This window comes from Pseudomonas sp. 21LCFQ010 (assembly GCF_024129905.1).
GTDB lineage: Bacteria > Pseudomonadota > Gammaproteobacteria > Pseudomonadales > Pseudomonadaceae > Aquipseudomonas.
Genome location: NZ_JAMYDZ010000001.1, coordinates 344,708 through 453,427, shown reverse-complemented (window position 1 = coordinate 453,427; position 108,720 = coordinate 344,708). Strand labels below are relative to the sequence as shown.

117 protein-coding genes and 3 tRNA genes (2 of these 120 only partly in view) are annotated in these 108,720 nt (G+C 60.5%); 42 read left to right on the top strand and 78 right to left on the bottom strand.

The features are described 5' to 3' along the window. Nucleotides 1-37 carry the 3' end of a hypothetical protein gene (locus tag NJC38_RS02175; protein ID WP_253110924.1) on the top strand. Its footprint begins 176 nt before the window's first position, so the window shows 37 of its 213 coding nt (coding positions 177-213); the start codon falls outside the window, past its left edge; its stop codon occupies nt 35-37. 37 nt (nt 38-74) lie between these two features. On the opposite strand, the gene NJC38_RS02170 is transcribed toward NJC38_RS02175, so the two are convergent. From NJC38_RS02170 to NJC38_RS02140, 7 genes are all read right to left on the bottom strand, one after another. Continuing rightward, the gene (locus tag NJC38_RS02170) at nt 75-611 is read right to left on the bottom strand and encodes a hypothetical protein (protein ID WP_253110922.1); all 537 of its coding nucleotides are present in this window, start codon (nt 609-611) and stop codon (nt 75-77) included. After that, nucleotides 608-1,186, bottom strand: coding sequence for a recombination protein NinG (locus NJC38_RS02165; RefSeq protein WP_253110920.1), 579 nt, complete (start codon nt 1,184-1,186; stop codon nt 608-610). The genes NJC38_RS02170 and NJC38_RS02165 overlap by 4 nt, the downstream gene beginning before the upstream one ends. Continuing rightward, a complete protein-coding gene (locus tag NJC38_RS02160; protein WP_253110918.1) occupies nt 1,183-1,650 on the bottom strand; it encodes a recombination protein NinB in 468 nt (155 codons plus the stop codon). The genes NJC38_RS02165 and NJC38_RS02160 overlap by 4 nt, the downstream gene beginning before the upstream one ends. Then, nucleotides 1,643-2,428: a hypothetical protein gene (locus tag NJC38_RS02155; protein WP_253110917.1), complete on the bottom strand. Its 786-nt coding sequence runs from the start codon at nt 2,426-2,428 to the stop codon at nt 1,643-1,645. The genes NJC38_RS02160 and NJC38_RS02155 overlap by 8 nt, the downstream gene beginning before the upstream one ends. Then, a complete protein-coding gene (locus tag NJC38_RS02150) occupies nt 2,415-3,662 on the bottom strand; it encodes an HNH endonuclease signature motif containing protein (RefSeq protein WP_253110915.1) in 1,248 nt (415 codons plus the stop codon). Before NJC38_RS02150 ends, NJC38_RS02155 begins: the two co-directional genes overlap by 14 nt. Before the next feature lie 198 nt (nt 3,663-3,860). Then, on the bottom strand, nt 3,861-4,283 hold the full coding sequence (locus NJC38_RS02145; RefSeq protein WP_253110912.1) for a phage regulatory CII family protein: 423 nt from the start codon (nt 4,281-4,283) through the stop codon (nt 3,861-3,863). Nucleotides 4,284-4,425: 142 nt separating this feature from the next. Further along, a complete protein-coding gene (locus NJC38_RS02140; protein ID WP_253110909.1) occupies nt 4,426-4,638 on the bottom strand; it encodes a Cro/CI family transcriptional regulator in 213 nt (70 codons plus the stop codon). 87 nt (nt 4,639-4,725) lie between these two features. On the opposite strand from NJC38_RS02140, the gene NJC38_RS02135 reads away from it, so the two are divergent. From NJC38_RS02135 to NJC38_RS02105, 8 genes are all read left to right on the top strand, one after another. Next, nucleotides 4,726-5,388 (top strand): S24 family peptidase, encoded by a 663-nt coding sequence (locus NJC38_RS02135; RefSeq protein ID WP_253110906.1) that lies wholly within the window; start codon nt 4,726-4,728, stop codon nt 5,386-5,388. Between the two features lie 151 nt (nt 5,389-5,539). Beyond that, on the top strand, nt 5,540-5,770 hold the full coding sequence (locus tag NJC38_RS29130) for a DUF1654 domain-containing protein (protein WP_257107173.1): 231 nt from the start codon (nt 5,540-5,542) through the stop codon (nt 5,768-5,770). A gap of 316 nt (nt 5,771-6,086) precedes the next feature. Further along, nucleotides 6,087-6,299 carry a carbon storage regulator CsrA gene (csrA, locus tag NJC38_RS02130; RefSeq protein WP_253110903.1) on the top strand — a complete coding sequence of 71 codons (213 nt, stop codon included), beginning with the start codon at nt 6,087-6,089 and terminating at the stop codon, nt 6,297-6,299. A gap of 62 nt (nt 6,300-6,361) precedes the next feature. Continuing rightward, nucleotides 6,362-6,781: a hypothetical protein gene (locus tag NJC38_RS02125; protein ID WP_253110900.1), complete on the top strand. Its 420-nt coding sequence runs from the start codon at nt 6,362-6,364 to the stop codon at nt 6,779-6,781. Next, nucleotides 6,778-6,978 (top strand): hypothetical protein, encoded by a 201-nt coding sequence (locus tag NJC38_RS02120; protein WP_253110897.1) that lies wholly within the window; start codon nt 6,778-6,780, stop codon nt 6,976-6,978. Before NJC38_RS02125 ends, NJC38_RS02120 begins: the two co-directional genes overlap by 4 nt. Next, entirely contained in the window at nt 6,962-7,132 is a 171-nt protein-coding gene (locus NJC38_RS02115) for a hypothetical protein (RefSeq protein ID WP_253110894.1), read from the top strand. The genes NJC38_RS02120 and NJC38_RS02115 overlap by 17 nt, the downstream gene beginning before the upstream one ends. Nucleotides 7,133-7,180: 48 nt before the next feature. Further along, nucleotides 7,181-7,906, top strand: coding sequence for a hypothetical protein (locus NJC38_RS02110; protein WP_253110891.1), 726 nt, complete (start codon nt 7,181-7,183; stop codon nt 7,904-7,906). Continuing rightward, complete coding sequence (locus tag NJC38_RS02105; RefSeq protein ID WP_253110889.1) at nt 7,903-8,466, top strand: siphovirus Gp157 family protein; 564 nt, start codon at nt 7,903-7,905, stop codon at nt 8,464-8,466. The genes NJC38_RS02110 and NJC38_RS02105 overlap by 4 nt, the downstream gene beginning before the upstream one ends. A 232-nt stretch (nt 8,467-8,698) precedes the next feature. On the opposite strand, the gene NJC38_RS02100 is transcribed toward NJC38_RS02105, so the two are convergent. Continuing rightward, entirely contained in the window at nt 8,699-9,502 is an 804-nt protein-coding gene (locus tag NJC38_RS02100; RefSeq protein ID WP_253110888.1) for a toll/interleukin-1 receptor domain-containing protein, read from the bottom strand. Nucleotides 9,503-9,964: 462 nt separating this feature from the next. On the opposite strand from NJC38_RS02100, the gene NJC38_RS02095 reads away from it, so the two are divergent. After that, entirely contained in the window at nt 9,965-11,158 is a 1,194-nt protein-coding gene (locus NJC38_RS02095) for a site-specific integrase (RefSeq protein WP_253110886.1), read from the top strand. Nucleotides 11,159-11,178: 20 nt separating this feature from the next. Then, nucleotides 11,179-12,768 (top strand): ABC-F family ATPase, encoded by a 1,590-nt coding sequence (locus NJC38_RS02090; protein ID WP_084710042.1) that lies wholly within the window; start codon nt 11,179-11,181, stop codon nt 12,766-12,768. 73 nt (nt 12,769-12,841) lie between these two features. On the opposite strand, the gene NJC38_RS02085 is transcribed toward NJC38_RS02090, so the two are convergent. After that, nucleotides 12,842-13,963: a lactonase family protein gene (locus tag NJC38_RS02085; RefSeq protein ID WP_253110884.1), complete on the bottom strand. Its 1,122-nt coding sequence runs from the start codon at nt 13,961-13,963 to the stop codon at nt 12,842-12,844. 158 nt (nt 13,964-14,121) lie between these two features. Between NJC38_RS02085 and NJC38_RS02080 the strand changes: the two genes are divergently transcribed. Then, nucleotides 14,122-15,294: an MFS transporter gene (locus NJC38_RS02080; protein ID WP_253110882.1), complete on the top strand. Its 1,173-nt coding sequence runs from the start codon at nt 14,122-14,124 to the stop codon at nt 15,292-15,294. A 91-nt stretch (nt 15,295-15,385) separates the two neighbouring features. Here NJC38_RS02080 and glgB read toward each other — a convergent pair whose 3' ends face one another. From glgB to NJC38_RS02065, 3 genes are read right to left on the bottom strand one after another with little or no spacing between them, the layout of a single operon-like run. Beyond that, nucleotides 15,386-17,611 carry a 1,4-alpha-glucan branching protein GlgB gene (gene glgB, locus NJC38_RS02075; RefSeq protein WP_253110880.1) on the bottom strand — a complete coding sequence of 742 codons (2,226 nt, stop codon included), beginning with the start codon at nt 17,609-17,611 and terminating at the stop codon, nt 15,386-15,388. Continuing rightward, nucleotides 17,608-21,009, bottom strand: a complete 3,402-nt coding sequence (gene treS / locus NJC38_RS02070) for a maltose alpha-D-glucosyltransferase (RefSeq protein WP_253110878.1) — start codon at nt 21,007-21,009, stop codon at nt 17,608-17,610. Before treS ends, glgB begins: the two co-directional genes overlap by 4 nt. Before the next feature lie 17 nt (nt 21,010-21,026). After that, nucleotides 21,027-23,045, bottom strand: a complete 2,019-nt coding sequence (locus NJC38_RS02065; RefSeq protein WP_253110875.1) for an alpha-1,4-glucan--maltose-1-phosphate maltosyltransferase — start codon at nt 23,043-23,045, stop codon at nt 21,027-21,029. Between the two features lie 293 nt (nt 23,046-23,338). Here NJC38_RS02065 and NJC38_RS02060 point away from each other — a divergent pair, with 293 nt between their 5' ends. Beyond that, nucleotides 23,339-24,928, top strand: coding sequence for a sensor domain-containing diguanylate cyclase (locus tag NJC38_RS02060; protein ID WP_253110872.1), 1,590 nt, complete (start codon nt 23,339-23,341; stop codon nt 24,926-24,928). A 46-nt stretch (nt 24,929-24,974) separates the two neighbouring features. Here NJC38_RS02060 and NJC38_RS02055 read toward each other — a convergent pair whose 3' ends face one another. Further along, nucleotides 24,975-25,520 carry a hypothetical protein gene (locus tag NJC38_RS02055; RefSeq protein WP_253110869.1) on the bottom strand — a complete coding sequence of 182 codons (546 nt, stop codon included), beginning with the start codon at nt 25,518-25,520 and terminating at the stop codon, nt 24,975-24,977. Nucleotides 25,521-25,685: 165 nt separating this feature from the next. Further along, complete coding sequence (locus tag NJC38_RS02050; RefSeq protein WP_084710040.1) at nt 25,686-28,538, bottom strand: EAL domain-containing protein; 2,853 nt, start codon at nt 28,536-28,538, stop codon at nt 25,686-25,688. A 207-nt stretch (nt 28,539-28,745) separates the two neighbouring features. Between NJC38_RS02050 and NJC38_RS02045 the strand changes: the two genes are divergently transcribed. From NJC38_RS02045 to NJC38_RS02035, 3 genes are all read left to right on the top strand, one after another. Further along, on the top strand, nt 28,746-29,123 hold the full coding sequence (locus NJC38_RS02045) for a hypothetical protein (protein WP_253110866.1): 378 nt from the start codon (nt 28,746-28,748) through the stop codon (nt 29,121-29,123). A 126-nt stretch (nt 29,124-29,249) separates the two neighbouring features. Then, a complete protein-coding gene (locus NJC38_RS02040; protein WP_045490481.1) occupies nt 29,250-29,612 on the top strand; it encodes an NUDIX hydrolase in 363 nt (120 codons plus the stop codon). A 107-nt stretch (nt 29,613-29,719) separates the two neighbouring features. After that, nucleotides 29,720-29,953 (top strand): zinc-ribbon domain-containing protein, encoded by a 234-nt coding sequence (locus NJC38_RS02035; RefSeq protein ID WP_045490480.1) that lies wholly within the window; start codon nt 29,720-29,722, stop codon nt 29,951-29,953. A 107-nt stretch (nt 29,954-30,060) separates the two neighbouring features. Here NJC38_RS02035 and NJC38_RS02030 read toward each other — a convergent pair. After that, nucleotides 30,061-30,137 (bottom strand) — tRNA-Val (locus tag NJC38_RS02030). Nucleotides 30,138-30,353: 216 nt separating this feature from the next. Between NJC38_RS02030 and NJC38_RS02025 the strand changes: the two genes are divergently transcribed. Further along, nucleotides 30,354-30,569 (top strand): hypothetical protein, encoded by a 216-nt coding sequence (locus NJC38_RS02025; protein WP_144403290.1) that lies wholly within the window; start codon nt 30,354-30,356, stop codon nt 30,567-30,569. Nucleotides 30,570-30,578: 9 nt separating this feature from the next. On the opposite strand, the gene NJC38_RS02020 is transcribed toward NJC38_RS02025, so the two are convergent. Continuing rightward, nucleotides 30,579-32,072, bottom strand: a complete 1,494-nt coding sequence (locus NJC38_RS02020; RefSeq protein ID WP_045494628.1) for a sensor domain-containing diguanylate cyclase — start codon at nt 32,070-32,072, stop codon at nt 30,579-30,581. 230 nt (nt 32,073-32,302) lie between these two features. Next, a tRNA-Val gene (locus tag NJC38_RS02015) sits at nt 32,303-32,379 on the bottom strand. 157 nt (nt 32,380-32,536) lie between these two features. Between NJC38_RS02015 and NJC38_RS02010 the strand changes: the two genes are divergently transcribed. Beyond that, the gene (locus NJC38_RS02010) at nt 32,537-33,820 is read left to right on the top strand and encodes an FAD-binding oxidoreductase (RefSeq protein ID WP_253110863.1); all 1,284 of its coding nucleotides are present in this window, start codon (nt 32,537-32,539) and stop codon (nt 33,818-33,820) included. A gap of 32 nt (nt 33,821-33,852) precedes the next feature. Here the strand turns inward: NJC38_RS02010 and NJC38_RS02005 are convergent, their stop codons facing one another. Continuing rightward, nucleotides 33,853-34,506, bottom strand: a complete 654-nt coding sequence (locus tag NJC38_RS02005; RefSeq protein WP_253111368.1) for a peptidase C39 family protein — start codon at nt 34,504-34,506, stop codon at nt 33,853-33,855. Between the two features lie 271 nt (nt 34,507-34,777). On the opposite strand from NJC38_RS02005, the gene NJC38_RS02000 reads away from it, so the two are divergent. Further along, nucleotides 34,778-34,969 carry a hypothetical protein gene (locus NJC38_RS02000; RefSeq protein ID WP_253110860.1) on the top strand — a complete coding sequence of 64 codons (192 nt, stop codon included), beginning with the start codon at nt 34,778-34,780 and terminating at the stop codon, nt 34,967-34,969. Between the two features lie 95 nt (nt 34,970-35,064). Here the strand turns inward: NJC38_RS02000 and NJC38_RS01995 are convergent, their stop codons facing one another. Further along, a complete protein-coding gene (locus NJC38_RS01995) occupies nt 35,065-35,814 on the bottom strand; it encodes a TerC family protein (protein WP_253110857.1) in 750 nt (249 codons plus the stop codon). A 33-nt stretch (nt 35,815-35,847) separates the two neighbouring features. Beyond that, complete coding sequence (locus NJC38_RS01990; protein WP_045490469.1) at nt 35,848-36,090, bottom strand: hypothetical protein; 243 nt, start codon at nt 36,088-36,090, stop codon at nt 35,848-35,850. A 133-nt stretch (nt 36,091-36,223) separates the two neighbouring features. Between NJC38_RS01990 and nhaR the strand changes: the two genes are divergently transcribed. Further along, nucleotides 36,224-37,120 (top strand): transcriptional activator NhaR, encoded by an 897-nt coding sequence (gene nhaR, locus NJC38_RS01985; RefSeq protein ID WP_253110854.1) that lies wholly within the window; start codon nt 36,224-36,226, stop codon nt 37,118-37,120. Here nhaR and NJC38_RS01980 read toward each other — a convergent pair. Continuing rightward, nucleotides 37,110-38,267 carry an MFS transporter gene (locus tag NJC38_RS01980; RefSeq protein WP_253111366.1) on the bottom strand — a complete coding sequence of 386 codons (1,158 nt, stop codon included), beginning with the start codon at nt 38,265-38,267 and terminating at the stop codon, nt 37,110-37,112. The two genes, nhaR and NJC38_RS01980, sit on opposite strands and share 11 nt — an antisense overlap. Nucleotides 38,268-38,711: 444 nt before the next feature. Between NJC38_RS01980 and NJC38_RS01975 the strand changes: the two genes are divergently transcribed. After that, nucleotides 38,712-39,362 carry a DUF480 domain-containing protein gene (locus NJC38_RS01975; protein WP_253110851.1) on the top strand — a complete coding sequence of 217 codons (651 nt, stop codon included), beginning with the start codon at nt 38,712-38,714 and terminating at the stop codon, nt 39,360-39,362. Here NJC38_RS01975 and NJC38_RS01970 read toward each other — a convergent pair whose 3' ends face one another. Then, the gene (locus tag NJC38_RS01970) at nt 39,363-40,175 is read right to left on the bottom strand and encodes a shikimate 5-dehydrogenase (protein ID WP_253110847.1); all 813 of its coding nucleotides are present in this window, start codon (nt 40,173-40,175) and stop codon (nt 39,363-39,365) included. 226 nt (nt 40,176-40,401) lie between these two features. Between NJC38_RS01970 and NJC38_RS01965 the strand changes: the two genes are divergently transcribed. Together NJC38_RS01965 and NJC38_RS01960 are read left to right on the top strand one after the other, a co-directional pair. Continuing rightward, on the top strand, nt 40,402-40,782 hold the full coding sequence (locus NJC38_RS01965; protein WP_045490460.1) for a hypothetical protein: 381 nt from the start codon (nt 40,402-40,404) through the stop codon (nt 40,780-40,782). A gap of 133 nt (nt 40,783-40,915) precedes the next feature. Beyond that, nucleotides 40,916-41,098, top strand: coding sequence for a hypothetical protein (locus NJC38_RS01960; protein ID WP_253110844.1), 183 nt, complete (start codon nt 40,916-40,918; stop codon nt 41,096-41,098). 9 nt (nt 41,099-41,107) lie between these two features. On the opposite strand, the gene NJC38_RS01955 is transcribed toward NJC38_RS01960, so the two are convergent. After that, on the bottom strand, nt 41,108-41,668 hold the full coding sequence (locus NJC38_RS01955) for a hypothetical protein (RefSeq protein WP_045490455.1): 561 nt from the start codon (nt 41,666-41,668) through the stop codon (nt 41,108-41,110). A 251-nt stretch (nt 41,669-41,919) separates the two neighbouring features. On the opposite strand from NJC38_RS01955, the gene pbpG reads away from it, so the two are divergent. After that, nucleotides 41,920-42,858 carry a D-alanyl-D-alanine endopeptidase gene (gene pbpG / locus NJC38_RS01950; RefSeq protein ID WP_045490452.1) on the top strand — a complete coding sequence of 313 codons (939 nt, stop codon included), beginning with the start codon at nt 41,920-41,922 and terminating at the stop codon, nt 42,856-42,858. Between the two features lie 133 nt (nt 42,859-42,991). Here pbpG and NJC38_RS01945 read toward each other — a convergent pair whose 3' ends face one another. Beyond that, a complete protein-coding gene (locus NJC38_RS01945) occupies nt 42,992-44,422 on the bottom strand; it encodes an NAD-dependent succinate-semialdehyde dehydrogenase (RefSeq protein WP_253110841.1) in 1,431 nt (476 codons plus the stop codon). 94 nt (nt 44,423-44,516) lie between these two features. Beyond that, nucleotides 44,517-45,374 (bottom strand): SDR family oxidoreductase, encoded by an 858-nt coding sequence (locus NJC38_RS01940; protein ID WP_253110838.1) that lies wholly within the window; start codon nt 45,372-45,374, stop codon nt 44,517-44,519. 338 nt (nt 45,375-45,712) lie between these two features. On the opposite strand from NJC38_RS01940, the gene NJC38_RS01935 reads away from it, so the two are divergent. Next, nucleotides 45,713-46,048: a hypothetical protein gene (locus tag NJC38_RS01935; RefSeq protein WP_253110835.1), complete on the top strand. Its 336-nt coding sequence runs from the start codon at nt 45,713-45,715 to the stop codon at nt 46,046-46,048. Between the two features lie 82 nt (nt 46,049-46,130). Here NJC38_RS01935 and NJC38_RS01930 read toward each other — a convergent pair whose 3' ends face one another. The 3 genes from NJC38_RS01930 to NJC38_RS01920 form a co-directional block, all read right to left on the bottom strand. Then, nucleotides 46,131-46,532 carry a biopolymer transporter ExbD gene (locus NJC38_RS01930; protein WP_045490441.1) on the bottom strand — a complete coding sequence of 134 codons (402 nt, stop codon included), beginning with the start codon at nt 46,530-46,532 and terminating at the stop codon, nt 46,131-46,133. A gap of 1 nt (nt 46,533) precedes the next feature. Continuing rightward, nucleotides 46,534-47,253 carry a MotA/TolQ/ExbB proton channel family protein gene (locus tag NJC38_RS01925; RefSeq protein ID WP_045490438.1) on the bottom strand — a complete coding sequence of 240 codons (720 nt, stop codon included), beginning with the start codon at nt 47,251-47,253 and terminating at the stop codon, nt 46,534-46,536. A gap of 113 nt (nt 47,254-47,366) precedes the next feature. After that, a complete protein-coding gene (locus NJC38_RS01920; protein ID WP_253110832.1) occupies nt 47,367-48,179 on the bottom strand; it encodes an energy transducer TonB in 813 nt (270 codons plus the stop codon). Nucleotides 48,180-48,488: 309 nt separating this feature from the next. Between NJC38_RS01920 and NJC38_RS01915 the strand changes: the two genes are divergently transcribed. Continuing rightward, nucleotides 48,489-48,959, top strand: a complete 471-nt coding sequence (locus NJC38_RS01915; protein WP_253110829.1) for a transketolase — start codon at nt 48,489-48,491, stop codon at nt 48,957-48,959. A gap of 178 nt (nt 48,960-49,137) precedes the next feature. On the opposite strand, the gene NJC38_RS01910 is transcribed toward NJC38_RS01915, so the two are convergent. Further along, nucleotides 49,138-49,644, bottom strand: a complete 507-nt coding sequence (locus NJC38_RS01910) for a winged helix-turn-helix transcriptional regulator (RefSeq protein WP_045490427.1) — start codon at nt 49,642-49,644, stop codon at nt 49,138-49,140. Between the two features lie 139 nt (nt 49,645-49,783). Between NJC38_RS01910 and NJC38_RS01905 the strand changes: the two genes are divergently transcribed. Beyond that, nucleotides 49,784-50,800 carry a 1-aminocyclopropane-1-carboxylate deaminase gene (locus NJC38_RS01905; protein ID WP_253110826.1) on the top strand — a complete coding sequence of 339 codons (1,017 nt, stop codon included), beginning with the start codon at nt 49,784-49,786 and terminating at the stop codon, nt 50,798-50,800. A gap of 47 nt (nt 50,801-50,847) precedes the next feature. Here NJC38_RS01905 and NJC38_RS01900 read toward each other — a convergent pair whose 3' ends face one another. From NJC38_RS01900 to NJC38_RS01885, 4 genes are all read right to left on the bottom strand, one after another. After that, entirely contained in the window at nt 50,848-51,030 is a 183-nt protein-coding gene (locus tag NJC38_RS01900) for a hypothetical protein (RefSeq protein WP_045490420.1), read from the bottom strand. A 108-nt stretch (nt 51,031-51,138) separates the two neighbouring features. Then, nucleotides 51,139-51,636 carry a copper chaperone PCu(A)C gene (locus tag NJC38_RS01895; RefSeq protein WP_253110824.1) on the bottom strand — a complete coding sequence of 166 codons (498 nt, stop codon included), beginning with the start codon at nt 51,634-51,636 and terminating at the stop codon, nt 51,139-51,141. Then, nucleotides 51,636-52,244: an SCO family protein gene (locus NJC38_RS01890; RefSeq protein ID WP_253110821.1), complete on the bottom strand. Its 609-nt coding sequence runs from the start codon at nt 52,242-52,244 to the stop codon at nt 51,636-51,638. The genes NJC38_RS01895 and NJC38_RS01890 overlap by 1 nt, the downstream gene beginning before the upstream one ends. A 104-nt stretch (nt 52,245-52,348) precedes the next feature. After that, entirely contained in the window at nt 52,349-52,732 is a 384-nt protein-coding gene (locus NJC38_RS01885) for a hypothetical protein (RefSeq protein ID WP_045490411.1), read from the bottom strand. 276 nt (nt 52,733-53,008) lie between these two features. On the opposite strand from NJC38_RS01885, the gene NJC38_RS01880 reads away from it, so the two are divergent. Then, nucleotides 53,009-53,257, top strand: a complete 249-nt coding sequence (locus tag NJC38_RS01880; RefSeq protein ID WP_253110818.1) for a hypothetical protein — start codon at nt 53,009-53,011, stop codon at nt 53,255-53,257. Here the strand turns inward: NJC38_RS01880 and NJC38_RS01875 are convergent. From NJC38_RS01875 to NJC38_RS01845, 7 genes are all read right to left on the bottom strand, one after another. Next, nucleotides 53,254-53,949, bottom strand: a complete 696-nt coding sequence (locus NJC38_RS01875) for a response regulator (protein ID WP_045490405.1) — start codon at nt 53,947-53,949, stop codon at nt 53,254-53,256. The genes NJC38_RS01880 and NJC38_RS01875 overlap by 4 nt on opposite strands. Before the next feature lie 28 nt (nt 53,950-53,977). Further along, the gene (locus tag NJC38_RS01870) at nt 53,978-56,620 is read right to left on the bottom strand and encodes a sensor histidine kinase KdpD (protein ID WP_253110815.1); all 2,643 of its coding nucleotides are present in this window, start codon (nt 56,618-56,620) and stop codon (nt 53,978-53,980) included. 59 nt (nt 56,621-56,679) lie between these two features. Continuing rightward, nucleotides 56,680-57,243, bottom strand: coding sequence for a potassium-transporting ATPase subunit KdpC (gene kdpC, locus NJC38_RS01865; protein ID WP_045490400.1), 564 nt, complete (start codon nt 57,241-57,243; stop codon nt 56,680-56,682). 82 nt (nt 57,244-57,325) lie between these two features. Beyond that, nucleotides 57,326-59,380, bottom strand: coding sequence for a potassium-transporting ATPase subunit KdpB (gene kdpB / locus NJC38_RS01860; protein WP_253111364.1), 2,055 nt, complete (start codon nt 59,378-59,380; stop codon nt 57,326-57,328). 29 nt (nt 59,381-59,409) lie between these two features. Further along, on the bottom strand, nt 59,410-61,104 hold the full coding sequence (gene kdpA, locus NJC38_RS01855) for a potassium-transporting ATPase subunit KdpA (protein WP_253110812.1): 1,695 nt from the start codon (nt 61,102-61,104) through the stop codon (nt 59,410-59,412). 9 nt (nt 61,105-61,113) lie between these two features. Continuing rightward, nucleotides 61,114-61,203, bottom strand: a complete 90-nt coding sequence (gene kdpF, locus NJC38_RS01850; RefSeq protein ID WP_253110809.1) for a K(+)-transporting ATPase subunit F — start codon at nt 61,201-61,203, stop codon at nt 61,114-61,116. Nucleotides 61,204-61,486: 283 nt separating this feature from the next. Further along, nucleotides 61,487-61,744 (bottom strand): DUF1652 domain-containing protein, encoded by a 258-nt coding sequence (locus tag NJC38_RS01845; protein WP_045490393.1) that lies wholly within the window; start codon nt 61,742-61,744, stop codon nt 61,487-61,489. Nucleotides 61,745-61,998: 254 nt separating this feature from the next. Here NJC38_RS01845 and NJC38_RS01840 point away from each other — a divergent pair, with 254 nt between their 5' ends. Then, entirely contained in the window at nt 61,999-62,259 is a 261-nt protein-coding gene (locus tag NJC38_RS01840; protein WP_253110807.1) for a hypothetical protein, read from the top strand. Between the two features lie 153 nt (nt 62,260-62,412). Here the strand turns inward: NJC38_RS01840 and NJC38_RS01835 are convergent. The 9 genes from NJC38_RS01835 to thrS all read right to left on the bottom strand — a co-directional run bounded on the left by NJC38_RS01835 (nt 62,413) and on the right by thrS (nt 69,872). Then, nucleotides 62,413-62,489: transfer RNA gene (locus NJC38_RS01835), tRNA-Pro, on the bottom strand. 93 nt (nt 62,490-62,582) lie between these two features. Further along, on the bottom strand, nt 62,583-62,939 hold the full coding sequence (locus tag NJC38_RS01830) for a MerR family transcriptional regulator (protein ID WP_045490390.1): 357 nt from the start codon (nt 62,937-62,939) through the stop codon (nt 62,583-62,585). Then, a complete protein-coding gene (ihfA, locus tag NJC38_RS01825) occupies nt 62,920-63,222 on the bottom strand; it encodes an integration host factor subunit alpha (RefSeq protein WP_045490388.1) in 303 nt (100 codons plus the stop codon). The genes NJC38_RS01830 and ihfA overlap by 20 nt, the downstream gene beginning before the upstream one ends. A gap of 3 nt (nt 63,223-63,225) precedes the next feature. After that, a complete protein-coding gene (gene pheT / locus NJC38_RS01820) occupies nt 63,226-65,604 on the bottom strand; it encodes a phenylalanine--tRNA ligase subunit beta (protein WP_253110796.1) in 2,379 nt (792 codons plus the stop codon). Nucleotides 65,605-65,638: 34 nt separating this feature from the next. Beyond that, nucleotides 65,639-66,655 (bottom strand): phenylalanine--tRNA ligase subunit alpha, encoded by a 1,017-nt coding sequence (gene pheS / locus NJC38_RS01815; RefSeq protein ID WP_253110793.1) that lies wholly within the window; start codon nt 66,653-66,655, stop codon nt 65,639-65,641. A gap of 102 nt (nt 66,656-66,757) precedes the next feature. Then, nucleotides 66,758-67,114 carry a 50S ribosomal protein L20 gene (rplT, locus tag NJC38_RS01810; RefSeq protein WP_045490382.1) on the bottom strand — a complete coding sequence of 119 codons (357 nt, stop codon included), beginning with the start codon at nt 67,112-67,114 and terminating at the stop codon, nt 66,758-66,760. A gap of 29 nt (nt 67,115-67,143) precedes the next feature. Then, the gene (gene rpmI / locus NJC38_RS01805; RefSeq protein ID WP_045490380.1) at nt 67,144-67,338 is read right to left on the bottom strand and encodes a 50S ribosomal protein L35; all 195 of its coding nucleotides are present in this window, start codon (nt 67,336-67,338) and stop codon (nt 67,144-67,146) included. 60 nt (nt 67,339-67,398) lie between these two features. Then, complete coding sequence (infC, locus tag NJC38_RS01800) at nt 67,399-67,950, bottom strand: translation initiation factor IF-3 (RefSeq protein WP_173426720.1); 552 nt, start codon at nt 67,948-67,950, stop codon at nt 67,399-67,401. Next, nucleotides 67,950-69,872: a threonine--tRNA ligase gene (gene thrS, locus NJC38_RS01795; RefSeq protein ID WP_045490378.1), complete on the bottom strand. Its 1,923-nt coding sequence runs from the start codon at nt 69,870-69,872 to the stop codon at nt 67,950-67,952. Before thrS ends, infC begins: the two co-directional genes overlap by 1 nt. A gap of 329 nt (nt 69,873-70,201) precedes the next feature. On the opposite strand from thrS, the gene NJC38_RS01790 reads away from it, so the two are divergent. Further along, entirely contained in the window at nt 70,202-70,510 is a 309-nt protein-coding gene (locus tag NJC38_RS01790; RefSeq protein ID WP_045490376.1) for a hypothetical protein, read from the top strand. Between the two features lie 175 nt (nt 70,511-70,685). Next, on the top strand, nt 70,686-70,898 hold the full coding sequence (locus tag NJC38_RS01785) for a cold-shock protein (RefSeq protein ID WP_045490374.1): 213 nt from the start codon (nt 70,686-70,688) through the stop codon (nt 70,896-70,898). 66 nt (nt 70,899-70,964) lie between these two features. Here NJC38_RS01785 and NJC38_RS01780 read toward each other — a convergent pair whose 3' ends face one another. Further along, nucleotides 70,965-71,303 (bottom strand): I78 family peptidase inhibitor, encoded by a 339-nt coding sequence (locus NJC38_RS01780; protein ID WP_045490372.1) that lies wholly within the window; start codon nt 71,301-71,303, stop codon nt 70,965-70,967. Between the two features lie 280 nt (nt 71,304-71,583). Between NJC38_RS01780 and NJC38_RS01775 the strand changes: the two genes are divergently transcribed. After that, nucleotides 71,584-71,778: a hypothetical protein gene (locus tag NJC38_RS01775; RefSeq protein WP_045490369.1), complete on the top strand. Its 195-nt coding sequence runs from the start codon at nt 71,584-71,586 to the stop codon at nt 71,776-71,778. Between the two features lie 9 nt (nt 71,779-71,787). On the opposite strand, the gene NJC38_RS01770 is transcribed toward NJC38_RS01775, so the two are convergent. The 8 genes from NJC38_RS01770 to NJC38_RS01735 all read right to left on the bottom strand — a co-directional run bounded on the left by NJC38_RS01770 (nt 71,788) and on the right by NJC38_RS01735 (nt 79,261). Beyond that, the gene (locus tag NJC38_RS01770; RefSeq protein WP_253111362.1) at nt 71,788-72,768 is read right to left on the bottom strand and encodes a nucleoside hydrolase; all 981 of its coding nucleotides are present in this window, start codon (nt 72,766-72,768) and stop codon (nt 71,788-71,790) included. A 66-nt stretch (nt 72,769-72,834) separates the two neighbouring features. Beyond that, complete coding sequence (gene rbsD / locus NJC38_RS01765; RefSeq protein ID WP_253110776.1) at nt 72,835-73,239, bottom strand: D-ribose pyranase; 405 nt, start codon at nt 73,237-73,239, stop codon at nt 72,835-72,837. Continuing rightward, on the bottom strand, nt 73,236-74,156 hold the full coding sequence (rbsK, locus tag NJC38_RS01760) for a ribokinase (RefSeq protein ID WP_253110773.1): 921 nt from the start codon (nt 74,154-74,156) through the stop codon (nt 73,236-73,238). Before rbsK ends, rbsD begins: the two co-directional genes overlap by 4 nt. Before the next feature lie 72 nt (nt 74,157-74,228). Continuing rightward, nucleotides 74,229-75,233, bottom strand: coding sequence for a LacI family DNA-binding transcriptional regulator (locus NJC38_RS01755; RefSeq protein ID WP_045490357.1), 1,005 nt, complete (start codon nt 75,231-75,233; stop codon nt 74,229-74,231). A 1-nt stretch (nt 75,234) separates the two neighbouring features. Further along, complete coding sequence (locus tag NJC38_RS01750; RefSeq protein WP_045490354.1) at nt 75,235-76,230, bottom strand: ABC transporter permease; 996 nt, start codon at nt 76,228-76,230, stop codon at nt 75,235-75,237. Continuing rightward, nucleotides 76,227-77,777, bottom strand: a complete 1,551-nt coding sequence (locus tag NJC38_RS01745; RefSeq protein WP_253110771.1) for a sugar ABC transporter ATP-binding protein — start codon at nt 77,775-77,777, stop codon at nt 76,227-76,229. The genes NJC38_RS01750 and NJC38_RS01745 overlap by 4 nt, the downstream gene beginning before the upstream one ends. Nucleotides 77,778-77,789: 12 nt before the next feature. Then, nucleotides 77,790-78,749, bottom strand: coding sequence for a sugar ABC transporter substrate-binding protein (locus NJC38_RS01740; RefSeq protein ID WP_253110769.1), 960 nt, complete (start codon nt 78,747-78,749; stop codon nt 77,790-77,792). Between the two features lie 104 nt (nt 78,750-78,853). Further along, on the bottom strand, nt 78,854-79,261 hold the full coding sequence (locus NJC38_RS01735; RefSeq protein ID WP_253110767.1) for a hypothetical protein: 408 nt from the start codon (nt 79,259-79,261) through the stop codon (nt 78,854-78,856). A 181-nt stretch (nt 79,262-79,442) separates the two neighbouring features. On the opposite strand from NJC38_RS01735, the gene NJC38_RS01730 reads away from it, so the two are divergent. Together NJC38_RS01730 and NJC38_RS01725 are read left to right on the top strand one after the other, a co-directional pair. Further along, nucleotides 79,443-79,691, top strand: coding sequence for a DUF1654 domain-containing protein (locus tag NJC38_RS01730; RefSeq protein WP_084710253.1), 249 nt, complete (start codon nt 79,443-79,445; stop codon nt 79,689-79,691). A 4-nt stretch (nt 79,692-79,695) separates the two neighbouring features. Beyond that, a complete protein-coding gene (locus NJC38_RS01725) occupies nt 79,696-80,406 on the top strand; it encodes an endonuclease (protein WP_253110765.1) in 711 nt (236 codons plus the stop codon). Nucleotides 80,407-80,432: 26 nt separating this feature from the next. Here NJC38_RS01725 and map read toward each other — a convergent pair whose 3' ends face one another. The 4 genes from map to NJC38_RS01705 all read right to left on the bottom strand — a co-directional run bounded on the left by map (nt 80,433) and on the right by NJC38_RS01705 (nt 82,139). Beyond that, on the bottom strand, nt 80,433-81,224 hold the full coding sequence (gene map, locus NJC38_RS01720; RefSeq protein WP_045490338.1) for a type I methionyl aminopeptidase: 792 nt from the start codon (nt 81,222-81,224) through the stop codon (nt 80,433-80,435). Further along, a complete protein-coding gene (locus NJC38_RS01715; protein WP_045490335.1) occupies nt 81,221-81,463 on the bottom strand; it encodes a ParD-like family protein in 243 nt (80 codons plus the stop codon). Before NJC38_RS01715 ends, map begins: the two co-directional genes overlap by 4 nt. A gap of 70 nt (nt 81,464-81,533) precedes the next feature. After that, complete coding sequence (locus NJC38_RS01710) at nt 81,534-81,866, bottom strand: helix-turn-helix domain-containing protein (protein WP_045490334.1); 333 nt, start codon at nt 81,864-81,866, stop codon at nt 81,534-81,536. Nucleotides 81,867-81,938: 72 nt separating this feature from the next. Beyond that, entirely contained in the window at nt 81,939-82,139 is a 201-nt protein-coding gene (locus NJC38_RS01705) for a hypothetical protein (protein ID WP_253110762.1), read from the bottom strand. Nucleotides 82,140-82,488: 349 nt separating this feature from the next. Here NJC38_RS01705 and NJC38_RS01700 point away from each other — a divergent pair, with 349 nt between their 5' ends. Continuing rightward, nucleotides 82,489-83,499 carry a FecR family protein gene (locus NJC38_RS01700; RefSeq protein ID WP_253110760.1) on the top strand — a complete coding sequence of 337 codons (1,011 nt, stop codon included), beginning with the start codon at nt 82,489-82,491 and terminating at the stop codon, nt 83,497-83,499. A 203-nt stretch (nt 83,500-83,702) separates the two neighbouring features. Continuing rightward, nucleotides 83,703-84,095 carry a Fe2+/Zn2+ uptake regulation protein gene (locus NJC38_RS01695; RefSeq protein WP_045490330.1) on the top strand — a complete coding sequence of 131 codons (393 nt, stop codon included), beginning with the start codon at nt 83,703-83,705 and terminating at the stop codon, nt 84,093-84,095. Nucleotides 84,096-84,113: 18 nt separating this feature from the next. Here NJC38_RS01695 and NJC38_RS01690 read toward each other — a convergent pair whose 3' ends face one another. After that, nucleotides 84,114-84,302: a hypothetical protein gene (locus NJC38_RS01690; RefSeq protein WP_045490327.1), complete on the bottom strand. Its 189-nt coding sequence runs from the start codon at nt 84,300-84,302 to the stop codon at nt 84,114-84,116. Between the two features lie 223 nt (nt 84,303-84,525). Here NJC38_RS01690 and NJC38_RS01685 point away from each other — a divergent pair, with 223 nt between their 5' ends. Beyond that, nucleotides 84,526-86,340 carry a monovalent cation:proton antiporter-2 (CPA2) family protein gene (locus NJC38_RS01685; RefSeq protein WP_253110758.1) on the top strand — a complete coding sequence of 605 codons (1,815 nt, stop codon included), beginning with the start codon at nt 84,526-84,528 and terminating at the stop codon, nt 86,338-86,340. A 21-nt stretch (nt 86,341-86,361) separates the two neighbouring features. On the opposite strand, the gene NJC38_RS01680 is transcribed toward NJC38_RS01685, so the two are convergent. From NJC38_RS01680 to moaB, 10 genes are all read right to left on the bottom strand, one after another. Continuing rightward, nucleotides 86,362-87,783 (bottom strand): efflux transporter outer membrane subunit, encoded by a 1,422-nt coding sequence (locus NJC38_RS01680; RefSeq protein ID WP_253110756.1) that lies wholly within the window; start codon nt 87,781-87,783, stop codon nt 86,362-86,364. Then, on the bottom strand, nt 87,780-88,835 hold the full coding sequence (locus tag NJC38_RS01675) for an HlyD family secretion protein (protein WP_253110754.1): 1,056 nt from the start codon (nt 88,833-88,835) through the stop codon (nt 87,780-87,782). The genes NJC38_RS01680 and NJC38_RS01675 overlap by 4 nt, the downstream gene beginning before the upstream one ends. Nucleotides 88,836-88,855: 20 nt before the next feature. Beyond that, entirely contained in the window at nt 88,856-90,388 is a 1,533-nt protein-coding gene (locus NJC38_RS01670; RefSeq protein ID WP_253110751.1) for an MFS transporter, read from the bottom strand. A gap of 221 nt (nt 90,389-90,609) precedes the next feature. Further along, nucleotides 90,610-90,906, bottom strand: a complete 297-nt coding sequence (locus NJC38_RS01665; protein ID WP_290447111.1) for an ATP-binding protein — start codon at nt 90,904-90,906, stop codon at nt 90,610-90,612. A gap of 45 nt (nt 90,907-90,951) precedes the next feature. Further along, a complete protein-coding gene (locus NJC38_RS29125) occupies nt 90,952-91,152 on the bottom strand; it encodes a hypothetical protein (RefSeq protein ID WP_366855344.1) in 201 nt (66 codons plus the stop codon). 121 nt (nt 91,153-91,273) lie between these two features. Continuing rightward, on the bottom strand, nt 91,274-93,550 hold the full coding sequence (locus NJC38_RS01655; RefSeq protein ID WP_253110745.1) for a hypothetical protein: 2,277 nt from the start codon (nt 93,548-93,550) through the stop codon (nt 91,274-91,276). Nucleotides 93,551-93,913: 363 nt separating this feature from the next. Then, the gene (locus tag NJC38_RS01650; protein WP_253110742.1) at nt 93,914-94,057 is read right to left on the bottom strand and encodes a hypothetical protein; all 144 of its coding nucleotides are present in this window, start codon (nt 94,055-94,057) and stop codon (nt 93,914-93,916) included. 665 nt (nt 94,058-94,722) lie between these two features. Further along, entirely contained in the window at nt 94,723-95,655 is a 933-nt protein-coding gene (locus NJC38_RS01645; protein ID WP_253110738.1) for a glycosyltransferase family 2 protein, read from the bottom strand. 78 nt (nt 95,656-95,733) lie between these two features. Further along, nucleotides 95,734-96,924 (bottom strand): gephyrin-like molybdotransferase Glp, encoded by a 1,191-nt coding sequence (glp, locus tag NJC38_RS01640; RefSeq protein WP_253110735.1) that lies wholly within the window; start codon nt 96,922-96,924, stop codon nt 95,734-95,736. Nucleotides 96,925-96,930: 6 nt separating this feature from the next. Further along, complete coding sequence (moaB, locus tag NJC38_RS01635) at nt 96,931-97,470, bottom strand: molybdenum cofactor biosynthesis protein B (RefSeq protein WP_045490309.1); 540 nt, start codon at nt 97,468-97,470, stop codon at nt 96,931-96,933. A 79-nt stretch (nt 97,471-97,549) separates the two neighbouring features. Here moaB and mobA point away from each other — a divergent pair, with 79 nt between their 5' ends. Both mobA and NJC38_RS01625 read left to right on the top strand, forming a co-directional pair. Next, nucleotides 97,550-98,155, top strand: a complete 606-nt coding sequence (gene mobA / locus NJC38_RS01630) for a molybdenum cofactor guanylyltransferase MobA (RefSeq protein ID WP_253110732.1) — start codon at nt 97,550-97,552, stop codon at nt 98,153-98,155. A 71-nt stretch (nt 98,156-98,226) separates the two neighbouring features. Continuing rightward, nucleotides 98,227-98,451, top strand: a complete 225-nt coding sequence (locus NJC38_RS01625; protein WP_253110729.1) for a YgdI/YgdR family lipoprotein — start codon at nt 98,227-98,229, stop codon at nt 98,449-98,451. Nucleotides 98,452-98,509: 58 nt separating this feature from the next. Here NJC38_RS01625 and NJC38_RS01620 read toward each other — a convergent pair whose 3' ends face one another. After that, a complete protein-coding gene (locus NJC38_RS01620) occupies nt 98,510-99,415 on the bottom strand; it encodes a pseudouridine synthase (protein WP_253110724.1) in 906 nt (301 codons plus the stop codon). Nucleotides 99,416-99,612: 197 nt separating this feature from the next. On the opposite strand from NJC38_RS01620, the gene NJC38_RS01615 reads away from it, so the two are divergent. Beyond that, nucleotides 99,613-100,473 (top strand): shikimate dehydrogenase, encoded by an 861-nt coding sequence (locus NJC38_RS01615; RefSeq protein WP_253110712.1) that lies wholly within the window; start codon nt 99,613-99,615, stop codon nt 100,471-100,473. A 49-nt stretch (nt 100,474-100,522) separates the two neighbouring features. On the opposite strand, the gene NJC38_RS01610 is transcribed toward NJC38_RS01615, so the two are convergent. Together NJC38_RS01610 and quiC are read right to left on the bottom strand one after the other, a co-directional pair. Beyond that, nucleotides 100,523-101,194 (bottom strand): TetR/AcrR family transcriptional regulator, encoded by a 672-nt coding sequence (locus NJC38_RS01610; RefSeq protein WP_253110709.1) that lies wholly within the window; start codon nt 101,192-101,194, stop codon nt 100,523-100,525. A gap of 422 nt (nt 101,195-101,616) precedes the next feature. Beyond that, entirely contained in the window at nt 101,617-103,524 is a 1,908-nt protein-coding gene (gene quiC / locus NJC38_RS01605) for a 3-dehydroshikimate dehydratase QuiC (RefSeq protein ID WP_253110707.1), read from the bottom strand. Nucleotides 103,525-104,116: 592 nt separating this feature from the next. On the opposite strand from quiC, the gene NJC38_RS01600 reads away from it, so the two are divergent. Then, nucleotides 104,117-105,445, top strand: a complete 1,329-nt coding sequence (locus tag NJC38_RS01600; RefSeq protein ID WP_045490286.1) for an MFS transporter — start codon at nt 104,117-104,119, stop codon at nt 105,443-105,445. 304 nt (nt 105,446-105,749) lie between these two features. Here the strand turns inward: NJC38_RS01600 and NJC38_RS01595 are convergent, their stop codons facing one another. Next, complete coding sequence (locus tag NJC38_RS01595) at nt 105,750-106,631, bottom strand: DMT family transporter (RefSeq protein WP_253110705.1); 882 nt, start codon at nt 106,629-106,631, stop codon at nt 105,750-105,752. Between the two features lie 269 nt (nt 106,632-106,900). On the opposite strand from NJC38_RS01595, the gene NJC38_RS01590 reads away from it, so the two are divergent. Beyond that, nucleotides 106,901-108,160, top strand: coding sequence for an OprD family porin (locus tag NJC38_RS01590; protein WP_253110689.1), 1,260 nt, complete (start codon nt 106,901-106,903; stop codon nt 108,158-108,160). Here the strand turns inward: NJC38_RS01590 and NJC38_RS01585 are convergent, their stop codons facing one another. Next, nucleotides 108,161-108,720, bottom strand: the 3' end of a protein-coding gene (locus NJC38_RS01585) for a PAS domain-containing protein (protein ID WP_253110686.1). 613 nt of this gene lie beyond the right edge of the window; the window shows 560 of its 1,173 coding nt (coding positions 614-1,173); the start codon falls outside the window, past its right edge; the stop codon is at nt 108,161-108,163. It lies immediately after the preceding gene.

The following is a 108,720-nucleotide window of genomic DNA, read 5'->3' as shown; positions in this document are numbered from 1 at the left end:
GCTTTTAAAGGTCAATTCTCAACATACGCAGGAATGACAGAATGGAGATATATTCGGCAATGCGGCAAAGCCTGTCAAGCGGCCATTGGTTCAAACAGCTCTTGCCGTTCAAGTAACCCAAGCGCCGCAGTGATTGCCTCATCCAGTACACCATTCAACGCCTCATGGATTCGTGATCGCCAATAGCGCCGCGTGCGCTCCGGCGTGCCTTGGTTATTGTCCCAGCGATTCATGTCGTAGATATCCGCCTGCAGGATGGCCGACGAGCGTTTGCCCTGCAGACCGGGCTTCTGTGGCTCAGCCCATGTCAGCACCGCATAAAACTTGAAGTGTGGGTGGGCATGGCTGGCTATCACCTTTCCCAGCCGTTTGATCGCCTGGCCACGCTCGGCGGCATCGAGCGTGTAACGGGCAATCAGCGCATCCCAATATCGAGGCACCAGGTGCTGGTGCAGATAGCGCCGGTACTCACAGTCCAATTCAAAGCGTTCTTGCCGGCTCATGCCGCCGTAGCCTGCACATCCTTGATCCGCATCCACCCAGCCGGCCGAGGCCGTCTTGCCTTCTGAGCCGGCCAGCAGAATCCTGACCAGTATTGATACCCTGTTCATGCTGCCCCCTTGAGGTGTTTGATGTGTGCTTGAAATTCAGCCTTCAGAACCTTCAATTCATCGATGCTGTAATGCTTGGGTTCGTGCGGTCCTTCCAGCCAGGCCAGTCGCTTGGCGCCGATGCGTAGCAGAAGGTTGAGGCGGTAATTCACAAGATCACCGGACTTGTAGCGGTTACAGGGCACGCATTGTTTGTGGCAGTTCAACGGCTCGAAGCGCAGCGCCGGGTTGCTGCCCACCGTCCGGTAATGGCCGGCGTCATATTTGCCTTCGTGATGACGGCTACAGCTGATGCACGGCAGCTCCGCATCACGCAGGCGCACCCACTGGTTGAATACCGCCTGGGTTTCTTTCAGGTAGTCCGCACGGCTTTTGAGCCTGGCCTTGCAAGCCCTGATGGTTCGACGTTCTCGCTGGGCAATCGCCAGACGCTCTTTTTCTCGCCGGGCTTGTGCCCAGATCAATGCGCAGGCAGGACCGCAGACGATCTGTAACGACCTGAGCGTCTCGAAACGCAGCCGACATGCCGGGTTCTTGCAGGTCTTGCTGAACGGTTTTTGGCGAGCGAGTGTCATGCGGCAGCATCCCATTGCATTGGCACATCGTTCCTGGCCTGCCCCCAGACCACTGCACGTTCGGCGCCGAAGGCGTAGATGCATTCGATGACGTCGCCCAGCTCGGCCACGCTCATGCGTCGGGTGCTGACGCCCAGCATCACCACGCCGCCATTGATGCCTTGGGCAATGCGCACGTCCTGACGTGCCGCAGCTGTCATCAGCGCCTTCCAGTCCTCAGCGTCCAGGTGCTGCATGACGCCATTCACCGGCCATTGCACCTGTCTGGACAAATCGCCCAGCATGCTCCAGAGCTTGGCGTTCTGCTCCAGGGTGCGACGGGATTTGACCGGCCGCACGATGACCTCAATGGCACCGCTCAACGCCAGCTCAGTGGCAAACAGGTACGCCAGCTTGAATACCTCACGTACCCGCTTGGGACCGGCGGACCAGAAATGGCGAGGCTTGAAGATAATCTCACCCATGGTTTTGCTCCTTACAACGCGCCGCAAGCGCCTGGCGGACCTTGCGCTTGCGCAGATAGAAATACACACGCTCGGCCTGGGCCTTTTTGAGGCGACCACGCTCGCGCCGTGCCTTGGCGGCCTCAACGCTTGCCCGGACCTCAGCCCATTTCTCGCGGATGTGTGGTGATGGCTCGACAACGGAGCCGGTGAGTAGCCCGGCAATGGCCTGGCCGTCCTGGGTGATGGGGACCAGTTGCAGATCCGCGAGATAGCGGGTACCGGCCTCCTGGCTGATCAACTGCGCACGCACAGCGGCCTCGACGGCCTGTACACGACGACCCGCATCAAACCCCAGCGACACGCCCCATCGGGCCGGCTGCGCGGCCGCACGGGCCAAGGTGACCAGACGCTCGTAGGCGCTGATGAACGCCATCCGTGCCCCGATCCGGTCGCCTGCGGCCATCACCGGTCGAGCCGCGACCAGTGCCTGACGAATCTCGTCAGTCAACACCACCGTCTCACCTTCGTCATATGCCGTCAGGGCGATGGCCCAGGCCTCGTCCTTGCCGGGGCGGCCATCACAGCCATGAATCCGTTGCAGGATGGCGGCTAGGGTTAGCCGGCCAGTCAGCTCCCGGCGGCAGGCACGCAATGCGCCCTGAATCGCAGCGGGCTGGTATTCGGCAAGATCGCCCGCCATCAGCCGCGCCGCGTTGGCGCTGATGGTCTGCCCCAAGGCTTCAGCCGTGGCGCAGATGGCGGCAGATAACTGAGCGATTTCGTCACAGGAAAGCATTGGGTTGGCCCTCCCCGGCCCGGATCGCCTCGGCAGCCGTCTGGGCAGCGTTGAAGTTGGCCTGAGTCTGCTCAAGCTGACGCGCCGTGGTCGCATTCATCTGCCGGTTGGTCGCCCATTGGGTGCGATACGCCTCGCACCTGGCCAGCAGCAGGCCAAGATCGTGACAACTGCGGATCAGGTAGCTGTCGTTGATCCAGACGAAATACTCCGCCACCGGCACGGCCTCCTCCCCGAGACGCTTGCGCAGCTCGACCACCTGACGGCTGATCTTGGCATTGCGCACCGGGGCAGTTGCGTAGCGTTGCTCGTAGGCGGCAGCGTACGCCGACCAGATCCTGCGGCAGGCCTCTTGCCTGATCTGCTCCGCCTCGTCCCTTGGCTTGGCGGCGCGCTTCGGCCTGGCCGGAGCGAGCTGCACCACTGTCGTAGTCTCCTGTGTAATCTCCTGTGTAGTCTCTTGTGTATTCTTTGTAATAGTTGTCTTGTCCAAGACGCACCGGCTGTCCTTGGGTAGAAGCACCGGTTGTTCTTGGGTAAGAGAACTGGTTGGTACTACCGAAAGAACACTTGTCCTGTCTACCGAACGCGGACTTGCAGGTCTTTGGTAAGCGACACTGCCGCCCTTGGCTGCTCTGCAACCCGCATGGGTCGGCTGCAGGTTCTCGAAGTGATGAGCGCCACCCGCAGCCAACGGTTGAATGTGATCGAACGACAGGTGCATGCCTGTGTTACCTGGCCCGCGCTCAATCGGCTTTGCACAGCAGCCACAGATCAATCCGTCGCGCCTGAGCACATCGGCATAGCTCACAAACTCGCAAGGCACACCGGCCCTTTTGGCGCGCATCAGCCCAGCCTTGGACAATTGCCCCAGCTTGGGGGTGTACAGCTCGAAAAGCTGATTAAGGGTAATGGCCGGAACGTCCCCTTCAAGCGCTGCGAAGAGAGCCGCCTCGTCAACGCGGTAAAACATCTTCGCCGGTATGCCTTTGCGCTGCTCTTCCAGGACACCCAGCGCCTTGAGGCTCTTGCGCGAGTCTCGCACCTCATCTGCTGCGAGCCCCACCTCGGCCAGCCACTCGTTTTCAGTCTTGTAGAACCAGCCGTCGTCAGTCCTTTCGGTCCAATACACCGCCTGCGACAGGAACTGCGCGGCGGCGGCACTCAGTCCCAAAACGCGCCTGAATGCGGGGTAGACAGCCACCGCACCACCGGCCAATTCCGTGAGTTGCATCCTCAACCGCCCTTTGCTAATCGCATGTAGCGCTGCCATAATCTGTTCCGTTCTATGTCGTTCAAGAAATAGCCGCCCTGCCAGGCGGCTTTTTTGTGCCCGCCAGGCCCTACCGAAGAGGGCGAGGCTGATGGGCACTGATTGGGGTGTACGGCAGTACTCATGACGCTGTGGGATTTCCGCGCATGCGCGGCTTTTTCAAGCGGCCTTCAGCGATTCACGCAACACCTGCAACGCCTCGATGGCCTCATCGATAGCCCGATTGCACTGCGCCTGTTCGTGCCGGGTGATCGTGTGATCCTGCAATGCATCGAACACCAGGCGCGTCACGTCACCCGACTCTGCCGCCAGATGGGCGAGAGCCTGAATCACTGGCCGAGGTACAGGCCGCTCACGCGGTACCAGCTCATAACCGAAGTCATCCGCCAGGGTCGCCAGCGGTCTTATGTCGTTGGTGTGCAGCAAAATTCCGTACAGGTGGTTGATCGTCAGCCGGTGAGCGTCGTTGTCCGGATTGGCCCGCTGCAGCAAGTTCACATGGGGCAATCCCATCCTGGCCGCCAGCCGTTTGGGTTCGCTGTCCAGCACCGCGCAGTGACAAGCGCGCAAAAAACTTTCCATTCGTAAAACCTCGTTGCTTTTTCTGTAGGGGCTGCCCTCACCGAAGCGGATAATCCGTCCGTTCCCGATGCAGAGGCGCCCTGTTGAACCGTCTGGTTCGCTTGTTTCAGCGCTGTACTCCCTCACTGCTGTGGATGACAGGTCAGCCGGTAGCCAGCACCTGGGTTGGGCGAATGCAAAGCTCCCGGGCGGTCACTGCGCCACCGGTGAGTTCTTCAGCCCGAAATGCCTTGTCGGCGCCCATAAAGTGAATGCCGGCCACCCAGTACGAAACGGCCGCCTGGGAAACGCCGAGCGCTAACGCTGTCTTGGTTTGCCCGCCGAAGAAGTCGACAAGCCTTTCGATAGGGGTCATTAACGAGCCTCCTGATAAGCCTACTTATACTCTATTTAGAAGAAGGCTTATTTGCAAGACCATAAGTGAACTTATAAATTCTTAACCATGACCACACTCGCCCAACGCATGAAGCTTGCCCGCAAGCACGCCGACCTGACTCAAAAGACCCTGGCTGAAAAAGCCGGTGTCGAGCAGCCTGTGATATCGCAGCTTGAGACGGGCAAAAACCTGCAGAGCGCCCACTTGGCGAAGTTCGCCCATGTCTGTGGCGTCAGCGCGATCTGGCTTTCCGATGGCATCGAGCCGATGATCGTCGACAGCCAGGCGAAGACGGACGCCAACGTGAAGATGGCCCTCCAGCCCCAGCAGACCTACCGCTACCCGGTGATCAGTTGGGTATCGGCCGGCGCCTGGGCAGAAGCCGTACAGCCCTACCCTGACGGTTTTTCCGACCGCTACGAAATCTCCGACTACAACGCCAAAGGTCCAGCGTTCTGGCTGGAAGTCAAAGGCGACTCGATGACCGCGCCTGCCGGTGTTTCAGTGCCCGAGGGCATGATGATCCTGGTGGACACAGAAGCTGAAGTCCTGCCAGGCAAGCTGGTCATCGCCAGGCTGCGCAACAGCGACCAGGCCACATTCAAGAAATTGGTGGTCGACGGCGGAATCCGTTACCTCAAGCCGCTGAACCCGGACTACAAAATGGTGGAGTGCGGCGAAGACTGTCGGATTATCGGTGTCGCGGTCAGGATGACTGGCAAGCTGTAAGCCCCTGCCAGCGCTCAAAATCCAGCCGATAGCTGAACAAAGCTTCCAGCGCCACCCCAGCGCAAAAATCAGACGTTTCCTACAACAGCCATAACCAACGAACCCCTAAAATACTGTTTTTATATACAGTAAAGGAGTGCATTCGTTGGGTATGGTCCCTTCCCCATCAGCCTACGACCGGATCGGTTTCCGGATACAGCGAATCATCACCCATCCCAGCGCACAAAAAGTCCAGAGCGCAACGGTGAGTCGATGTCCTGGCGAACCTGAACCAGAGTGGTCTCGCCTGGTGCATGACCTCCAGTCTGTTGAGGGCATCCACGTCCATTGCCACGACGACGGCAGCGTCACCATCGGCTGGGAAGCCTACTGCGACACCTGAACCAGAGCCCGCCACGTGCGGGCTTTTTCTCGCCTGCGTGATTTTTTATAAGCATGCTTATTGACAGCCAAAGATAAGCAACCTTATATTCTACTCATCGCGACGTCACAACCGCGATGGGCAAAGCGCCCACACAGGACTGGTGAAGCCGCCAGATAGTCAGGGGTCAGCGACAGTGGCCTCCCAGCCCCGGAACCGGGACCGACTGGCACAAAGCTCTTTCAGCACGGGATTGCGGCAGCGCAATCAGGCTTTCACTCATGCAGCCTGGCAACAGGCTGCATCGGGAAACCCATACCCCAGAGGGAACTGCTCCATGTTGGTACTCACCCGCCGCGTAGGCGAAACCATCTGCATCAACAACGACATCCAGGTCACCGTCCTTAACGTTCAAGGCCGGAGCGTGAAAATCGGTATTTCAGCGCCCAAAGAGTTTTCGGTTCACAGGGAAGAGATCTACCGCCGGATTCAGGCAGAGAAGTTGGCCAGGCATATCGAAGAAACCAGCCGGCAGGACGCCACAACGTGATGGGCTGGTTATCCCTGCACGCTCGCTGGCTCAAGAATCGGTAGAGAAAAAACGGAGGCTCCATGAACTTCACCCTTCACAACTACGACGTCTGGAAAACCGGAAGTCCTGAAAACTCAGGCTGTGCCGAGCAGCATGACCGCTGGATTCAAAACGCGGCCGAGCAACTGGTGCGCTTCGGCGCAGACGTCAGGTTCCAGCGACCAGGACGTCGGCCCCAAAGCATGACCTTTGAACAGTTCGCCATGGCCGTCGATGAGTACGCCATGGAGCGACTCGGGAAAACCGGCGCGAGCCCATCCGCCCTGGGGCGCATGGTAATCGGCAGCCTGATCAATGACCGCGGCTTGTGCCGGGATGGCGTCAGCGATGCCCTTGGTGTCGGGAATCCGGTCGGTGAGTTGTACCGCATCGCGGAAGACCTCCTGCGCCCTCTCGCACGGGATGGCTGGCTTGCTGAGCAGGAGGATAATCGCCTGTGATTCTGCAAACACCTATCTGCGAACTGCCCGAAAACCAGACGCTCCCCGATGGCCGGCTTCTGCTGCTGTTCAAGGGTCAGACGATGCGCGAGGCTCTGGAGCAAGCTGCCTGCGCCAGCATCGAGAATATCGATGCATGGTCCTGCCGCGCCTGCGTGTGTGGCGAATGGACGATTGGTTATGAGGTACGCGCATGACCACGCGCCGGCTCTCAAACCTGAGCGTGACACCGTGACGAGCCGCTATCAAAAAGCCCGACGCTGGGCATTCTGGCGCGGCTTTACCATTTCACTGCTGGTGTACACCGGCTGGATTCTGCTCAGCGCCTTCGCCGGCCACCTCACCCGCTGACTCCCACTCTTACCACCAGCGCTCAGCCTCGAGCGCGAGGATATCTGCATGCCCAACAATATGCGCATTTGGTCCTGCGTCGACAAAACAGACCCACGCTACACGAAAGGCGCCAAGGTCGACGGCCAGAACATCACCAGCCTCAACGGCACCGCCATGATCATGAAAGCCACCGAAATGTTCGGCCCGGTGGGTATTGGCTTTGGCTGGAGCGTGCTCGAAGAGCGTTTTGACAAAGGCGGTCAGATGCTCAGTGGCCAAGGAGACAAAGCTGTCGAGATCGGCCACGAACTGACCCACATCATCAAAATCAGGTTCTGGTACATCCTTGAGGGTCAGCGCGGAGAGATCGAGCAGTACGGCTGCACGCCCTACCTCTACAAATCAAAATTCGGGCAATTCACTGACGGCGAAGCCCCCAAGAAATCCCTGACCGACGCCATCAAAAAATCCCTGTCCATGCTGGGCTTCAGCGCCGACGTGTTCCTCGGGATGTTCGACGACGCCGACTACATGAAGCAGCGCAAGGCCGAACAGGCCATTGAAGATGCCGACGACAAACAAGCCGAACGCGAGCGCCAGGCAACAGAGCGTCTGCAGTTCCTGGAATCGACCATTGAGACCATGCGCAAGGCGACCACCGCCCATGAACTCAAAAAGATTCATGACCATGCGGTGCGCAAACTGATGGCCCGCAAAGACGAAAAAGGCGCCGCCCGCATCTCGCTGGAGTGGAACAAGATCACAACGCCAGATGAAGGTGAAGCCGCATGAGCCAACTCTACACACTCACCGGCCAGATGGCCGAGCTGGCGGCCATGGCCGAAACCGACGATGCGGGGCTGAAGCAAGCCATTCAGGACACCATGGATGCCGTCCAGGGCGAGTTCGCCGATAAGGCCGACAGCATCGTCATGCTGCGTCGAAACCTCGAAGGCGACATCACGGCCATCGACTCCGAGATTGATCGGCTCAGCGAATTGAAGCGAATCAAAGCCAACAGCGTGGGCCAGCTCAGCGACTACCTGCGGCGGAACATGGAAGCCGCCAATATCAAAACGATCAAGCGGCCTTTGTTCACCATCACCTTGGCGTTGGGCCGGGAGAAGGTGGTGGTGGATGACAAGGATGCCGTGCCGGATGAGTTCACGTCGGTGAGTACCAGGATTGAACCGGATAAGGCAGCCATTGCTGCGAAGCTCAAAGCAATTCGTGAGCATAATGAGGCTGTTCGGAAGCGGATGGATGCTGGGGAAGATGCTGAGGTTGATCTGATACCGGTTCCGGCTTGGGCTAGACTTGAACGAGGCGATGGAACAGTCAGGATAAGATAAAAAGTATGACTAGTGAAATATCATGTTTTGATGGGACACTTATATCAACTGGATATTCTGATGGTTCTGCGTAAGCCATTGAACGAACAACGACCATTCTCGGATATGGCGGAGAATGGTTGCTATTCAATAGCAGGTCGGTATCAGTTGATGAGCAAGCCATAAATGCAGCATGTAAACCATAAGATACCAACAAAAATTCTTGACCGCAGGCCTGCAAGTTATGCACACCTCAAATCAACTGCGAAGGATCCAATTGCGGAAAGTTTTTTGCCAATTCTTGGGCTCGGGAGAGTTCTATACCAATCTCCGTCATGTGTGAGAGCGCTTGCTCCCTAGTAGCTCCGACCCCTTTTAACATTGCCAACATCTTACGTTCGCTACTAATCAAGGGCTCGGTACGTAATGGCCCACTAAGTACCGCCATCGAAGACATACTATCTTTACGATCATTTTCAAGAGCCCTGATTCGATGAGAAAGCTCGCGTGTAGACTGAAGAATCTCTACCAAGATATCATCTTTAGTTCGCTTTGGAGCTGCTTCTGAAGGAGGATTATCGGTAAGGGCTTGCGCAAACCTACTCTCAAAGCTTGGCCAGTAAACTTCGAAAGCTTGGTTAAGAACTTTTTCAGGAAGGGACTTATCTTTCAAGCAGGAATTTAATGTTTTAACCAATTGAAACATGCCATCACGATCGGGATAAGAATGATTGAATTGAGCCAGCGGATCAGTGATATCCGTAGGCTTTAGGTCAACTAACAAAGTACACAATCTGTTACCTGACAATCCCTTTGCCATAGCGCCAGACTCAAAAAGTATCCATGGCTTGTCTTTATTATCTTGGGTTAGGCAAACAATCCCTACCGTCACATCTGCAAGTTTCCCTACGATTTCCGTGAACCACAGCGAACCGCGATCTACGTTCTGTGTGGATATCCAAGGTTCGGTAGCTTGAAGTACACCCTTGATCCATTCACATGTGATCTCTGCAACAGCTTTGCTTCTGGAACCGGACCAGCTAATAAAAATTTGCATTACGACCTTCCTTGAAATCACCACAGAACGTTATACATTATCCTACGGCAAGTTGCCACTACACAAGACTGAAATTGACGCCTGACCAAGCCCTCTCGATCTTTCGATTCGCCAGCCTTTGATCAGAAGGATAGCGCGCGGAGTAATGCGACTACCTCACTCCCTCGAACCAGCAGACCAATCCCAGTTTCTCGAATCACAATCGCCTTATGTCTCAACACCCAACTTTTGTTTGCACGTCTTGCGAAAGACAAACCTGACAGGCCGCCAACGGCTGCCCGGAGTTTTCATGATCAGTACAACCGATGGTGACGTGGACAAAGTCACCGAACAGCGCATGGCGGAGCTGATTGGCACCACCAAACGCGCACTTGAAGGACGCCGCGTCAGCGGCTCAATGCCTGAAGGCGTCTGGATGAAGCATCAAGGTCGAATCATCTACAGCAAGAAAAGGTATGACGAATGGCTCGAAAGCCTCTGGATCTGCCCTCCGGGCTCGACATCCACTACGGAGCGCTCCGGCTCCGTTTCACCTGGGAAGGTGCTCGCCGAAGTGAAACCCTTCCGTACCCCGCGACACAAAAAGGCATCAAAGCTGCATCCGAACTACGCGATCGTGTAAATGGCCTGATCAAGCTGGGTCTGTTTGACCAAGAGAAATATGCTGAGCTGTTCCCGGAGTCGACAACCGTCGTTGGCGGTAAACCGACCTTTGGCGAGTACGCTCAGTTGTGGCTGGACAGCCGGGAGATTGTTCCAGGAACACGGAAAAACTATAAGAGCATTCTCAACATGTACTGGATGCCGCATTTCGCGCTCCGGCGTATTGACCATCTCTCGACAACGATGATCCGCCAAGTGGTTGCCTCTACCAAATGGACTTCGCCTTCCGTGAAACGCAACAGCCTTTGCAGACTGACCACGATCCTGATGTCTGCGGTGCGTGATGGGCTGATAGAGAAGAACCCTGCCGCGTCCATCCAGTTACCGAAGCGCACCAAAAAAGAGGTAGATCCTTTTACGCTGGAAGAGGCGAATCTGATTATCGAGCGCCTGTACGCCACCGAGCATTGGCCCAGCCAGATCTACGCGGCCTATTTCGAGTTCGTGTTCTTCACCGGCATGCGCCTGTCTGAGGCACTGGCTTTGCGCTGGGATGCGGTAGACGAAGTGGCGAGAGTCGCCCACGTCAAACGTACCGTCGCCCTGGGCATCGTGGTCGAGAGAACCAAGACCGGAACAGATCGGACGGTGCTGCTCAACGAGAGGGCTTTGCACGCCCTCGCCTTTGCCAGGCAATACGCGCAACGGCGCCTGGCGGGTAAGAGCAGCATTACCGAGTTGCCCTATGTGTTTCCGCCGTCCAAAGGCTCTGAGTACGTCAAGCAGACGTCCGACATTCACCACCAGTGGCGGCCAACCCTGCGCAATCTGGGTATCCGCTACAGGCGGCCATACAACTGCCGTCACACGTATGCGACAATATGTTTAATGTCTGGTCTCAACCCCGCATTTATCGCCCAACAACTCGGGCATAGCGTGCAGATGCTTCTGTCGACGTATGCACGATGGATCAACTCGTCCAACGACTGGCAGGAGCTGGAAAAGCTCCAGATTGGTCCGAAATTGGTCCGAAGTTTAAATCTGCGCTCGTAACTCATTGATAGGTAAGGCACTTGATCTCTACAGCAAACATCACCATGCAATTCGGACCCAAACCTCTGTTCGAGAACGTCTCGGTCAAGTTTGGTGCCGGTAACCGTTACGGCCTGATCGGCGCCAACGGCTGCGGCAAGTCCACCTTCATGAAGATCCTCGGTGGCGATCTGGAGCCTTCGGGCGGTCAGGTGATGCTCGAACCTAACGTGCGTCTGGGCAAGCTGCGTCAGGATCAGTTCGCCTATGAAGAATTCACTGTGCTCGACACGGTGATCATGGGTCATGAAGAGCTGTGGAAGGTCAAGGCCGAGCGTGATCGTATCTATTCGCTGCCGGAGATGAGCGAAGCAGACGGCATGGCCGTGGCGGAGCTTGAGACCGAGTTCGCCGAGATGGATGGCTACACCGCCGAATCGCGCGCCGGTGAGCTGTTGCTGGGTCTGGGCATCGGTATCGAGCTGCACAACGGGCCGATGACTGAAGTCGCGCCAGGCTGGAAGCTGCGGGTGTTGCTGGCCCAGGCGTTGTTCTCGGACCCGGAAGTGTTGCTGCTCGACGAGCCGACCAACCACCTGGACATCAACACCATTCGCTGGCTGGAGAACATCCTGACCCAGCGTAACAGCCTGATGATCATCATTTCCCACGACCGTCACTTCCTCAACAGCGTGTGCACCCACATGGCTGACCTGGATTACGGTGAGCTGCGCCTGTTCCCGGGCAACTATGATGAATACATGACCGCTGCGACCCAGTCGCGTGAGCAGTTGCTGGCCGACAACGCCAAGAAGAAGGCCCAGATCGCCGAGCTGCAAACCTTCGTCAGCCGCTTCTCGGCCAACGCCTCCAAGGCCAAGCAGGCCACTTCGCGGGCCAAGCAGATCGACAAGATCCAGCTGGCCGAGGTCAAGCCGTCGAGCCGGGTCAGCCCGTTTATTCGTTTCGACCAGACCAAGAAGCTGCACCGTCAGGCCGTCACGGTCGAGCGCATGGCCAAGGGTTTCGATGGCAAGACCCTGTTCAAGGATTTCAGCTTCACCGTCGAAGCCGGCGAGCGTGTTGCGATCATCGGCCCCAACGGTATCGGCAAGACCACCTTGCTGCGCACCCTGGTCAATGAGCTGACGCCGGATGCCGGCAGCATCAAGTGGACCGACTCGGCAGAGATTGGCTACTACGCCCAGGACCACGCCCACGACTTCGAAGACGACGTCACCCTGTTCGACTGGATGGGTCAGTGGACTCAAGGCGGCGAGCAACTGGTGCGCGGCACCCTTGGCCGCATGCTGTTCTCCAACGACGAAATCCAGAAGTCGGTGAAGGTGATTTCCGGTGGTGAACAGGGCCGCATGCTGTTCGGCAAGCTGATCCTGCAAAAGCCTAACGTGCTGGTGATGGACGAACCGACCAACCACCTGGACATGGAATCGATCGAGGCGCTGAACCTGGCGCTGGAAAACTATCCGGGTACGCTGCTGTTCGTCAGCCACGACCGCGAGTTCGTCTCGTCGCTGGCCACGCGGATCATCGAATTGTCAGCCGATGGCGTGATCGACTTCAGCGGCACTTACGATGATTATCTGCGCAGCCAGGGTGTAGTCATCTAAAAGGCGCCTTGAAGCCTCTGGCGGCAGGTCCGGTTCAGCCCCTGCCGCCAGATTTCAACGCCGCGTTACAGGCTCAGGCCTGCGGGACGCGAACCATCTCGATCCACACCGCTCCTTTGCCCGATGGGGCTTCGCTGACCCGCTTCAATTCGCCGTTCTCGCCAATTGCGTAACTGCCCACCGTGTCACTTTTTTCCCCGCTGACCAGCAACCATTGTCCATTAGGCGACACGGCGATATTGCGTGGCTGCTTTTCCTGCACGGCGTAGTTTTCCAGGAAGCTGACCCGGCCAGTGGCGGTGTCGACCTTGAATACCGAAACCGAGCTGCTGGCCCGTTCGCTGATAAACAACAGGTTGCCCTGCGGCGTGATGCGGATGTCGGCCGCCCAGATGCGCGGCGTCGGGTCGTCCTTCAGGTCGTTATTACGCGCGTCGCGCACTTCACCGTGGGCCAGCTTCAGCCGCTCGGGGATGCCTGCCGCTTCGTTGACCAGGCTCAGCGCCCCGCTGGTCTGATCAATCGCATAGCTGGTAACGCTGCCACTCATTTCGCCAACCACATAAACGAACTTGCCATCTGGCGAGAATGCCAGGTGGCGCGGCCCGCTATTGACGCTGGCATCAACCTGTCCGCTGCCGATGGGCACCAGGCTGCCTTGCACGGTATCAAGACGGTACTGCAACACATGATCGACTCCCAGGTTGCCAGCGTAGGCAAACCGATTGCTCGGGTCGCTGCGCAGCGAATGGGCATGCAGGCCGGTTTTGTAAGTCTTGATCTGCGCGGCATCTGTGCTATCAACCGGCTGGATGCTCACCAGGTCAGCACCGTAAGAGGCACCCAGCAGGTAGCGGCCGGTGTGGTCCAGTGACAGGTAAGCGAGGCTGTCAGCCAACGGGGCTTCAGAGAGCGTTTTCAAGTGGCCGCTGCCCGGCTCGATCTGGTAGCCCAGCACCTTGAAAGGTTTGGCGCGCAAGGCAGCGTACAGACGGCTGCCATCGAGTGAGGCGGCCAGTGGATTGACCTGTTCACCGGCGCGAATCTGTTGCACCAGACTCAAGGCGCCATTGCTTTCATCAAGGCGATATTGAGAGATCAGGCCATCAGCCGGGCTGGAGATATAGGCGAAAGTCGCGGCATGGGCATTGAGGCTCAAGCCGGCTGCGATAGCGAACAACAGGGGTTTGATCATGGGAGGCGCCTTTGTTGTTTTGATTGTTATCAGTCATCCTATGACCAAGTATCAACCAACGGCAATCCCCTTTTGATGAAATAGTTAGGGTGCTTTCCTTTGCCACCTGCCCACGCCATCATGAACCACGCCCACCCAGCCGCCAGCGAAGCCGTCTCATGTCAGTAAGCCCCACCCGTGCCCTGCCCGTCACCTTGCAGATCGTCAGCATCGTGCTGTACACCTTCATCGCGTTCCTGTGTGTTGGGCTGCCCATCGCAATCTTGCCCGGCTATATCCATGACCAGTTGGGTTTCAGCGCCGTCGTCGCGGGGCTGGCGATTGGTGCGCAATACCTGACCACCCTGATGAGCCGCCCGCTGGCCGGGCGTATCACCGACAATCTGGGCAGCAAGCGGACCATCGTCTACGGCCTGGCGGGGTTCGTGCTCGGCGGCGCACTGACCCTGTTCGGCACGCTGAGCCAGTCGATTCCAGCACTCAGCCTGAGCCTGCTGATCGTGGCACGGATGATCATGGGGGTGGCGCAGGGCTTTATCGGCGTGGGCACCATCAGTTGGTCAATTGCCAAAGTCGGCGTCGAGCACACGGCCCGCTCGATTTCCTGGAACGGTATTGCGTCGTACGGTGCCATCGCCATTGGCGCTCCGCTGGGCGTATTGATGATTGATCAGGTCGGTATTCACAGTCTGGGGGTGGCGCTGCTGGTCCTGGCCGGTAGTGGTTTGCTGCTGATTCGCCACAAGCCCTCGGTGCCGGTCATCAAGGGCGAACGGCTGCCCTACTGGTCGGTGTTCAGCCGTATTTCGCCCTATGGGCTGGCACTGACCCTGGCGTCCATCGGTTACGGCACCCTGACGACGTTCATTACGCTGTTCTACATCAGCCGCGGCTGGGAGGGGGCGGCCTGGTGTCTGACGTTGTTTGGCGTGTGCTTCATCCTTTCGCGGCTGTTATTCATCGGCGCAATCAATCGTCTGGGCGGCTTTCTGGCGGCGATGCTGTGCATGGGCGTTGAAGTGGTCGGCCTTGGCCTGTTGTGGCTGGCACCCAATACCGGGTTTGCGCTGGTAGGCGCCGGCCTGACCGGCCTGGGGCTGTCACTGGTGTATCCGGCGCTCGGGGTTGAAGCGATCAAGCGCGTACCGGCCACCAGCCGTTCAGCGGGGCTGAGTGCCTATGCCGTGTTTTTCGATCTGGCCATGGCGGTCGCCGGCCCGGTGATGGGGGCCATAGCCCTGGGCCAGGGCTATGGCTTGATCTTCTTCTACAGCGCCCTGCTCTCGCTGCTGGCGCTGGGGCTGACCTGGTGGTTGTCGCGGCGGGTCTGACAGGCGCTGCCACACAACGTTCCGCTTCAGCCACGAACGCTTGGTGCTGCGTTCGTGGCTGAAGCCGCTCCTCCAACTGCAAAGCCCCCGATTATCCGCGAGGCTTGAGCACCACTACACCGAGCGGGGGCAGGTTGAGCAGCAGAGATGCCGCCTGGCCGTGGCTGACCTGCGCTTGAGCCTGAACTTCACCGGCGTTGCCGACATTGGAGCCGGCGTAAGTTTCCGAGTCGCTGTTGAGCAGTTCTTGCCATGCCCCCTCGAACGGTACCCCAACCCGGTAGCCCTCGCGTGGTACAGGGGTCAGGTTGCAGACCACCAGCAGCGGCTCACCGCCCTTGCTCCAGCGCAGCCAGGCGTAGACGCTGTTGGCGTGGTCGTCGCCGATCAGCCACTGAAAGCCCATCGGTTCGGCGTCGCGCTCGTGTAGCGCCTTTTCTTCGCGGTACAGCCGGTTGAGGTCGCTGACCAGCTTCTTCACCCCGATATGCTCGGCGTATTGCAGCAGATACCAGTCCAGTTGCTCGTCGTGATTCCACTCGCGCCACTGGCCGAACTCGCAGCCCATGAACAACAGCTTTTTGCCCGGATGGGTCCACATGAAGGCCAGGTAGGCGCGCAGGTTGGCGAACTTCTGCCAGCGGTCGCCAGGCATCTTGTCAATCAGCGAGCGCTTGCCGTGTACCACTTCGTCGTGGGAGATCGGCAGGATGAAACGCTCCGACCACGCATACACCAGGCCGAAACTCAGCTCGTTATGGTGGTGTGAGCGGTGCACCGGGTCTTGCTGGATGTAATGCAGCGAGTCGTGCATCCAGCCCATGTTCCACTTGTAGTTGAAACCCAGGCCACCTTGTTCGGTGTGTTGGGTAACGCCGGGCCAGGCCGTGGATTCTTCGGCGATGACCAGCGCACCGGGGGCTTCGACTGCAACCACATCGTTGAGGTGGCGTAAAAAGTCGATGGCTTCCAGGTTTTCCCGACCGCCATAACGGTTAGGCACCCACTCCCCGGCCTTGCGTGAATAGTCGCGGTACAGCATCGAGGCCACCGCATCGACCCGCAGGCCGTCGATATGGAACTGCTTGAGCCAGTGCAGCGCCGAAGCCAGCATGAAGCCGTGCACTTCGGTACGACCCAGGTTGTAGATCAGCGTGTCCCAGTCCTGGTGAAAGCCCTCTTGCGGGTTGCCGTACTCGTACAGCGCGGTGCCGTCAAATTGCGCCAGGCCGTGTTCGTCGGTAGGAAAATGCGCCGGTACCCAGTCGAGAATCACGCCGATTTCGGCCTGGTGGCAGGCGTTGACGAACGCCGCGAAGTCTTCCGGCGATCCATAACGCGCAGTGGGCGCAAACTGCGCCAGCAGTTGATAGCCCCAGGAACCGCCGAATGGATGCTCCATGATCGGCATCAGCTCGATATGGCTGAAGCCCAGCTCCTTGACGTAGGGGATCAAGCGGTCGGCCAGTTCCCGCCAGTTGTATTGCCGCCAGGCCGTGCCGTCCTCGTTCTGCTCCATCTGCCAGGAACCGGCATGCAGCTCGTAGATCGACAGTGGCGCAGCCGGCGAGTGGCGATCGGCGCGGCTGGCCAGCCAATCGTGGTCCTGCCAGTCAAATTGCAGCGGCGCGGCAACTTTCGAGGCGGTGTCTGGCGGCAAAGTGGTGGCGCGCGCCACCGGGTCGCATTTGAGCGGCAGAATGCCGTGGGCACCGAGGATCTCGTATTTGTAGACATCGCCAGGCTGCAGGCGCGGAATAAAGATCTCCCAGATGCCCGACGGATGACGCACGCGCATCGGGTGCCGGCGGCCATCCCAGTTGTTGAAGTCGCCAACCACCGACACGCGCCGGGCATTGGGTGCCCAGACCGCAAAGCGCACGCCTTGTACGCCATCAACGTTGATTACCTGAGCACCCAGGCAGGCGCCAAGATCGCGGTGGTTGCCTTCCGAGAACAGGTAGATGTCCATCTCGCCCAGTTGCGGGCCAAAGCTGTACGGGTCTTCGGTGATGTGTTCGCCGCCGGCCCATTGCACTTTCAGCAGATACGGCTGCTTTTCAGCGAACTGGCCAACGAACAGGCCAGGCACTTCGCCCATGTGCAACTCGCCCAGCTCTTGCTCAGTGCCGCGGGCCAGCACTCGGACACTCAGGGCGCCGGGCAGGTAGGCGCGAATGAACTGCCCGCCCTTGCCGTCGTCATGGGGGCCGAGAATGGCGAACGGATCGTGGTGCTCGGCACGGATCAAAGCTTCCGTGTCGACGGCAGCGGGCATTGGTTGGCGGCCCGCGCCGCTTTTGTCAGACGCATTCATTTCGACTCTCCATCGTTCAATTCCAGCAACCCACGTAGCCCTTGCCATAACCCTTGCAAAGGTACGGCCAACCAATCCGGGCGATTCTCGGCTTCGTAGATCACTTCGTATGCAGTTTTTTCCAGCGTAAACAGTTCCAGCGCTGCCGCCTCTCCCTGCGGGTCTTGCCAGGCATGCGCCAGGCCTTGGGTCGCCTTGCGATAGCCCTCAAGAAACGACTCGCGGGCCTGACGCAGATACTCACTCGCCACATGCTCACGCGCCGCAATCGCCTCTGCCGAGGTGTCCGCGCTCTGCGCGCTGCGCACGGCCATCGCCGCAGCGTAGTCGAACGAACGCAGTACGCCGCCAACATCCTTGAAAGGGCTGTATTTGCCACGGCGCTCATCCAGCGCACGCACCGGCTCGCCTTCAAAGTCGATCAGGTATGCATCTCCTTTTACCACCAGCACCTGACCCAGATGCAGGTCGCCGTGGACCCGCATGCGCAGTCCGCCCACAGAGGCCTTGGCCAGGGTCTGGACGTGTTTATCCAGCGCTTTACGACGGGTGAGCAGCTGTTCGACCAACAGCCAATCGGCAGGTTGCAAACTTTCGCGGCGCTGCTCGAGTAATTTCAGGGCATGGTCGAGTTGGGCCTGCACCCGTTTGGCTGTGGCCTGCGCTTCTTTGGTGCCCGTGTTTTCGGTGGCGAAATCGGGGTTGTCAGTCGGCGCCGCCAACACCTGATGCATCTCGCCGAGTCGCTGACCCAGGGTAAGGGAAAAATCGGCCAGTTCGGCCAGGGCGTTATAAGCCTGCTCCTGGCTGGCGGTGCGCCGCGTCAGCTCGTCGCGCACCGCACGCTCCAGGTTGTTCTGGGTCCATTCCCAGGCATCGCCCTGATTGTCCAGATAGCCTTGGGCGATCATCAGCAGGTGTGGCTGACCCTCCGTGCCGATGCGCTGCAGCGAGCCGAGCAGCGGTGAAATGTTCGGGTAGCCGGCGGCCGTCAAGTAGGCGCCCATTTCCAGTTCCGGGTGAACACCGGCGCTGACCTTGCGGATCATCTTCAGCACCAACGCTTCGCCCACCACCACCGAGCTGTTGGATTGCTCGGCCGACAAATAACGCACGCTCGACTCCTGATCAAGGCCCAGCGGCGCCAGCCGGGCGGTGGCCTTGAACTGCAAATCGCCCTCGCCGCTGTCGATCACGGTGCCGTCCTGCATCGCCTGAACCAGGTTACGGATGAAGGCCTCCAGGGTGAAGGCATCGGTGATCAGGCCGACCTGAGCACCGCGCCGCACCCGCGCCAGGGCCAGTTGCTGGGGCAAGGCGCTGCTGATGTCGTCCTCGGCCAACAGGCCGAACGGCAACTGGTAGCGCTCGGTCTGGCCGCCAGCAGTCACCTCGATTTCACTGAGCAGCACCGGCCGCAGCCCATCAGAGAAGCGCACCGCATGGGCGATATTGACCTTGTCGATGGGCTTGTCTTTGCTGGCGAACCAGCGCCGCTTGGGCAGGTAGACCGCCAGCGAGGTGTTTTCGATGGTGCCGCGCAGCGGTTGTTCGAGCAGCTCTTTCAGACGTTTCTTGAGTACCAGGGTCGGGAAGTCCGGCATGCTCTGCGCCGGTTCAACGTGCCAACTGGGCATTTGATTCTCCGCAGCGAGTAGAAACCAATGAAACCCGTAGGGGGCAAAGGTCAGCAGGTAAGTGAGCTGGCCAATGGGCGGAAACGCACTGCCGCCGAGCATTTCCACCGGCACCATGCCGGCGTAGGCCGACAAGTCCAGCTCCACCGCCTGGGCGGCGCTGGACATGTTGGCGACGCACAGGATGATCTCGGTGTGTCCGTCGGTGCCGGTGTATTCCCGGGTGTAGGCCAGAATCCGTCGGTTGTTGGGCGACAACAGGTTCAGCGCGCCACGGCCGAAGGCTTTTTGTTGCTTGCGTACTGCCAGCATGCGCCGGGTCCAGTTCAGCAATGAATGCGGGTCACGGTCCTGGGTCTCGACATTGACCGACTGAAAGCCGTACAGCGGATCCATGATGGGCGGCAATACCAGGCTGGCCGGGTCGGCGCGGGAAAAACCGCCATTGCGGTCAATCGACCACTGCATGGGGGTGCGCACCCCGTCGCGATCACCCAGGTAGATATTGTCACCCATGCCCAGCTCATCACCGTAATACAGGGTCGGCGTGCCCGGCATCGACAACAGCATGCTGTTGAGCAGTTCGATCCGCCGCCGATCGCGCTCCACCAGTGGCGCAAGACGCCGCCGAATGCCCAGGTTGATCCGTGCCCGGCGGTCAGCGGCATAGTGGTTCCACAGGTAGTCACGCTCGCGGTCGGTGACCATCTCCAGGGTCAGCTCATCGTGATTGCGCAGGAAGATTGCCCATTGGCAGTTGGCAGGAATCGCCGGCGTCTGGCTGAGGATGTCGGTGATCGGGAAACGGTCTTCCTGAGCCAGCGCCATGTACATGCGCGGCATCAGCGGGAAATGAAAGGCCATATGGCACTCATCGCCGTCGGCGCCATTGCTGTCGCCGCCCTTCACGTCACCGCCCTTGATATCACCGCCCTTCACGTCACCAAAGTACATCTGCGTGTCTTCAGGCCACTGATTGGCCTCGGCCAGCAGCATCCGGTCGGGATAATTGGCGTCGATTTCAGCGCGGATGCGCTTGAGCACCTGATGGGTCTCGGGCAGGTTTTCGTTGTTAGTACCATCGCGCTCGATCAGGTACGGGATGGCGTCCAGGCGCAAGCCGTCCACCCCCAGGTCGAGCCAGAAGCGCATCACCCCGAGCACCGCGTCCATCACCTGCGGGTTATCGAAATTCAGGTCTGGCTGATGAGAATAAAATCGGTGCCAGAAGTACTGACCGGCCACCGGGTCCCAGGTCCAGTTGGATTTCTCGGTGTCGAGAAAGATGATCCGCGTGCCCTCGTACTTTTGGTCAGTGTCGGACCACACATAGAAGTTGCGCGCTTTGGAGCCGGGCTTGGCATGCCGGGCGCGCTGGAACCACGGATGCTGGTCGGAGGTGTGGTTGATCACCAGTTCGGTGATCACCCGCAGCCCGCGCTTGTGCGCCTCACTGATAAAGCGCTTGGCATCGGCCATGCTGCCGTAGTCAGGATGCACAGCCCGATACTCGGCAATGTCGTAGCCGTCATCGCGCCGCGGCGAAGGATAGAACGGCAACACCCACAGGGTATTGACCCCCAGCCCGGCGATGTAATCGAGCTTGGCGATCAGGCCTGGAAAGTCCCCGATGCCGTCATCGTTGGAGTCGAAGAACGACTTGACGTGGACTTGGTAGATCACCGCATCCTTGTACCAGAGCGGGTCGTTGATGAAGCTGGCGGACCGCGTTTTTTGCGACTTTGACTTCGACTTCGGCATGGCGAACTCCCTTTGAACTACGTCGCGCTGATCCGCCAGATACCGAACGGTTGATAGTGAGGATCGATGCGCATCCATTGCACCTTGCCGTACCAGGTCCAGCGGTGGCCGTTCATCAAGTCTTCGCCCTGGGTTTCGGCAGTGTCATGCAGGCCCATTTCCCAGAGCGGCAACTCGAAATGCGCCTCCTGGACGTTGTACGGATCGAGGCTGACCGCAACCAGGATGAAGTTGCTGCCATCCTCGGTGCGCTTGCCGAAATACAGGATGTTGTCGTTCCAGACGGTATACAGCTTCAGGCCCAGATGGGTCTGCAAGGCCGGGTTGTGCCGACGAATCCGGTTGAGCTGGGCAATCTCGGCGATGATGTTGCCCGGCGCGCTGAAGTCACGCACGCGGATCTGATACTTCTCCGAATCCAGGTACTCCTCCTTGCCCGGCAGCGGCGCCGACTCGCACAGTTCGAACCCCGAGTACATCCCCCACAACCCCGAGCCCATGGTGGCCAGCGCGGCGCGGATCAAAAACCCGGCGCGCCCGGAGTGATGCAGGAAATGCGGGTTGATGTCCGGTGTGTTGACGAAGAAGTTCGGCCGGTAGCAATCGCGCAGCGGCGCTTGGTTGAGCTGAGTGAAATACTCCGACAGCTCGGCCTTGTTGTTGCGCCAGGTGAAATAGGTGTAGCTCTGCGAATAGCCGACCTTGCCCAGCCGCGCCATCATCGCAGGCTTGGTGAAGGCTTCGGCGAGGAACATGACGTCGGGGTGCTTGCGGCGCACATCATCGATCAGCCATTCCCAGAACGGCAGCGGCTTGGTGTGCGGGTTATCCACGCGGTAGATCTTCACACCTTCCGCGACCCAGCCAAGAATAATGTCGCGCAGTTCCAGCCACAGCGCAGGAATGGCGTCGGGTGCGTAGAAATCGACGTTGACGATGTCCTGGTATTTCTTCGGCGGGTTTTCCGCGTAGCGAATGGTGCCGTCCGGGCGCCAGCTGAACCAGCCAGGATGCTGCTCAAGCCACGGGTGATCCTGGGAACACTGAATGGCGAAATCCAGGGCGATTTCCAGCCCGTGTTCTGCCGCCGCAGCAACCAGAGCGCGAAAGTCCTCGCGGCTGCCCAGTTGCGGATGAATCGCCTCATGGCCGCCATCGGGGCTGCCGATGGCGTACGGGCTGCCCGGATCATCGGGGCCTGCGGTCAGCGAGTTGTTCGGCCCCTTTCGATGCGCGCGGCCGATCGGGTGAATGGGCGGGAAATACAGCACGTCGAAGCCCATGTCACGGATCATCGGCAGCCGCGCATGCACGTCATTGAATGTCCCGTGGCGCTGTGGGTCATCGGTGATCGAACGGGGAAACAGCTCGTACCAGCTGGCAAACTGCGCCAGCTCACGTTCCACATCCACCGGAAATTGCGGGCTGATGCTCAGGTAGCCACGGTTATCCGCCTGGGCCATCAACGCCGCTGTTTCACTGCGCAGAAACAGCTCAACCCGGTGCTGCGCATCCTGGCCCTCAAAGCGTTGCAGCAGCGCCTGAAGCTGTTCGCGCAAGGCGCCCTGGCTGCGTTCAGCAGCGTGTTGCAGATGAATACGCCCCTCTTCCAGTTCAAGCTCGACCGGTACCCCGGCTGCATGCTTTTTTTCCAGCTCGTAGCGATAGCTGGCGAACTGATCGATCCAGGCTTCGAGCCGAAATACATAGCGGTCGACCGAGCCTGGGGTAAAGCGCCCCTGCCAGCCATCGTTGCCCAGCTCACGCATGCGCACACTGTGCCACTGCTCATCGCCCTCGGCACGCCAGCTCAATTGCACCGCCAGCTTGTCATGGCCGTCGGCGTAGACCTTGCTGGTCACATGGACCGGCTGGCCGACGATAGCCTTGACGGCGAAGCGCCCCGCTTCGAGCACCGGCGTGGTGTCTTCAATCACCACCCTGGGCAGTTGCAGCGCCTGGGTCAGTGACAGCGGCCGATTGACTTGCGAAACGACAAAGGCCTGGGCATCCGGACCGTAAGACTGTTGATTCATCGAGCCTCTCTCCTTACGCCTCTGGGACGCTCCGTTGAAGTTGAATAAGCTGCGCTCTTGAACAGGACCTGCGCGACGGCGGCCGCAAAGATTCCGAACGACCTGCATATGGAAAGTTCAAAGGTTTTAACGCCGTTGCCGATAGCCTCCGGTGCGCTCTGGGCATAGGTTCTTAACCTGCCGGGCAAGCATAGGAGGCTCTGGCGGATTTGCCCGCGGCGGCCACTTGTTATGCAAGCCAAATGGCCATCACTGTCTGTATGCTGAGCAGCGTCGAACAGGAAGAGATTTCAATGCAGGGACGTCCATCACGCGATTCAAGCAGTGCCGCCGCCGGCCCGTTGCCAGAGGACCGTGAACGCGCCACGCAGCTGCTGCGCCTGACCGTCATATTCATGCTGCTGGTGATCAGCACCTTCATGGCTGTCGAAGGCTGGCGCGCCTGGCGCGATTACCGCCAGGCGTTCGCAGCGGCCGAGAACTCGGTGAACAATCTGGCCCGTGCGACGGCCCAGCACGCCGAAGACGCCATTCGCCAGGTCGACATCCTGACCTCATTGCTGGCCGAACGTATCGAAGGCGATGGCCTGGAAAATATCGACGTGGGCAGAATGCACGCGCTGATGATCGAGCAGACCCGCATCATGCCGCAGTTGCACGGGTTGTTTGTCTACGATGCCGACGGCAAATGGATTGTCACCGACAAGACCGCTACCCCTGACTCAGCCAATAATGCCGACCGCGATTACTTCATCTACCACCGCACCCATACCGACCGTGCGGTGCTGGTCAGCCGGGTGGTCAGTAGCCGCTCGACCCAGGAACTGATCATTCCCGTCTCGCGCCGCCTCAACAATCGTGACGGCTCATTTGCCGGGGTCATGCTCGGCACCGTCCGGGTCAGTTACTTCGTCGACTATTACGGTGACTTCAAGATCGACGATAAAGGCGCTCTGGTGCTGGCAATCCGTGACGGGACAATTCTGGTCCGCCGCCCCTTCGTCGCCGCGACCATCGGCAAGAGCCTGTCGCAAAGTGAAATATTCACCCGCTATCTGCCCTGGTCCAGCGCCGGGGTGGCCGAGGTCCGCGCGGTGGTCGACGGCACCTGGCGCCTGTATGGCTACCGGGCACTGAGCCGCTACCCGCTGGTGGTCGAGGCCGGCATCTCGCGCAGTTCGATCATCGCCCCCTGGCGCCAGGACCTGTTCAAGACCGGCCTCATTCTGTTGCTGCTGATTGCCGGGCTGGCCAGTTTTGGGGTTATCGTGATCCGCCAGTTGCGCGCGCGCATGAGCATGGAGACCGAGCTGCGCCGGGTCCACGGGCTGGTCCGGGACATGGCCCTGACCGACAGCCTGACCGGCCTGGGCAACCGGCGCCGACTGGATCTGGCACTGGCCGAAGAGATTGCCCTGGCCCGGCGGCAGAACACCAGCCTGGCGCTGATCATGCTGGATGTCGATTACTTCAAGCGCTTCAATGACCGCTACGGCCACTCGGCTGGCGATGAGTGCCTGCGTCAGGTCGGCCAGGCCATTGCAGGCACCTTGCAGCGCGAAACCGACCTGGCAGTGCGCTACGGCGGCGAAGAATTCACCATTCTGTTACCCGATACGTCGCCGGCAGCGGCGGCGAAGATCGTCAGTGACCTGCTGGAGGCCATTCGTGGCCTGGCGATCGAACACCTCGACCACCCGGCCGGTCAGGTCACCGCCAGCGCCGGCCTGACAGTTCACGCACCACGCCGCGAAGACATCACTGCGCAGTTGATGATCAAAAGCGCCGACGCATTTCTGTACGCCGCCAAGCACCGTGGACGCGATCAGTGGTGCGCCGCGCTGCAGCCAGCCAACGAGCAGGCCGCCGCTGCCAGCCCTTGAGTGCTGGCTGAGAAAAAAGCGACGCCCGAAGGCGTCGTAGAGCGGATCAGGCAATCAGTCCTGCCTTGAGCGCCTTGATCCGGGTGTTGATGTCTTGCTGGGCAATTTCCTGCTGTTGCTTCAGTGCCTCGGTAAACTTCTGATCGACCGCCTTCTGCTGCTCAGGACTCATCGCCTCGTACTGTTGCTGGCTGACACCGGTCAATTGCTCACGCAAGCGCTCGCTGGCCGGCTGCTGCATATAGTCAAGGAACGCCTGCTGCGTCGAGGTCAGGTTCGACCCCTGCTCGGTCGACACACCGTTGTCGCGGTTCACCCCGTTGTCACCGTCGGCGACAGAGGCGGACAGCGATGACTGACCCTGAGTCTTCAGGTTGAGCATCATCCGGGCAAATGACTCGTTATAGCCGGTGTCGCCCTGAGCATTACCTTGCGAGGCGGCACTGCCTGACCCGGAGCTGAGCGTCGCCGCCGTTGCCTGCGTAATCGTCGGCACAAAGGCGCCAAACTCCTGGGACAGGTCGTCCAGCGTTCTGCGCCCGTTGACGAACCTGGAGGCCAGGCCTTCGAGCGTATTGTTGCTGACAAACATGATTGATCTCCTGCCGTTGCGGGGCTTTGTGACCCCGATGAAGGCTCAGCAAGATAAGTGCCACTGTTGCAAGGCCTTGAATAACAAGGTGTCGGCCAATGCGCACGCGGTCCACCCTGCGCCCCGCTCGGCCATGGCTTGCCAGACCCGGCAAGCCTTTGCCGATCAGTTGGTCAGTGGCAGCATCAGACTGGCTTCGGGCATCGGCCTGGAAAAATGATAGCCCTGCGCCTGCCCTGCACCGATCTCACGTAGCAGATCCAGGGTGACCGGGTCTTCGACACCTTCGGCCACCACCGTCAGATCCAGCGATTCGGCCATGCGCACAATGGCGCGGACGATGGCCCGGCTTCGCGCACTGCTACTGAGTTCAAAAATGAACGATTTGTCGATCTTCAAGCCACTGAAATGGTACTGGTGCACGTAACTCAAGGATGAGAAACCCGCGCCAAAGTCGTCGAGAACCACCGACACACCGTTGTCCGCCAGTTGCTTCATGGTCTGCCGGGCACGCTCGGGCTCAGCCACCAAAGCCCCTTCAGTCAGCTCCAGGCAAATCCGCGACGGCGCTACGCCATGGTCAGCCAACAACGCCAGCACTTCGGCGGCGAACTCCGCCCGTGTGATGCTGTAGGCCGAACAATTGACATGCACGGCTGGCCAGTGCGCATTTTCCGGTAACGCGAGGATCTCGATCACCCGCTGCAACATGTACAGGTCCAGCCGACCGATCAGCCGCAAGCCTTCCAGCGCTGACAGGAAATTGCCCGGTGCAATCACCCGACCGTCAGGTTGATGCCAGCGAATCAGTGCTTCCAGGGCCAATAGCTTGCCACTGGTCACACAGACGATGGGCTGGAAATACGGCACCAGCTCGTCAGTACGCTTGAGCGCATTGCGCAGCGCGCCTTCCTGCTCGATCTGGTCAGACACTTCGCGACGCAACTGCTGGTTGAACACCGCAAAACTGTCACGCCCGGCGTTCTTGACCCGGTACATGGCGATATCGGCATCGCGCAGCAGGTCGTCAGGTTCTTTATGGAACTGCCGGTCAGCCCCCACCACGCCGATGCTGCACGACGAAAACACCGTATGGCCGTCGATTTGAAACGGCAAGTCAAAGGCCACCAGAATCCGCTCGGCAATCACGCTGCCCATCTCCAGCGACGCGCCTTGCGCCAGCACCGCGAACTCATCGCCGCCGAGCCTTGCCAGCAAATCGTTACTGCGCATGCAACTGCGCAGGCGCTCAGCGGCCTGGATCAGCAGATCGTCGCCGCAGTGATGGCCGAGGGTGTCATTGACCAGCTTGAAACGGTCCAGGTCGATGAACATCACGATCAACTGCCGGTCGTCGTCGCAAAACTGCTGCCAGGCCGCCTGCAGGCGTTGCTGCAGATGGCTGCGGTTGGCCAGACCGGTCAGCGCATCGTGGGAGTTCTCGTACTGCAACTGGGCATTGGCCAGGTCCAGCTCACGGGTACGGTCATTAACCCTGGCTTCGAGCTGCAGGTTGGCGGTATGGATGGCTTCGGCGGCGCTGCGCCGTGACAGCGCGGTATCGATGTGCCGCGATACGAAGGTCAGCAGCTCTTGGTCGCGCAAGGTGTAACCCACCTCGGGCGAGTAGCTCTGCACCACCAGGATGCCGCGTACTTGCTCCCCCTCGAACAGCGGGATGCCCAGCCAGGACCAGGAACGATGCGACTCTTTTTGGGCCTCGATCTCGCCCTGGGCCTCCAGGCGCAGGGCTTGTTCCCGATCAATCAGGCAAGGACGCTGTTGACGGATGACATACTCGGTAAAACCCCGCTGGCCACGCCGGGTGCCGGGACGCGCAGTGCGTTCATCGACAAAATACGGAAACGCCACTTCACCGGTCGCGTTGTCATACAGAGCAATGTAGAAGTTCTGCGCCTCAAGCAACTCACCGACAATCACATGCAGGCCATGAAACAGCGCATCCATATCACCCTGCTGGCTGGCCAGTTCGGTGATCTGGAACAAGGCACTCTGCAGATGTTCGGCACGTTCACGATCGACCACTTCCTGACGCAACGCATGATTGGCCGCCGACAACTGCTGAGTGCGCAGCAGCACGGTCTGCTCAAGGTCGGTGCGATGCAGCAGCCGCTCCAGCGCCATGCCCACATGCTGCGCGACCACCTGGAACAACGTGCGGTCTTCTGTACTGTAAATTCGCGAAGCGTCGTAGACCTGCATCGCCAGCATGCCGAACACCTCGTCGGCGGCGTTTTTCAGCGGCGCTCCCATCCAGAACTCGGGACGTTTGCCGGCGCAGAAGAACCGCCCCTGCGCCTCGCCCAGCTCAATGTCATGAGCATCGACGAACAATGACTGGCCGCGGGTCAGCACATGCCCGGTCAGGGTTATCCGCTTTGGATCAAGAAACTCATAGCTGTCTGCGGCGGGCGCATGCTCGTCAGTGTTGTCGATGTAGTAAGGGAAGGTAATCTTGGCCCGCAGGCGGTCGTACAGCGCCAGAGAAAAATTCTCGGCGTCGATCAATGTCGTCAGTTGCTGGTGTACGCCTTTGATGAAGGTGCCGCGATCACGAGTGGAGCTGGCCAGCGAGCTGATTTCGTATAGCACTCGCTGGGTGGTCTGGGCGCGAATCAATGCCGCGCTCTGTAACAGCGACCCCAGGTGCAGCGCCAGATCCGCAAGCCACGGAGTGTTGGCACACGATGCGCAAGCCAGCACCCAACCCAGAGGTTCCTCGCCCATACCGGCGACCCGGCGCTGCAGGCCTCTGGCGCGACAGAATGCCTCGACATCGCTACCGGCAATGCGCTCGGGCCAATCGTAACCCTGACCATCGCAGCCGAGCAGATGCTTGTGCTCACCGGCCAGATAGGCCGCCCAGCGCTGCCCGGGATGCGCCGCTCTCAGTGCGTCGAGCAGCTCAGTAATGGCCGCCGAACGATGGCTGCCAGCCCTGGCCAACGGGTCATGCAGCGAGCGATGGGCATCGTGGATCACTATGGGAACATTCATGAAAGCAGCACATCCATAAACGTGGAATCAGGTCCCGCATCCTGCTGGGAGAAAAGCTGGCTATTCTAAGCGACCGCCACTGATCGCACATAGCCATAAATGGCCAAGACCAGCCGACGGGCACCCGCCTGCTCGTCCACTGGCCGTTGACACGCGGCTCACAGGCGCGCGCAATGGTTATCCGGTTGAAACAATGGAGAAATGAACATGGCTAAGATCAACGTTTTAGCGGGGGATTTTCTTCAAGGTGATGGCGAATATCGCTCGGGCACCATCACACTTGTCACCCCGTTGTTTCCATGGCCGGGTATCAGCTTTCGGCACAGCGACATCAAATCGGTAGAAATCGCCAGCCAGGGACATAATAGAAGCCTTGAAGGCACTCTCGGACGCGGCTTGGCCGGCGCGCTGGTGTTGGGTGCGGTGGGCGCAGCAGCAGGCATGATGCTGAGCGGCGAAGGAAAGGAAATCACCTTTCTGGCGACGCTCAAGGATGGCCGGGCATTGCTGGGCGCTACGGACGACGGAACCTATCGCGCAATGGCGCAGCAAGTCAGCACAGCCTCTGGGACCGGGGATTTCTGATTATTGTTGAAAGAGCCCGGCATGCCGGGCTTTTTCATACGTTCAGAAAACTCTGAACCTTTATCGCTACAAACGGGACAAAGCCTGCAATGGAGCGATCCATCGCAGACAGGAACTGTAAGAACGATGAAAGCCAGAGCGACCGTTATCTGCAAGCGCGATAACCAGATTCTGTACGTACGCAAACCCAAATCCCGCTGGGCGTTGCCCGGTGGCAAGATAGAAGCCGATGAAACCCCGCAACAAGCCGCGATCCGGGAACTCTGCGAAGAAACCGGACTGCACGACCTCGACCTGCGCTATCTGGCTCAATACCCCGGCAATCAAGTGCTGCATTACGTGTTCATCACCGAAGTGCCACAGCACGAAACACCCCGCCCGCTCAATGAAATCAGCGATTGCCAATGGCTGGCCGACAGTGAAATAGGCCAACGCAAGGCCAGCAATGCGACCCGGCGCATCATCCAGTATCTTGCCCGTCGCCACTGATCCAACAGCGCAACTGCCAAGCAGCGCACAACTTCACAACCCTGCGCGAACCGCACCTTGGTGAAGAGGTCTTACCGGCATTGAAAACAACCGATGCCGGAAAAACCATGAGCCTGATCGACTGCCCTGAATGCAATGCGCGGATTTCCGATAAAGCCTACGCCTGCCCACAGTGCGGCAACCCGATGAATGCAGGCCCGGGCAATCGCCTGCTCAGCGAAAAGAACATCGGCCAGATCGCCGGCGCGACGGGTGTGTGGCTGACCGCGCCATGGATTGCGCGGATGATCTTTGGCGTGGTGCTAGTGATTGCCGGCGCGGCGGTGCTGATTTTCAGATAAGCCAATGGTCGCAAGCCATGCGACCGGCAGCTGAAACAAGTGCAAAACAAAAAGGGCAACCCTTGTGGATTGCCCTTTTTGATACCGCCAGCAGAGGCGGATTTGTTTGGTAGGCACGATTGGACTCGAACCAACGACCCCCACCATGTCAAGGTGGTGCTCTAACCAACTGAGCTACGTGCCTGCTGTGGGGCGCATTCTACGGATATCCATAACCCTGTCAATCAGTTTTTTTCACTAAGCCACTGAAAAGATGGATTTTTATAATCCTCTGTGTGAACCCTTCGCGCCTCAAGCGGCTCAAAGAAGCACATGACATCCGACGGAATAATCATCGGGCGTCTTGCTTTTGACGCCAGAATGCCATCATATGGTATTAACACTTTAGTAGAGGTCCGCCATGGTTTCACTAATGACATTGGGTATCGACGAGACGGACTTCTCCTCGGCCACCGTGCAGGCCACCCTGCTTGCAATCACGACCCGCATGAACCGCATGGACAGCAACACCCCGGACGACAGCGGCGAGCTGGCCATGGATTATTCGCAACTTGCACTCTATGCAGACCGGCTGACCAACTTGCTGGCAAGCCCGAGCCTGCTCAAGCGCCCCTGAGCGCCAGGCTTACGCCTCAAGCCGGTTACGCCCCTGCGCCTTGGCCCGGTACAGGGCCTCATCGGCCGCTTCGACGATAGAACCATCCGCCAATTGCTGGCCGTTGAAGCACGCCATGCCGATACTCACACTGACCCGCCCATAGGGGCTGGCAGGGTGAGGGATGCTCAGCGCCTCCAGACGCTGCAGTATCAAGGCCGCCACCTCCGACACGCCTTGGCTGTCGGTATCAGGCAGAATCAACGCCAGCTCTTCGCCGCCATAACGAGCAGCCAGGTCAGTGGCGCGCCTGACGCACCCGCCGATCGTCTGGCCAACCGCTTGCAGGCACTGGTCACCCGCCACATGCCCCAGGCTATCGTTGAAACGCTTGAAAAAGTCGATATCGACCAGCAACAGACCCAGTGTCGTGCCATTTCTCTGTGCGCGGGAAGACTCCATGAGCAGACGCTCATCAAAGCAGCGTCGATTGGCCAGACCCGTCAATGGATCCTGCAACGCTAATTGTTCAAGCTTCTCATTACTGCTCAATAACTGTTGCCGAGCAATCAGCAACTCCGATTCGCTTTCAATGCGCCGTTTGATATGCCGTAACAAGACCAGGCCGGCAGCCACGACAAAAACGATCAACACCGCCAATACCGCCAATGACAGCAGCGCTTCAAAACGCCAGTTGCGCAGAACTTCACTCTTCTCCCGGGCGACACTGACCAACAACGGCAACGTGTCACTTTGGCGAAAGGTCGAGATCCGCTCTACACCATCCAGACTGGAAGTAAATGTCGCATTCCCCGAGGAGCGACCCATGAAGTATTTTTTATAAATGGGCGACTGGGAAAAATCGCGCCCCATTTCTTCTTCGCGAAATGGATAACGCACCAGTAATTGGCCATGGGTAAACGCCAGTGAAATCGTACCGTTGTCACCCACATCAATTTTGCCAAACAGGTCGAGAAAGTTTTTGATGCCCAATGTAGCGGCCACCACGCCGGCGAACTGACCCTGCGAATCATTGACCCGGCGACTGATGGTAATGACCCAGACATCGGTCGAGCGATTCTGGATGGGCGGACCAATGAATATTTCGCTGGAGGCACTGCGCTGGTGATGAATGAAGTACGCCCGGTCAGCACTGTTCAGACCTTGTGCATGCAAGCCGGTGGAAGACAACAGCCAGTTACCCTGCCGATCGTAAATGGTTAAACCGTTGAGTTGCGGCATGACCCGCTGTTGGGCATGCAGCAATTTATCCAGGCGATCCAGTTGATGCTCGCCAAAACCCTCTGCCTCCAGACGTTCGACCAGACCGTTGAGCAGCATTGAACTCTGCCGGACGACACCATCGGAATAAGTGATCAATGCCTGCGCGAGATTCGCACCGTTGACATAGACATTATTGAGTGCCGCTTTACGTGCCGTGAACACTTTCCAACCGGTAATGAAGGTCAGTGCAAAACACACCACACATAACAGCACCACGGCGAGGTGAAGATCACGTTTCACTTGAATACCTGAAGGCAAATGCGCATTCAGCTTGGCCAACTGTTGTCACAATGGCAAGCCTGACAGGTACTGCAATTAAAAGTGCGCCGCCGGACGGTCGTTATCAACGCCCATGATGCGCTTTGCGCGAACAGTCATGAATCAAACGAACATTATGAAAAGCACAAAACAAAAAGGGCAACCCGAGTGGGTTGCCCTTTTTGACACCGCCAGCAGGGGCGGATTTGATGTGGTAGGCACGATTGGACTCGAACCAACGACCCCCACCATGTCAAGGTGGTGCTCTAACCAACTGAGCTACGTGCCTGCTGTGGGGCGCATTCTACGGATATCCATAACCCTGTCAACGGATTTTTTCGCTAACGTACTGAAATCGAAAACTTTTTATGGGCAACCGGTGTTGCGTGTCAAAAATCTCGGGTAGGATCAGCTCATTCGTCAATAATTTTAAACGGAACCCTCGAATGGCGAACATCACATACCCTCAGTCGTTTTATGCCGCTTCAGCCAATCCTGCGCCCGTACATGCCGCCCTGCAAGGCGAGGCACAGACCGATGTATGCATCATTGGCGCCGGCTATACCGGACTTTCCAGTGCGTTGTTCCTGCTGGAGCACGGCTTCAAGGTCACGGTACTGGAAGCCGCCAGGGTCGGCTTCGGCGCTTCAGGGCGCAACGGTGGCCAGATCGTCAACAGCTATAGCCGCGACATCGACGTGATCGAACGCAGCATGCCGGCCGGCCAGGCGCGGCTATTGGGGGACATGGCCTTCGAGGGGGCACGAATCATTCGTGATCGGGTGGCACGCTACAGCATCGACTGCGACCTGAAAGACGGCGGCGTGTTCGCCGCACTGAACCCACGGCAGATGGGCCATCTGGAAGCGCAAAAGCGTCTCTGGGAACGCTACGGGCATAACCAGCTTGAACTGCTGGATGCATCGCGCATGCGCCAGGTCGTGGCCTGTGACCAGTATGTCGGCGGCATGCTGGACATGAGCGGCGGGCATATCCACCCATTGAACCTGGCGCTGGGCGAAGCCGCTGCAGTGCTGGCATTGGGCGGGGTAATCCATGAACAATCAGCGGCCACCGGCATTGAGCGCGGCGCCAATCCGGTCGTGCACACCGCTCAGGGCCGGGTGCGAGCCAAGTTCGTCATCGTTGCCGGTAATGCCTACCTGGGCAACCTGGTGCCGGAGCTGGCCGCCAAGTCCATGCCGTGCGGCACTCAGGTGATCACCACCGAACCATTGAATGAAGAGCTGGCCCGTTCGCTGCTGCCCGATGACTACTGCGTCGAGGACTGCAATTACCTGCTCGACTACTACCGCCTGAGCGCCGACAAGCGTCTGATTTTTGGTGGCGGCGTGGTCTATGGCGCGCGCGATCCGGCCAACATCGAAGCCATTATCCGGCCCAAAATGCTCAAGGTATTCCCGCAGCTCAAAGACGTGAAGATCGATTACGCCTGGACCGGCAACTTCCTTCTGACCCTGTCGCGCCTGCCGCAGGTCGGTCGGCTGGGCGACAACATCTATTACTCCCAGGGTTGCAGCGGCCATGGCGTGACCTATACCCATCTGGCCGGCAAGGTGCTGGCTGAAGCCCTGCGCGGGCAGGCCGAACGCTTCGATGCGTTTGCCGGCCTGCCGCACTACCCCTTCCCCGGCGGCCAGATGCTGCGCACCCCGTTGACGGCACTCGGCGCCTGGTATTACAGCCTGCGCGACAAGCTCGGCTTTTGACCCGCCCACGTTGACCCGCCCACGTGCGGCAGTTACTGCCCTGCCTGGCGGGTCAGCGCCTTGCGCGCCTCACCGGCGGCCTGCTCCTGACCCGCTCGGGATAACTCATCAGCGGCTTGTAACCAGCGCTGCTGATCGACCTTGGCTGGCAGTTGCCGTGCGCCCTGCACCAGCACCGCCCAGTGGCCGGCATCTGCCCAGGCGGAAGTAAAGCTGCTGAAGCTCATGGTCTGGCGCGGGTTCATGCCCGCCTGGAGAATCACCACGTCGCGATAACGATCGTAGCCTTTGAGCACGGCATAGCGCGGCTCCTTCCACAGCACCGCGCCCTCGCTGAAGCGCACCAGCACCGGATAGCCCGCCGCGACCTGGGTCATTAACGCGCGAAAGTTCTGATCCAGCGGGTAGACCACAAATCCGTACTCGCGGGCGACCCGCTGCAGGTTCTGTTCAAGTTGCGCCTCGGCGCCCGGCAGTTGCAGATTCTTTTCCAGCAACCCCGGCGTCGTGCCGACCTTATGATTGGCCAACATGCTGGCCAGCGCGCCCGGCCCGCTCTGGTAGGCATTGCCACGAAACACGGGCACGGCCTTGAGTTCCACCCGATCGGGCAAGCCTTGTGGGTCCGGCGGTATGGCCGCCAGACGATGTGCCGAAGCGCCGCAGCCAGCCAGCAGCGACAGCATGAGCACGGCCAGCACGCCCCTGGCCGACCGCAATGGAAAAGATACCGACAGCATGTTCCCTCACTTTTTCGAACGCCAGGCAACCGCTGACCTGACGGGAACGCCGATCATAGAGCCCTGCCCTGCGTCGGTATAGCCCGGTGGCGCAGTCTGCGGCTGTCAATAGATCAAAACGGTCGAAGCACAACGCCATTGGTCAATTTGGCGCAACACTTCCCGGACTAGACTGTCGGTTATCTAGAGAGCACTAGAGAATACGTGGAGGCACACCATGAGCCCGGAAATGACCATCGTGATGCTGATCGCCGCCTGGCTGGCCGTTGCATGCGCCATGCTGTGGGGCGTCATGCGCATCGCCCGCCGCCATCATCAGCCGCTACGCCAGCCACCTCAAGTCCGACCGGCAACCCTGCCGTCACAGCCGCTTGCCAAGCACAAGAGCCACCCTGCCGCCGCACACTGAGCCCCGGCCACTGCTGCATCCGCCATTGCCAAGCCACAAAAACCAACGGCCGATCCCCTCACAGGGATCGGCCGTTGGCTTTATCCGCAGCACCGTTACTGGGCAGCAGCGGCTTTCTTGCGCTTGGCGCGACGGGCCATCATGTTCAGCATCTCGATCAGCGCCGAGAAGGTCATGGCGGCGTACACGTAGCCTTTCGGTACGTGGGCACCGAAGCCTTCGGCGATCAGGGTCATACCGATCATGATCAGGAAGCCCAGGGCCAGCATCACCACCGTCGGGTTCTCGTTGATGAACTTGGCCAGCGGTTCAGCAGCGACCAGCATCACCACCACCGCAGTCACCACCGCAATGATCATGATCGGCAGGTGTTCGGTCATGCCCACCGCAGTAATGATACTGTCGATGGAGAACACTAGGTCGAGCAACAGGATCTGCGCAATGGCCGCGCCCATGCTCAACGCCACCTTACCGCCAACAGTCGCCTCTTTCTCCTCGGCATGGTCCATGCTGTGGTGGATTTCCGTGGTCGCCTTCCAGACCAGGAACAGACCACCGGCAATCAGGATCATGTCTTTCCAGGAGAACGCCTGACCCAACACCTCGATGACCGGCTCGGTCAGCTGCACGATCCAGGCCACCGTACCCAGCAGGCCCAGACGCATGATCAACGCCATGCCGATACCCAGACGGCGCGCCTTCTCGCGCTGATGCTCGGGCAACTTGTTGGTCAGAATCGAAATAAAGATCAGGTTATCGATACCCAGCACGACTTCCATCACCACCAGCGTTGCCAATGCGATCCAGGCCGCCGGGCTGGTCGCAAGTTCCAACAGGTATTCCATAGTCATGCCCTGCTTATACGAGAGTTAATGAGATCAGATTTCCTGGCCGTTTTTTTCGCTTTCAGCCTTGGGCTTGGGCGCTGGCTCTATCACTGACAATTCGTCCTTGGCCTCTTCCAGCGCCTTGGTGGCCGCCTTGTGAGTGTCGTCGATGGCTTGCTTGGCCGAGTTGGCCGCAGTATCGAGCAATTGCTTGCCGGATGATTCAACCTGATCACAACCGCTGATGACAACCAGCGAACAGGTCAAGAGTGCAGCATACATAGCGCTTTTCATGATTCCCTCAATGAGCGATGCCGGCAACGTCAAATGTGCCCGGCGTTGGGAAGCATTCTAATGACTCTGAAACATCCGGAAAATTCGTATTTACAAGGTATATACTTCGGTTTTTACGAACTATTCGATCGCTATGCTCAATTATCGACAATTGCACTATTTCTGGGTGGTGGCCCGTACTGGCAGCATCGTGCGTGCCGGTGAGCAATTGAACCTCACCGCACAAACCATCAGCGGGCAAATCAGCCTGTTGGAAGACAGCCTGGGCGTGGATCTGTTCCAGCGTGTCGGCCGGCAACTGGAATTGACTGAGGCAGGCCGGTTGGCCTTGCCCTACGCCGAGCAGCTGTTCCAGCTCGGAAACGAACTGGAAAGCGTGCTGCGCTCACAGCCCGGTGAACAGCACACGCTGTTCAGGATCGGCGTGGCCGACGTGGTGCCCAAGTCGATTGTCTATCGCCTGATCGCCCCGACCATGGAGCTCAACGAGCCAATCCGCATCACCTGTCGCGAAGACAAACTCGAACGCCTGCTCGCCGATCTGGCCATCCAGCGCCTGGACATGGTGGTGTCTGACAGCCCGATGCCGCCGCATCTGGATATCCGTGGCTACAGTCAGAAACTGGGCGAATGCGGGGTCAGCTTTTTTGCCACTGAAGAAGTGGCGCAGCGTCTGACCATGGAGTTTCCACAGGCGCTGGACGGTGCTCCGCTGCTGATTCCAGGTCAAGACACCGTGGTACGCGCCAGGCTGATGCGCTGGTTTGCCGAGCAGAAAATCCGCCCGCGGATCATCGGTGAATTTGACGACAGTGCCTTGATGAAGGCCTTCGGGCGCTCCGGCAGCGGGGTGTTCGTCGCCCCCAGCGTGATTGCCCACGAGGTCCAGGAGCAATATGGCGTACGCCTGATTGGCCAGACCGAGGCGGTGACCGAGTCGTTCTACGCCATTACCGTCGAACGCAAGGTCCGCCACCCAGGCGTGGTGGCCATCACCGAGGGCGCGCGCAGCAAGCTGTTCAGCGACTGACTGCGGTCGGCAGCGGATCGAACCTGAGCATCGCCAGGGCCAGCAGGATCGCCAGGCCAACGATGGCGGCAGCGGCCACGCCAAGATGGGTCAGCCCCAGGCTGTCGATCACCCGCCCACCAATCATTGCCCCCAGGCCGATACCCAGGTTACCGCCCGCCACGTTCAGCGACGCGGCGAAGGCCGGCGCCTGGGGCGCGGCCTTCATCAAGCGCACATGGCAGACCAGAAACAGCGCCGCCTGGTTGATGCCCCAGACGATCAGGGCCGCCATCAGCGCGGCAATCGAGCCCACGCTGGGCACCACCGCCAGCATCCCGACGCTGAGCAAGGTACAGAATGTCAGGCTGGCCACTAACGGGTGACGATCAACCATACGCCCGCCCAGTGCATTGCCAATCAGGCCCACTGCGCCAAAGCCCATCAGACACCAGCCCACCACCGTACCGTCGAAACCTGCCAGACGCTCAAGCATGTCGGCCAGGTAGGTGTAGGCGGTGAACATGCCGCTGAACACCAACACCGAGAGCAGCACATGGCCCAGCATCATGGGGTTGCGCAAAATGCCCAGTTGCTCGCGCATCGACACGGCGTGAACGGGGCGGCTGGCCGGCAACCAGATGAACAGCAACAAAGCCTTGAGCAGTGCCAGAGCGGCCACCACGGCAAACGCCATGCGCCAGCCAAACGCATCACTGATCAGGGTGCCGACCGGAATGCCGAACACCATGGCCAGGATGATCCCGACCCCGAAACGCGCCACCGCCCTGCCCGCGTGTTCCGGGCCGGCAAGATTGACCACGGTCTCGCTGGCCAGCGACCAGAACACCGGCAAGGCCAGCGCCGGCAGCAGCCGCGCCAGCGCCATCACGCCATAATTGGGCGCCACGGCGGCCAAGCCATTGGCTAGGCCGAACAACACCAGCACGCCGATAAACAGCCGGCGTCGCTCGAAGCGCGCAAACCAGGCGGTCAAAAATGGCCCAAGGGCTGCCACGGTAAACGCGAACAGGGTCACCAGCAGGCCGGCTTGAGAAATCGAAACGCCCAAATCGCGGGCCATGGCAGGCAACAAACCGACAATCAAAAACTCCGTGGTCACCACCGTGAAGCCGGCGGCAGACAACAGATAGACAGCTAACATCAGAACACTCCAACAACGATACGCCCCGCATGCGGAACGTCGGGTGAAACAGAGGCCGAAGAGCCTCTGACACAAAGATGCGGCAATTCACAAAGGCGCGGCAATTATAGACAGCCGGGGCTGGCCAGTTGTTGCGGGTTTTTCGCTAGGGGCTGTTGCCGTTTCAGCGCAGGCCGCGTTGCAGTGCCAAATCGTGTCAGGCGAGGCGAAGGACGCAGGAAATGGTCGCTCCCTTTTCAAGTCCTTCAACGACGCATGGCGCGATTTGGGGCGCAACCCGCGGGGCCGTGGCTGTTTTGTCGCACGTATTCCAACAGGTGAAGCCTACACAAGCCGACAAAACAGACCTCGGCGCGGTTGTGATGAAACGGTAACAGTCCCTACCCACTGGCAATTGTGCCTGACAAGCCCTAGGCTGGCCGCCTGCCATTGTCCAGGGAGCACACCATGACCGACACCCCCGAATCCAGCAATGAATCCTCAGCCCTGCTGCTCGATGCCACGCAGGTCCGGATTCTCGGCAGCCTGATTGAAAAACAGGCCACCAGCCCGGAAAGCTATCCCCTGACCCTCAATGCCTTGATGCTGGCCTGCAACCAGAAAACCAGCCGCGAGCCGATAATGAACCTCACCCAGGGCCAGATCGGCCAGAGCCTGCGCAGCCTGGAAAACCTGGGGCTGGCCAAGCTGGTAATGGGCAGTCGCGCCGACCGCTGGGAGCACAAGCTCGACAGGCATCTGGAGCTGGTCCCGGCGCAATTGATCCTCACCGGCCTGTTACTGCTGCGCGGCCCGCAGACCGTCAATGAACTGCTGACCCGCAGCAATCGCATGCACGACTTCGAAGACGCCGAGCAAGTGCAGCACCAGCTCGAACGCTTGATTGCCCGTGGCCTGGTGTCACTGCTGCCGCGTCAGGGCGGTCAGCGTGAAGACCGCTACATGCACAAACTGGGCAGCGAAGCCGACCTGCAAGCCCTGCTCGACAGCCGCCAGCAGGCGCCAGAACGCAGCGCTTCGGCCTCCAGCGACCGGCTCGATGAACTCGAAGCGCGCATCGCCGCGCTGGAAGCACGGCTGGCGCAACTGGAAGGCTGATCAGCCACGGGCAAATGCAGCCGCCCGCTGGTATTGCTCATCGCTGGGCCGCACCCCGGTGTACAGCACGAACTGCTCCAGCGCCTGGATCGCCGCCACCTGATCGCCGGTGATCAACTGTTTGCCGAGCTGGCGCCCGGCCTGGATCAGCGGCGTTTCGGCCGGGGTGGCGACCACGTCGAACAGGGTCTGGGCCGCCTCGATGGCCGCCCGGTCGAACGCCAGCTCATCAGCCTGGGCGCCAGTCATGCCCAGCGGCGTGACATTGACCAGCAAGGCCGGCCTCTCAGCACCCAACTCCGGCACCCAGCGCCATCCGCAGGTGGCCGCAAGCTGCTCGCCGGCCTGCCGGTTGCGGGCCACGATCACCCCGTCGCTAAAGCCGGCATCACGCATCGCACAGGCCACCGCCTTGGCCATCCCGCCACTGCCACGCAAGGCAAAAGCAGTACGCGGCACGGCGTGGCTGTCGAGCAACTGCGCGACGGCGATGTAGTCGGTGTTATAAGCCTTGAGATGGCCGTCCGTGTTGACGATGGTATTGATCGACTCAATGGCCGCCGCCGACGCATCCAGCTCATCGACCAGGGCAATGCAGTCTTCCTTGAACGGCATCGATACCCCGCAACCGCGAATGCCCAGCGCGCGCATGCCCGTGACGGCGCCGACCAGGTCATTGGGAGCAAAAGCCTTGTAGTAGAGGTTCAGGCCCAGTTCACGGTACAGATAGTTGTGAAAGCGCACGCCGAAGTTTCCGGGGCGGGCGGCCAGGGACATGCACAACACGGTGTCCCGACTGGCAGTAATGGACATGCGAATCTCCTGAACGGTATTGGCTAAAATCTGGACAACAGGCGTAAACTTGCTGCGACAGACAAATGCTCGAAAAGTGCCGTCTGTCGTCAGGGCTTCTACCTTACACAAACTTTACCCAGCGGCTTCGCAGTTTGAACAAAACCGCTGTCTTAGTATTAACCCCGTGGCAGCACTGAAAGACGGTGCCCTGCGACAACGGGTCGAAAGCCGAGGAACAACCGTCATGATTCGTCATTTTTCCAAGATCGCCCTGTTTGCAGGTGCCCTGGCGCTGGCAGGTCAAGCCAATGCCGGCGGCCATGGCTGGGGAGGTCCGGCGATAGCGGGTGCAATAGTCGGTGCCGCCGTGGTGGGCGCCGCCGTGGCCGGCAGCCGCGACCGGACCGTTTATGTAGAGCGCGAGCCTGTCTACATCCAGCGTGAGCCCGTCTACGTGCAGCCACGCAACGTGTATTACGCACCACCACCGCCACCGGTCTATTACCGCCCGGCACCGGTCTATGAAGTGGTCGAGCGCTACCCTGGCCCACCACCAGGCTACTACCGCCACTACGGTCCACCGCCACAACCGGTGTACTACGGCCCGCCACGCGGCCGCTGGTAAGACTCACCCAACCCCGCCCCCACGGCGGGGTTGTCGTTTATGGCCTTTGTATCAATGACCACTATCGAAAGCGTTGATTTCTGTCAGCCGCCGGGCGTGAGTAAAGTGAACTGCATCGGTTACGGAGGCAGTCATGAACAAGGTCAATATCATGTCGGTGGTAGGCAGTGCAGTCCCGGCGCAATTGCGCGAGCAAGGGCTGCTGGCGTGCTGGTATCTGATGCGCGACGGTGAGGCGGTCAGCGGTCCCCTGACCTCGCTGCCCGCCGCCCAGGCGCTTTACCAACAATTGGAAAAGCCCGGGCTCAATGGCTGAAGCCGCGGCTCAAAGACGCTCAGCGATCACTACGATGATCTGACAACGCTGCGCCAGCTTTTGCAAACGTCGTTCAATAACCGTATACACCGCCCGATCAGTGCGACCGCTGTCCAGTTCATCGATTACATCGTTGGCGATTTGACGCAACTCGTGGACGACCACGATCCGGTCGTCATTCAGATCATGCTTGTGCGACTCGAACAACCGGTGCAGGTAGTCCTGCAAGGTGAATTTCAGACGATGCCGGTCATTGGCGCGCAGGTGCAACAGATTAAGGCTGATGCGCCCCTGCATTTCGCTCAATTCACCGCACAGGTACTGGATGCGCCGTGCGTAGCCCACTTCGCGCTCGCGCAATTGCCGCTGCGCTTCACGCGCCTGCTGGCTGCGCTGGATGGCCGGCACCGCCACCGCCAGCAACAACGCCACGATCACCCCGGTGGCCTGCACCCAGCCGGCCCAGTCCACTGGCTTGACCAGAAAACCGGCGCCCAGCATAACCACTGTAATTACCGCAGCAACGACAACCAGTAACAGGTAATCCTTGCCGATCAACCCCTTGGGCATTGCCTGACTCCTTGAACCCGTGACATTCGAATGACGTGGGATGCTAATCGGTGTAGGTGATAGATACCACGAATATTACGGGCAATACCGTTTTGTCACTTAACCCTCTCTGAACAAATATCCAATGGCTCGACTTAATGCACAAATGCGCCACTCGCCCCATCGACTTTAGGCAAAAACTGCTTCTAAAATGCGCTGTTTTTCCTGTTTTGTCGTGTGCTGACGCACCTTCCATTGAGTGAGTACTGTTCTTGAAAATCCGTCTTTGTACGCTGGGCCTTTTAGTTGCACTTACAGGCTCGCTGATCGGTACTCAGGCACTGGCCAATGAGCCTGCCCCGTTCAATCGTGACCCGGCCAATCTGCACCTGGCCTCCGGCAGCACCATGGTTGTCGACCTGCAAACCAATAAAGTCATCTACGCCAATAACCCGGATGTGGTGGTGCCGATTGCCTCGGTCACCAAACTGATGACTGCCATGGTCGTGCTGGACGCCAAGCTGTCGATGGACGAACTGATCCCGGTCGATATTTCCCAAACCAAAGAAATGAAAGGCGTATTCTCGCGGGTCAAGCTGGGCAGCCAGCTCAATCGTCGTGACATGTTGCTGATTACCCTGATGTCTTCGGAAAACCGTGCGGCAGCCAGCCTGGCCCACAGTCACCCGGGAGGTTATCCGGCGTTTATCAAAGCCATGAATGCCAAGGCCAAGGCGCTGGGCATGAGCCATACCGCATTTCTGGAACCGACCGGCTTGTCGGTATTCAACGTGTCGACGGCGCGCGACCTGACCAAACTGTTGATGGAAGCACGCAAATATCCATTACTCAGCGAACTGAGCGCGACCGAAGAAAAGACCGTGCGCTTCAGCAAGCCCAATTACACCCTGGGCTTTCGCAACACCGATCATCTGGTGCATCGGGAGAATTGGGATATTCGCCTGACCAAGACCGGCTTTACCAATCAGGCCGGGCACTGCCTGGTGCTGCTCACCACCATGGCCAAACGGCCGGTGTCGGTGGTGATTCTTGATGCTTTCGGCAAGCAGACTCACTTTGCCGATGCCAGCCGCCTGCGCAAGTGGCTGGAAACCGGCCAGAGCGGCCCGGTACCCGCGGTGGCATTGCAGTACAAGAAAGAGAAGAACCTGGCAATCAAGCAAAATGGCTTGCAACAGGCCAAGGAATAATTGCGCGCCTGACCTCCCCCTGTAGGAGCGACCTTGGTCGCGAAGATGGCGTGGCACTCACAACAAATGTGCTGTTTCACCGTCCTCTTCGCGAGCAAGCTCGCTCCTGCAATCAACCAGACAGCATTGCGACTCAACCGAACTGGGTGACCAGTTTGGTGTTCAGGTAAGCCTCAATGGCCTCGGTGCCCCCTTCAGAACCGTAACCGGAGTCCTTGATGCCGCCAAACGGCACCTCCGGCAGGCCGATACCCTGATGGTTGATGCTCAGCATGCCGGCTTCGATACCGTAACTCAGCGCCTGGGCAGTCTTGATCGAGGTGGTGAAGGCATAGGATGCCAAGCCGTAAGGCACCCGGTTGGATTCGGCGATCGCCTCTTCGACACTGTCAAACGGCACCAGCAAGGCCACCGGCCCAAACGGCTCGTCGTTCATGATGCGCATGGCAGTAGTCAGGCCGCTCAGCACGGTGGGTTCGAAGAACCAGCCGTCGCCTTCAATCGCCTTGCCACCGGTTTCCAGGCGGGCGCCGTGGCTGACAGCATCGTCAACAAGTTCCCGTAGCGCCGGGACCCGGCGCGGGTTGGCCAACGGCCCCATGGTGGTGCCTGCGTCCAGCCCGGAACCGACCTTGACCTCGCGGGTCAGGCCGACGAACCGCTCAGTGAATTCATCGAACACCTCACGCTGCACCAGAATCCGGGTCGGCGAGACACACACTTGCCCGGCATTGCGGAATTTGCTGGCCGCCAGGGTGCGGGCGGCAAGGTCCAGGTCAGCATCGGCGAACACCAGCGCCGGAGCATGACCGCCCAGCTCCATGGTGGCGCGCTTCATATGCTGGCCGGCCAGCGCTGCCAGTTGCTTGCCGACGGGTGTCGAGCCGGTGAACGTGACCTTGCGGATCACCGGGTGCGGGATCAGGTAGCCGGAAATCTGCGCCGGGTCGCCGTAAACCAAGCCGATCACACCCGCCGGTACGCCGGCGTCGTGGAAGGCGCGGATCAGTTCGGCCGGCGATGCCGGGGTTTCTTCCGGGGCCTTGACGATGATCGAGCAACCGGCGGCCAGCGCCGAAGACAGTTTGCGCACCACCTGGTTGATTGGAAAATTCCACGGTGTGAACGCGGCGACCGGGCCGACCGGTTCCTTGATGACTTTCTGCTCGACATGCACGTTACGCGACGGCACCAGGCGACCGTAACTGCGGCGCCCCTCTTCAGCCAGCCAGTCGATGATATCGGCGGCCGACAGTGCCTCGGCACGGGCTTCGGCCAACGGTTTGCCTTGCTCTTGGGTCATGATCCGGGCAATGGCCTCGGCGCGCTCGCGAACCAGCACCGCAGCCTGACGCATGATCTTGTAGCGCTCGAATGCCGGCGTCACCCGCCAGGTCGCAAAACCGCGCTCGGCGGCGGCCAAGGCTTCGTCCAGGTCGGCGATATCGGCATGGGCGACCTGGCCGATGGTCTGGCCAGTGGCAGGGTTCAGCACCGGCTGCGAGCGGCCGTCACGTGCGGCGCGCCATTGACCGTCGATATACAGTTGCACATCTGGATACATCGTGACTCTCCATTGGCTGACTTCGAATAAAAACTGTCTGTCATTTCTCTCTATGGGTTACATGGGGCTGTCTGCGCGCAGATCAACCACAGCGTTACAAAATCGGCCGCCCGCCAGTGACACCAAAGCGTTCGCCTGACAGGTAGCTGCCTTCGTCACTGGCCAGCAATACATACAGCGGCGCAACCTCGACCGGCTGACCGGGGCGACCTAGCGGTGTGTTGCTGCCGAACTGCTCGACCTCCTCTGCCGGCATCGTCGCCGGAATCAGCGGCGTCCAGATCGGCCCCGGCGCAACGCTGTTGACCCGAATACCCCGCTCCCCCAGCAACTGCGCCAGGCCACCGGTGAAGTTGGCGATCGCCCCCTTGGTGGTCGCGTAAGGCAGCAGCGTCGGTTTGGGCATGTCGGAATTGACCGAACTGGTGTTGATGATGGAGGCACCGGCCTGCATGTGCGGAACCGCCGCCTGGCAGATGCGGAACATCGCGGTGATGTTGATATCGAAGGTGCGCAGCCACTCCTCGTCCGGGATATCTTCGAAGCGCTGATGGGTCATCTGGAATGCCGCGTTATTGACCAGCACATCGAGGCGCCCGAATTGCGCCACGGTCTTGTCGACGATTTCCTTGCACATGGCTTTTTCAGCAAGGTCACCGGGCAGCAACAGACACTGACGCCCCGCGCGCTCGACCCAGCGTGCGGTTTCCCGCGCGTCATCATGCTCATCCAGATAGGCCACTGCCACATCAGCACCTTCACGGGCAAAGGCGATTGCCACCGCACGGCCGATACCACTGTCGGCCCCTGTGATCAGCGCCACCTTGCCCTGCAGGCGGCCCGATCCGGTGTAGCTTTCTTCACCGCAGTCGGGATAAGGGTCCATGCGGCCCTGGCTGCCGGGCACCGGCTGGGTCTGTTTAGGGAACGGCGGGCGTGGGTAGTCAGTCATGAAGGGTTTCCTCTGCATGGGATGTCTTTGTGTGTCCCCCATGCGCCGCCTAGTGTTCAACACAGTCATCTGTGGCCCTGACGAATGGTCGGCATCGGGCATGCCGACCGGATGAGACCGCCGGTCGGAAAAGGCCTGGCGACAAACCGCCGTCATTGGCGTGCGCACACGAACATCTCGCCCGCAAGTCCCTGCCCTTTAACAAAATGTGTAACGGGTTTTGTATCAGCAATGGACTAACACTGCGCGAGTCGACAAGCGGCTATATGCCAGCACTTTTGGATTTCATAATTTGAGCAGGTACGCAAGGCGCGTCGCATCATCCGCAGGAGGCACTGATGAAAACCCTGATACTCGCGCTGGCCTTTGTGGCCCCCACACTGGCAGTCCATGCTGCGGAAAAGCCGATCAGCGTTCCGCACGATCCGGGCGCCCAGCACGCACTGGTGAAAAAGTCCGGTCACCCGCAGCAGCGCGTGGTCGTGACCCGACGTGAAGGCATGCTGGGTGTGTTGTACTCCCGGCACCTCTACAACTGCGAGCGCGCAACGGTCTCGCTGCTGGGCACCGGTGAGAGCCTGGAAAGCCTGGACAGTGCCAAACCATTGAGCGGCATGTTGCCGGTGGTTGAAGACTCAACGGCTTACTACATCGCGGCGGAAGCCTGCAGTTGAGCGGCAAGGTACAAGCAAAAAAAGGGCCATTCCCATGCCTTGGCGGAATGACCCGAAGCTCACTGTCTTGAAGGGGCAGTTGCTATTTCGCGGTAATCACTGACAACTTGGTAATACCGGCGCGTTCGATGGAGGCCATGGCCCGCGCCACTTCGCCATAGTTCACGCCATTATCGGCCTGCAGTTGCACCCGAACCTTGTCGTCCTTGGCCTTGGCCGCCTGCAGGTTGGTTTCCAGCAGATCAGGCTGGATCTCATCCTTATTGATAAACACCTTGCCCTGCCCATCGATACTGACCACCAACGGGTCTTTCTGCTCGGCCGGTGCAACCGCTTCGGTCTTGGGCAGGTTGATCGGGATAGAATTGGTCAGCAGCGGTGCGGTGACGATAAACACCACCAGCAGTACCAGCATCACGTCCACCAGCGGGGTTACGTTGATCTCGCTGAGCACTTCATCACTGTCTTGGGTCGAGAACGCCATATCAGGACGCCTCCTTCACTTTCTGGCCGCTGGCAGTGGCGCCGGACTTGAGCACCGGGTGCAGCAGGACGCGGAACGAATGCTTCTGGGCCAGGCTGTAGAAGTCATGGGCGAAATCGTCCAGGTCGGCAGCGGTCAGCTTCAGGCGACGCAGGAAGTAGTTGTAAACCAGTACCGCAGGCACCGCGACGGCGATACCGACACCGGTTGCGACCAGTGCCGCACCGATTGGCCCGGCGACGGTTTCCAGGCTGGCCGAACCGGCCGCACTGATACCTTTGAGCGCTGACATGATCCCCCACACGGTGCCAAACAGGCCGATGAACGGCGAGGTGCTGCCGATACTGGCCAGTACCGCCAGGCCGGTTTCCAGCGAGCGGCGCTCACGGACGATCTGCTGGCGCAGGGCGCGCTCCAGACGGTCCTGGTGGTTGATCGACTGGCTCAGGTCGTTCTGGGCGTTTTCCTGTACCTGGATGGCCGCGTAACCGGCCTGGGCGACACGGGCAGCAGAGCCTGGGTTGTTGTGCGCCAGCTCGGCTGCGGAGTCGAGACTGGAGGCGGCCCAGAATTTCTTGTGGAAGGCCTTGTCCTGGCCCTTCAGGCGTGAGAACTGCACGCCCTTGAGCAGGGCCAGGCCCCAGGTCACGACGGAGAAGCCAATCAGCAGCCAGATGACCGCGTGTTCAACAGATTCGAATGGAGATGCCAGTAGGTTCATGTTCGGTACTCTCGTGCAGATGCATCAGGTCGGGTGTGCGATGCTCCTTTTGTCAGGTCGCCCGCTGAAATGGGGTAAAGCGCAATTTTTGGTTAGAAAACCGGGTAAAGCCGTTACTTGAGCTTGAAGTCGATCGGTACGCTGACCCAGCCATCGACCGGTTTGTCGCCCTGTTTGCCGGGTACGAAGCTCCAGCGCTTGACGGCGGTCACGGCGGCTTCATCGAGCTGGTCGCGCCCGCTGCTCTTCTGAACCTGGATATCGCCCGGACGACCACTGGCCAGTACATGCACTCGCAGCAACACAGTGCCTTCCCAACCGCGGCGCATCGCCAGCGACGGGTATTCCGGCGCCGGGTTACGCAGGTAACCGGCACTGGCCGATGGCGGAGTCACCGGCGCAGGCGCGGGTGGTGCCGGCGGTGCTGGCGCGGCGACCGGTTGCGGCGGCGGCGGCGTTGGCGCTGGTGGCTGCTCGACCGGCTTAGGCACAGGTTTTGGTGCAGGCTTGACCACCGGTTTCGGCTTGGGCTTGGGCGGCGGCGGTTTGACCGCCAGTTCGTCTTCAACCGGTGGCGGCGGCTCCTGAACCACCGGCTCAGGGATCGGCTCCGGCGGCGGAGGCTCGACCACTGGCGGAGTGGGGGCGGAAAATTCGATGGTCATCGGCGGAATTTCCGGCGGCACGACCGGCAACGCGGGGGTTGGTGTCTGGCTGACCCAGTAGATCACTGCGCCGTGCAACACCAGGGCGAAGGCGCCCAACAGAATGCCTTCCCGGCGGCCCAGAACCCGCTTGGGCGTGCTGTGCAAACGCGACAGCGCCAAGGGTCCACGGTAAGGACGGCCCAGGTCGACCAACTCGCCGCTTGGTGCCTGGCGCCAAGGCACCTCATGTGCACTGGCAGCGGTCTGGACATTGCCCATTGATTCACTCCTGCATTTTTTCGGTAAAAAAATCCAGGTTCTGTTGGTATCAGTCACCCTTCTTCAAAGTGGTTTTCGCTGAGGGCAATCATCTACGAAACCCTATACGCCAGAAAGGAATATTTAGTTCGTTGTTTATTCACAAAAGAAATATGCAGTTTTTAGCCATGGATACTGCGCCGGTCCGCAGAGCCCTGTGCCAAAGCCGTTGCACAGCCGCTGGCAAAAAGCGCTTTGACAACGCAGAGCAAATAGCCATTACTCATCGAACCCGCTCACCAGCGGTGCAGAACCAACAAGGAGCTGTTCATGCTGAAGGATTCAGAACCGCCCGGCTGGATCAAGCCTGCCACTCAGGACACCGGGGTCATCATCATTTGCAGCGGTGACCTGCCCTGCTACCTGGTTGACACCCTCGCCGCCCGGATCAGCGATTGGGACCAGGTCGCGTGCCTGTATATCCCGCACCCGGTGCAACTGGAGCATCAATGGCTGGCCGCCGAAGCCAGCAACCCCGATGCGCACCAGCCAACGCGCTGCGTCGCCAGCGAGTTGCTCGGCCAGATCCCCAAGACCTGCCATTTGCTGGACGTCGAAATGCTGCACAGCGTGCACCTGACCTGGCTGGGGTCGGTGTGCGGGCACCGCCTGCACTTTTTCGGTCTGGATGCCGCCGAACAGGCGCAAGCCGTAATGGATATCCAGATCGAGGAAATTCTCGACACCACCGGGCAATTGGTCAGAGGCTATCTGCAGGACCACTTTCTTTCGCCGGCGTAGCAATAATGCCGATCACTCAAGCCCCATGATGCGCTAAATCTGTAGAAGCGAGCTCGCGAAAGGGCCGGTGAAATCAGCACATTAGCGATCGGTTTCACACCGCCTTCGTCGGTATGCCGCCAGACCAAGGTCGCTCCTACACTGTCCTGTTTCTCAGGCACGGCAGCATGATGACCGGCTAAAACGCCAGTTGGGTGGTCGACAGCACCTGGCGCAGGCCCATGAACGAGCGTATCTGCCTGACCCCGGGCAGGTACAACAACTGCTCGGCGTGCAGTTTGTTGAAGCTCTGGCTGTCACGGGTGCGCAGCAGCATGAAGTAGTCGAACTCGCCGGTGACCACATGCACCTCCATGCAGCCGGAGATCTTCTGAGCGGCGGCTTCGAACTGGGCAAACGACTCCGGCGTCGAACGGTCCAGTACCACGCCAATCAGCACCACCATGCCCGCCTCCAGCGCCTCACCGTCGAGCAGCGCAACCACCCCTTTGATAATTCCGGCCTGCTTGAGTCGCTCGACCCGGCGCAGGCAGGCTGGCGGGCTGAGGCTGACTTTTTCGGCCAGCGCCACGTTGGAGATTGAAGCATCGCGCTGCAAGCTGCGCAGGATCGCCTTGTCGATCCGGTCGAGAACCGGTGGCGGGCCGGGCTGGCGGGTTTTGCTGTGTTCATTTATTGCTTTCATGGTCCATTTCACGAAATAAAATGATCTTCAAATAGAAATCACGAACATCAAGTTCGTCAACTGATCATTCTTTGCAACCCGTCATTTCCACGCTTTTCTTAAGATGAGTCCATCGTTCGACCACTGATGGAGCCTCACCATGAATCTGGGAAAATTCAAACGTTACCCGCTGACCTTCGGCCCCTCACCGATCACCCCGCTCAAACGCCTGAGCGAGCACCTGGGCGGCAAGGTCGAGCTGTATGCCAAACGCGAAGACTGCAACAGCGGCCTTGCCTTCGGCGGCAACAAGACGCGCAAGCTTGAATACCTGATTCCTGAAGCCATTGAAGGCGGCTACGACACGCTGGTGTCGATTGGCGGTATCCAGTCCAATCAGACCCGGCAGGTCGCGGCGGTGGCCGCCCATTTGGGCATGAAGTGCGTGCTGGTCCAGGAAAACTGGGTGAATTACTCCGATGCGGTGTATGACCGGGTCGGCAATATCGAGATGTCGCGGATCATGGGCGCTGATGTGCGCCTGGACAGCGCAGGCTTCGACATCGGCATCCGTCCAAGTTGGGAAAACGCCCTGGCCGATGTCCAGGCCAAGGGCGGCAAGCCGTACCCGATTCCGGCCGGTTGCTCGGAACACCCGTACGGCGGCCTGGGCTTCGCACGCTTTGCCGATGAAGTGCGGCAACAGGAAGAACAACTCGGCTTCAAGTTCGACTACATCGTGGTCTGCTCGGTGACCGGCAGCACCCAGGCCGGCATGATCGCAGGCTTTGCCGTCGATGGTCGCGCCCAACGGGTGATCGGCATCGACGCCTCGGCCAAACCGCAACAGACCCGCGAGCAGATCCTGCGCATCGCCCGGCATACCGCAGAGCTGGTCGAGCTGGGTCGGGAAATCAACGACGCTGACGTGGTACTCGACACCCGTTTCGGCGGTCCTGAATACGGCCTGCCCAGTGACGGTACGCTGCAAGCGATCCGCCTGTGCGCCAGGCTCGAAGGGGTGCTGACCGACCCGGTCTACGAAGGCAAATCGATGCACGGGATGATCGAGATGGTGCGCAATAACGAGTTCCCGGAAGGCTCGCGCGTGCTGTATGCACACCTGGGCGGCGTGCCAGCGATCAATGCCTATAGTTTCCTGTTCAAGGATGGCTGAAACGCACGGCAGATTCAGGGCCGCCTTCGCGGCCCTGAAGAGCGGGGTCAATGGTGGGTGGCGGGCTTGCTGGTCCGGGTGGGCAGGCACACGGCATAGGCCATGGCCTCATCGCGGGTGTTGAAAATGGCCAGACGGTCGTGGTCGGTGCAGACCCGCCAGGGGCCGTTGTTCACACTGATCACCTGGTAGCCGTTGACTTGCACCTTGTGCAGCATCGCAGTACTCATGTTCACCTCCAGAGATACGGGTGTGTTGCATCATTTACCTTACACCTCTGAAGGCTGCATGACAGGACCGTTCGGCACATTGCAGACTCTGCGGCCCACCACCGCCGATCAATGACCGCTGTGTGCACCGTGCCCGGCATGCGCATCATGGTCACTGGTGTTCAGCGCGCGGACCTGGGCCTGTACTTCAACGCTCTGGCGCTCGCCCTTGGCGTCCTGCACCGTGAGGGTCAGCGGGATCTGGTCGCCTTCCTTGGCCTGAGCCACCAGACCGATCAGCATCACATGGTAGCCCTCGGCGCTGAACGTCACGGTCTTGCCGGCTGGCAGCTCGACGCTGCTGACCGGTTTCATGCTCATGACCTCGCCTTTCATGCTCATCTCGTGGATTTCCACGGTCTTGGCCGCAGGCGAGGCGACACCGACCAGCGTGCTGTCGCTGCTGGCAGTCAATTGCATGAACGCACCGGTGGCCGGCTGACCGGCGACGGTGGCGCGCACCCAGGCATCCTTGACCTGGGTCTCGGCATGGGCAGGCAGGCTCAGGCCCAGCAACAGCGCGCAGGAGCCAACGACCTTCAACGATCTAACCATCAGAGTTTTCATCAGCAGACTTCCATAAGGGTGAGCAGGTCTTCGGTGCATTGCTGGGCGGTCAGTTTGTGGCCCAGGCTCAGGCGCAGCACGCCGCGGCTGTCGTACACGTAGCTGGTTGCGGTGTGGGAAATGGTGTAGCTGTCGCCCAGCGGGACCTTTTCAAAGAACACGCCGAACTCTTTGGCGGTAGCGGCGGTTTCTTCGAGGGTGCCAGACAGCGCCACAAACTCGGGATCGAAAGCCTTGACGTACTTGTCGATGATCTGCGGCGTGTCGCGCTCCGGGTCCAGAGTAATGAAGATCACCTGGAAAATCGGCGCATCGGCGCCCATCAGTTTCTTGATCTGCGCCGCACGGGCCAGCGCGGTCGGGCAGATCGCCGGGCATTGGGTGAAGCCGAAGAACACCATCGGCATGTAACCGCGAAAGCTCGACACGGTCTTGAGGTTACCGTCGACGTCACGCAATTTGAAATTGCGCCCGATGATCTGGTTGCTCATGTCCTTGCCGTGCTTGAACGGCAGGACGTTGGAGTTGCCGCATCCGGCCAGCAGGCCGCCCATGCTCAGCATGGACAGGCCGGCGACCACCTGGCGGCGGGAAAAGTGATGACTCATGCACTGCGGTCCTGTTTAGAGGATCGGGACGGGATCACTCCCGTACTGTCAGACAGCGCGCACCGTGTACACGGTGGGCCGCACAAAGATGCCACGCGGTGGTATCAGGGCGCCTGAGCGACACGGCCCGGTGAACAGTGGCGCAGCGATGTCCAGCTCAGGCGTTCAGGCATCAGGGCGCGGCGGCGCAGGGTTCGCACCAGCCAGCCCAGGGCTGCGAAGCCGAGCAATGCGCTGGTCAGTTTGCTGGCGTAAGCGCAGTCGAACAGCGCCAGTTGCATGAGCAGACCGTGGCCGGTCTGGTCCTGACTGTGTGCGGCAGGACTGTGCACGGCGGACTCGTCCGGGCCGCAGATATCGCTCATGGCAACAGGCATGAAGGCACTAAGCATCTGCCCGTGGCCGATGCTGCAGGCCAGGGCGCCGAGAAGGACCAGACCGGCAAGCAGGACGGCCAGCGGCGAGCGATGAGTGCGGACGAATTTCATGGCGGCGAATTTACCACTGCGCAGGCTGGGGGAACACCTTCATTGCGTCACCGGTGTCCGGTAGCCGGAGCAAAGCGCCTGCTGGCCGGGCGTGCGTGTCTGTGCGGCAAAATGGCGCACGGGGTCATATTCGTCTGACCGGCCGGGCGGCGAGCGGGTGCGCAGTGTGAGGTGCCTGTATTCGGCCTGGTAGATGTGTAAGCGTTTATGTAGCAACACGCCAGCAGCGGCCAATCCTCAACTAGGCTCAGGCTGACTGTCTGAGGAGTCACTGCCATGTCTGAGAATCTGCCCGACGATCCGCTGGTCAAGCTGCTGGACCGGCTCATTCAGAACAACTCGGCGCTGGTCGCGACCGTCGAGGACATCGCCCTGTGGATCGACCAGCAAGGCGACCCGCACAGCCTGGCGCGCATTCATGAGCATCTGGCGGTGATCCGCGACAACAGCGAGGTGGTGCAGGCGAGCTTCGCGGAACTGGTCGCCCGCGCTGCGCTGAAGCACGAAGAAGATCCCGAAGACTAGTCGCTCGCCAGCCGATAGCCGACGCCCGCCTCGGTGATGATGTACCTCGGCGCGGTCGGCTCATCGGCCAGTTTCTGGCGCAGGTGGCCGACCACGATGCGCAGGTAGTGGCTGTCCTGGGTGTGGGTCGGCCCCCAGATGTCCCTGAGCAGTTGTTGCTGGGTGATGACCCGGCCGGGATGGCGGGCCAGCGCGGCCAACACCGCATACTCCTTGCGGGTCAGCGCGACGTCCTGGCCGTGCAGTTGCACACGGCGGGCCGCCAGGTCAATGCTCAGCGGGCCGAGGGTCAGCACTGCCTGGGCCTGCTGAGTGTCGGCAGGCTGACGCAGCAACGCACGAATACGGGCGAGAAACTCCTGAATACCAAACGGCTTGGTCACGTAGTCGTTGGCCCCGGCATCGAGGGCCTGGACCTTCTGCGCCTCGCTGGCGCGCACCGAGAGCACCATCACCGGGACTCGCAGCCACTCGCGCAGCTCGACCAGCAATTGCTGGCCGTCCATGTCGGGCAAGCCCAGATCGAGCACCACCAGGTCCGGGCGGTTGAGCGCCGCCTGGTTCAGACCTTCGGCACCATCGCCCGCCTCCAGCACCTTGTAGCCTTGAGATGCCAGGCTGATGCGCAAAAACTTGCGGATCTGCGGCTCGTCGTCGATGACCAGAATGGTCGCTGTCTGCTGGGTGCTCACCGGCTGTAATCTCGTGGGGGATACGCGCTCATTCTGAGTCTGCCTGGGGTTGGGCTGGCAAGGGTAAATGCAAGGTCATGCAGGTGCCGAGCCCGTCAATGCCCTCGGTCACTGTGACCCGCCCGCCATGGGCACCGACCATGCCCTGACAGATCGCCAGCCCCAGGCCGGTGCCGGGGCCACCGCGATCACCGCGTGCTGCGGTGTAAAACATGTCGAAGATCTTCGCCCGCTCTGCTTCGGGAATCCCCGGCCCCTGATCGCTGACCAGCAACTGCAACTCGCCCTCACTGACCCGGCTGTGCACGCGCAGCACCCCGCCGACTGGCGAAAAGCGTGCCGCATTCTCCAGCACATTGACCAGCGCCTGCTCGATCAGTGCCGCATGCACGTACAACAGCGGCAACTCAGCGGCCATCTGCACCTCGACCTGCAACGGCGCCAACACCGCACGCAAGCGGCCCAGCGCACTGCCGACGATGTCGGCCGGGGCCACCCAATCGCGAGCCAGTTTCAGTGAGCCATGGCCCAGGCGGGTCATGTCCAACAGGTTCTGGATATAGCGGTCCAGCCGTTCGGCCTCGTCGCGGGTGCCTTCAAGCAGCTCGCGGCGGTCATCCAGCGGGATCGCTTCGCCCAGCGCCAACAGGCTATCGATGCTGCCGCGCATAGCGGTCAACGGCGTGCGCAGATCATGCGACACCGAGGCCAGCAAGGCGCTGCGCAGTTGTTCGGTTTCACCATGCAGGCGCGCCGATTCCAGATCCTGCACCAGTTGCGCACGGGCCAGCGCCTGGGCCAGCGGCTGGCTGAGGGCGCTGAGCAAACGCCGGTGCTGGGCCGTGAAGCGATGGCCTGGCCGAGGGCAGACGCCAAGCAGCGCCAGCGGCCCTTCTTCAGCCGACACCGGCCACCACCACCAGCGTCCGGACGGCAAAGTACCGGTGTCCAGCCCGGCTGCCTGATCGTGCTGCCAGGCCCAATCAGCCGCTACTCGCTCGGCCTCGCTGAAGGTCAGCGGACCGCCCAGCTCCACCACCCAACTGGCGTCCTGGTCACGGCCGAGCAGGCACAGTTGCAGCTCCGGCCAGCCACTGAGGTGTTGCTCGGCGGCGCTGAGCACCGCCTGACGGTCAGTGGCGGCAGTAAGCTTGCGCGACAGGTCGAGCACCGTACTGGTTTGCTCCTGAGTGGCGCGCAAGGCCTTGAACTGACGGCGCTGGCGGCTGGCAAGCTGGCCGGTGAGTGCCGCCATGAGCAGAAAGAACACCAGCGTCAGTACGTCTTCCTCGCGCTGGATACTCAACGAAAAGTTGGGCGGCATGAACAGGAAGTCATAAGCCAGAAACGACAGTAATGCACAGAACAGGGCCGGCCCGACACTGCTGCGCACCGCCACCAGCAGCACCGCCATGAGGAAGATCAGCGAGATATTGGGTAACGCCAGAATCCCGGCAATCCCCCAGGCCACACCACTGGCCAGCGCGGTCGCGAGCACCGCCAGCGCGTAGTCCAGCCCCTTGATCGGGGCGCGCTGACGAGGCCGGTCGGGCAAGGCCTGGCTGTCCAGCACGCTGATTTCCAGACCGTGGGCCTCACGCAACAAACGCCCGGCCACCCCGCCACCGAACAGCCGCCGCCGCCACAGGTGCCGTGACTGACCGACCATCACCACGCTGGCCCGACGCTCGACGGCATGCTGCAACAGGGTCCGGGCCACCTCACCGGCGCGCAGGGTCACCACCTCGCCGCCCAGGCGCTCGGCCAGTTGCTGGGCGCCCTGCAAGTAAGCCCGGCCCTGCTCATCCAGTGGCCGGTCGGCGTCGACATGCACCAGGCTCCAGGGCAGGTGACGACGTTCGGCGACCCGGCTGGCATGGCGCACCAACAGGTCGGCCTGGATATCGCCGTCAATCCCGACCAACAGCCGGCCACGCACCGCCGGTGCCTGTTCGCCGCGTTGCCGATACCCCTGGGCCAGATCGTTGTCCACCTGCGCGGCGGCGGTCTGCATCGCCAGTTCGCGCAAGGCGGTGAGGTTGGTCTGGCTGAAAAACGCATCGATGGCTGCCCGTGCCTGCTCCGGCACATACACCTTGCCGTCGCGTAGCCGCTCCAGCAGCTCTCGCGGCGGCAGGTCGATCAGCACCAGCTCGAAGGCTTCCTGCAACACCCAGTCCGGCAGGGTTTCGCGGACCTGGACGCCGGTGATGGCGCGTACCTGGTCGTTGAGGCTTTCCAGGTGCTGGACATTGACCGTGGTGTACACATCAATGCCTGCGGCAAGCAGTTCGTGCACATCCTGCCAGCGCTTGTCATGGCGGCTGCCCGGCACGTTGCTGTGCGCCAGTTCATCAACCAGCACCAGCGCTGGCGCCGCCCGCAACACGCCGTCGAGGTCCATTTCTTCAAGGGTCATGCCCCGGTATTCGCGGCGCAGCATCGGCAATTGCGGCAGCCCGACCAGCAGCGCTTCGGTCTCGGCCCGACCGTGGGTTTGCACCACGGCGGCGAGCAGGTTCACCCCTTGGCGCATGCGGGTGTGGGCGGCTTGCAGCATGGCGTAGGTCTTGCCCACCCCCGGCGCTGCACCGAGAAAAATTTTCAGGCGCCCGCGACCGTCGCGGGGCAGTTGGGCCAGGATGGCATCAGCTCGGCTGGAGTCACTCACGTGTCGGCTTGCTCGGTCAGGGTCAATTAAGGGTGATCGCGAAGACATCACCACAAAGGTTACATTTTTGCCACGCGCGCCTGGGCGTCAAGGCTGCGATTGAGCGCCAGCACATTGACCACCGGCGGGCCGAACAACGGCCGTTCAGTATGGGCCTCGATCAGCGCACGCAGTTGTTGCTCGGGCAGATTGCGTGCGACCGCCACGCGCCCGACCTGCCAGTCGGCGGCTTCAGGCGGCAGGTGCGGGTCCAGGCCGCTGCCGGAGGTGGTCAGCAAGGCGATTGGCACTGCGCCCTGCCCTTGGCTTTTCAACAATGTGGCGGTTTCAGCCACCCGGCTGGCCAATGCCGGGTTAGCGGCGGACAGGTTGCTGGCGCTGCTGGCCACCGTGGCAAAAGCGCCGGCCGAAGGGCGAGGCTGAAACCACTGCGGGCCATCGAAAGGCTGGGCAATCAGTGCCGAACCGCGGACCTGGCCGCTGGCATCACGCACCAGGCTGCCATTGGCCTGTTCGGCAAACGCCAGTTGCGCAACGCCGGTAACCGCCAGCGGATAGGCCACACCAGTGACCAGGGTCATCAACAGCAACAGGCTCAGCGCCGGGCGCAGGATGGTTGTCATGTACATCTCCTCGCAAAATTGATTACCTGTAGGAGGGGCTTGAGCCCCGAAGCAACAAATACATAGTCGCCGTCAGGCTGTGTCACACCAGATTCAGTGCACCAAGCAACAAATCGATCAGTTTGATCCCCACAAACGGCACAATCAGCCCGCCGACGCCGAAAATCAGCAGGTTGCGGCGCAGCAGGTGCGCAGCGCTGGCAGCCTGGACGCGCACGCCCCGCAGGGCCAACGGAATCAGCGCGACGATGATCAGCGCATTGAATACGATGGCCGAGACGATGGCGCTCTGCGGGCTGGCCAGTTGCATGATGTTGAGCACGCCCAGTTGCGGGTAGATCGCGGCGAACAGCGCCGGCAGCACAGCAAAATACTTGGCCACATCGTTGGCAATGGAAAAGGTCGTCAGTGCCCCGCGGGTGACCAGCAGTTCCTTGCCGACCTGCACCACGTCCAGTAGCTTGGTCGGGTCGCTGTCGAGGTCGACCATGTTGGCCGCTTCGCGAGCCGCCTGGGTGCCGTCGTTCATCGCCACCCCGACATCGGCCTGGGCCAGCGCCGGCGCATCGTTGGCACCGTCACCACACATCGCCACCAGACGGCCCTGCGCCTGCTCAAAGCGGATCCGTTCCAGCTTTTTCTCTGGCGTGGCTTCGGCCAACACATCATCGACCCCGGCTTCGGCGGCGATGGCGGCGGCGGTCAGCGGGTTGTCGCCGGTGACCATCACCGTACGGATGCCCAGCTTGCGCAACTCCTCAAAGCGCTCACGAATGCCAGGCTTGACCACGTCCTTGAGATGGATTGCACCCAGCAGGCGACCATCGCCGCACAGCAGCAACGGCGTGCCGCCGGACTTGGCAATGCGCTCGATTTCCCGCACCAGCGGCGCGGGCAGGTCGGCGCGGGTCTGGCCGAGAAACATCAGCAGCGAATCCACCGCACCTTTGCGATACACCTTGCCCTGGTAGTCCACCCCTGACAGCCGGGTCTCGGCACTGAACGGCACGCCGGTGACTTCACTCAGCGCCGGGGCCTGAATCGGGTGCAGGTTACGCAGGTACTCGACAATCGATTTACCCTCGGCGGTGTCGTCGGTCAGCGACGCCAACAAGCCGGCCTGGGCCAGTTGCTGCGGGCTGACACCGGGCGCCGCGTACAGTCCGGCGCAGCGACGATTACCGAAGGTGATGGTGCCGGTCTTGTCGAGCAGCAGTACATGCACATCCCCCGCCGCTTCCACCGCCCGCCCCGAACGGGCAATGACATTGAGGCGCACCAGCCGGTCCATACCGGCGATGCCGATGGCCGACAGCAGCCCGCCAATGGTGGTCGGAATCAAGGTCACCAGCAGCGCCACCAGAAACACCAGCGGCAGGCTGCCGCCGGCAAACCGGGCGAAGGGCTGCAGGGTCATGACCACCAGCAAAAAGATCAGGGTCAGGCCGATCAGCAGGATGTCCAGGGCGATTTCGTTGGGGGTCTTTTGCCGTTTGGCGCCCTCCACCAAGGCAATCATGCGGTCGAGGGTCGATTCGCCGGGGTTGACCTGGATGCGCACCAGCAGCCAGTCGGAGACCAGCCGGGTGTTGCCGGTGACCGCCGAGCGGTCGCCGCCGGATTCACGAATCACCGGCGCCGACTCACCAGTGATCGCCGCCTCGTTGACCGCCGCGATGCCTTCGATCACCTCACCGTCACCGGGAATCATCTCCCCGGCTTCGACCCGCACGATGTCGCCCTTACGCAGGGTGCCGGCATCCACCAGCCGCCATTGGCCGTCTTCGTCCCTCAAGCGGGCCTTGAGCCCTTCGCTGCCGGACTTGAGGCTATCAGCCCGGGCCTTGCCCCGCCCCTCAGCCAGCGCCTCGGCAAAGTTGGCGAACAGCACGGTGAACCACAACCACAGAGCGATTTGCACTGCAATACCGGTGGGCACTTGCGGATCGGGGATCAGGCACAGCACGGTGGTAAGCACGGCGGTCAGTTCCACCACCAGCATCACCGGCGAGCGCACCAGTTGACGCGGGTCGAGCTTGATAAATGCCTGGCGCAGCGCCGGGCGCCACAAGGCCGACAGGCTGGTCGCGGCAGGCAGGTTATGGGCCTGGACCGGCGGATGGTTGTCAGTGAGCATATTCATGTTCAGTCCTCAGAAGGCCGCAGTCAGAAACCCAGGCTCATATGGTCGGCAAGCGGCCCCAGCGCCAGGGTCGGCAAAAAGGTCAGGCCGCCCACCAGCAAGATGGTCACGGTCAGCAAAGCCACGAACAGCGGGCCATGGGTCGGGAAACTGTCGCTGCCCTGCGGCGCGCTCTGCTTCAGCGCCAGACTGCCTGCCAGCGCCAGCACCGGCAGGATGTAGCCGAAGCGGCCAATGAACATCGCCAGGCTGAGCATCAGGTTATGGAACGGGGTGTTGGCACTGAAGCCGCCGAACGCCGAACCGTTGTTGGCGGTGGCCGAGGTGTAGGCGTACAGCAACTGGCTGAAGCCATGCGGGCCAGGGTTGCTGACCGCACTGGCCGCGCCTGGCACGCTCGCCGCGATGGCCCCCAGCACCAGCACGCCCAGCGGCATGACCAGCAAGCTGGCGACCAGTAGCTTGACTTCCCGAGCCTGCAATTTCTTGCCCAGGTATTCCGGGGTACGGCCGATCATCAAACCGGCCAGGAACACGGCGATCAACACGTTGAGCAGCATGCCATTGAGGCCCACCCCGACGCCGCCGAAGATCACCTCGCCGACCATCATGTTGATCAGCGCGACCATCCCGGTCAGCGGGTTGAGGCTATCGTGCATGCCGTTGACCGAACCGTTGGAAGCAGCGGTGGTCGCCACCGCCCACAAGGTGGTGCCGGTCACGCCAAAGCGTGCCTCTTTACCCTCCAGCGACGGCGCCTGTTCCACGCCGCTGAACGTCAGGGTTGGGTTGGGCTGATACTCGGCCCACAACGCCAGCGCCGAGCCAATCGCCAGCAACAGCAGCATGCAGGCCAGGATCGCCCGGCTCTGGCGCAGGTCCTTGACGTAATGGCCGAAGCTGAACACCAACGCAGCCGGTATCAGCAGGATTGCCACCAATTCCAGCAGGTTGCTCAGCGCCGTAGGATTCTCGAACGGATGCGCCGAGTTCACGCCGAAAAAGCCACCGCCGTTGGTGCCCAGTTGCTTGATCGCAATCTGGCTGGCCGCCGGCCCCATCGGCAGGCTCTGCTGACTGCCTTGCATGGTCAGGGCATCGACATAATGGGCGAAGTTCTGCGGCACGCCCTGCCACACCAGCAGCAGCGCCAGCAGCAGGCTGATCGGCAACAGGCCATACAAGGTGGCGCGGGTCAGGTCGGTCCAGAAGTTGCCCAGGTCATTGGTCGAGCGCCGCGCAATGCCCCGGCACAACACGGCCAGCACGGCAATGCCGGTGGCGGCGCTGACGAAGTTCTGTACGGTCAGGCCGAGCATCTGGCTCAGGTAGCTCAGCGATGCTTCGCCGCTGTAGGCCTGCCAGTTGGTGTTGGCAACAAAGCTCATGGCGGTGTTGAACGCCAGGGTCCATTCCAGGCCCGGCAGTTGCTGCGGATTGAGTGGCAGCGCACCTTGCAGCATCAGCAAGGCAAACAGCAGCACAAAGCCGGCGGCGTTGAATGCCAGCAAGGCCAGCGCATAGGTTTTCCAGTCTTGCCCGGCCTTGGGATCAACACCGCTGAGCCGATAGCAGCCGCGCTCCAACGGCCCCAGCAATGGTGAAAGCCAGGTGCGCTCGCCCTCCATTACCCGATACCAGAAGCGTCCCAACAGCGGCGCGCTGCCGAGCAACAGCAGCAAAAAGGCGCCGATCAACAGATAGTCATAGCTGTGCATGGCCGCTCCTTACTGGCGATCGGCGCGCAGCAGCGCGACCAGCAGGTAAACGATCAGGCCGATGCCCAGCAGCAGTGAAACCCCATCCAGAACGCTCATTGATTTCCCCTCGGACCACAGTCAGGCGGCAAAGGCCGCGTGAGTGAATTGTCAGCAAGGGGGGCGTAAAGGAACGAGATCGAAGAAGCCCGGCGGGCATAAAGAATGTGTAAAGAAGCGCGGTAGCGCAGGCTCAGCGATGGCTAACCAGCCTTTTGCGCGGGTTTTCTGCGCAAGGACTGTAGGGCTTCAGACAGGGTTCAAGACGGCCGGGGCATAACCGGGCCGTAAAAGGAAGGTAAGCGCCGGCCGCCCGCAACCAGGCCGGGTTCAAGCGGCTGGTCTAAGCCAGCCGCCGCATGGACAGCGTCATCTGCGCCATCAGATCCCGTTGCTCTTTCAGTGAAAGAACGACCTGGGCAATCGCTCGGCTGGTGCTCAGGTCAGACACAGGGATGCTTGCCACATACAGCTCGATCTCGCCCGAAGACGGGTTGATGAGTTTCACCGACAGGCTGTCATTGGGAGCCAGGCCGCACTCGCACTTGCTGGGCAGAAAGGCGGTTTCAAGAACACGCTGCAACTCGGTTTTCGAATACATGGGCTTTCCTTGTCTGATTTCTCGTCAGACCACTATAGACAACGCTAATGGTAGCGCAATTGACCAGCAACCGGTCATGCCGCCGGGCCGATGATCAAGACAGACATTTGGGCGCTAACCGGCATCCGAATGCCGTTCGGATTTGCGCTCAGCGAGGCAATCAAAGGCACAATGGCGCCAATCGAGGGCAAGACTGGCTCAGTCAGATTTGACCCGGCACCTCATGGAGTAAGCAGTCAGACCTGGGAGGTCAAATGCAAGATGGTCAAGCGGTCAACCAGCAAGCGATAGACGCAGCGTTGATCGCCTTCTACCGCTACAAGATCGGAGAGTTAAGGATTCTTGATCTGGAGCGCGCAATGAGCTTTGAAGTCGGTGACGCCCTTTCCCGGAGCGGCTTGGTAAGGATCACAATCACACGCCTGGAATCGGGACGCTATCGACTCAGTGATAAGGGGGAGCATGCGATCACCGATGCCGGGCGTGCTCGACTGGAGGCGCTGCGTGGGTCATAGGGATCACACCGGCTTGGCATATGGAAAAGTTGAGGGCGACGTTTATCTGGCTTGTGCCATATGGGTTTGCGCGCATTTTGCGAATATTTTGCGCGAACACAAAAAAGCCGATCTATCTGATCGGCTTAAATGTCTGATTTTACTCAGGAATAATGGTCGGGACGGAGTGATTCGAACACTCGACCCCTTGCACCCCATGCAAGTGCGCTACCGGGCTGCGCTACGCCCCGACTCCGGTGATGAAACGCTTCCACTGTTGCGGAAGTGGTGAGGAATATACCCTAAGCTTTTGAATTATGGAAGCATTCTGGTTTTTTTGTTTCTCAGGACTTGAGTAACACCAGAACATCTTCCAGCTCGGCAATCATCTGCTGAATCATCTGCTTGTACTGCTGGGTGTCATCCTGAGGCTCGCCGCTGGTGAGGCGCAGACGCGCCCCGCCAATGGTAAAGCCCTGATCGTATAGCAGACCACGGATCTGCCGGATCATCAGCACATCCTGGCGCTGATAATACCGGCGGTTCCCGCGTCGCTTGACGGGGTTGAGCTGAGGAAACTCCTGTTCCCAATAGCGCAGAACATGCGGTTTTACCGCGCAAAGCTCGCTTACTTCACCAATGGTGAAGTAGCGTTTGCCCGGAATGGGCGGTAGCTCATGGTTATGGCTTGGTTCCAGCATAAGCTTCAACTCGGGCTTTCAACTTCTGCCCTGGACGAAAGGTGACTACACGGCGGGCTGTAATAGGGATTTCTTCCCCGGTTTTCGGATTTCGGCCCGGTCGCTGGCGTTTGTCGCGCAGATCGAAATTGCCGAAACCGGACAATTTCACCTGTTCGTTGTCTTCCAGCGCGTGCCTGATTTCCTCAAAAAACAGCTCGACCAATTCCTTGGCTTCGCGTTTGTTCAGGCCCAGTTCGTCATAGAGACGCTCGGCCATCTCAGCTTTCGTCAGAGCCCCCATACGTCATTTCCTTAACGTGGTGTTTAACCTCTCCTCAAGCGAGGTGAGGATTGCAAGCGTCGTTGCGTTGACCTCATCGTCATTAAGAGTGCGCGATGGATGCTGCCAGGTCAAGCCGACAGCGAGGCTTTTTCTATGCGGATCAATACCTTTACCTTGATACACATCGAACAGCCTGAGATCGGTGAGCCATTCACCGGCATTTTCGCGGATCACATCGAGAACCGCGCTGGCGGCAACATCGCGATCAGCCAGCAACGCCAGGTCACGGCGCACTTCAGGGAAGCGCGACAGCTCGCTGAACTTCGGCAGACGGCCTTCGGCAACTTCAGCCAGAACCAGCTCGAACACGAACACCGGGCGATCCAGGCCCAGCTGCCTGGCCAACTCAGGGTGCAGAGCGCCCAGGTAGCCGACTTCGCGACCGTCGCGCTCGATCAGCGCGGTCTGGCCAGGATGCAGTGCCGGGTGTTTGCCTGCTTTGAAAGTAAAGGCGTTCAACGCCCCCGCGAAGCCCAACACCGCTTCAACATCCGCCTTGACGTCGAAGAAATCCACCGCATCACGGCCCTGCGCCCAGCCTTCAGGCAGGCGGCTGCCACACACCACACCGGCCAGCATCGGCTGTTGCTTCAAGCCGTCGAGCTGACCGACAAAACGCAGGCCGCTTTCGAACAGGCGCACACGGTCCTGCTGGCGGTTGAGGTTGTGTTGCAACGCCTTGACCAGGCCCGGCCACAGCGACGAGCGCATCGCCGCCATGTCGTTGGAGATCGGGTTGGCCAGCAGCAGTGGCTGTACGCCTGGGTTGAACAGTTCAAACCATTTAGGATCGATGAAGCTGTAGGTGATCGCTTCCTGGTAACCACGGGCCACCAGCAGACGGCGCAGCTCCGGCAGGTCGCCACGCGCTTCGGCTTTGGCCTGAGGCGCCAGACGGGCTTGCGGGTAGCGAACCGGCAGGTGATTGTAGCCATACAGGCGCGCCAGTTCTTCGATCAGGTCGACTTCCAGACTGATATCGAACCGGTGGCTTGGCACTTCGACACGCCACTGGCCTTCACCCTCACGGCTTGGCGTGAGCCCCAGACCTGTGAGCAGGCGCTCGATCTGCGCTGCGTCGATGGCCAGGCCCAGCATCTGCTCGACACGAGCAGCACGCAGAGTGATTGGCTCGACTTTAGGCAGGTGCTGTTCGCTGGCCGCCTCGATGATCGGCCCCGCCTCGCCACCGGTGATTTCCAGCAACAGGCCGGTGGCCCGCTCCATGGCTTCACGGGCCAGTTGCGAGTCAACGCCGCGCTCGTAGCGGTGCGAAGCGTCAGTGTGCAGGCCGTAGGATCGCGCCTTGCCGGCCACCGAGATGGTGTCGAAGAATGCGCTTTCCAGGAAGATGTCCTGGGTCTTGGCGGTCACACCACTGTGTTCGCCGCCCATCACGCCGGCAATCGCCAGGGCGCGCTGGTGGTCAGCGATGACCAGGGTGTCGGCACGCAGGGTGACTTCCTGGCCGTCGAGCAGAACCAGCTTCTCGCCCTCCTCAGCCATCCGCACCCGAATGCCACCGTTGATTTCGGCAAGATCAAACGCATGCAGCGGCTGACCCAGTTCGATCATCACGTAGTTGGTAATGTCCACGGCAGCGTCGATGCTGCGGATATCCGAGCGACGCAGGCGCTCGACCATCCACAACGGGGTCGGACGCGACAGATCAACATTACGGATTACCCGACCCAGATAGCGTGGGCAGGCTTGCGGTGCCAGCACGTCGACCGGGCGCACTTCATCATGGCTGGCCGCAACGGCAGGCACTTGCACACGAGTGACCGGCGCGTCGTACAGCGCACCCACTTCACGGGCTAGCCCCGCGAGCGACAGGCAGTCGCCACGGTTAGGGGTCAGGTCGACCTCGATGCTGGCATCGTCCAGTTGCAGGTACACGCGCAGGTCTTCGCCCACCGGCGCATCGGCTGCCAGTTCCAGCAGGCCGTCATTGCCTTCACCCAGCTCCAGTTCAGCGGCCGAGCACAGCATGCCGTTGGACTCGACGCCGCGCAGCTTGGCCTTCTTGATCTTGAAGTCGCCGGGCAGTTGCGCACCGATCATGGCGAACGGAATTTTCAGGCCGGGGCGCACGTTAGGGGCGCCACACACCACCTGAAAGGTTTCGCTACCGCTGCTGACCTGGCAAACCCGCAGTTTGTCAGCGTCAGGGTGCTGCTCGGTGCTGAGCACTTCGCCGACCACAACACCGGAAAATACACCGGCGACCAGCGCCACGCTGTCGACTTCCAGACCGGCCATCGACAGACGCGCCACCAGCTCGTCGCGGGAGACCTGCGGGCTTACCCAGCCACGCAGCCATTGTTCACTGAATTTCATCCTGTTCTCCTGAAAGATTCTTTACCGGCACGACCTAGCGAAATTGCGCGAGGAAGCGCAAATCGTTGTCGAAGAACAGGCGCAAATCGTTGACGCCATAACGCAGCATGGCCAGACGCTCGACGCCCATGCCGAAGGCGAAGCCCTGGAACTGCTCCGGATCGATACCGGACATGCGCAGCACGTTAGGATGCACCATGCCGCAACCCATGACTTCCAGCCAGCCGGTCTGCTTGCAGACCCGGCAGCCGTTGCCGCTGCACATCACGCACTCCATGTCGACTTCCGCCGATGGCTCGGTGAACGGGAAGTACGAAGGGCGGAAGCGTACGGCCAGCTCTTTCTCGAAGAACACCCGCAGGAACTCTTCGATGGTGCCTTTGAGGTCTGCGAAGTTGATGTCGCGATCGACCAGCAGGCCTTCGATCTGGTGGAACATCGGCGAATGGGTGATATCGGAGTCGCTGCGATACACCCGACCAGGGCAAACAATGCGGATCGGCGGCTGCTGCGCCTCCATGGAGCGGACCTGAACCGGTGAGGTATGGGTGCGCAACAGCATGTTGGCATTGAAATAGAAGGTGTCATGCATCGAACGGGCTGGGTGGTGGCCCGGGATGTTGAGCGCCTCGAAATTGTGGTAGTCGTCTTCGACTTCCGGGCCTTCGGCAATGCCGTAGCCAATATGGGTAAAGAACTGCTCGATACGTTCCAGAGTGCGGGTGATCGGGTGCAGACCACCGGTGGTCTGGCCGCGGCCCGGCAGGGTCACGTCAATGCACTCGGCGGCGAGCTTGGCGGACAGTTCCGCTTGCTCGAACGACGCCTTGCGGGCATTGAGAACCTCTGTGACACGTTCCTTGGCATCGTTGATCAGGGCGCCGACTTTGGGGCGCTCCTCTGCCGGCAGGTTGCCCAGGGTCTTCATCACCTGAGTCAGCTCGCCTTTTTTGCCGAGGTAGTGAACCCGGATTTGCTCCAGGGCATTGATATCTTCGGCGCTTTGCACAGCCTCAAGAGCTTGGGAGACCAGCGCGTCCAGGTTTTCCATGTACAGACTCCAGATACGAAATAGGGGAAGAGCCCAGGCTCTTCCCCTATTTATGACGTTCAATACCAGCCCGGAAAATCCGGGCCAGTGACTGTCGGGGACTTAGGCCAAAGAGGCTTTAGCTTTCTCGACAATCGCAGCAAACGCCGCTTTTTCGTTCACTGCCAGATCGGCCAGTACCTTACGGTCGATCTCGATGGAAGCCTTTTTCAGGCCAGCGATCAGACGGCTGTAAGACAGACCGTTGGTACGAGCACCGGCGTTGATACGGGCGATCCACAGAGCGCGGAACTGACGCTTCTTCTGACGGCGGTCGCGGTAGGCGTACTGGCCTGCCTTGATAACCGCTTGCTTGGCGACGCGGAATACGCGTGAACGCGCACCGTAGTAGCCTTTAGCAAGTTTCAGAATCTTTTTGTGACGCTTACGGGCAATGACGCCACGCTTTACACGAGCCATGAGTTACTTCCTCTTAATCTTGATCAAAATTAACGCAGGCGCAGCATGCGCTCGACTTTTTGCACGTCAGACGGGTGCAGCAAGCTGGCACCGCGCAGTTGACGCTTACGCTTGGTCGACATTTTGGTCAGGATGTGGCTCTTGAAAGCGTGCTTGTGCTTGATGCCGTTGGCGGTTTTCAGAAACCGCTTGGCTGCACCGCTTTTGGTTTTCATTTTTGGCATGTTCGGATACTCCGCATTCAATTGATAAACATAACCGCAAGGCCTGCCGTGCCCTGGTGGTTACTTCTTCTTTTTCGGGGCGATGACCATGATAAGCTGGCGTCCTTCCATCTTCGGATGCTGCTCGACGGTCCCGTATTCCACGAGGTCAGCTTCGACCCGCTTCAACAGTTCCATCCCCAGCTCCTGGTGAGCCATCTCACGGCCGCGGAATCGCAAGGAAACCTTGGCCCTGTCCCCGTCACTAAGGAAACGTACCAGGTTGCGTAGTTTTACCTGGTAATCCCCTTCCTCCGTCCCTGGACGAAACTTGATTTCTTTAACCTGAATCTGCTTCTGGTTTTTCTTCGCTGCAGCGACCTGCTTCTTCTTTTCGAAGAGCGATTTGCCGTAATCCATGATACGGCAAACCGGGGGCACTGCGTCGGCAGAAATTTCTACCAGATCCAGTTTCGCCTCATCGGCGATACGAAGCGCTTCATCAATAGAGACGATGCCAATCTGCTCGCCATCAGCGCCAATTAACCGAACCTCGCGCGCCGAGATATTCTCATTGATCGGGGCCTTTGGTGCAGTTCGTTTATCTTGTCTCATATCACGCTTAATAATAATTACTCCGAATCTTGGCGACCACGCCGGGAAACCGCTTGCGTAAGGAATTCAGCGAATTGGGCGACCGGCATCGAACCTAGGTCGGCGCCTTCGCGAGTACGCACAGCGACAGTTTGCGTTTCGACTTCCCGATCTCCGATAACGAGGAGATAAGGAACCTTGAGCAAGGTATGCTCGCGGATTTTAAAGCCGATTTTCTCATTTCTCAAGTCGGACTTGGCACGGAACCCGCTTTCGAGCAGAGTTTTTTCGACCTGCTGGGCAAAATCGGCCTGTTTGTCGGTGATATTCATGATCACCGCCTGGGTCGGAGCCAGCCACGCCGGGAACGATCCCTCGTAGTGCTCGATCAGGATGCCGATGAAACGCTCGAACGAGCCCAGGATCGCGCGGTGCAGCATGACCGGGTGTTTGCGGCCGTTATCTTCGGACACATACTCGGCGCTCAGGCGGATCGGTAGGTTGAAGTCCAGCTGCAGGGTACCGCACTGCCAGACACGCCCCAGGCAGTCTTTCAGGGAGAATTCGATCTTCGGACCGTAGAAAGCGCCCTCGCCCGGCTGCAACTGGTACGGCAGGCCGGCACTGTCGAGCGCCGATGCCAGCGCAGCCTCGGCACGATCCCACAGTTCGTCGGAACCGACGCGCTTTTCCGGACGAGTGGACAGCTTGAGCTCGATATCCTTAAAGCCGAAATCTGCGTAAACGTCGAGAGTCAGCTTGATAAATGCCGCCGACTCGGACTGCATCTGCTCTTCGGTGCAGAAAATGTGTGCATCGTCCTGAGTGAAACCACGCACCCGCATGATGCCATGCAACGCACCGGACGGCTCGTTACGATGGCAGGCACCAAACTCGGCCAGACGCAGCGGCAGCTCGCGGTAGCTCTTCAGGCCCTGATTGAACACCTGCACGTGGCACGGGCAGTTCATCGGCTTAATGGCGTAGTCGCGGCTTTCCGACTCAGTGGTGAACATGTTGTCGGCGTAGTTGGCCCAGTGCCCGGACTTCTCCCACAGGCTGCGATCAACCACCTGTGGCGTTTTGATTTCCAGGTAGCCATTGTCACGCTGCACTTTGCGCATGTACTGCTCAAGCACCTGATACAGGGTCCAGCCCTGCGGATGCCAGAACACCATGCCCGGTGCTTCTTCCTGGGTGTGAAACAGGCCCAGACGCTTGCCGATCTTGCGGTGATCGCGCTTTTCAGCTTCTTCGATGCGTTGGACATACGCCGCCAGCTGCTTCTTGTCAGCCCAGGCAGTACCGTAGACGCGCTGCAGTTGCTCATTCTTGGCATCGCCGCGCCAGTAGGCGCCGGACAGCTTGGTCAGCTTGAATGCCTTGAGGAAGCGGGTGTTCGGCACGTGCGGACCGCGGCACATGTCGACGTATTCTTCGTGATAGTACAGACCCATGGCCTGCTCGTCCGGCATGTCTTCGACCAGACGCAACTTGTAGTCTTCCTGGCGAGCAGAGAAAACTTCGATCACCTCGGCGCGCGGGGTCACCTTCTTGATGACGTCATAGTCAGTGTCGATCAGCTGTTGCATGCGCTGTTCGATGGCCGCCAGGTCATCCGGGGTGAAAGGCCGCTCGTAAGCGATGTCGTAATAGAAGCCTTCGTCGATCACCGGACCGATCACCATTTTGGCGGTCGGATACAGTTGCTTGACCGCATGGCCGACCAGGTGCGCGCAGGAGTGACGAATGATCTCCACGCCTTCCTGATCTTTCGGGGTGATGATCTGCAGACTGGCATCGGTGCTGATCAGATCACATGCGTCGACCAGCTTGCCGTCGACCTTGCCGGCCACAGTGGCCTTGGCAAGACCTGCACCAATGGACAGTGCGACATCGTAGACCGATACCGGATTATCGAAAGAACGTTGACTGCCGTCGGGAAGAGTAATGATGGGCATGGCGCCTCCTCTCCTAGTGGTGACCCCTACCAAAGGTCACGTGGGTTGGGATGAGCCAGTAGCGATTCGGTGGTATGCCTGCCTCACAGTGGCAGGAGCCCTCAGGCCAACCGGACCGAACCCGATAACTGGATTGTACGAAACGTCTGCCTGCAGGGGCTTATAGAGAAAGCCGCCATTGCGACAGGAGCGGCATCCTAGCACAACCCGCGCGCTTGATACCTGCCGACATGAAATTAGATCCTTTTCTTCTATCAGGCTGAACCGCCGCCGCCTCAAACCGTCTCACAAGACGCAAGCCAGTAAAAAGTCTGACCAAGGAGAACACCATGAAGCTTCCAAGCCCGTCTGCCCTCCTCGCCTGCATCGCCCTGGCAGCCCCGCTGGGCGCGCAAGCGGCCATGGACAACACGACCCGTAGCACGTTCATCAACGAATGCGTCAGTGCTGCCAAGGCGCAGAATCTGGATGAGAAGTCGGCCAAGGCTCACTGCGACTGCGGCGCCAAACAGGTCGATGGGCATTTCAGCCAGGCGGAGATCACCAAGCTCAATAACTCTGGCGAGACCCCGGACCCGCAGCTGACCCAAAAGCTGCGTACCTTGGTCGCCGAAAACTGTGTCGCGAAAAAGAACTGACTCATCGCGCCTGCAAAAGGAACGATCGCCGTGATGCAGGTCAAAAATCTGCACCGGTGATCGCTACAGGCGGTTTTGAAAAACACCCCGGCGCGCTCAATTGAACTATCATCACAGCGTGTGCCCAGCAGGCTGAGCGACACGTTACTGAAATTCATGTTTCCGGAGATGCACCATGTCCAATCGCCAAACCGGCACCGTCAAGTGGTTCAACGATGAAAAAGGCTTCGGCTTTATCACCCCTCAAGGCGGCGGCGACGATCTGTTCGTACACTTCAAAGCGATCAAGGCGGAAGGCTTCAAGAGCCTGAAGGAAGGACAGACAGTCTCGTTCATCGCTGCACGGGGCCAGAAAGGCATGCAAGCTGAAGAAGTCACTATTGTCTGATTTGGCACCGCATAAAAAACCCCGTTGATGTTGACGGGGTTTTTTTATGCCTGGAGAAGCGTCTGCTCAGCCGCAGTTGACGCGAATCACCTTGCCAGTGGCATCGGTATTGACGTTGACCCGTTCCGAGCGGTACTCCAGCGTGACCATGTCGTTAGGGCCCAGGATGCGCGCATCCATCGCACCGGACTGGCTGCGAACCTGATTGAGCAATTCGAGCGTGGCCTGCTTGCCGACCGCCGACTGCGCGCCACCGGCATCGCAACGGCCATCACCGGCTGGACGCGCTGGCGCTTCAGCGGCCTTCGGCGCTTGGGATGGCGACTCGGGCGCGGATGTCGTGCTGCAGCCTGCCAGTAGCGATGTCACTGCGACAAAACCAAGTGTTGCGAATTTCCAGGGCATTACAGCCTCCTTTACCGATGAACAGGATCAGACCTTTTGCGACCACACGTAAGCGTATTGGTTGCACATAGCCGTCCGTGGGGCGGGAGTCTGCCCCAGTCGAGAGTTTACCGGGGTCGACAAATCGTCACAAAACGTTAATAGGTGCTTTGTGGTGACCCGCCATCCAATGCGTAAGTCGAAGTGCCAAAGAGGCGCGGTAGTGGTTTACTGCACGCGCCCGTTTTCAGCCAACAGAACGGGCTGCAAATAGCTGGACACCACACAGGACCATAGAAACATGTCAATCGTATCCATCGAAGCGGACATCAAGGCTCGCTGGCCGCAGGGGCAATGCGCGCACAGCCCCGGTTCCGCAGAAGAACTGGCAATCATTGCCATCGACTTGCTGATCAAGGAGCTGGGCACCGAAAACGCTCAAGCCTTTATCGGCCAGGTCTTGAGTCGCTACGCTGCACCGGCCATAGAAGCCTGAAGCCGGCATTCACTTCAGGCGCGCCAGACGCTCGCTGAGCAAGTCGAAAAACCCTTGAGCATCGCCATCAGCAACCCAGTACACGTTGTCGGGTTGCTTGAGGGTGCCGTACCAGTCTGCCACGGTCTGGCCAAAGCCAAGCCCCTCGCGGCTGTCGATAGCCAGGTTGACAGGCCTGCCCGAAAACAATTGCGGCTTGAGCAACCAGGCAATCACGCTGGCATCGTGCACAGGCCCGCCGGGCAAGCCGTAATGCTCCATGTCGAGTTTCACGTAGGCCTGCAGAATATCCTTGACCAGCTTGCCCGCCCGGTTACCCAGGCCGCCAATACGTGCAATGCGCGCGTCACTGGTGAGAATCTTGTGGGTGACATCCAGCGGAATGTAAGTCAGCTTCACGCCGCTAGCCAGCACCACCTGCGCGGCATGGGGGTCGGCAAACAGATTGAATTCGGCCACCGGGGTGATATTGCCGCCATTGAAGTGCGCACCCCCCATGACTACCACTTCCTTGATGCCCTGAGTAATTTCCGGCGCTTGGGTCAACGCCAGCGCCAGATTGGTCTGCGGCCCGAGCATGGCAATGGTGATACTGTGCGGCGCGGCATTGCTCAGCGTGCGAATCAGATAATCGACAGCATTGCCCTCAGCCAGCTTGGCCTGAGGCTCATAAACCTCAACCCCGGGCAGGCCTTCCTGGCCATGAACGTTTTCTGCGTAGATCGGCGGGCGCACCAACGGCCGTGGCGCACCGGCATACACCGGCACATTTTCGCGGCCGCCCCACTCCCTGGCCAACCGGGCATTGCGCGAGGTCTTGTCCAGCCGCACATTGCCCGCCACGGTGGTGATGGCCAGCAAGTTGAGTTCTTCAGGCGACGCCAGGGCCAGCAACAGTGCAACCACGTCATCGGCACCCGGGTCGGTGTCGATGATCAAATCACGCTTTTCTGCCGCCTGGGCAGTGGTTACCCCGAGCATGGCCACCATTGCCACTCCTGCAATCAGTTGTTTGAACCTTGATATCCCTGTCATGCAGCACTCCTCGTTTATTCACTAGAAAACAACACCCGCGACCAGCGCCACGTTGCTGTAAGGCTGGCATTCGCCGGTACGCACGATCGCCTTGGCCGTGCAGCTCAAGACTTTCAACTCCTCATGGCTGACCCAGCTCTGCCGCCCCAACTGGCCGTCGATCTGCAAGGTCTCGATGACTTGCAAGGCCGGCGGCTGGACCTCGATCATTTCCCGCGCCAGTACATGGCTCTCGACCTGCATTTCGCTAAGCACCACATCCAGCACGGCGATAAAGTCCGGAACGCCGCGGGTCAGCGCCAGATCGATCAGTTCAACGCCTGGCGGCACCGGCATGCCTGCATCGACAATCAGCAGCACATCGCCATGCCCCAGCGACGCAATCACCCGTGACAGGGCAATATTGAGCAATGGAGTTTTCTTCATGACGCCATGAACCTCTTCACTTCATCCAGCACAGGAATCGAAGGTTGGGCACCCTCATGGGTCACCGACAGCGCTGCAGCCGCCTGCGCCAGACGCAATGCCTGCTCCGGCGCCTGCCCCCGGGCCAGGGCAGCGGCAAAACCACCGACAAAGGTATCGCCCGCCGCCGTGGTATCCACGGCCGACACGCGGTGGGCGGCACTCTGCTGCACGCCGGACTCGTTGACCCACAACACCCCTTGCCCACCGAGCGTGACAATCACGTTCGCCACCCCCGCGCTCAGCAGAACACCTGCTGCGGCCTCGGCCTCGGCTACCGAGCTAACCGGCAAGCCGCTCAGCGCCTGAGCCTCGCTTTCGTTGGGAATCAGGTAGTCGATCAGACCGTACCAGTGCGCAGGCAGCGGCTCACTGGCCGGGGCGGGGTTGAGAATCACCGTACAGCCCAGCTCACGCGCACGTCGCAGGCTGTACTCAACAGTGGCTAGCGGGACTTCCAATTGGCAGACAACGACCTTGGCCGAGGCCAGCAGAGCATCGAAACGCTCAACCGAGGCCGGGAGCAATTCGCCGTTGCCGCCCGCCACGATCACAATCGCGTTCTGGCCATGCTCATCAACCAGGATTGACGCGATGCCGGTATTGACCCCTGGCACACAACAGACGCCCTGACAGTCGATCCCTTCATCAAGCAGCGCATCGCGCAATTGCTTGCCATAACCATCATCACCAACGCAGCCGATCATTGCCACCTGACTGCCCAACCGCGCTGCAGCAACCGCCTGATTGGCACCCTTGCCACCCGCTACGGTGACAAACGAACGACCGGTCAACGTCTCGCCCGGACGCGGCAGACGCGGCGTACGCACCACCAGGTCCATGTTCAGGCTGCCGATTACCACTACTTGTTCTTGCATGATTGTGGCCTTGGCCTCTCATCCAAACCGGATTGTTGTGCTGGCCAGCCTGCAACGGCTGACCGGATCGTTTTAAAGCGCAGCGACTGGCGCGGTGGACTCCCGCACCACCACGTCGGGCCTGATCAGCAATTTTTCAACAGGCTCCCCCGGGTTGGCGATGCGCCGTAACAGCCGCTGCGCAGCGGCCTCGCCCAACTGCATGATCGACTGGCCGACCGTGGTCAGGGCCGGGTACACGAACCGACTGAGTTGTACATCGTCAAAGCCGATGACCGACAGCGCTTGCGGCACGCTGATACCACGCTCGGCCGCGGCACGCAGAACACCGATGCCAATCATGTCGTTACCGGCGAAAATCGCCGTGGGTCGCTCACCCGCCAGCAAGGCGGCGGCCGCCTGGTGCCCCGCCGGGCTGGTGAAGTCGCTGTACAGCGCCCATTCCTGCCGGGCAGACACACCCGCCTGCTGCAACGCGCGCCGATAACCGGCCAGGCGCATGGCGGTGACGGCGGCGTGTTGCGGGCCAGCAATGCAAGCAATCTGCCGATGCCCCAGCTCCAGCAAATGGCGGGTCGCCAGCCACGCACCCTGCTCGTGATCGATGCGAACCAGATCGGCATCCACGCCTGCCAGCTCACGGTCGACGATCACCGTCGGGGTGCGCACCGCCGCCAAACCGCCGGCAATCCCCGCATCGCCATCCACGGAAGAAACGATCAGGCCATCGACGCGCTTTTCCTGCAGTACGCGCAAGTAATTGCGCTGTTTCTGCGGGTCGTCGTCGGAGTTGCAGAGAATCACACAGAAGCCGTTACGCTCGCAGTGATCCTCGATGCCTCTGGCCAGCTCCGCAAAATACGGGTTCATGCCGTTAGGCACCAGCAGCCCGATGGTTGCAGTGGCCTGAGCCTTGAGTGAACGGGCCACGGCACTGGGTACATAGTCGAGCTGAACGATGGCCGCCTCGACCTTGAGACGCACCGCCTCACTGACCGGTCGGCTGTTATTCAACACGTGAGACACGGTTGTGTAGGAAATGCCCGCAAGGGCGGCCACGTCTTTGATAGTTGCCATTTCAGCCCTGCCGTTTGGCGCGATGACTGCGGTAGGTGTCGAGCACCACGGCAATCACAATCACCGCACCGGTAATGATGCGTTTGGTCGGTTCACTGGCACCAATCTGCGCCAACCCGGCGGCCAGCACCGAGATGATCAGCACACCAAAGAAGGTGCTGATGATCGACCCGCGCCCGCCCATCAAGCTGGTGCCACCGATAACTACCGCAGCAATGACTTGCAGCTCAAGACCCGCGCCAGCATTGGGGTCGGCCGCTTCGAGACGGGAAATCTGAAACAGCGCCGCCAGCCCGGCGAGCAGCCCCATAAGGGCGAACACCATGATTTTGTAGGGTTTTGGGTTGATGCCCGCCAGCCGCACCGCCTCTTCGTTGGTGCCAATGCCGATCAGGTAACGACCGAACACGGTGCGCGTCAACACCGCCTGAGCCACAAAAATCACTGACAGCGCGATCAGAAACGACGGCGCGACCCCAAAGGCGATCGGATTGGAAAACCAGGCGAATGCGTCGCCGATATAAGCCGTGCGCGAGTTGGTCATCTGATAGGCCAGGCCACGGGCCATTTCCAGTACGCCCAACGAAACGATGAACGACGGGATGCGCCAGGCCACAGTAATCGAACCCGTCACCGCCCCTGCCAGGGTTGCACACGCCATACCCAGCAACGCGGCGGGCACAACACTCCAGCCCCAACCGAGGATCGCGACACTGACCGCCGAGGCGGCCAGGGCCAGCACCGACCCGACGGACAGGTCGATACCGCCAATGATCAGTACAAGGGTCATGCCCACGGCCAGAACCATCAGATCAGGAATCTGGTTGGCCAGGGTGCTGAAGGTCTGGTAAGACAAAAAGTGTTCGCTGAGCAGTGAGAACAGCACAACCATCGCCAGCAACGCGCCCGCCAGGCCCAGATAGGTGCCCAGCCCGAAATAGTGGGCGCCACGGCGGGCCGGCAGCGATGTGGCCGAAGTATCGGTTGAAGAATTCATTGGTTAATCCCGGCAGCGCTCTCGACGGGCTGCGCAGTAGAGGTCTGATAACCGGCAAACGCAGCCGCCAGCAGTTGGTCCTGGGTCCAGGTGGCACGCTCGAAGGTATCGATCAGGCGCCCGGCGCAAAGCACGGCGATACGGTCGCAGATCAGCATCAACTCGCGCAGGTCGCTGGACACGACCACCAGCGCCCGCCCCTTGCGGGTCAGTTCGCCGAGCAGCGCGTAGATATCGAATTTGGCACCAATATCGATACCTCGGGTCGGCTCATCAAACAGCATCACCGGGCAGTCGCGCTCCAGCCAGCGACCGATTACCACTTTCTGCTGATTGCCGCCTGATAACTGCCCGACTTCCTGGTCAGGCCCGGAGCAGCGAACCCGCAGCGCTTCGACCTGACGCAGCGCCAAGGCTCGCTCACGCGCTGCACTGACGATGCTGCCACGGGCGATGGCCGGCATATTGCCCAGAGCGATATTGGCACTGACGCTTTGCGACAACAGCAGCCCTTCTCCTTTGCGGTCCTCGCTGATCAGTGCAATGCCGTGGCGCACCGCATCACTGGGTGAGTCAATGCTTACCACACGCAATGGCTGGCCCACCTCGACCTGCCCGGCGTCGGCGCGGTCAGCACCGTAGATCAGGCGCAGCAGCTCAGTGCGACCGGCGCCGACCAGCCCGCAAATGCCGAGAATCTCGCCCTGGCGCACTTCGAACGAGACATTGTCGACCTTGCCCTTGCGCCCCAGGCCACGCACCGCCAGCGCGACTTCGCCGATGTGCCGTTGGCCCATGTCGAACTGTTCACCCAACTCGCGCCCCACCATCAGCGCCACCAGTTGCTGGCTGTCGTAGCGACTCATGGGCTCGACACACACCAGCCTGCCGTCGCGCAACACCGCAATGCGCTGGGCGATCCGTGCCAGTTCTTCGAGACGATGCGAGATATAGATGATCGACACGCCGCGCGCCTGCAAACGGGCGATCTGTTCGAACAGCAAGCCGACCTCCCGCGCGCTGAGCATGGCCGTGGGCTCGTCAAGAATCAGCACCCGACAATCGCCGATCAGGTTGCGAGCGATCTCGACCATCTGTTGATGGCCGACGCCCAATTCGGCAACCAGGGTGTCAGGATCGATCGCTTGCAGGCCGACCCGCGCCATGGCCTCACGGGCCATGGCGCGCAGCCGCTTGCGGTCAATCCAGCCGGCGCGACGCGGCAACTTGTCGAGAAACAGGTTTTCCGCGACGGTGAGGGTCGGCAGCAGGTTGAGCTCCTGCATGACCATCCGCACTCCGAGCTGCTCGGCCTGGGTCCGGCTGGTCGGCTGATAAGCCTGCCCCATGAACTGCATCTGCCCGGTGCCAGGCACCACCAACCCGCCGATGATCTTCGACAAGGTGCTTTTGCCTGCGCCGTTCTCGCCGGTCAGGGCCAATACCTCGCCGCGCAGCAGAGTCAGGTCGATATCAGCGAGCACCGGCTGAGCATAGTGCTTGCCGATACCGTGCACCGAGAGCACGACCTCTGTAGAGGCTGACATAGGTTGTACCTCTTACCTGGCCTGGGTAACCAGTTCCACCGGGGTCTGGATCACGCCATTGACGCTGCCCAGCGGCTCGCCCTTGAGGGACTTGAGCGCAGCCTCAATGCCGAATACCGCCTGACGTGCAGCGAACTGGTCGGCTGTGGCGAGGATACGACCGTCCTTGAGCATCGGCTTGATGGCGTTGATGTTGTCGTAGCCGACCACTTTGACCTTACCGGCCTTGCCCGCCGCACGCACCGCCGAAACAGCGCCCAGCGCCATGCTGTCATTGCCAGCCAGCAGCGCCTTGAGGTTGGGGTATTCATTGAGCATTGCCGCCGCGACGGCGTTGCCCTTGTCGATTTCCCAGTTGCCGGACTGCACGGAAACCACCTTGATCTGCGCCGCCTGCATGGCATCCTGGAAGCCTGCCGTGCGTTGCTGGGCATTGGTGGTGGTCGGCACGCCTTCGATAATGCCGACCTCATCCCCCGCTTGCAGTTGCCCGGCCAGGTAATCGCCGACCAGTTGCGCGCCCTTGCGGTTGTCAGGTCCGACGAAAGGTACTTCGATATTCTTGCTCTTGAGCACCGCGGCATCGAGCTGGTTGTCGATATTGACGACCTTGATACCCGCATCCACGGCTTTCTTGATCACCGGCACCAGCGCTTTGGAATCAGCCGGCGCAATGACCAGCGCATCGACTTTCGAGACGATCATCTGCTCGACGATACGAATCTGGCTGGCGGTATCGGATTCATCCTTGATGCCATTGGAGATCAGATCGAAATCACCGGCATGCTCTTTCTGGTAAGCCTTGGCGCCGTCTTCCATGGTCAGGAAGAATTCATTGGCCAACGACTTCATGACCAGAGCGACTTTGGGCTTTTGTTCCGTTTGAGCGTAAGCCGATGACAAGGGGATAAGGCTGGTGAGCGAGGCAAATACAGCGACAGCGAGCAGACGGCCAGCAAAGGGCAGCTTCATGAATGCATCTCCGATCTTGTGATTATTGTGCGGCGCGCAAACGTTTGCGAGACACTCACTATCGAAAACCATTCAAGGTTTGTCAACCTGATGACCTATCGCCATCAAGCCTGGGTGCTGACGCCGCTACCGGTGGTTCTGTTCAATGCGTTGATCAGCAGGCCCGATACCAATTGGATGTCGCCGTTAGTCACGGTGATCTGCCGCTGCAGGTTGAGGATACGCGGTAAGCGTACGATGTCCGGATTGGGCGAATTGACCGCAGCACGCAGTTCCTGACGCAAACGCCGCAGACGTTCATGCAGCTCTGACAACCGGTCAAGCAAGGTATCGACCACTTGCCCCTGCCCCGAGCCGCTCTTCTTGCCGGCCTTGGGCGAAAGATCATCAGGCACCTGTAACCCGGCCAACGCTTCTTCGCGCTCAGCCTCACTGGCCGCGACATCAGTCGGCGTGCTGGCCACCCCGGCAACCCTGACCGATACACCAGCCATTGCGATTGACAATGACATGCGCCCTCCCTGTTCAATTCAGATCGCTGACAGGGAATCGGCCAGTTCCGGCATTTCTTCAATACCGTTGGGCCGGGCACAACGGGTAATGAATTGTCATTTACGCTATAGCCACGCCTGTTGCGAAAGCGCGCCAGTTAAAATACTGTATGCGCATACAGCAAAACAAGGAATGCTTCAGGTGGCAAAACAAAATGCAGCGCCCGCCTCACCCGGCACTTACGAGCGTCTCGGTATGCGCATCCAGAAAATCATCAATGCCCCGGCAGCGCAAAAAGCCCGTACCGCCCTGCTGCTGCCTCAGGCCGGCGAGCTAAACGAGGACTGGGCACGTCTGCTCGAAGAAATCTCCGAAAATGACAACGTCACCCTCGCCTGGCGCGACGATGGCGGTGTGCAGTTGTTCTGGACCGTACCGAAAGAAGACTGACGGCATGCCTGGCAGATTTTACACGGGCTGGTGTGCGGTGCTGCTGGCGGGCCTGTCGTTACAGACCCAGGCCGCAGCGCCGCGAACCTTCAGCGAGGCCAAGAAAGTCGCCAGGACGCTCTACGCCCCACAGTCCACCGAGTTCTACTGTGGCTGCAAGTACAGGGGCAATCGTATCGACCTGGCCAGTTGCGGGTACATACCTCGCAAGAATCCGCAGCGCGCCAGGCGCGTCGAATGGGAGCATATCGTGTCGGCCTGGCAAATCGGTCATCAACGACTGTGTTGGCAAAACGGCGGCCGCGCCAACTGCTCACGCAACGACAGGCGGTTTCAGCTTGCCGAAGCCGACCTGCACAATCTGGTGCCTGCCATCGGCGAAGTGAACGCCGACCGCAGTAACTTCAGCTTTGCCTGGCTGCCGACGCGGCAGAGCCAGTATGGTGCATGCCAGACCCAGATAGACTTCAAGGCCCGCAAGGTCATGCCGCGCACCCAAGTTCGCGGCATGGTCGCCCGCACTCATTTGTACATGAGCAAACGCTACCAATTGCGCCTGTCGCGCCAGGACCAGCAATTGTTCCAGGCATGGAACAAGACTTATCCGGTTCAAGAGTGGGAGCGTCAGCGTAACCAGCTTATTGCCTGTGTAACAGGCCGTGGCAACGAGTTCGTCGGGCCGGTCAATCTGAACGCCTGCCGGGCACGCAAATAGCCCGGTCAAAGACCGGGCCGCCGGGTTCAAATGGCTGGATAGTCACCCGGACCATCAGGCCAGGGCGTCAATACCTCAAAGCCGTCATCCGTGACCGCCACCATGTGCTCCCATTGCGCCGACAACGATAGATCACGGGTCAACACCGTCCAGCCATCAGCCAGGGTCTTGGTCCCCGGTTTGCCGGCATTGATCATCGGCTCAATGGTGAACACCATGCCAGGCTTGAGCCGCAGCCCCTTGCCCGGCGTGCCGTAATGCAGAACCTGAGGCTCTTCGTGATACACCCGGCCGATACCATGACCGCAGTACTCACGCACAACACTGAAGCCATCACGATGGGCGACGGTCTGGATGGCGTGGCCGATGTCACCCAGTGTCGCGCCGGGGCGAACCGCACGAATGCCGGCGCAGGTCGCTTCATAGGTGGTCTCGACCAGTTTCCTGGCCAGCGGGCTGACTTCACCCACCAGATACATGCGGCTGGTATCGCCAAACCAGCCATCCTTGATCACCGCCACATCGATATTGACGATATCACCGTCCTTGAGGATGTCCGATGCCGAAGGAATACCATGGCAAACCACGGCATTGGGAGAAATGCAGGTGGTCTTGGTGAAGCCGTGATAACCGACGTTGGCAGGAATCACCTTAAGCTCATTGACGATGTACTGATTACAGATGTCATCCAGCGCCTCGGTACTGACGCCCGCTTTGACATAAGGTGCGATCATCGCCAGCACGTCAGCCGCAAGCCGACCGGAAACGCGCAGCGCTTCGATATCCTGCGCAGTTTTAATGGTAATGCCACGGCTCATGAAGCCACCTTCTCGACCGCTGGCAGGTCCAGAACCTGCACACCCAGCGCTGCGCCGCCATTACTTTCAGCCTTGAGCAGCAGCTGGCAGATTTCGCTGTAGGTCAGTGCCGGATTGAGTTCAGCCAACATCCCAACCCGCATCCAGTGTTCGGCTTGCGCGTTGATCGAGCGGCTTAGCGCCGCACTGGCAGCACGCACATTGGCGTGCATGTGTTCAGAAATTTTTACCAGGCCCATGCTTGCCCCTCTGCGTTGAATATACGAAGCATATATGTTTCATATACTCACAAACAAGCCATGCCCTGATTTACTGTTTGCGCATGCGCTCAGACAGAGAGGCCGTCAGCGCACTGATCGACTCTCGGTCTTCCGGCGCCATGGCACGAAAACTGGTGATCACCTCGCGCTCGGTTGCAGACAACCTGTCGAGGTCAAGCGCCGTGCGCCTGCCTGAAATCAGGTAAAGAACATCAACGCCGTTTTGCCATAGTTCAACCAGGTACGCAGACCGCGGAACCCGCACGCCGCTTTCATACATCGCCTGTGCATTAACCTCCACACCGCCCAGGCTCGCAAACTGCTGCTGGGTCAGCCCTAGAGTCTTGCGCTCTTGTTTCAAACGGGTTGCAAACGTATCCATGTGAGTGCCCCCAAACCAGGTCGACACTCATACCATAAACCCTATTTTGCCAGTGTGACGGATGTCCCGCGCTCAGGATTCCATGATCAGGGCCAGGCGTGGCTCTCGATCGAAACAGGAGGTTACCTCCCGCTCGGCCGCCAACGGCTGGTAGACATTGAACTGGCGCAAGGCAGCTGCCAGAGCCAGGAAATCCTCACGCTGCATTTCTTCGAACATGGCGCCAGGACGCACTACATTCGCTACGCTGTTCTGCACAGACTCCATCAACATAATCGTCAACCTCGAAATACTGTATGGGCGTACAGTATTAGGATAATGACAACCCCGCAAGCCTGACCACGACGAACGGTAGCGTGTGCCCCCATGATGCCGACCGGCGAATCATCTTCGCCCCGCCTGAACCGCAGGCAGCAGATTCATCCACATTGGTGCAGGTGACAGCTGAAGAAGCCGCTCCAGAGCGTTTCTGACGCCAGAAAAACCACGTTTTCGACTAAATGAATGAGAGCGTGTGACATTTACAGAAAAATGCAACCAGATATGAGCCTGACTGGTTATCCATGGTTCTCACTCGTCAATAGCCAGAGGTAGAATCCTTTCTGGCGACAGCGGAGAACCCATGCACCAGACAACGTCCAGTCAAGTCAGCGACGACGCGATCATCGAGACCGCTGCGCAGTGGTTCATGCGCCTGCAGGAAGACGATTGCACGGACGTCGAGCGCCATCAGTTCACCCAGTGGCTGGCCGCTGATCCACGCCATGCCCGCGAGTACCAGGCCATGGGCGGCACCTGGGCCGCCTGCGAAGGACTCAAGCCCGCAATCACAGCGCCAGTCTCGCCTGTGGCCGACAACGCCGCGTCCCCCGGCAGCCGACCAAGACGTCACCGGCAGGTCTTTTTGTTTGCCGCTGCCAGTGCCATGGCATTACTGGTCGGCTGGCACCAAGGCTGGATACCGAGCCAGTACGAGAGTCAGCAAGCCGACAAAAACACGCGCATTGTCACACTGCCCGACGGCAGCCGGGTGGAACTCAATATCAATACCCGTCTGACCTATACCGGCTACCGGGACCGACGCATCATCAGCCTGGATAAAGGCGAAGCGTTCTTTGAAGTGGCGCGCGATGCCCTGCATCCCTTCATCGTGCAGGCCGGCCAGGGCAGCATCGAGGCCACCGGCACGCGCTTCAACGTATGGCTGTACCAGCAGCAGGTGCAGGTCATGCTGGTCGAGGGTTCGGTCCAGGTGGTCAGTGACCGCGCCCACCCCGAGCACAGCGTGCAGCTCAGGCCCGGTATGCAGGCGGGTTACCAGGCCGGTGATACGCAACCGACCATCAGCCACTCCCGCACGGCCGACACCAGCCTGGCCTGGCGTTACGGCAAGCTGGTGTTCAATGACCTGCCGCTGCGCCTGGCACTGCCGCTGATCAACCGCTACCTGAGCACACCGGTGATGCTCGCCGACAGTGCAACCGGCGATCTGCGCCTGGGCCTGAATTACAACACCCGAGAGATGTCGGCACTGGTCAATGCACTGCCACAGGTACTGCCGGTGCAGATCATCCCCAACGCCCAGGGCAACCCGGTGCTGTATCGCCAGCCCGCCACGCCTCCGCGCAGCTGATCGGGCTCACCTCCCGACACGCAACCTTAAAAAATCTTCATGATCCCTTGCAGGCCACGGATATAAAGGTCTGCGAGAGCTTTTTGAGCATCCCGACAGTGCCTGCCGGCAAATTATTTCGCCCGGCAGATGAGGTTTTTTCGCGCTCATCCGTCTTAGTAGATGGAAACCGAGAAAATTGAAGCCTGAAAGGGAGTTTGCGCATGCTCAACCGCCAAGGAATCACCACCCGTTCCATCCTGAAGCAGACGGCCATGGCCGCCCAGGCCAGCGCCGCGCCGGCCGACCACGAACGGGGCGGCAACGAACAGATCAGAGCCTTGCTCAAAGCCTTCGGGCTGCGTACCAGCCTGGTTCGGCTCAAAGTACTCGACACCCTGCTGGCTGCTGGCGAAGAAGGTCAGCCCATGGGGGTTCGCGGCATTCACAGCCACTTGTTGCGCCTGGATGTGCCGCTGTCGTTTCTCAGCGTGCGCGAAGTGCTCAAGCGGCTGTGTGACGAAGGCGTGATTGTACTGGCCAGCGACAAGACCTACTCCTTGCACCCCAAGGCACTGCAATGGCTGAACACGGAAGATGACCAGCCAGTCCAGTGAACCGGATACCAGCAATGCTCAACGCTTGACCTTGCGGCGCATGATGCCGTTGAGAACCACCACCAGCACCGCCACCGCGATGGCAATGTACTGGAAGGTTTTTTCGCTGATCACACCGGTATCCTGTAAACGGGTGAGTCCAAGCATGATTGCCAGCACGCCCAAGGCAATCAGCAGCGAATAGATCAAGCGTTGTTTGTTACTCATGAGGGTTCCTGTCAATTCAACATGGGCTGCCCGATTGCAGCAGCAAGGCGCGCCTATGTTACGCGCAGAGCAGCACCGCGATAAACCATCCAGCGCCCTTCCCTGGCGCCTGCGCGAACGCGATGCAACGCCGCCGACATTGCCCTGTCAACAATGCCTGTGTTTAATGCCGCTCTGCTCAGGCGCACGGCCTGATGCTGCTGTTATGCAAAGGAGTTTGACCATGCCCCATGAAGGCAGCCTGCTGCAGGCCGCTGTCGTTTTCCTGTTCGCCGCCGTCCTCACCGTTCCGCTGGCCAAGCGCCTGCAACTGGGCTCGGTGCTGGGTTACCTGTTCGCCGGTGTGATCATCGGCCCCTCGGTGCTGGGCCTGATAGGGAATCCAGAGAGTGTCAGCCACATCTCGGAACTTGGGGTGGTATTACTACTGTTCATCATTGGCCTGGAGCTGTCGCCCAAGCGCTTGTGGGTCATGCGCAAAGCGGTGTTCGGGGTCGGCATGCTGCAGGTGCTGCTGTGCGGCGTGGTGATTGGCGGCATCGCCCTGCTGGCGTTCGACCAGCCGTTGAACACCGCGATCGTGCTCGGTCTGGGCCTGGCACTGTCTTCAACGGCGTTCGGCTTGCAAAGCCTGGCCGAGCGTAAAGAACTCAACAGCCCGCACGGGCGCACTGCATTTGCCATTCTGTTGTTTCAGGACATCGCCGCCATCCCGCTGATTGCCCTGGTGCCAGTGCTGGCCGGTGCCAATCAGGACCTCGCCCCTGGTGCAAGCCTGACCCACGCCCTGGAAGTGGTCGGCAGCATCGCGATCGTGGTGATTGGCGGGCGTTACCTGCTGCGTCCGGTGTTTCGCATCGTGGCACGGACCAAGATCCAGGAAGTGTCCACCGCCACCGCCCTGTTGGTGGTGATCGGCACCGCCTGGCTGATGGAGCTGGTCGGTGTGTCGATGGCCCTGGGCGCGTTTCTGGCTGGCCTGCTGCTGGCTGATTCCGAATACCGCCATGAGCTTGAAGCACAGATCGAGCCGTTCAAGGGCCTGCTGCTGGGCCTGTTTTTCATCAGCGTCGGCATGGGTGCCAACCTGAGCCTGCTGCTCAGTGCTCCAATTACTGTGCTGGGCCTGACCCTGCTGCTGATTGCCCTGAAACTGCCGCTGCTGATGTTCATCGGCCGCATGGCTGCCGGGCTGGAGCGCCAGAGTGCATTTCAGTTAGGGCTGGTATTGGCTGCCGGTGGCGAGTTTGCCTTCGTGGTGTTCAAGCTCGGCAGCAGCAACGGCCTGTTCGAGCCACGGGTCTACGACATTCTGGTGCTGACCATCACCTTGTCGATGGCCATGACCCCGTTGCTGTTCATGGCCGTGGCACGCTGGATCAAGCCGCGCCCCAAAGCCGCCGCCCCGGTGCCCGAGGAGTACAGTGAGATCCACAGCGACAACCCGCGGGTAGTGATTGCCGGCATGGGCCGCATGGGGCAGATCGTCGCGCGGATCCTGCGTGCCCAGCAGATCCCTTTCGTGGCCCTGGACATGTCGGTGGAAACCATCGAGTTCACCCGCAGCTTCGGCAATGTGCCGGTGTTTTACGGTGACCCGCTGCGCCCGGAAATCCTGCGCGCCGCCAGGGTCCAGGACGCCGAATTCTTTGTCATCGCCACCGACGACCCGGACACCAACATCAAGACCGCCGAACTGGTGCGCAAGCTCTACCCGCACATGAAGATCATCGCCCGGGCGCGCAACCGCCAGCACGTGCACCGGCTGATCGACGTCGGTGCCCATGCGGTGCGCGAAACCTTCCACTCAAGCCTGGAAATGGGCCGCCAGACCCTGCTTGGCCTGGGCCTCTCGGAAAGCCAGGCCCAGGCGCGCATCCAGCGCTTCAAGTGCCATGACGAAGCAGTGCTGGCCGAACAGCACAAGGTCTACGACGACGCTGCCAAGGTTCTGCAGACCGCCCGCGAGGCGCGCAAGGAACTTGAGCAACTGTTCGAAACCGACCGCCTGGAAGAACAGGCTGCGCTCAAACCCTGAGCGTCGTGAGCGGTGGCGGCCTCACCAGCCACCGCCCAGCGCTGCATACAGGCTGACCAAGGCCTGGGCCTGGGTGGTGGAGCTTTGGACCCACTGCTGCTGGGTACTGAGCAACGCCCGCTGCACCGACAGCACGTTGAGAAAGTCCACCACCCCTTCGACGTACTGGCGTTTGGCGGCAGCCAGGGCCATCTGGTTATGTTGCACCGCTTCCTGGAGCTTGCGCTGCTGCAACTGGCTGGCGTTGTACAGGCTCATGCCATCGTCGATTTCCTGCCAGGCTCGCAGCACGGTCTGCTGGTAGGCCAGCGCCGCCTCCTGTTCTTGGGCCTCACGCAGTTGCAACATGCCGCGCAAGCGCCCGCCATTGAAAATCGGCAGGCTGAGCTGCGGCCCGAACGCGAATTGCCGCGCCCCCCAGCTGCCCAGGTCGGACAACTGCAACGCTTGCAGACCGACATTGCCTGACAGGGTGATGCGCGGGTAGAAATCACCTTGCGCCACCCCCGTGCTGGCCGTCGCGGCATGCAGGCGGGCGGCGGCGCGGCGGATGTCCGGACGCCGCTCGGCCAGCTCCGATGGCAAGCCGACCGGAACCTGCAACGGCACGGCGGCCATTTGTACCGGCTGCTCCAGCTCGCGCTGCAAGGCTCGCGGGGTTTGCGCCAGCAGCAAGCCCAGGGCGTTGATCAACTGCGCCTGCCGCTGCTCCAGCACCGGCAGGCGCGATTCCACCGCCGCGACTTGCGCCGCCGCTTCAGCCACATCCAGCTCGGTAGCGACGCCGTTGCGCAGCCGCTCGCGAGAAAGCTCAAGGCTGCTGCGCGCCAGCGCCAGATTCTGGCGGGTCACCTCATGGCTGCTCTGCACGCCACGCAGGGCCAGATACTGGCGCGCCACCTCGGCCTGTAAGGCCAGCAAGGCCGCGTGCTGATCGCTCTCAGCCATCTCGACCCGGGCGCCGGCAGCCTCGACTTCGCGGCGTACCCGGCCCCAGAAATCGAGCTCCCAACTGGCGCTCAGGCCGCTATCCCACTGCTCAAACGGCGCCCTGCCCTGCTGGCCGGATGGATCGTTCAAGCCCTTGCCACTGTTGCGCTTGCGCTGGTAGCCGAGAGTGCCATCGAGCTGCGGCAACTGCTCACCAGTGCTCACCCGATACGCCGCCCGGCTTTGCTCCAGACGCGTGGCGGCAATACGCAGATCAAGGCTCGCCAGCGTTGCGCGGTCGATCAGCGACGACAGCAGCGGGTCGTTGAACACCTCCCACCAGCGCGCATTGATCGGCGCAGCAACCGGCTGGCTGGGCGCCGCCTCACCACTGACCGGCAACCATTCGATGCGGCTGTCGCTCTCTGGCGGCTGAAAATCCTTGCCCACCTGGCAGCCACTCAACACCGCGCAGGCGATCACACCCAACGCGCAGATTCGTAACCCGGTCATCGCGTCGTCACCTGCTCAGTAGCGTGCAACGCCTCGGTATCGATGCTGGCCTGTACCGACATGCCGACCCGCAGTTGCCGGGCCAGTGGCTGACCCGGCTCAAGGACGATTTTCACCGGAATGCGCTGCACGACCTTGGTGAAGTTGCCGGTGGCGTTATCCGGTTTAATCAGGGCAAAGGTCACCCCGGTGGCCGGCGCGATGCTGTCGACATGGCCCTTGAGTAGCTGGTCCGGATAAGTGTCGACACGCACCTGCACCGGCTGGCCGATGCTCACGTGGGTCAACTGGGTCTCCTGAAAGTTGCCGACAACATACGCCTGCTGCAACGGCACCAGCGACAGCAGGCGGCTGCCCGGCACCACGTAATTACCGACCCGCAAGGCCCGCTCGCCCACCGTGCCGTCAATCGGTGCGACGATGTGGGTGTATGACAATTGCAGGCGCGCCTGCTCCAGCGCCGCAGTCGCGCGCAGCAAGGCGGCTTCAGCGCTGTGTTGCTGGGCGAGGAGGATGTCGACCTGTTTATGCTCGGCAGCCAGCGATGCCACTGCACTGCTGTGCTGGGCATTGGCGGTTTCGATCCGGGTGCGTGCCTGCTGGGCATTTTGCACAGTGCCGGCGCCGCTGCCGGCCAGATGCTCATAGCGGGTACGTTCCTGGCCGGCAAAGGTCAGCGCCGCTTGGCTGGCCAGTAACGCGGCGCGGGCCTTGGCGATCACTGAGTCCTGGCGCTGCAACAGGGCGCTGGCCTCATCGCGCCGGGCGGTGGCCGCCTGCACCTCGGCCTCGGCAGCGGTAACGGCCGTCTGCAGATCACGGTCATCGATTCGCGCCAACAACTGCCCGGCCTTGACCTGTTGGTTATCGTCCACCAGTACCTCACTGATAAAGCCCGAGACCTTGGGCGCGACCACCGAGTAATCGGCCGCAATGAAGGCGTCATCGGTGCTCTGCCGATCGCCCTGACCGGCCAGTGCGTACAGCCCGATCGCGGCGAGCAACAGCGCCGCGCCGCACAGCGCCAGGGTCTGTTTCGAGGTCATGTTCATGAACGTTGTTCTCCGGAAAATCAGGACAATGCCCGCGGCGGATAAACCCGCGTCGGCATGATCGGAATCAGCACAATCAGGGCTAACGCGAGCCAGCCCATACAGTAATAAAGATCGGCACTGGTCAGCACCACGACCTGCTCATGCAGGCGATGGCTCAAGGCGGCCGGTTCGGCGCCGTCGCTCAGCCAGGGTGAATTGCCCAGCCGGTCGACCAGGGTGTTGGAGTGAAAATGCTGACGGGCCGTGGTCAGGGCCTCCACGACCGCCGTGGCAACCACCGTGGCCAGACCGCGCACGGTATTGAACCAGGCCGAAGCGAAGGGGCCGTCCGGCGGGGCGATACCGCTGGTGGACTGAATCAGCAACGGCAGCACCGCCATGGGCTGACCGAACACCTGCAACACCTGCAGCAGGTAAAAGTTGTCACGAATCCAGGCCGAGGTCATCTGCGTGGCCAGCGCGCAATGCACCGCCAGCAGCAGCAAACCAAGGGTCAGCACCCAGCGGCAGTCGACCCGACGGATGTTGCACAGCAGCGCAAGCAGCGGCAGCACCAGCAACTGCGGCACGGCCACCAGCAGCATCAGCGGCGCGGTCTGCAACGGCCGATAGCCATGCACCTGGGCCAGGTAGGCCGAAGGAATCGAGGCCACGGCAGTGAGCACCACCAGCACCCCGCCAAGGGTCAGCAAGGCGTGGGACAAATTGCGCCCGGCCAGCAGTTGCAGTTTGAAGAACGGCACCTCGACGAACCATTCACTGACCAGAAACGCCACCAGCAACAGCAGCCCGCCAACCAGCAAAAAGCAGATCAGCGACGATTCAAACCAGTCCAGCCGGTTGCCTTCCAGCAAGCCTGCGACCGTCATGACAATCGCCGGCAGCCCCAGCAACAGGCCGCGCCAGTTAAAAGCGCGGAAACGCTCCAGGCGCGGGGCATCCTGGACGATGCCATGGGCGATGGCGATCATCGCCACCAGACACGGCGGGATCACCTGCCAGAAGGTCCACTGCCAACTGAAATACTCGGTCCACAACGCCGCCAGCGGCGTGCCCAACCCCGGCCCGAAAGTGGCGGTCAAGGCATAGCCAGCCAGGCCAAAGATCTTGATCGAGGGCGGCAGAAAGCGCAGCGCGACGGTCATCAGCATCGGCGGCAGACAACCGGCCGCCAGCCCTTGCAGTACCCGCAACAGCAGCAGGCTCGGGTAATTGGGTGCCAGTGGGCAGAGCAGCGCCAGCAGGACAAAGACGGCAATCGCGCCGAGCGTAAACCGCCGTAACGACAGGGTGACCGCAAACCAGGGTGCGAAGGCCATGGCCGCGACGGAGCTGGCCGAGTAGCAGGCGATCAACCAACTGGCTTGATCGGCGCCAATGAACATCGCGCCGCGAATATCGGCCATGGCGATGCGGGTCACCCCATCGTTGATACCGGCAACCAGTACAGCGAGCAATACGCCCAACAGACCGATGATCCGCTCAAGGCCGAATGCCGGAGCGGCTGGCTGAACGGGCGCAGCCGCAGCAGGAGAAGCGAGGGAGGTCATCAACAAACAATCCGGGCATTCAATACCCGGAAAAGTCTAAGCAGCCGGCCTGGTAAAGAAAATTTACATTTAGGCAGCTTATTAGTGCATCAGACGCATGTGTAACAGCCCGCGGATTGCTCTTGGCGTTATTTCAGGCATAGGGGCGCCTCAAAGAACGTAGGCGAGGCAGTTAACGCAAGGCGAAAACCGGCGAAAAACGATCGGAGTTGCGTTCGACTTTACGAGTTGTAAATGAGCATTTTGATCGGACTCACGCACGTGGGTAATTGCATTGACTTGACCAGCAGCGCCCCGCTTTGTGACTGCTGATCGATCACATCCAGCAAAAAACGGCCCAACTGATCGTCGATCCCTCCGATGCCCAGATCATCGATGATGAGCAGTTCCGCCCGGATGAATTGGCGGCGAAGTTTCGGGAACGAATGATCAACATATGAAAGCGCGATGTCTTCGAAGAGTTTCGACGCGGTTCGGTAGGTCGTGTGCATCCCTTGACGGCACGCCTGGTTTCCCAGGGCACATGTGAGTCAGGTTTTACCGGTATCAGCCGTGAACGACCTTCAGTGGCGATAAAAAACACCCAAAGCACGCGTCAACACCGAAAGCAGCATCGGTTTCAGCCCGTCGAGCAAGGCATCCCGCAGGAAGGTGTCTTGAGCCAAGTCCGCCGCCTGCGCCGAGCTGCCAAGGCGACGGTACAACCGCTGCTTGAACCAGCCGTTGTGCTCGGTGTGGACCTGCGTCAGTTCGTCGTTGATCACGGAGTGCCCTCCGGTGGGAGGGCGTGCCGTAAATGGTAATTACTATCAGATAAATCAAAGAGGGAATATTGCCGGCTGGGCGCCTTCCATGACCGATCCCCCAATCATGGAAGACGCTCGTTCATACTTGGGGGAAGGAACTGAAGGTGCCGGCAAACTCGATGGTTATGCTGGTGACCTGGCTGAGATCCAGTCCGACGTTCAACTGTGGATCGACCTTCACGCTCCATGTGGTAAACGGGCCGATCAAGGCAAAGTTGTCGTTGGGCGTCGTACTGCCTATCGTTCCATCGATCGTGATGCTGTCCGGCGCCGCAAGAGCGTATTGGAAGGTGACGCTCAGTGGTTTGTGAATGAAGCTCATGGCGACATTCTCCGTCGACACGATGGTTTCATAACCGCCGTGCATGATCGATACCCGCAGCGCCCCATTGGCCGTGCTGGCGCCCTCGACGTAGACCCGCACCGTCGTCAGCCGCACATTGGCAAGCCCGGCAAAGGGCTGCAGGGCAGATGCCGGGGTATCGGCCATGACCGGTGCAATAGGTATGAGCAACTGCGGATCGTCCCGGAAGGCCATGAGGGTATCGCTGTCATTGATGACGATCTGCAGCTCGGAGAACGACTCCGCAACCTGTCCTTGGTTGGAGATCGCGCTTTCGAAATCCGCCAGCAGCCGGTCCCGGACCCGAGCCAGGGTGCTGGCATTGATCTGCGCCGGGTCATCCAGGCCGATCAAGGCGCGAAGCCCGTCATATGGTGCTACCGCCCAGAACTGTTGTGCGCGACTGGTCAGGTAAAGGGTGTGGATCAACTCGCTTCTGGCCTGATGGTAGGCATGACTCATAAACGTCACGACTTCGGGTAAGGTTGGGTCGTTGTCTGCCTGCAGGCAGTCCTGGGCTTTTAGCAGAAGTTGCTGCAATGACTGGTCGCGCTGCCACAGCGTGCAGGCCTGGATGTAATCGCCATTGTAGTTGCTGATCAGTTGATTTCGATACTGGACAGCCTGTACATAGGCCGTGAACACCTGCTCGACTGTCTGGGCAACGCCCCATTGCTTGAAGAACAGAGTGTAGAGCTCATCGAACTGGATCTCGGCCTGCACCAGACGCGCGCCGTTGGGATCATCCTCGGTAATCAGGCTGCCGATGCTCTGGTAACCCTCCTTGATGCTCTGGACATTGGACTCGACGAATTGAACGAGGCTCACCACGAAGGCTCTGTTGATGGTGCCAAACCCGAACGGCACGACGTTCGGGTTGTAACTAAGAAGCCCACTCAGGGCAGCCGTTATCAAGCTGGTGGGCGAGACTTCGTCGCTCGTCAGGATACTCATTCCGACGGACTCGAGGATATTGGTCAATGGACAACCAACGTCGCCTTCGATCGTGGCCTTCAGCGCGACGATGGCCGCTTCCAACACCGCCTGGGCATGCACCACCGCGAGTTCCGCAGCTTCGATGGAGGGAACCAGTGCGCTGGCATCGTCAAGCAGCGCAGCGATGCTTGTCTGGTTGTTAGCGATGGAATCCGTCGTACTGTTGATGCAGTCCCGGGCATGCTGGGCTGTCTGTTGCTGTTGTTTCAAGTCGGCAAAGTATTGGCTGAATGCGGTGTCGATGGTCTTGAACAGTGCCAGTTGCTCGTTCAGCAAAGCCTGATATTCGTTGTAGGAAACCAGCGGCACATAGTTGTACGGCCGACCATACACGTCGAGCTTTGAATTGAGCTGCACGGTGTAGCTGGTTGCCTGCGCCAGGATTGATTTGAGCGGGTCGCTCAGTGTCGCGGCAGTCTGGTCGTAGAGAGACGCATAGAATGAAAACGCATCGTAGGCCTGGGCAAAGAGCGGATCCGCCGTGCTGCCATCCGCCTCCAGATACAGCAACAGTGCCCGCTCGATCACCATCTGGCATTGATAGGGGTTGAGATTGCCCGCAAAGGCCGCCGCTGTGTAGGACGTCGAATTTTCCTCGACATTCTGGCTTCCGGACAGACCGCCCTTACCTGTCGCGCCTGCACCACCGCTGGCACCGGGGTTGCCTTGTTGACCGGGGTACCCCGGCATCGCGGAGTGGCTGACGCCACCGGGACCGCCAGGCCCGCCTGATCCGCCAGGACCACCCGCGCCACCCGCGCCACCGGCAGTGTCGATGACGACGACCGCACCGGCCGACACTTGCGAAACACAGTAAAGATCTACCGTGCCCCCGCTACCGCCGGTGCCCCCGGTACCACCAGTGCCCCCCGTTCCGCCAAGGCCACCGGGGCCACCGGGCGCTGAAGAATGACCGTAGACGTCGCCGCCTTGTCCACCGATACCGCCATCCTGGCCCTCCTGTCCGTTACCCCCCATGCCCCCCACGGCAGACAGATGCAGAAGGGTATTGGGCAAGATGGCATAGCAGTAAAGGGAGATACTGCCGGCAACGCTCCCTGGCGCCCCCAGCCCTCCTTGCAACCCGGTCGCTCCCTGACCGCCCCTGCCGGGATCAGGATCGGGACCGCCGGCTGAGTTGCCGCTTGGCCCTGGTGGATCAGTATTGGGGACTTTCGGAGCGGCCGGGCCGCCCGCAACGCCATCTACCGCGAGGATTGCAGGTACGCCATCTGGCCCCACGCTGCCGATTTCCCTAGCGTAAATGCTGACGTTCCGACCTGGGAAAAGCAACGAGCCAGCCGGGAAATACACGCGGTTTGCGTAAATCGTTACATCTTGCTCGCCTGCAAGATAAACCATGTTCCCAATGCAATATTGCTAGTTTGCAGAGTCAGCATCCTGATACAGGGTGATCGCATCCTCCCCGGTAATAATGCGGGTACTCTGGTTGGGCGTTCCCTGGTGGGTAATTTGTTGCCAGTACGTTTCTGCCGAGTTGGCAATGGGGTCATTATTTGACATGCAGCCTCTCTCCCTAGCGAAATGACAATCAAGATGACATCGACGGTACGGGTAGCCGTGCCTTTGCAAGGACACTGCAACGTCTGATGGTGTCCCGGCCCTCTCGGCAACCTGGTTGCCGGGCATCCGATCAATCGCCAGGACGATGGCGTTTAGCCACTCATCCTGGCGCTCCTTCAGAAGAACTGCAATAGCTCCATCGAAACGGAACGGCATTTCGCCACAGGAAGAAGAAACCTTAGCGGCAGATCCAGAGTTGATTCAGTTACCAAAATGTTACTGATCTAATCTCTACCTTGTGAACTATCAGCAGTACTGGATTTTTGTCGATTGCTGCTGGGTCAGTGCAGCATCGGCCACAGGGTCAACTCGGCATCAGCACGAGCACACAGCGAAGCTTTTTTCGATGCCACGTGATGTTCCTCAAACGAAGCGCCACGGTGCCTCACCGGAAGGCCCGAATCGCTCTGAACAATAGCTTGCCGGGCAACGGTGATTCCAAAGCCATACCGGTCTCAGACGCGTCTGGTAGCGCTGAACAAAAACGACTGGTCACGTCGAATGCAAATAGCTGGTCAGCTTCGGTGATTCTCACTGTTCAAGTGCGGCGCAATTTCCCACGCACGAGCCGATTTTCAACGCAGCGATGGCAACGCAGGTAGTTTTTAGAGGTGCCCATACGGACTGTCCCAATAACGCTTATGCATGCCCAGGCGCTTTTTCCAGCGGGTCGGCAAGCGCTTTTCCTGACGGCTGAGCTTGTAGGCCAGCAGCTTCAGGGCATTGCGCACAATCGACATCGGCCACCACCACCAGCGCCGCGGGCCGATGTAGGCCAGCTCGGATTTCACGTAGCGCATGCCCTCCCCGGCGATGCCACCGAAGCTGTCGTAGATCCAGGCCTCACGGCATTGGAATACGCCAATATCGAAGTAACGGCGAAACTCTTCGGCCAGGCTGTAGTTATGCGAGTGGCGGCACACCGCCGAGCCTTCGTAGGCGACTTTCCAGCCGTCGAGCAGCATCTTCGCCGCCACGTACATGTCTTCCGAGAGGATCACATGGCGGGGAAAACCGCCCACTGCCAGCAGCGCCTCGCGGCGGTAGGCCGCGAACGAGTTGGACATGAACGGGGTCTTGATGCCCAGGCTGTCGGCATCGGCCAGGGTCTTGATCCGCGACACCGGCGGGTAGTTGAACAACCGGGCATGCTGAGCCAGCAGGTTGGCGTCCTTGTGTGGTAACTGGCGACCACAGACCGCAGCGACTTTCGGGTCGGCGAACGGCAGGAGAATATTGGCAATCGCGTCGCTCTGTTCCAGGTAGGCATCCTGGGTCAGGTACACATAGACGTCGTAGTCAGGGAAGCGCTCGACCATCATCTGCCGGGTGCCGCCGTGGTTGAAGTCCTTGCTGTCGATGACCAGCACATTGGCGCAGCGCGCCTGGGCCAGCTCACCGGTGCCATCAGTGGAACTGGAGTCGACGATCAGGGTATCGAAAGCGGCATTCTGGTGAAGCAACGAATCAAGCAGACGTTCAAGGTCCCGACGCCCGTTATAAGTCGGGATGACACAAGCCACACGCAAAGACGGCATAACAATACTCCAGAGCGTAATCCATCGCTCAACTCGTTATCGCCTCTGAGGGTAGCTCATGCCGTGCGACTCAACCATTCAGCCCAGCACTTCGCTCAACGGGATGAAGTTCACCAGTTCGCCCTCGGCCAGGGTCCGGTCTTCGCGTACCTCGATCAAACCATGCGCCCAAGCCGCGCTGCGCAACACCCCGGAGCTCTGGTTGGCGTAAGGGACGGCGCGGCCATTTTCCAGGCGGCCACGCAGGTACTCGCGGCGCTTGCCGGCCTTGCTCCAGGCAAAACCGGTCGGCACCTGGAACTGCAACGGCGCGACGGCCGCAACGCCCTGACGGCGCAACAGGTATGGCCGGGCCAGCAGTGCAAAGGTCACCAGGGTCGAAGCCGGATTACCCGGCAGGCCAATCACCGGGGTGCCCTGGTAATGGCCGAAGGTCAGCGGCTTGCCAGGTTTGATCGCCAGCTTCCAGAGCGCCAGTTCACCTTCTTCGCGCAGCACCTGGCCGAGAAAATCCGCCTCGCCCACCGAAACGCCGCCGGTGGAAACGATCAGGTCCACCCGGCTCAACCGCGCCAGGGCAGCGCGGGTCTGCTGCAGGTCATCGACCAGAATGCCGGCGTCCACCACCTCACATTCCAATGCCTGCAGCCAGCTGCACAGCAGCACCCGGTTGCTGTTGTAGATCTGCCCCGGCCCGAGCGGCAAACCGGGCTCGACCAGTTCGTCGCCAGTGGACAGCACGGCCACCCGTGGCCGCCGCACCACGCGCAATTGCGCTACGCCCAGCGATGCCGCCAGGCCCAGCTCGACCGGGCTGAGCCGGGTGCCGGCCTGCAATACCGTCTCACCCTTACGGGTTTCCTGGCCTTGCGGGCGAATGTTCTGCTGCGCGCTCAGCGCTTGGGTGAACCGCACCCGGCCATCGTCCAGCAGCTCGGCGTTTTCCTGCATCTCGACGCAATCGGCACCGGCCGGCACTGGCGCACCGGTGAAAATCCGGGCGCAAGTGCCTGGCTGCAGTGGCTGTGGCGCCTGGCCTGCGAAAATCCGCTGGCTGACGCTCAGCGGCTCACCATTCCAGTCAGCGACGCGCAAGGCATAGCCGTCCATGGCGCTGTTGGGCCAGGGCGGCAAGTCAAGGCTGGCGATGATGTCTTCGGCCAGCACCCGGCCTTTGGCATCGGCCAGAGTGACCTGCTCATGATCGAGAATCGGAGTGCTCGCGGCGCTGTCGAGCAGCCGGGTCAGGGCTTGTTCCAGAGCGATCATCGACAGTCAGCCCCGCGTGCCGCAAGGTTCGGCTTTTTTCAGGTGGGCGACAAAATTGCAAGGCCTGAAACGCGAATCGAGTTGCTGGGCCAGAATGCCGTCCCAGCCGGTGCGCACCGCGTTGGTCGAACCCGGCAGGCAGCACACCAGCGTGCCATTGGCCAGCCCGGCCAGAGCCCGCGACTGAATGGTCGAGGTGCCGATATCCGCGACTGAAATTTGCCGGAACAGCTCGCCAAACCCGTCGACCTGCTTGTCCAGCAGGCAGGCCACCGCTTCGGGGGTGCTGTCACGGCCGGTGAAGCCGGTGCCGCCGGTAATCAGCACCACCTGCACATCGTCGTCGGCAATCCAGGTCGCGACCTGGGCACGGATCCGGTACAGATCATCCTTGAGCAATACCCGGGCAATCAGGCCATGACCGGCAGCGCTGAGGCGGTCGACGAACATCTGCCCGGAGCTGTCGGTTTCCAGAGTGCGGGTGTCGCTGACGGTCAGCACGGCGATGTTCAAGGGCACGAAGGGAGTATCAGGTTTGACGCTCATGGGCTTTGATCCGGTTGTGAAATGAGGCAGGCCGGTGTTATATCACAGCCCCGCTTTGTTCCACCTTATTGAGACCGACATGCCTGCCACAGCGCCCTTGCCTCCTTGTTCGATCCTGTTGCTGGCCGGCGGCCAGGGCCGGCGCATGGGCGGGCGCGACAAGGGCCTGCTGGAGTGGCGCGGCCAGCCGCTGGTAGCCACCTTGCATGCACTGCTGCGGCCATTGACCGACGACCTGATCATTTCCTGCAACCGTAATCAGGCCCGCTACGCCGCTTACGCCGACCGCCTGGTCGAGGATGACGACCGTGATTTCCCAGGGCCGCTGGCGGGCATTCGTGCTGCCCTGGCGATTGCGAAGCATGATTACCTGCTGGTGCTGCCCTGCGATACTCCGCTGCTCGAGGCGCAATTGCTCAATGAGCTGCTCGACTGCGCCATACAGCACCCTGGCCGACCGGTGATGGTGCGTGAAGGCGAATACTGGCAGCCCTTGTTGTGCGTGATCCCAGTGCAACATGCAGCGCTGCTGGAAGCCGCCTGGCAACAGGGCGAGCGCAGCCCGCGACGTGCCCTGCAGCCTCTGGACCCGGTGGCGCTGCAATGTTTGGCGGGTGATCCGCGCCTAGCCAACCTCAATACCCCCGAGTTGTTGAGCCAGATCAATCCCCACGCCGGCCATTAGCCGCTTGGGGAACTTGCGTCTACGCTGCACGTCTTAGACGTCAGTAATCAGTATCCATCGGAGCCACTGCCATGAAACACAAGACACTTCCTGCCGCCTTCCTGCTTGCTCTGGGCCTCGCCTCACTGGCCGGTTGCTCGTCACCTACGGTGATCACCCTCAACGATGGCCGCGAAATCCAGACCGTCGACACCCCTAAATATGACGAAGACGCCGGCTTCTACGAGTTCGAACAACTCGACGGCAAGAAAACCCGCGTGAACAAGGATCAGGTTCGCACCGTCAAAGACCTGTAATCCGCTTCACCCATGGCGAAGCGCTTTATGAGTGCTTCGCTAGCCTCGCGCCCGCCTGTCAATGGCCGGCCATGCTGAACGCCAACCGCAAAGCACTTTCGAACGCCCTCGACTCGCCACTGAGCGGATCATTGAAGCGCAGCCCACGCGCCAGCAATTGCAGCGGCTTCTGATAGTCGTCCGGCGCTGAAGTCACGACCTCGGGATAGAACGGATCATTGCAGATCGGCGCTCCCAGTGCCGCCATGTGGACCCGTAACTGATGCTTCTTGCCGGTCACCGGCGACAGTCCATAACGCCACAGATCGCCCTGCCGCTCCAGCACCTCAAGCCGGGTCAGGGTGTTGGCTGCGCCCTCGCCTTCCTGCATGCGAAAAAACGGTACGCCATCGACCAGCCGGCTGGCGTGCTCGCGGGGAAACGCCAGTTGCGGCAGCGCCGGGGCAATGGCTTCGTAAAACTTGTCGATGCTGCGGTTGCGAAACAGCGCCTGGTAAGCCGAACGGCTGGCCGGGTTGGCGGAAAACAGCACCAGCCCGGCAGTGTGCCGGTCGATCCGGTGCAGCGGCACCAGATTCGGGTTGTCCAGGCGCTGAATCAGGCGCCGCAGCAGGGTCTGCTCAACGTATTCACCGGTAGGAATCACCGGCAAGAAATGCGGCTTGTCAGCGACCACCAGATGCTCATCGATGTGCACGATGGTTTCGAGCACCGGAATCGGTGCTTCGTTGGGCACTTCACGGAAATAGTGAATACGCAGGCCTTCGCGGTAGGCCAGATCGACACTGATCGGCTGCCCCTCAGCGTTGAGCACCCGGCCACGATTGATGCGGTCCAGCCACTGTTCGCGGCTGATCGCCGGAAAACGCGCACACAGGCACTGGAGCACTGTCGTCCAGGCGCCGGGCGGCAGGCAAAGGGTACTGGCCTGATGCTGAGCAGGATTGAAAGACGATTCGGTCATGCGCGGTTCGGCCACTGAAAAAACCCGGATTATCCCCGAACCTCGGGGCGGACGCGACCTGCCTGTTTCACCTGGCAGCCGCCGGGCGATCATCGAACACATTCAGGCGCAGCGTCTGGAACAGCTCATGCAGCACTTTGAACCATCTGGTACATTTCACGACAGCGTCCCGCATCACAACAACAAGAGATTTCCCGATGACCCAGACTCAACGACCTTCCGTGCTCGCCGGCCTGATCGGCTCCGGTATCCAGGCTTCCCGTACCCCCGCCCTGCACGAACACGAAGGTGACGCTCAGGGCCTGCGCTACCTGTACCGTCTGATCGATATCGACGCCCTCGGGCTTGACCCCAGCGCCCTGCCACGGCTGCTTGACGGGGCACAAAGCAGCGGCTTTACCGGCTTGAACATCACCTTTCCGTGTAAACAGACGGTGATTCCTTTGCTCGACGAGCTGTCGGCCGAAGCGCGCGGCATTGGCGCGGTCAACACCGTGGTGTTCAAGGATGGCAAGCGTATCGGCCACAACACCGACTGCCTGGGTTTTGCCGAAGGCTTCACCCGTGGCCTGCAAGGCGCTGCGCGCCGTTATGTGGTGCAAATGGGCGCCGGCGGTGCCGGCGCTGCGGTGGCCCATGCGTTGCTGGACGCCGGGGTCGAGCGCCTGGTGATTTTTGAAGTCGAGGCGCAGCGTGCCCAGGCTCTGGTCGACAATCTCAATGCTCATTTCGGCGCCGGCCGCGCGCAGCTGGGGCTGGATCTGGCAGGTGCAGTGGCTGAGGCCGATGGTCTGGTCAACACCACCCCGGTGGGCATGGCCAAGCTGCCGGGCCTGCCGCTGCCGGCCGAACATCTGCATGGCGGGCTATGGGTGGCAGATATCATTTACTTCCCGCTGGAAACCGAACTGCTACGCCAGGCCCGCAGCCTGGGTTGCCGGACCCTGGACGGCACCACCATGGCCGTGTTCCAGGCGGTCAAGGCCTTCGAACTGTTCAGCGGCCAGCGCGCTGATGCCGAACGCATGATGGCGCACTTTCACAGCCTGCCGGCCTGAAGCTCAGGCGGGGTGACGATTCAGCCAGGCGCTGAGTCGTCGGCCCCGCTCAGCGCTGCAGGTAGCGCAGCACCGAATCACAAATCATCAGCTTGTGGCGTTGCTTGACCTGCTCGTCAGCCAGATCGATCTTGAAAATCGCCCCCAGGGTGTGGCGGTTCGAGACCCGGTGGAAGCAGAACGAGGTCATCAGCATGTGCAGGTCCACAGCGTCGACGCCCTGACGGAACACCCCGCTGGTTTCGCCACGACGCAAAATGGCATCCAGCGTCTTGATGATGTTTTCACTCTTGGCGCTGATGCTTTCGGACTGTTTGACGTTCTCGCCGTTAAGGATGTTTTCGTTGCACACGATGCGCACGAAATCGACGTTACGGTCGTGGTGATCGAAAGTGAACTCCACCAGCCGGCGGATCGCTGCGTGGGGCTCCAGATCGACCAGATGCAGCTGGTCTTCGGTATTGCGGATATCGCCGTAGAGTTTCTCCAGCACCTCGACGTACAACTGCTCCTTGCTGCCGAAGTAGTAATAGATCATGCGCTTGGAGGTATGGGTGCGCTCGGCGATGGCATCGACCCGCGCCCCGGACAGGCCGTGGGCCACGAACTCGGCGATGGCGGCCTGGAGGATGTCGTCGCGGGTCTTTTCCGGGTTGTTCTTGCGGCTCTTGCGCAGTGTTTTTTCAGGCTGCGGCGCAGGAGAGTCGGTCATTGTATTCATTGTTGGCTCACGAGCACGGTTGAACCGCCAATTATGAGGCCCAGCGGCGGCACGATGGAAGGGAGCAACTGTTCGCTACGCCCTTTCGAGCAATGGAAAATCCTTCATCGCGTGATTTGATATGCAGGTTTCGCCCTGCTGGGCGACCTACTTTGGTTTTGCCCAAAGTAGGCAAAGGCATTTGCTCCTGGCTTGGGTCCGCCCTGCGGGCGAACTTCCCTCCGTCCGGCATCGATTCGGGGGTCGGCGCGATGGGCATCCCTGCCCAGCGCACCTGAAACCGACTTCCCTGTCGGTTTCCCCCCCGAATCGACGCCTACCCTCGGCCAGCGCCCAAGTCGCGATTCGTGTCGTCTGTGCCATCTAGGCATGCACGGCAACGGCAAACGACGATCCGGTTTCACTGACTGCTCGCACTGCGGCTACAGACGCGCCTTCGGTGCGGCGCCGCTGCGCGCCTTGGCCATCGCCGCCAGACGTACCGGCACGTTGGCTGCGCCGTAGCCGACGTAGCCATTCTTGCGCTGGATGATCTCGAAGAAGAAGCGCCCGTCGAACGCCTCGGTGTACACGTGAAACAGTTCGCCACCCTGGCTGTCACGGTCGTACAGCACGTTGTAGTAAGCCAGTTCGCTGAGGAACTCGTCATCGAAGTCCATCCGCGCCGCCAGGTCATCGTAGTAGTTCAGCGGAATTTCCAGCAATGGCACCCCAGCCTCCTTGGCCCGGCGCACCTCGGCGAAGATGTCCTCACAGGCAAACGCGATGTGGTGCACGCCCGAGCCGCGATACGTCGACAACGCATGGGAAATCGCCGTGTTGCGGTTTTCCGAGATGTTCAGCGGCAACCGCACGCTGCTGCAACGGCTACGCAAGGCGCGGCTTTTGACCAGGCCATAAGGGTCGGGCAGCACCACTTCGTCATCGGCTTCGAAGTCCAGCAAGCCCTTGTAGAACAGCACCCAGCTGTCCAGGCTGTCGGCCGGTAAGGCCATGGCCATGTGATCGATGCGTTGCAGGCTGCCGCTGGCCACTGCCTGCGGGTCAATGACGAAGTCGCTGTCATAGATCGACTGGCCAGGCTCGGCGCCTTGCACCAGGTAGATCAGGCTGCCATCCGGCGCACGCACCGCCGGCACTTCCCGCTCGTTGGGGCCGACCAGGCCGCGATAAGGCTGGCCCTTGAAGGCCCGGGCACGCTCCAGCGCCTGCTGTGCGTCATCGACCCGCAATGCGGTGGCACACAGCGACGGGCCATGGGCCTCGAAAAAACCATGGGCAAATGAATAGGGTTCGGCATTGAGCACGATGCGGATATCGCCCTGCCCCATCAGGCTGACCGCCTTGGAGCGGTGCGTGCCCAGGCGGGCAAAGCCCAGTCGCTCCAGCCAGTTGCCCAACCGGGCGCCATGGCTCTCGTCCACGGCAAATTCAAGAAATTCGACCCCATCGAACTGGCTGGCGGCCGGCGGATTGAACAGTAGCTCGGGCGCCACAGGCTGATTCTCGCGGGCCATCAGCTCACGGGTCTTTTCTTCCAGATACAACAGCGAGCGCAGGCCATCGGCAGCATTGGCGCGGGTCGGCGCGGCGCGGAAACCATCGTTGAACACCTCCAGCGACAGCGGGCCGGTGTAACCGCTGCGCAGGATCGGCGCCAGGAACCCCGGCAGGTCGAACTCGCCCTGGCCCGGGAAGCAGCGGAAATGCCGGCTCCACTCCAGTACATCCATGGCCAGCAGCGGCGCGTCGGCCATCTGCACAAAGAAGATCTTGTCGCCCGGAATATCGGCAATCGCGCTCGGGTCGCCCTTGAGCGACAGGGTATGGAAACTGTCGAGCAATACGCCCAGCGCCGGATGATCGACCTCACGCACCAGATCCCAGACCTGCTGCCAGGTATTGACGTGCCGCCCCCAGGCCAGCGCTTCATAGCCTATGCGCAGCTTGCGCGCCCCGGCACGCTCGGCGAGCAGGTTCAGGTCATCGCGCAAGATGTTGCGTTCGCCCAGCGAGTCGGCGGCCACGTTACTGCACACCAGCACCAGGTCGGTGCCCAATTCCTGCATCAGGTCAAACTTGCGCTCGGCGCGATCAAGGTTGCGCTGCAGACGCTCGCGCCGACAGCCTTCAAAGTCCCGAAACGGCTGGAACAGCGTGATCGCCAGCCCCAGGTCGGCACACATCTGCCGGACGTTACGCGGGCTGCCGTCGTAATAAAGCAGGTCATTTTCGAAAATCTCGACCCCATCAAAGCCGGCGGCGGCGATGGCTTCGAGCTTTTCTGGCAGAGTGCCGCTCAGGCAAACGGTGGCAATGGAACGCTGCATATTATTGTACTCCTGGACGAGCGCGGCTATTTGACGCCGCGAAATCGCCGCCCTGTGCGCAGGATTCAAGTACAGGGTGGGCATGATCTCAGTATTTCCCCGGACGCGCGTCCAGGCAACCAGTTATGTACGAACTGGTTAGTTTTTCGTTCGTTTATCGCACAAAACTCATTTCGCTCGATTGACGAGGTTTTGTTCAACGCACACCATCTGTTCTGCAAGGCCGAAACATTCCACAATACGCGTCCGCCTTAACTGCCTTGTCTGTCGCTAAGACTGATGAACCTAAATAACAATTTCAAAAACAGGATAACGACTCATGCGCGCCTTCACTGAATCTCCTGCACGCACGCTTTCCAGGACTGGGACTTCGAGCAAACGAACCTGTTCGGTCATTTGACCGGGCGGACTCAAGTGGCCTGATACCCCAAAGCACGCCCACCTGCATCCGAATCTGTCAGAATCCGCGCCTCGCCTTGCATGCCTGTGGCCTGCAATGCCGCGAATGCCCCTGACACTCTTGCTGCGGCGGGTAGTTACTCAGTCCGGCTGACGCCCTTGGCGCAGTCCTGGAACGGATGATCGAACCATCATGCTCAACACCCAAACCAATCCTCTGGCCAGCGCCGCACGCGCCGGCATCGGCGACAAGATCCGTGGCGCCATGGCAGTGGGCAAGACTCGCTGGGGCATGCTTGCCCTGGTGTTCCTGGCCACTACCCTGAACTACATCGACCGCGCCGCCCTTGGCGTCATGCAGCCCATCCTGGCCAAGGAAATGGGCTGGACGACGATGGATTACGCGAACATCAACTTCTGGTTTCAGGTCGGTTACGCGGTCGGCTTCATTCTGCAGGGGCGCTTCATCGACAAGGTCGGCGTCAAGCGCGCGTTCTTTCTCGCCGTGCTGCTGTGGAGCCTGGCCACCGGCGCGCATGGCCTGGCCACCTCGGCGGTGGGCTTCATGGTCTGCCGGTTCATTCTCGGCCTGACCGAAGCGGCCAACTACCCGGCGTGCGTCAAGACTACCCGGCTGTGGTTCCCGGCCGGCGAGCGCGCCGTGGCCACCGGCATCTTCAATGCCGGCACCAACGTCGGTGCAATGATCACCCCGGCCCTGCTGCCGCTGATCCTCAGTGTCTGGGGCTGGCAGGCGGCGTTCATCGCCATGGGTCTGTTGGGCCTGTTCTGGCTGGTCATGTGGCAGATCAACTACCACAACCCCGAAGAGCACCCCAGCGTCAAGAAAACCGAACTGGACTACATCAACCAGGACCCGGAGCCTGAGCCTGTCAAGGTGCCCTTCTCGCACATCCTGAAAATGCGCGGCACCTGGGCCTTTGCCCTGGCCTACTCGATCACGGCCCCGGTGTTCTGGTTCTACCTGTACTGGCTGCCGCCATTCCTCAACCAGCAATACAGCCTGGGCATCAGCGTGACCCAGATGGGTATCCCGCTGATTCTGATCTGGCTGACCGCCGACTTCGGCAGCATTGGCGGCGGCGTGTTGTCGTCCTGGCTGATCGGTCGCGGCATGAAGGCCAGCAAGGCACGCCTGGTGTCGATGCTGATTTTCGCCCTGACCATCTGCAGCGTGGTGTTCGCCGCCAATGCCAGCGGCCTGTGGGTGGCGGTACTGGCCATCTCGGTGGCCGTCGGTGCGCACCAGGCCTGGACGGCCAATATCTGGAGCCTGGTGATGGACTACACGCCCAAACACCTGATGAGCACGGTGTTCGGCTTTGGCGGCATGTGCGCAGCGATTGGCGGCATGTTCATGACCCAGATCGTCGGCGCAATCCTGACCGCGACCAATAACAACTACAGCATCCTGTTCATGCTGATCCCGGCGATGTACTTCATCGCCCTGACCTGGATGTACTTCATGGCGCCACGCCAGGTGCCTGATCTGAAGCAGTGACTGCCTGACCAGGGTAGCAACGCAAAGGCCCGGTGACTCACGTCACCGGGCCTTTGTCTTTAAGCAGCGGCAAGCGGCAAGCCAGAAGGAAGCCTTTCGCGGCTAAAGCCGCTCCTACGAGGTAATGCCGATCAGTTAAGCGATTATCCGGCTCAACTCGGTCCCGGTGGGAGGGGGAGCACCCCGAAAGGGCCAGTAAAACCGGCATATCTGCTGTGGATGTACCGCAGCATTCGTCGGCAAACTCCCACCGGACCGCGTTGATCCTTAACTGATCGGCATTAGTCCTACGAGGTAATGCCTGTCAGCGCTTGCGCTGCTGCCAGGCCGCTGCCAGGCCACTGAGGCAGATGATCGCGATGCCGATCTGCGCATCCAGCGCCGGTACATGGTTGAACACCAGCCAACCCAACAGGCCGGCAAAGACGATCTGGCAATAGCTGAACGGCGCCAGAATCGCCGGTGCCGTGTAGCGAAACGCCTGGGTCAGCAGCAAGTGCGCCGCCATCCCGCAACCACCGAGCATCAGCAGGAACGGCCAGTGCTGAATTTCCGGGGTCACCCAGAAGAACGGCATCAGCGCGCTCATCACCAGAGTGTTGAACAGCCCGGCAAAAAAGTTGCTGGTGGTCGGGCTGTCGTAGGGGCTGACCAGCCGGGTCAGCAGCTGATACAGGGCAAAACACAGGGCCGAGGACAGCGGCAGCAGAATCGCCGGGGTAAACAGCTCACCGCCAGGGTGGATGATGATCAGCACCCCGGAAAAACCGACGATCACCGCGCACCATTGGCCACGGGTGACATGCTCGCGCAACAACGGCACCGACAGTGCCGTGACCAGTAGCGGCGCGAGGAAGTTGACGGCGGTGGCCTCGGCCTGAGGAATGAACAGCAGGCTGCTGGTGAACAGCAGGCTGGTGCCCAACAGTGCCAGCGCCCGCAGCACTTGCAGCAGCGGACGTTTGGTGCGCAACACGCGCAGCCCCGCCGATGGCATGAAGATGCAGCTCATCAGCAGGGTATGCACCAGATACCGCGCCCAGACCACAAACATCACCGGGTAGAAACCCGACAGGTACTTCGACAGGGTGTCGTGGCTGGCAAACAACAACGTGGCCAGGAGGATGAAGCTGATCCCCTTCAGGGGATGATTGACGCCGGACAGGGGCGTGCTGGTCGTGCTCATCGGGCTTCCTTATTCGGTCAGCGACTGGCAAGGTCATGGTCAGGCCAGCGGCGGCCTGCTTGCAAGTCCGTTTTCTTTGTATCTTGCCGCAAGCAACGCGGATGCCGGATAGCCACCAAACCAATAATGTTCTAACCGGTTAATTAACGTGCGATAATCGCCCTTTATCCCCTCCGCTCAATTGCAGACCCCGTACATGCGCCGCAATATTTCAAAGCGTTACAACGCACGTATCGCATTCAACCAATAACTACAAAAAGGCATTCGCCATGCGCTTTTCCAATCCTCGCATTCCGTTGGGCAGCTTCTGTGCGCTCGTCACCGCCACTGTTCTGGTGCCTGCCACCAGCCAGGCTGCCGGCTTGGTCGACGATGCCAAGGTCAATCTGAACCTGCGCAACTTCTTCATCAATCGTAACTTCGTCGATCCGGCCAACGCCCAGAGCGGTGCCCAGGAGTGGACGCAAAACTTTATCCTCGACGCCCGCTCCGGCTTTACTCAGGGCACGGTCGGTTTCGGGGTCGATGTACTGGGCATGTATTCGATCAAGCTCGATGGGGGTGGCGGGTCGGGCGGCACCCAATTGCTGCCGATCCACAGCGACGGCCGGCCTGCCGATGACTTCGGCCGTCTGGCCGTGGCGGGCAAGGCACGCTTTTCGAAGACCGAGCTGAAAGTCGGTGAGTGGATGCCGGTGCTGCCGATCCTGCGCTCCGACGACGGTCGCTCGCTGCCGCAGACCTTCCAGGGCGCACAACTCACCTCGAAAGAAATCGACGGGGTGACCCTGTATGGCGGCCAGTTCCGTGGCAACAGCCCGCGTAACGACGCCAGCATGGAAGACATGAACATGAACGGCCGGGCAGGCATCACCTCCGACCGGTTCAATTTTGCCGCCGGTGAATACAGCTTCAATGACAAACGCACCCTGGTCGGGGTCTGGTACGCGCAGCTCGAAGATATCTACCAGCAGCAGTATTACAACCTGGTCCACAGCCAACCGCTGGGCGACTGGACCCTGGGCGCCAACCTGGGCTACTTCGTGGGCAAGGATGACGGCCAGTCGCTGGCCGGTAACCTGGATAACAAGACCGCCTCAGCCATGCTTTCGGCGCGTTACGGGGCCAGCACCTTCTATGTCGGCCTGCAGAAAGTCAGCGGCGACAGCCTGTGGATGCGGGTCAATGGCACCAGCGGCGGGACGCTGGCCAACGACAGCTACAACTCAAGCTTCGACAACGCCAAGGAACGCTCCTGGCAATTGCGCCATGACTACGACTTCAGCGCCCTCGGCGTACCCGGCCTGACCCTGATGAACCGCTACATCAAGGGCGACAACGTGCACACCGGGGCCATCACCGACGGCAAGGAATGGGCCCGCGAATCGGAACTGGCCTATGTGGTGCAGCAAGGCAGCTTCAAGAGCCTGAGCATCAAGTGGCGCAACTCCACCATGCGTCGCGACTTCAGCACCAATCAGTTCGACGAGAACCGGCTGATCGTCAGCTATCCGCTGTCGATCCTCTGATTACCAGCGATATCCCGCCCCCAAAACCGCCGGGCCGGTCAGGACGATCCGTACCAGATCGGCCTGACGGCTGGTGCCGGCCTTGTGCGCCGCCGCCTTGAATTGCACCCGCACCGTATGCAGCGACAACTGCTGGCGCTCGGCATACTCCTGCGGGGTCAGGCCATGCACCAGCGCTTCGGTCAGCCGGGCTTCGGCCGGGGTCATGCCGTACAGGCTGCGCAGCATGGCACTGAGCGGGGCCGGCGCAGCATCCGGGTTACTGATGAACACGGCCGCAGCGGTATGCTCACCAAACGGCGAGGCCCAACCCGGCAAGGGCGCGACGACCAGTTCCAGGCAGGCCCCATCGAGCCCGCGCAACCGCAGGCCGGCACCGGCACCTTGCGCCGGCTGCCCGCGCCCGGTTTGCACGGCGTTATCCAGGCAGCGCTGCAAGGCCGCATCGTCCAGCACCGACACCGCTTGCAGGCGGTTCTGGCTGGCCAGGCGCAGCAGCGGCGAACGCGCGGTCAAGCGCTCGGCCAGGCTGTTGGCGTGTAGCACCCGGGACTTTTCAT

What these genes read in the sequence shown, in the direction of transcription:
- NJC38_RS02170 (WP_253110922.1), bottom strand. Translation starts at nt 611, where the DNA reads ATGAACAGGGTATCAATACTGGTCAGGATTCTGCTGGCCGGCTCAGAA.
- NJC38_RS02165 (WP_253110920.1), bottom strand. Translation starts at nt 1,186, where the DNA reads ATGACACTCGCTCGCCAAAAACCGTTCAGCAAGACCTGCAAGAACCCG.
- NJC38_RS02160 (WP_253110918.1), bottom strand. Translation starts at nt 1,650, where the DNA reads ATGGGTGAGATTATCTTCAAGCCTCGCCATTTCTGGTCCGCCGGTCCC.
- NJC38_RS02155 (WP_253110917.1), bottom strand. Translation starts at nt 2,428, where the DNA reads ATGCTTTCCTGTGACGAAATCGCTCAGTTATCTGCCGCCATCTGCGCC.
- NJC38_RS02150 (WP_253110915.1), bottom strand. Translation starts at nt 3,662, where the DNA reads ATGCAACTCACGGAATTGGCCGGTGGTGCGGTGGCTGTCTACCCCGCA.
- NJC38_RS02145 (WP_253110912.1), bottom strand. Translation starts at nt 4,283, where the DNA reads ATGGAAAGTTTTTTGCGCGCTTGTCACTGCGCGGTGCTGGACAGCGAA.
- NJC38_RS02140 (WP_253110909.1), bottom strand. Translation starts at nt 4,638, where the DNA reads ATGACCCCTATCGAAAGGCTTGTCGACTTCTTCGGCGGGCAAACCAAG.
- NJC38_RS02135 (WP_253110906.1), top strand. Translation starts at nt 4,726, where the DNA reads ATGACCACACTCGCCCAACGCATGAAGCTTGCCCGCAAGCACGCCGAC.
- NJC38_RS29130 (WP_257107173.1), top strand. Translation starts at nt 5,540, where the DNA reads ATGGTCCCTTCCCCATCAGCCTACGACCGGATCGGTTTCCGGATACAG.
- csrA (WP_253110903.1), top strand. Translation starts at nt 6,087, where the DNA reads ATGTTGGTACTCACCCGCCGCGTAGGCGAAACCATCTGCATCAACAAC.
- NJC38_RS02125 (WP_253110900.1), top strand. Translation starts at nt 6,362, where the DNA reads ATGAACTTCACCCTTCACAACTACGACGTCTGGAAAACCGGAAGTCCT.
- NJC38_RS02115 (WP_253110894.1), top strand. Translation starts at nt 6,962, where the DNA reads ATGAGGTACGCGCATGACCACGCGCCGGCTCTCAAACCTGAGCGTGAC.
- NJC38_RS02110 (WP_253110891.1), top strand. Translation starts at nt 7,181, where the DNA reads ATGCCCAACAATATGCGCATTTGGTCCTGCGTCGACAAAACAGACCCA.
- NJC38_RS02105 (WP_253110889.1), top strand. Translation starts at nt 7,903, where the DNA reads ATGAGCCAACTCTACACACTCACCGGCCAGATGGCCGAGCTGGCGGCC.
- NJC38_RS02100 (WP_253110888.1), bottom strand. Translation starts at nt 9,502, where the DNA reads ATGCAAATTTTTATTAGCTGGTCCGGTTCCAGAAGCAAAGCTGTTGCA.
- NJC38_RS02095 (WP_253110886.1), top strand. Translation starts at nt 9,965, where the DNA reads ATGGCTCGAAAGCCTCTGGATCTGCCCTCCGGGCTCGACATCCACTAC.
- NJC38_RS02085 (WP_253110884.1), bottom strand. Translation starts at nt 13,963, where the DNA reads ATGATCAAACCCCTGTTGTTCGCTATCGCAGCCGGCTTGAGCCTCAAT.
- NJC38_RS02080 (WP_253110882.1), top strand. Translation starts at nt 14,122, where the DNA reads ATGTCAGTAAGCCCCACCCGTGCCCTGCCCGTCACCTTGCAGATCGTC.
- glgB (WP_253110880.1), bottom strand. Translation starts at nt 17,611, where the DNA reads ATGAATGCGTCTGACAAAAGCGGCGCGGGCCGCCAACCAATGCCCGCT.
- treS (WP_253110878.1), bottom strand. Translation starts at nt 21,009, where the DNA reads ATGCCGAAGTCGAAGTCAAAGTCGCAAAAAACGCGGTCCGCCAGCTTC.
- NJC38_RS02065 (WP_253110875.1), bottom strand. Translation starts at nt 23,045, where the DNA reads ATGAATCAACAGTCTTACGGTCCGGATGCCCAGGCCTTTGTCGTTTCG.
- NJC38_RS02060 (WP_253110872.1), top strand. Translation starts at nt 23,339, where the DNA reads ATGCAGGGACGTCCATCACGCGATTCAAGCAGTGCCGCCGCCGGCCCG.
- NJC38_RS02055 (WP_253110869.1), bottom strand. Translation starts at nt 25,520, where the DNA reads ATGTTTGTCAGCAACAATACGCTCGAAGGCCTGGCCTCCAGGTTCGTC.
- NJC38_RS02050 (WP_084710040.1), bottom strand. Translation starts at nt 28,538, where the DNA reads ATGAATGTTCCCATAGTGATCCACGATGCCCATCGCTCGCTGCATGAC.
- NJC38_RS02045 (WP_253110866.1), top strand. Translation starts at nt 28,746, where the DNA reads ATGGCTAAGATCAACGTTTTAGCGGGGGATTTTCTTCAAGGTGATGGC.
- NJC38_RS02040 (WP_045490481.1), top strand. Translation starts at nt 29,250, where the DNA reads ATGAAAGCCAGAGCGACCGTTATCTGCAAGCGCGATAACCAGATTCTG.
- NJC38_RS02035 (WP_045490480.1), top strand. Translation starts at nt 29,720, where the DNA reads ATGAGCCTGATCGACTGCCCTGAATGCAATGCGCGGATTTCCGATAAA.
- NJC38_RS02025 (WP_144403290.1), top strand. Translation starts at nt 30,354, where the DNA reads ATGGTTTCACTAATGACATTGGGTATCGACGAGACGGACTTCTCCTCG.
- NJC38_RS02010 (WP_253110863.1), top strand. Translation starts at nt 32,537, where the DNA reads ATGGCGAACATCACATACCCTCAGTCGTTTTATGCCGCTTCAGCCAAT.
- NJC38_RS02005 (WP_253111368.1), bottom strand. Translation starts at nt 34,506, where the DNA reads ATGCTGTCGCTGCTGGCTGGCTGCGGCGCTTCGGCACATCGTCTGGCG.
- NJC38_RS02000 (WP_253110860.1), top strand. Translation starts at nt 34,778, where the DNA reads ATGAGCCCGGAAATGACCATCGTGATGCTGATCGCCGCCTGGCTGGCC.
- NJC38_RS01995 (WP_253110857.1), bottom strand. Translation starts at nt 35,814, where the DNA reads ATGGAATACCTGTTGGAACTTGCGACCAGCCCGGCGGCCTGGATCGCA.
- NJC38_RS01990 (WP_045490469.1), bottom strand. Translation starts at nt 36,090, where the DNA reads ATGAAAAGCGCTATGTATGCTGCACTCTTGACCTGTTCGCTGGTTGTC.
- nhaR (WP_253110854.1), top strand. Translation starts at nt 36,224, where the DNA reads ATGCTCAATTATCGACAATTGCACTATTTCTGGGTGGTGGCCCGTACT.
- NJC38_RS01975 (WP_253110851.1), top strand. Translation starts at nt 38,712, where the DNA reads ATGACCGACACCCCCGAATCCAGCAATGAATCCTCAGCCCTGCTGCTC.
- NJC38_RS01970 (WP_253110847.1), bottom strand. Translation starts at nt 40,175, where the DNA reads ATGTCCATTACTGCCAGTCGGGACACCGTGTTGTGCATGTCCCTGGCC.
- NJC38_RS01965 (WP_045490460.1), top strand. Translation starts at nt 40,402, where the DNA reads ATGATTCGTCATTTTTCCAAGATCGCCCTGTTTGCAGGTGCCCTGGCG.
- NJC38_RS01960 (WP_253110844.1), top strand. Translation starts at nt 40,916, where the DNA reads ATGAACAAGGTCAATATCATGTCGGTGGTAGGCAGTGCAGTCCCGGCG.
- NJC38_RS01955 (WP_045490455.1), bottom strand. Translation starts at nt 41,668, where the DNA reads ATGCCCAAGGGGTTGATCGGCAAGGATTACCTGTTACTGGTTGTCGTT.
- NJC38_RS01945 (WP_253110841.1), bottom strand. Translation starts at nt 44,422, where the DNA reads ATGTATCCAGATGTGCAACTGTATATCGACGGTCAATGGCGCGCCGCA.
- NJC38_RS01940 (WP_253110838.1), bottom strand. Translation starts at nt 45,374, where the DNA reads ATGACTGACTACCCACGCCCGCCGTTCCCTAAACAGACCCAGCCGGTG.
- NJC38_RS01935 (WP_253110835.1), top strand. Translation starts at nt 45,713, where the DNA reads ATGAAAACCCTGATACTCGCGCTGGCCTTTGTGGCCCCCACACTGGCA.
- NJC38_RS01930 (WP_045490441.1), bottom strand. Translation starts at nt 46,532, where the DNA reads ATGGCGTTCTCGACCCAAGACAGTGATGAAGTGCTCAGCGAGATCAAC.
- NJC38_RS01925 (WP_045490438.1), bottom strand. Translation starts at nt 47,253, where the DNA reads ATGAACCTACTGGCATCTCCATTCGAATCTGTTGAACACGCGGTCATC.
- NJC38_RS01920 (WP_253110832.1), bottom strand. Translation starts at nt 48,179, where the DNA reads ATGGGCAATGTCCAGACCGCTGCCAGTGCACATGAGGTGCCTTGGCGC.
- NJC38_RS01915 (WP_253110829.1), top strand. Translation starts at nt 48,489, where the DNA reads ATGCTGAAGGATTCAGAACCGCCCGGCTGGATCAAGCCTGCCACTCAG.
- NJC38_RS01910 (WP_045490427.1), bottom strand. Translation starts at nt 49,644, where the DNA reads ATGAAAGCAATAAATGAACACAGCAAAACCCGCCAGCCCGGCCCGCCA.
- NJC38_RS01905 (WP_253110826.1), top strand. Translation starts at nt 49,784, where the DNA reads ATGAATCTGGGAAAATTCAAACGTTACCCGCTGACCTTCGGCCCCTCA.
- NJC38_RS01900 (WP_045490420.1), bottom strand. Translation starts at nt 51,030, where the DNA reads ATGAGTACTGCGATGCTGCACAAGGTGCAAGTCAACGGCTACCAGGTG.
- NJC38_RS01895 (WP_253110824.1), bottom strand. Translation starts at nt 51,636, where the DNA reads ATGAAAACTCTGATGGTTAGATCGTTGAAGGTCGTTGGCTCCTGCGCG.
- NJC38_RS01890 (WP_253110821.1), bottom strand. Translation starts at nt 52,244, where the DNA reads ATGAGTCATCACTTTTCCCGCCGCCAGGTGGTCGCCGGCCTGTCCATG.
- NJC38_RS01885 (WP_045490411.1), bottom strand. Translation starts at nt 52,732, where the DNA reads ATGAAATTCGTCCGCACTCATCGCTCGCCGCTGGCCGTCCTGCTTGCC.
- NJC38_RS01880 (WP_253110818.1), top strand. Translation starts at nt 53,009, where the DNA reads ATGTCTGAGAATCTGCCCGACGATCCGCTGGTCAAGCTGCTGGACCGG.
- kdpC (WP_045490400.1), bottom strand. Translation starts at nt 57,243, where the DNA reads ATGACAACCATCCTGCGCCCGGCGCTGAGCCTGTTGCTGTTGATGACC.
- kdpB (WP_253111364.1), bottom strand. Translation starts at nt 59,380, where the DNA reads ATGCTCACTGACAACCATCCGCCGGTCCAGGCCCATAACCTGCCTGCC.
- kdpA (WP_253110812.1), bottom strand. Translation starts at nt 61,104, where the DNA reads ATGCACAGCTATGACTATCTGTTGATCGGCGCCTTTTTGCTGCTGTTG.
- kdpF (WP_253110809.1), bottom strand. Translation starts at nt 61,203, where the DNA reads ATGAGCGTTCTGGATGGGGTTTCACTGCTGCTGGGCATCGGCCTGATC.
- NJC38_RS01845 (WP_045490393.1), bottom strand. Translation starts at nt 61,744, where the DNA reads ATGTATTCGAAAACCGAGTTGCAGCGTGTTCTTGAAACCGCCTTTCTG.
- NJC38_RS01840 (WP_253110807.1), top strand. Translation starts at nt 61,999, where the DNA reads ATGCAAGATGGTCAAGCGGTCAACCAGCAAGCGATAGACGCAGCGTTG.
- NJC38_RS01830 (WP_045490390.1), bottom strand. Translation starts at nt 62,939, where the DNA reads ATGCTGGAACCAAGCCATAACCATGAGCTACCGCCCATTCCGGGCAAA.
- ihfA (WP_045490388.1), bottom strand. Translation starts at nt 63,222, where the DNA reads ATGGGGGCTCTGACGAAAGCTGAGATGGCCGAGCGTCTCTATGACGAA.
- pheT (WP_253110796.1), bottom strand. Translation starts at nt 65,604, where the DNA reads ATGAAATTCAGTGAACAATGGCTGCGTGGCTGGGTAAGCCCGCAGGTC.
- pheS (WP_253110793.1), bottom strand. Translation starts at nt 66,655, where the DNA reads ATGGAAAACCTGGACGCGCTGGTCTCCCAAGCTCTTGAGGCTGTGCAA.
- rplT (WP_045490382.1), bottom strand. Translation starts at nt 67,114, where the DNA reads ATGGCTCGTGTAAAGCGTGGCGTCATTGCCCGTAAGCGTCACAAAAAG.
- rpmI (WP_045490380.1), bottom strand. Translation starts at nt 67,338, where the DNA reads ATGCCAAAAATGAAAACCAAAAGCGGTGCAGCCAAGCGGTTTCTGAAA.
- thrS (WP_045490378.1), bottom strand. Translation starts at nt 69,872, where the DNA reads ATGCCCATCATTACTCTTCCCGACGGCAGTCAACGTTCTTTCGATAAT.
- NJC38_RS01790 (WP_045490376.1), top strand. Translation starts at nt 70,202, where the DNA reads ATGAAGCTTCCAAGCCCGTCTGCCCTCCTCGCCTGCATCGCCCTGGCA.
- NJC38_RS01785 (WP_045490374.1), top strand. Translation starts at nt 70,686, where the DNA reads ATGTCCAATCGCCAAACCGGCACCGTCAAGTGGTTCAACGATGAAAAA.
- NJC38_RS01780 (WP_045490372.1), bottom strand. Translation starts at nt 71,303, where the DNA reads ATGCCCTGGAAATTCGCAACACTTGGTTTTGTCGCAGTGACATCGCTA.
- NJC38_RS01775 (WP_045490369.1), top strand. Translation starts at nt 71,584, where the DNA reads ATGTCAATCGTATCCATCGAAGCGGACATCAAGGCTCGCTGGCCGCAG.
- NJC38_RS01770 (WP_253111362.1), bottom strand. Translation starts at nt 72,768, where the DNA reads ATGGTGGCCATGCTCGGGGTAACCACTGCCCAGGCGGCAGAAAAGCGT.
- rbsD (WP_253110776.1), bottom strand. Translation starts at nt 73,239, where the DNA reads ATGAAGAAAACTCCATTGCTCAATATTGCCCTGTCACGGGTGATTGCG.
- rbsK (WP_253110773.1), bottom strand. Translation starts at nt 74,156, where the DNA reads ATGCAAGAACAAGTAGTGGTAATCGGCAGCCTGAACATGGACCTGGTG.
- NJC38_RS01755 (WP_045490357.1), bottom strand. Translation starts at nt 75,233, where the DNA reads ATGGCAACTATCAAAGACGTGGCCGCCCTTGCGGGCATTTCCTACACA.
- NJC38_RS01750 (WP_045490354.1), bottom strand. Translation starts at nt 76,230, where the DNA reads ATGAATTCTTCAACCGATACTTCGGCCACATCGCTGCCGGCCCGCCGT.
- NJC38_RS01745 (WP_253110771.1), bottom strand. Translation starts at nt 77,777, where the DNA reads ATGTCAGCCTCTACAGAGGTCGTGCTCTCGGTGCACGGTATCGGCAAG.
- NJC38_RS01740 (WP_253110769.1), bottom strand. Translation starts at nt 78,749, where the DNA reads ATGAAGCTGCCCTTTGCTGGCCGTCTGCTCGCTGTCGCTGTATTTGCC.
- NJC38_RS01735 (WP_253110767.1), bottom strand. Translation starts at nt 79,261, where the DNA reads ATGTCATTGTCAATCGCAATGGCTGGTGTATCGGTCAGGGTTGCCGGG.
- NJC38_RS01725 (WP_253110765.1), top strand. Translation starts at nt 79,696, where the DNA reads ATGCCTGGCAGATTTTACACGGGCTGGTGTGCGGTGCTGCTGGCGGGC.
- map (WP_045490338.1), bottom strand. Translation starts at nt 81,224, where the DNA reads ATGAGCCGTGGCATTACCATTAAAACTGCGCAGGATATCGAAGCGCTG.
- NJC38_RS01715 (WP_045490335.1), bottom strand. Translation starts at nt 81,463, where the DNA reads ATGGGCCTGGTAAAAATTTCTGAACACATGCACGCCAATGTGCGTGCT.
- NJC38_RS01710 (WP_045490334.1), bottom strand. Translation starts at nt 81,866, where the DNA reads ATGGATACGTTTGCAACCCGTTTGAAACAAGAGCGCAAGACTCTAGGG.
- NJC38_RS01705 (WP_253110762.1), bottom strand. Translation starts at nt 82,139, where the DNA reads ATGTTGATGGAGTCTGTGCAGAACAGCGTAGCGAATGTAGTGCGTCCT.
- NJC38_RS01700 (WP_253110760.1), top strand. Translation starts at nt 82,489, where the DNA reads ATGCACCAGACAACGTCCAGTCAAGTCAGCGACGACGCGATCATCGAG.
- NJC38_RS01695 (WP_045490330.1), top strand. Translation starts at nt 83,703, where the DNA reads ATGCTCAACCGCCAAGGAATCACCACCCGTTCCATCCTGAAGCAGACG.
- NJC38_RS01690 (WP_045490327.1), bottom strand. Translation starts at nt 84,302, where the DNA reads ATGAGTAACAAACAACGCTTGATCTATTCGCTGCTGATTGCCTTGGGC.
- NJC38_RS01685 (WP_253110758.1), top strand. Translation starts at nt 84,526, where the DNA reads ATGCCCCATGAAGGCAGCCTGCTGCAGGCCGCTGTCGTTTTCCTGTTC.
- NJC38_RS01680 (WP_253110756.1), bottom strand. Translation starts at nt 87,783, where the DNA reads ATGACCGGGTTACGAATCTGCGCGTTGGGTGTGATCGCCTGCGCGGTG.
- NJC38_RS01675 (WP_253110754.1), bottom strand. Translation starts at nt 88,835, where the DNA reads ATGAACATGACCTCGAAACAGACCCTGGCGCTGTGCGGCGCGGCGCTG.
- NJC38_RS01670 (WP_253110751.1), bottom strand. Translation starts at nt 90,388, where the DNA reads ATGACCTCCCTCGCTTCTCCTGCTGCGGCTGCGCCCGTTCAGCCAGCC.
- NJC38_RS01650 (WP_253110742.1), bottom strand. Translation starts at nt 94,057, where the DNA reads ATGTCAAATAATGACCCCATTGCCAACTCGGCAGAAACGTACTGGCAA.
- NJC38_RS01645 (WP_253110738.1), bottom strand. Translation starts at nt 95,655, where the DNA reads ATGCCGTCTTTGCGTGTGGCTTGTGTCATCCCGACTTATAACGGGCGT.
- glp (WP_253110735.1), bottom strand. Translation starts at nt 96,924, where the DNA reads ATGATCGCTCTGGAACAAGCCCTGACCCGGCTGCTCGACAGCGCCGCG.
- moaB (WP_045490309.1), bottom strand. Translation starts at nt 97,470, where the DNA reads ATGAGCGTCAAACCTGATACTCCCTTCGTGCCCTTGAACATCGCCGTG.
- mobA (WP_253110732.1), top strand. Translation starts at nt 97,550, where the DNA reads ATGCCTGCCACAGCGCCCTTGCCTCCTTGTTCGATCCTGTTGCTGGCC.
- NJC38_RS01625 (WP_253110729.1), top strand. Translation starts at nt 98,227, where the DNA reads ATGAAACACAAGACACTTCCTGCCGCCTTCCTGCTTGCTCTGGGCCTC.
- NJC38_RS01620 (WP_253110724.1), bottom strand. Translation starts at nt 99,415, where the DNA reads ATGACCGAATCGTCTTTCAATCCTGCTCAGCATCAGGCCAGTACCCTT.
- NJC38_RS01615 (WP_253110712.1), top strand. Translation starts at nt 99,613, where the DNA reads ATGACCCAGACTCAACGACCTTCCGTGCTCGCCGGCCTGATCGGCTCC.
- NJC38_RS01610 (WP_253110709.1), bottom strand. Translation starts at nt 101,194, where the DNA reads ATGAATACAATGACCGACTCTCCTGCGCCGCAGCCTGAAAAAACACTG.
- quiC (WP_253110707.1), bottom strand. Translation starts at nt 103,524, where the DNA reads ATGCAGCGTTCCATTGCCACCGTTTGCCTGAGCGGCACTCTGCCAGAA.
- NJC38_RS01600 (WP_045490286.1), top strand. Translation starts at nt 104,117, where the DNA reads ATGCTCAACACCCAAACCAATCCTCTGGCCAGCGCCGCACGCGCCGGC.
- NJC38_RS01595 (WP_253110705.1), bottom strand. Translation starts at nt 106,631, where the DNA reads ATGAGCACGACCAGCACGCCCCTGTCCGGCGTCAATCATCCCCTGAAG.
- NJC38_RS01590 (WP_253110689.1), top strand. Translation starts at nt 106,901, where the DNA reads ATGCGCTTTTCCAATCCTCGCATTCCGTTGGGCAGCTTCTGTGCGCTC.